Here is a 111,180-nt window from a genome sequence, read left to right as displayed (position 1 = left end):
TCTTCCCCCGTCGCCGCGATCCTGGCCCGCCCTTCTCGCTGTCAGTCGGACTCCGGCCACGCCTGCGGCAGGGCATCGGCGGCCGTGTCCCCGTGCTGCACGTCGAGCTCGACCCGATCGGCTGCAAAGCGTGTGATGTTGTAGAGCAAGGGCGTGGAGTCGGGAAGCGTGTTGAGCGCCCGCACGACGAGCACCATCGATCCGGCGGGAAGCTCGAGCTCGATCGCTTCGGCGGTGGTTGCCGCGCGCCCGGCGATCGTGGTGGAGGTTCGCACGTAGTCGTGGATGCCGACGGCACGCAGCGCTGCGGTGATCGAGCCGTCGGGCCCGTAGTGCTCGACGAGGCCGGGCACGCGGTCCGCGACCAGCCAGGCGGTCCCTCGCGCGATCGGCAGGCCGTCCACGGACCTCACCACCTCGAGCCGGAGGGCAGGGCGGCCTGCGAGGCGGAGGCGTTCGACGACGTCGGGAGGCGGGTCGGTTTCGGTCGCCGACTCGAGCAGCTTCCCGGAGGCGGCCGCGCCGCGCGGCCCCAGGCTGTCGGTCAGGCGGGTGCGCAGGCCGATGCGGTGCACCAGCACGGCGTGCTCCGCCACGAAGGTGCCGCTGCCCCGGCGGGCGACGACGAGGTGATCGGCCGCAAGCGCGGCGACGGCCTGCCGCACCGTGTGGCGGTGCACGGCGAACCGGAGGGCGAGCTCCGTCTCCGACGCCAGTTTCGAGCCGGGGGGCAGTGAGCCGCCGACGATCTCGCCGCGCAGCTCGTCGGCGATCAACCGCCACGCCGAGTAGCCGCTGGGCGATCTCCGCGTACCCACTCGGGCACTCTACCGACCCCGCCCGACCGTTTCGGTCCGTTCCCGGAGAGTTCACCTCGCCGCGGGCTGTGCGGCGCCAGGGCGGGCTACCGTTCAAGTTATCTAGATAAGTAGACAACTTGACTCTCAGGAAGGGAGGCTGCGGATGCGCGCGACCACCACGGCCGCACCGGCTACCGCTGCCCGGCAGAAGTGGATGCGGACGCTCGCGCTCGCCGATCCTGCCGACCTCGCGGCGGCCTGGCAGGACTGGCAGCCCAAACCCGAGGTGCGCCGGATCCGTGGCCCGGAGATCGGGCTGGTGATGGTGCGAGGCCGGATCGACGCGGGCGGTGCGCGGTTCAACCTGGGCGAGGCCACCGTCGCCCGGGCCACCGTGCATCTGCACGGCGAGGCCCTTCGGTCCGACGTGCTCGGCATCTCCTACGTGCTCGGGACCGACCTCGAGCACGCGCAGCTGGCGGCGGTCTTCGACGGCCTGCTGGTCGACCCCGACCTGCACGACCGGGTACTGGCCGAGGTCGTCGCACCGCTGGCGCGCACCCGGGCCGAACGCGACGAGCGCCGTCGCCGCGACGCCCGCAGCACCCGTGTGGACTTCTTCACCGTTGCACGGGAACACGCGTGACCGGCCCGGCGGGCGCGCCCGCGATTCCGGCCCCCGGGTTCGCCGACCCGACCCGCGACGCCCAGCGCGCGTTCCGGGCCGTGCTCGACGCGCTCGCGCATCCCACGCGCTCCTACCCGCTGAACGGTCCCGCCCGCGCGCCGGCGGCGCTGGGCCGCGGCCTCGCCGCTGTGGCGCTGACCCTGCTCGACGAGGACTGCTCCACCTGGCTCGGGGGCAGCCTCGGCGCCGACGCGGAGTGCGCCGCCTGGCTGGGCTTCCACACCGGAACGCGGCTCGTCGCGGAGCCGGCCGACGCGCAGTTCGTCATCGCCGATCCACGCTCACTGCCCCCACTGGCCCAGCTCCGGCGCGGCACCGACGAGGCACCGCACCGCTCGGCAACCGTCCTGCTCGACGTCCGCGGATGCACCGGCACGGCCCGGTTCCGTGCGGCAGGCCCCGGCATCGACGGCGCGACCGGTTTCGCCGCCCCGTGGGCCGACGCGGAGTTCCTCCCGCAGTGGACCGCGAACACCGCAACCTTCCCCCGCGGCGTCGATCTCCTGCTGGTCGACGAGGACGCCATCGCCGCACTGCCGCGCACCACCCGACTGCACGCCGTCGACCCCGCACCGATCGGTTCCGCGTCAGCTCCTTCCGCGTCAACCCGTCCCGCACAGGAGGCATGACATGTACGTCGCCGTGAAGGGCGGGGAGCGCGCCATCGCGAACGCGCACGCGCTCCTGGCCGAGCAGGGCCGCGGTCACCCGCACCTGCCCGTGGTCGACCCGGCGCAGGTCGAGGGCCAGTTCGGGGTCCTCGTCTCCCGGGTCATGACCGAGGGCTCGCTCTACGATCCGCAGCTCGCGGCACGCGCGCTTTTGCAGGCGCAGGGTGACGTCCTCGAGGCCGTCACCCTGGTGCGCTCCTACCGCACCACCTTGCCGCGCTTCGGTTACACCTGCGCCATCGACACGTCCGGGCTGCCCCCGCAGCGGCGAATCTCCGCCACTTTCAAGGATCTTCCCGGCGGGCAGCAGCTCGGAGCGACGTTCGACTACACGCACCGGCTGTTCTCCGCCGCCGGTGCGGCCACTCCCGATCGGCACGCGTCCGACGGGGTCGATGGCGAGGATCCGGCCATGCCCCGCGTGGCCGACCTGCTGGGCTCCAGCGCGCTGATCGAACCGGATGCCCACCCCGACCAGGACGCGACGCAGCCGGGCGACCTCACCCGCGAGCCGCCGGTCTTCCCGATGAGCCGGGCGGAGCGGCTCCAGTCGCTGGCGCGCGGCGACGAGGGCTTCCTACTCGGCCTCGCCTACTCGAGCCAGCGCGGTTTCGGCAACACACACCCCTTCGCCGGGGAAGTCCGGGTGGGCGAGGTGGAGGTCGAGTTCGACGCTCCCGAGTTGGGCTTCGGCGTTCCACTGGGGCGCATCGAGATCACCGAGTGCCAGATGGTCAACCAGTTCACCGGCAGCGCCGAGACGCCCGCGCAGTTCACCCGCGGCTACGGCCTCGCCTTCGGCCGCAGCGAGCGCAAGGCGATGTCGATGTCGATCGTCGACCGGGCGCTGCGCAGTGCGGAGTTCGACGAGCGCGTCGTCTCCCCTGTCCAGGACGAGGAGTTCGTCCTCAGCCACAGCGACAACGTGCAGGCCACCGGATTCGTGGAGCACCTGAAGCTGCCGCACTACGTCGACTTCCAGGCCGAGCTGATGCTGGTCCGCCGCCTGAACGAGGAGTTCAAGGAGTCGCGCGCATGACCGCCGATCTGGTCGGCTACAACATCGGCTACCTCGACGAGCAGACCAAACGGATGATCCGCCGGGCCCTGCTGAAGGCCGTCGCGATCCCCGGCTTCCAGGTGCCGTTCGCCAGCCGCGAGGTGCCGATGCCGCGCGGCTGGGGCACCGGAGGCGTGCAGGTCACGGCCGCCATCATCGGCGAGCAGGACGTCCTCAAGGTCATCGACCAGGGCGCGGACGACACGACGAACGCCGTCTCGATCCGGAACTTCTTCAGGTCCGTCGCCCACGTCGAGACCACGACGCGAACCGACGAGGCGACCATCGTCCAGACCCGCCATCGCATCCCCGAAACCCCGCTGGCAGAGGGACAGGTGATCGTCTACCAGGTGCCGGTGCCCGAGCCGCTCCGGTTCCTCGAGCCGCGCGAGACGGAGACCCGCCGCCTGCACGCGCTCGAGGAGTACGGGCTCATGTTCGTCAAGCTCTACGAGGACATCGCCCGCTTCGGGCACATCGCCAAGACCTACGACTACCCGGTGCTCGTCGGCGGCCGCTACCTGATGGCGCCGTCACCGATCCCGAGCTTCGACAACCCCAAGATGCACATGAACCCGGCGCTGCAGCTGTTCGGTGCCGGCCGCGAGAAGCGCATCTACGCCGTGCCCCCGTTCACGAGCGTCGAGAGCCTCGGCTTCGAGGACTTCCCGTTCGAGCCGCAGCGGTTCGACGATCCCTGCGCGATCTGCGGCTCGACCGGCGGCTACCTCGACGAGGTCATCACCGACGACGCCGGAGGCTCGATGTTCGTCTGCTCCGACACCGACCACTGCGAGCGGACCGCGGCTGCGCCGGACGCCACCACGTCGACCTCCACCACGTCGACCGCCACAAGTCCGAACACCGCCACGCCGAACACGAAGGCGATCGCATGACCGACGAACGTCCGCTGTTGGAGGTGCGTGGCGCCGGCCACCGCTACGGCCTGCGGTACGGATGCCGGGACGTGGACTTCGATCTCTGGCCGGGCGAGGTGCTCGCCGTCGTGGGCGAGTCGGGATCGGGCAAGTCGACGCTGCTCGGCACGCTGTCGCAGCGGCTCGAGCTGACCGAGGGGAACATCCGCTACCGCATGGCCGACGGCCTGCCGGTCGAGCTCGCGGGGTTGTCGGAGAGCTCCGTGCGGCGGTTGTGGCGCAGTGAGTGGGGCTTCGTGCACCAGGATCCGGCCGACGGCCTGCGTATGCACGTCAGCGCGGGCGGCAACGTCGGCGAGCCGCTGATGGCCAACGGCTGGCGCCACTACGGCCGCATCCGCGAGGCCGCGGCCCAGTGGCTCGAGCGCGTCGAGATCCCCGCCGACCGGATCGACGACCACCCGTCGACCTTCTCCGGGGGCATGCGGCAGCGGCTGCAGATCGCCCGCAACCTGGTGGTCTCACCGCGGCTGGTGTTCATGGACGAGCCGACCAGCGGCCTGGACGTGTCGGTGCAGGCGCGCCTGCTCGACCTGATCCGCAGCCTGGTCTCCGACCTCGGCCTCGCGGTCGTCGTCGTCACCCACGACCTCGCCGTCGCGCGGCTCATCTCGCACCGCACGCTCGTCATGAAGGACGGCCGCGTCATCGAGTCCGGTCTCACCGATCGCGTGCTCGACGATCCGCACGCCGCGTACACGCAACTGCTCGTCTCCTCGGTCCTGCAAGGGTGATCCGCCACATGAACCGACAGACGCCGATCCTGGCCGTCTCCGCGATCGACAAGACCTTCACCATGCACCTGCAGGGCGGGCAGCGGCTCGCCGTGCTCGAGCGCCTCGAGTTCGAGGTGTTCCCCGGCGAATGCGTCGTCCTCGGCGGCCCGTCGGGTGCCGGCAAGAGCACGATCCTCAAGCTGGTCTACGGCAACTACGCCGCCGACCGGGGCCGGATCGTGCTCGGCGCGGGCACGGGTGCGGTCGACATCGCCGCCGCGGACCCGCGGTCCGTGCTCGCGGCCCGGCGCCACACCATGGGCTACGTCAGCCAGTTCTTGCGTTGCGTACCCCGGGTCCCCGCGCTGCAGGTCGTCGCCGAGCCGCTCGTCGAGCGCGGCGTCGCACCCGACGAGGCGCGCGAGCGCGCCGCGGACATGCTGACGCGCCTGTCGATCCCGCCGCGCCTGTGGTCACTGCCCCCGGCGACGTTCTCGGGCGGCGAGCAACAGCGCGTCAACATCGCCCGCGGCTTCCTGCCCGAGCTTCCGCTGCTGCTCCTCGACGAGCCCACGGCGTCGCTCGACGCCCGCAACCGGGACGCCGTGATCGAGCTGATCCGAGAGAAGCGCAGCCGGGGCGTCGGCATGCTCGGCATCTTCCACGACGTGCAGGTCCGCACCGCCGTCGCCGATCGGGTCCTCGATGTCGAGGCCTTCGCGCCAGGCGCCGGGGCCGCAGCATGACGGCCCGGTTCGCGATCTACGCCGCACCCGGCACCGGGTCGGCCGACGCCGCCGCGGTCCGCCTGCGCGAGCAGGCGGAGTCCTGGCTCGGCCGCCGCATGGACGGGACCCGCCCGGATCCCCGGCTGCCGAGCGGCTGGACACGCGCGGCCGTCGACGAGATCACCGTCAACGCCCGGCGCTACGGTTTCCACGGCACCCTCAAGGCCCCGTTCCGGCTGGCCGAAGGCCGCTCGGTCGAGCAGCTGGAGCAGGATCTCGAACGGTTCGCCCGGACGGGTCGCCCCGTCGCACTCCCGCAACTGCGCCTGCATCGCATGGACGGCTTCTTCGCCCTGGTGGCGGGCGCCGACGCACCGGAGCTGGACGAGCTCGCCGCGGCACTCGTGACCGGATTCGACGCCTACCGCGCGCCCGCCACGGCGACCGAGATCGCCCGCCGCGACCCGGAGGCGCTGACCCCGCGGCGGCGCCGGATGCTCGAGACCTGGGGGTATCCGTACGTGCTCGACGACTTCCGCTTCCACCTGACGCTCACCGACCGGATCCCGCCCGACCGGCACGGCCAGGTGCACGACGCGCTGGCCGCCTGGTTCGCCGACTGCCTCGGCCGGACGATCGCCGTCGACGCGCTCACCCTCTGCACCCAGCCCACGCCGGGCGCGCCGTTCCGGCTGCACTCGGTGCACCCGCTTCGACGCCCTGCCGACCGTCCCCGCGCCTGCGCCGCGGCCGCCCACGAAGGAACCCGATGAGTCGCGAGACCGTCCTCGGCAACGCCCGCATCGTCCTGGACGACGAGATCCTGCACGGGTCCGTCCACATCCGCGACGGCGAGATCGCCGACATCACGGCCGGCCCGGCCGCAGGCGAGGACCTCGGCGGTGATCTGCTGATCCCCGGTCTCGTCGAGCTGCACACCGACCACCTCGAATCACACGCGCGGCCCCGCCCCGGCACCCGGTGGGACGCGGTGCCCGCCGTGCTCGCCCACGACGTGCAGCTCAGCGGCGCAGGCGTGACAACCGTGTTCGACGCCGTCCGGATCGGCACGCTGGAGGGCCGCGACGACGAGACCACGTTCGCCCGCTCCCTCGCCGCCGGGATCGAGCAGGCCCAGCAGGCCGGGATCACCCGCGTCGAGCACTTCATCCACCTGCGCTGCGAGGTCTCCGCCCCCTCCGTCGTCGCCGAGTTCGAGGCCTTCGACGAGGTCTCGTCCCTGCGCCTCGCCTCGCTCATGGACCACACCCCCGGACAGCGCCAGTACGCCGACGTCGAGGCCTACCGGCGCTACATGCTCGGCAAGGGCCGGTTGCCGGCGGACGCGATCGAGCAGTTCATCGCCCAGCTCAAGGAGATCGCGCTCGAGCACTCGGTGCCGAACCGGAAGGCGATCGCCGGGCTCGCCGCGGACCGCGGGATCGCGCTCGCCACCCACGACGACGCCACCGTGGAGCACGTCGAGGAGGCCGCGTCGTTCGGCGTGCGGATCTCCGAGTTCCCCACCACCGAGGTCGCGGCGCGCGCCGCCCGCGAGCGCGACCAGCTCGTCGTCATGGGCGCACCGAACATCGTCCGCGGCGGCAGCCAGTCCGGCAACGTCGCCGCAGCCGCGCTGCTCGACCTGGGCCTGCTCGACATCCTGTCGTCGGACTACGTGCCGTCCAGCCCGCTGCAGGCGATCGTGCAGCTCGACGCGGACGGCCGTTGTCCGCTGGTGGAGGGGGTCCGGCTGGTCAGCGGCAATCCGGCCCGCGCCGTCGGGCTCGACGAGCGCGGCGTGATCGCCGTCGGCAAGCGCGCCGACCTGGTGCGGGTGCACCCCCACGCGCTCCCGGCGACACCACGTCATCCGCGCGGGCACGTGGTGCCGGTCGTGCGCGCCGTCTACCGGCAGGGGGTGCGGGTGTCGTGACCGCGCGAATCGGACCAGGCGCCTTCGTGGCGGTCGTCGGCGCGAGCGGCGTCGGCAAGGACGCGCTGATCAGCGGGGCGCGCGCGCACTCCGGGCCCGCTGCGCACTTCCCGCGGCGCGTGATCACGCGGCCGCCCGGGCCCGGCGAGGACTTCGACTCCCTGAGCGAGGCCGCTTTCCTCGACGCCGAGGAGCGCGGCGACTTCGCGGTGTCCTGGCGGGCACACGGTCTCGCGTACGGCATTCCGGTCTGGGTGGACGAGCCGGTCCGCGCGGGCGAGGTCGTCGTCGCGAACGTCTCCCGCGGGGCCGTCAGCGCGCTCGAGGAACGTTACGACCACGTCGTGGTCGTCCGGGTCACGGTGTCCGACGCCGTACGCGCCGCGCGACTGCGGGCCCGCTGCCGGGAGTCGGTCGACGCCATCGCGCGGCGGCTGGCCCGGGTGGACCCGGCGCCGGAGCGCGTCGCCGACCACGAGATCCGCAACGACGCCACCGTGGCCGAGGGCAGCGCCCAGCTGCTCGCGATCGTCACGGCGGCGCTCGCCACGACCGGCAGACCGGGAGAGCGGGTGTGAGCGCGCAACGCCTCTCGGAGCAGCCCGTGATCGGGCCGGACGTGAGCATGAGCGACAGCGTCCTCGGCCGCTACACCGAGATCGGTGCGGGAACCCGGCTCTCGAACGTCGTCATCGGCGACTACAGCTACTGCGACCGGCTGGGCGACTTCGCCAACACCACCGTCGGGAGGTTCTCGAACATCGCGAGCTTCGTGCGGATCGGGGCGACCGACCACCCCCTGGACCGCGCGAGCCTGCACCACTTCCTGTACCGCAGCGCCAAGTACTGGGACGACGCCGAGGACGACGCCGAGTGGTTCCAGCGGCGCCGCGCGCGCCGGACCGTGATCGGTCACGACACCTGGATCGGCCACGGGGCCCAGGTCAAGCCGGCGGTGACGGTCGGGGACGGCGCGGTGATCGCGTCCGGGGCGATCGTGACCACGGACGTCCCCGCCTACGCGATCGTGGCGGGTGTGCCCGCGAGGGTGCTCCGCTACCGGCAGCCGCCGGAGATCGCCGAGCGCCTGCGGGACCTCGCGTGGTGGGACTGGGACGACCGGACGCTGCGGGCCCGCCTGGCGGACTTCCGCAGGCTCACCGCCGAGGAGTTCCTCGACCGCTACGGGGACTGACCGGGTCGGCAGCGCGTGGCGTCGTCGAACTCCGCCGATCTCGGGGTGCGGTCGGGCGACCGTCCAATCGGGGAGTGCGGCGACGCCACCGACCGGTCAGCGGAACACCCGGCGCATCCACGCCGCGATGCCCTCGACGACGAGCACGGTGCCGAACACCATGATCACGAGCGTGGTCACCTGGCCGTGCAGCGTCAGCACGGTCGAGGCGTTGGTGAGATAGAAGCCGACGCCGCTGCCGCCGACGATGCCGAGGACCGTCGCCGCCCGGATGTTCGTGTCGACGAGGTAGAGCGAGTTGCCGATCAGCGACGGCAGGCCCCGCGGCCACGTCGCGGCGAGATAGCGCTGGCTCCGCGTGGCGCCCGCCGCGCTCAGCGCGCGTTCCGGGCCGGGGGGAAGCTCCTCGAACGAATCCGCGACCAGCTTGCCGAGCAGGCCGACGCCGCCGAAGGCGAGTGCGACCACGCCGGCCTGGTTGCCGAGGCCGGTCACCATGATCAGGAAAATCGCCAGTACGAGCTCCGGTACCCCACGGAAGATCACCAGGATGGTGCGGAAGGTGGTGCGGACGGCGTTGTTCGGCGCGACGTTGCGAGCGGCGAGCGAACCGATGAGCAGTGACAGGACGAGGGACAGCACGGCGGATGCGAAAGCGACCTCGACCGTCACGAGCAGGGCCTGGGCGAACTCGTCGAGGCTGTGGCTGCCGAAGTTCGGCGGCCAGAAGCTCTGCAACGTCGGCACGACGTAGTTCCAGCTGACCTGCCCGAAGTCGACGTCTGCCATCCAGTAACCGGCGACGACGATCGCGACGGCGGCCCACGCCCAGCTCAGGTTGCGCACGCGAGCCCGGGTCCAGGGGCGACGCAGAGCCGCTTCGACGCCGAGGGCGGCCATGCGGCCGCCGGGCGGCTGCCCGCGGACGGGGCGGCGCTTCCCGGCCGCCCGCAGGATCCGGCCGCCGAGGCCGTTGCCCACGGCGTCGACGCCGAGCAGGTTGCGGCGGATCATCGAGGAGATGATCTCGAGCACCACGCAGAGCACGAAGATCACAGCGGCGATGCCGAGGCCGCGCCCGTAGCCCTCGGGGAACTGCGCGAAGGCCACCTTCATCGCGTAGCCGAGGCCGCCGACCCCGGCGTAGCCGAGAATGGCCGAACCGCGCAGGTTGATGTCGAAGCGGTGCAGCACCGTGGCGATCCACGACGGCAGCACCTGTGGGAACACCGCCGACCAGAACTCCTGCGCCTTCGAGCCGCCCGCGGCACGTACGGCGAGCTGCGGACCGCGGTCGATCTGCTCGATGGCGTCGGCGAAGAGCTTCGAGATCATCCCGATGGAATGGATCCCGATGGCCAGGATCCCGGGGAGCGAGCTGCCGAGTGCGAAGGCCAGCGAGAACGCCAGCGCCAACACCACGTCGGGCACGGCGCGGGTGACGACCCCGATCGCCCGACCGAGGACGCGCAGCCAGCCTGCCGGTGTCGTGTTTGCCGCGGAGACGTAGGCGACCGGGATCGAGATGAGTGCGGCGACAACGGTGCCGAGGACGACGATGCCGAGCGTCAGCCCGATCAGGTACGCCAGATCGGTCGGCGCGGGGAGGCTGACGGGGTCCATCAGGCTGAACACCTTGACCGCGTTCTGCGCGCTCGCCGCCACGTTCGACCAGGAGAAGTCCAGCGTCGTCAGCGAATAGACCCCGAAGACGAGCATGAACAGGACGGCGCTGCAGCCCGCGATCCTGCTCGCGGGGATCCGAGGACGTCGGAGGCTCGCCGCGGCGTCGGCCTCGGCCGGGCGGCTCGGGGTTCTGACCGCGGTCACCGCCGACCGCCCCGGGCCGCCGTCCCGACGGAGACGCCGTCGCCGACGTCGATGGCCCCCAGCTCGGTCTCGATCGCCGTCAGCTCGGCGGTGGACGCGGCGACGCGACCGTAGATCTCCATCACCTCCGACCTGCCCAGACCGTCGGTGGTGGTGTCGAGCACGACCTCGCCGTGGCGCAGACCGACGATCCGGTCGGCCCAGCCGAGCGCCAGGTCCACCTGGTGGAGGCTGCACACGACGGTCAGGCCGTCGTCGGCGGCGATCTCCCGGATGAGCCGCATGACCTGGTCGCTCGACTCCGGGTCGAGGCTCGCGACAGGCTCGTCGGCCAGCAGGATGCGCGGATCCTGCATCAGCGCTCGCGCGATCGCGACCCGCTGTTGCTCGCCACCCGAGAGCTGATCGGCACGCTGGTAGGTCTTCTCGAGCAGGCCGACCCGGTCCAGATGCGTGATCGCGAGGAGCTTGAGGGAGCGGGGATAGGCCCACAGTCCCAGGCGCGGTCCGCGTAGGCGGGACAGTGCGCCGGTCAACACGTTCTCCAGGACCGTCAGCGACGGCACCAGCTCGAACCGCTGGAAGATCATGCCGACCCGACCGCGCAGGGCGCGCAGTGCCGCGGGGCTCAGCGTGGCGATGTCCTCGCCGAGGACCTCGACCACACCCGCGGACGGGCGCTCCAGCCCGTCGAGGTGGCGGAGCAGCGTCGACTTACCCGACCCGGAACGGCCGAGCAACACGACGACCTCGCCCTGCTCCACCGTCAGGTCGACGTCGCGGAGGGCTCTCGTGGAGCCGAAGTCCTTCGTGACCCGGGAAACCGAGATGATGGGGGTGGGCGTCGGGCTGCTCATGACCGCGTCCGTCCGTTCCGTCGATCGGGCGCGCCGGCTACTTCGAGCACTTGGCCGCTGGGATGGACGTGCAGAGATCGGAGATGGACTTGTAGTACGACGCGTCCTCCTTCTGCGCGCCGAAGTACCCCTCTGTGAAGCCTTCGGTGAGGGGGACGCCGGAGGCCTTGATCGCGTCGAGCGTCGCGCCCTGCAGTGCCGCGGTGAGCTTGGCCTGCGCATCGGCGGGCAGCGTCGTCGAGATCGCGAGCGGGCCGCCCGGCACGTACTCCTTGCCGATGACCGTGACCTCGCCCTTCGCGACCGCTGGGTCGACAACCGTGTCCTCGGCGAAGCCGACGTCGCACTGCTTCGAGGCCACGGTCTGCTCGGACTTGTCGTGGGCACCTGCGAAGTAGGCCGTGAAGTCGTTGAACGTCGGGTTGCCGCTCGCGTCGGTGCCAGAGCTGTTGACGTCGAGGCCGGCCTTGTGCAGCTGGTACAGGCCGAAGAGGAAGCCGGAGGTCGAGTTGGGGTCGACGAAGCAGACCTTCTTGCCCTTGGCGGCGGCGAGTGTGGTGATCGGCGAACCCGCGGGCACGATGGCCTCCGAGTAGTAGCCGGGATCCTGGACCTTCGGCGAGGTCAGCGACGCCGCGACCGGCGTGAGCTTCGCGCCCTTGTTGACGGCCATGACGTACTGCAGGGCCCCGGAGGTGATCATGTCGACCTTGCCCGCGACCGCGGCGGCGATCAGCGCCGTGTAGTCGGAGGTCGGGTAGTACTCGACCTTGTAGCCGGTCGTCTTGGCGATGTAGTCCTCGAGCGGCTTGTTGTTCGAGTCCGAACCTGCCTGGTCCGGCGTGGCACCGAAGACGATCGTGCCCGCAGACTTGGCCCAGGCGCCGGGCTCGGCCTGCGAGCCCGACGGGTCGTTCCCGCCACAGGCGGTCAGCGCGCCGAGGCTGATCAGCGCGGTAGCCACGAGGGTTCCGATGCGCGTAGTGCGAGACAAGAGCACGGAGAAGCCTTTCGCGAGGTGTGCGAGCGGATCGGGGAGGGGAGGGGGCCCCGGTGACCTGCAAAGTAGGTCTCCGACATGGACCCTCGGCCGTTCTGCGGTAGCGGGCGAGTGACCTTGTATGAACATCTAGACAACTGGTGGTCGGGTGATCGCGGCGCCGGCTTCCGTGTTCGCCACAGTCCGCCGGGCTTGATCAGTTCGGCCTTGAACAGCCCGATGCCGGACTTCGGCCAGGGCGTTGTCGAACGCGTCGCCGACCGAACCGACCGAAGGTCGATCCCGACCTCGGCGAGACGCTCGGAGAACGCGATCGATGTGTACTGCGACCCGGCGTCGTCGTGGTGGATCAGTCCCGACAGGTCGCCGATCCCGTCGCGTCGGCGCAGCCAGACGGCGCCCGCCCAACATGGTGCAACGGGCGATGGGCCACGAGCGCTCGTCCACGACCCTCGACCTCTACACCCGACGGACCGAGGACTCGACCCGGATTCTGCAGGCACTCGACCACGAGGACCCCGACGACGGAGCAGCCAACCCGCCCGTGCCCGCGTGATGCTTTTCTGATGCCTCTCAGGGCGCTACAACGGCGAACGGCCTGGCCGGAAGCTCTGAAAAGAGCTTCTGACCAGGCCGTTTACGGTCCAGCGGATCCTGGCCCGGCCGGTCCGAGCGCGCTCCCACAGCGGGGCGTTCGGCCGGGCATTCCTGAACCCTCAGCGGGCCTCTGCCCCTGACGACTGCTTTCCTCCGAGGAAAGTGCATGGTACTTTCCTTGCAGGAAAACAGTCCAACGATCAAGGACGCCCCATGAACCCTCACGATGCCCAGTCTTCGCTCGACGACATCCGACGCCTCCAGGACAGGACTCGGGAGCAGGTCGTCCGCCAGAGCTTCACCCGCTCCGGCGTCCTGCTCGCAGCCGTGGGACTTCTTGTCGGGCTGGCGTCCATCGATCTCCAGAACCCCTGGCGCTCCGCCGCGCTCCTGCTTGGGTTCGGGCTCTTCTTCGGAGTGGGGATCGTGCACGAACGCCGGGCACTCGTGCAGCGAAAGCCCACCGGCCTGGAGTGGCTGTTCTGGGTGGGAGTGTCGGCCGGGCTCATGCTGCTGTTCGGCGTCTTCCGAATCGCCGCCTGGGCGTTGTTCGGTCTTCCACCGCAGGGACTGCTGTCGCAGGCCGCTGCCGCCGCTGCCGCCACAGCTGTCACCTATGTCGCACTGACGCCGTTGATCCGCCGAACCTTCACACAGATCGTGCTGCGCGACGGCGGACGAGGCTGATGGATCCCCGCTTCGACGAGTTCCTGCACGTCCCGGCACGATTATCGATCCTCGCCCTGCTGGCATCGGCCGCCTGGGTGGACTTCGGTTTCCTGAGGGACACGATCGGGACCAGCGATTCGGCGCTGTCCAAGCATGTCTCAGCATTGGCTGAGGCTGGGTATGTCACGGTTCGCAAAAACCAGCAAAGCCGGGCACGGCGTACCTCCGTGCAGCTCACCCCGCAAGGACGGCAGGCGTTTCAGCGGCACGCGGCCGCGCTGGAGCAGATCGTTGCGGCCGCCCACGCGCCGCCGGAGCCACTCAGGCCGGACAGCCAGGCTAAGTGAGCCCGTCGGAAGCCACGAGGTGGTCGCATCAGCGAGCCGGCAGGCGGTACCACAGCCCGGGTAGCCGACGCGACGGTCAGCCGGACCAAGCGGTTCCTCCCGAGCCGGCCACTCAACCCCATACAGCAACTGTCGGATCATGAAGTTCGTCAGCGCGCACGTCGTCCGTCGGGCGGCACGCAGCTCGCGCATCTGACGCGCTCTCATCAGACCCTCATGATCGCCAGCACGTGATCGGCTTGGTAAAGGCTCAGCGTGAGTCTGGTCTGGGAATGTGGATGCCGGCGGACCGGAGCTTCGTTTCGACGAGCGCGGCCAGTCGGGCCGCGGATGATCCTCGCTCTTCGCGGTGATGGGCGATCAGCCTGTAGCGAGTCGCTGCTTCGGTGCGGGCTTGCAGGCCGGTCACGATCTTCAGTTGCTCGGGGTTGGCGAGGTAGTGGTCGGCCATATCCGTAGCCAGTTCGGCAACGCGGGGATCGTCGGGTTCCCAGCCCGCAACTTCGGCGGTGCGCTTGGTCAACGCGACGAATCGAGGGTCTTTCAGGGCGAGCTCAATATGGGTGAGGTAGTCGTCGAAGCCTTCGGGGACCAGGGCCTTGGCCAGCACGAACGACTCTCGGGCAGTCGTCACGTCGTCCGGGGTGAATCCGACGCCAGGCATCCCCTCCAGCAGCGCGGCAGCGCGGTCGGACAAAAGGGCTCGGTCGCCATCGGCCAGCCGGTGCAGCGTGTCGCGGTGCGCGGTCAACTCGTCGATCCGTTCGGTGAGTCGCCGCTCGACATCGGCGAGCGAAGCCGCGAACGACGCGGCGTCGGAATCGAGCAGCGGACCGATATCGACAAGCGGAACACCGGCGGCGGACAGCCTCCGGACCTGCACCAGCCGCAACAGGTCGTCCGATCCGTACCGCCGGTAGCCCGAGCTGTCGCGTGCTGGTTCGTCGACCAGGCCGAGCTTGTGATAGTGCCGCACCGTCTTGATCGTGATGTCAGCGAAGGCGGCCGCCTGGCCGATGGTCAGCCCGTTAACCATCGACTCAGCGAGTCTCCTGATCGTGAGCGGCGGCGGCCTCTCGCACAGTGGCGGCGACGGTTCGGAAGTCTTTGCGCAGGATCTGGGTGTGATTGCTCGCTACCTTCGCACTGACCCGGAAGTTCGGCTTACGGGCGAGCACCGGATCGAGCGATGCGCGCATCTGCTCCATCTCCTCCTGGCCCCCGCCGAGGTTGGCACCCGTGGCAAGGACATACCGCACCGGACAGCTCAGACGGTCCAAAACCGGTTCGAGGGCAGCGCAGATCTCGTTGATCTCGATGTTGACCTCGGCATGCTCGTCGGCACTCATCGCCGCGGCCAGGCCCAGAGGACGCGCGAGCGGCAACAACAACTGCATCCTGCGAAAGATGCGGCGGATCCGCTCTCTGTTCTCCTCACCGGTCAGCCCCCACGGAACTGCGCCGTCGACCGAAACCACGCCTGCGACGCGGTCCGGGTTGCGGTCAGCCCAGTGCACCGCGAGCGCCGCGCCGTAGGACCAGCCGACCAGTAGTGGGCGCTCGACACCGGTCGCCGCGACAACCGCGTCGATGTCGCGGAGGCAGGCCTCGAAGGAGTAGTCCGCCGACCGCTTCGACCCTCCGCGTGCCCGCTCGTCGTAGGTGACATGCCTCCAGCCGGTGCCGAGATCGGCGATCACGGAGCGCCAGGACCGCTGACTGGCGTAAGAGCCGTTGAGGTAGACGACGGGACGACCGGGGCCGCGGGTGTCAGTGACCGCCAGGGCCGTGTCGTCGACGAGCACCGTGCCGGACCGGGATGACGTAGCTGAATTGGTCACGCGGTAAGCGTCCACCTTGACCTTGGGTCAAGGTCAAGGGTGTGATCCCTGCGCCCACTCGATCGAGTTGCCATAACCTCACGAACGCGGAGATGGTCTGCGGCGAGGCACAAACTCATGGTCAGACGGACTGACGTGGCGATCGCCCGCCTATTAGGAACTTCACCCATTCGACGTCAGGCCATGCCTTGCCCACCCTGACCTGCATCGGAAACGCCTGTGCGCCATAGCGGTAGTTGGTTAGCGCTCAAGAGCACAGCTTAGACGTATCGGGAGGGAGTGCCGCGCGTTCGCCGGGACCGGCCGGAGGCCGCACGCCCCGGCGGACGCTGAGCGGCACGGCGCAGGAGGCGCCGCTTGAACAAGTAGGGAACTCTGAACACGCGGCCATCTGTGGCGCGCTGAGCTGCGAAGACGTGTCGCGGGCAGTCCCAGTAGATGGGTGACACGGCTCGTGAGCTTCGACCGCGGTGTGGTCGAGCCCAGCCGGAGGCGGGGTGACGCGCTCACCGCTTACCAGCCCGAGCGCCAGGGGTGTCTGCCCCGCCTGCGCCGCTGTGGCCCACCAAGGACAACGCACCGATCTTCGCCAACGAGGTCGGCGCCCCGCTGCGTCGCACGCTGTTCCGCACCCGGATCTGGCGGCCGGCACTCGTGCGCGCTGGGTTGCTCGGTGACGTCGTCCGCGTCGACGACGGATTCGAAGCCGTCTGGACTGATGTGCACGGCAGGAAACACACCGAACGCCTGAGCACCGAGTCCGCCGCCGTGCACCACGTCGCACACCCACGACCTCCGCCACTCCTACGCCACCTGGCTCGTCGACGACGGCGTCCCGCCGAACATGGTGCAGCGGGTCATGGGACACGAACGCTCGTCCACGACCCTGGACCTCTATACCCGGCGCACCGACAGTCGGCATCCCCGGAGGGGCCGGCTACCGGGCGGTACCGAGGAGCTGCTGGGCCCGCGAGATCACGGGCCTGTCGATCAGCTGGCCGTCCAACCGCACCATGACCTCGCCATCCGCGCCGTCGATCGCCGCAAGCACCCGCCTGGCCCAGTCCAGGTCTCCCTCGGACGGGGCGAACGCACCGTTCACCGCGTCAATCTGCCGCGGTTCGATGCACAGCTTCCCTCCGAAGCCGAGGTGGCGAGCTCGTCCGGCGTCCGCGGCGGCGACCCCGGGATCGTCCAGGTCGGTCGTGACCCCGTCGATCGGCGGCGCGATTCCGGCGGCACGGGAGGCGATCACCAATCGCGACCGCGCGTACAGGAGGTTCACGTCGTCCTGCCCGGCGCGGACGTCGATCCCGAGGTCCAGGCCGAAGTCGAGGCTGCCGAAGATCAGCGCCGCGACCCGGGGGGTGGCGGCCACGGCCGGGGCGTTCTGCAGTCCCGCCGCGGTCTCGACCAGTGGCAGCACGGGGACCGAGGCCGGGAGGGCGGAAGCCGTCCTCTCGATCGGCGCCGACCCGTCGGCCTTGGGCAGCACCACACCCTGCAGGCCCGGAGCGCCCGCGACGGCGGCCAGGTCGTCCTCGTACCACTCAGTGTCGACCGCGTTGATCCGTACATATGCCTGGTGCTCCGTCAGCCAACGAGCCACTGCCCTCCGTGCCGCGTCCTTCTTCGCCGGACCGACAAGATCCTCGAGATCGAGGATGACCGCATGCGCGCCGTTCGCGACAGGCTCGTCGAACCGTTCCGGACGATCGCCCGGTACGACGAACCAGGAGCGAGCTGTGTGAGTCCCCATGAGGGGTCCTTTCCTCGTGAGTCCGCTTGTGTGCGTCAGAAGACGGCAACGGGATTGACGGCGCTCGACGTCACGCCGATCATTCGCCACGGCACCAGCGAGAGCAGGAACTCCCACCGGTTCTTCTCCTGGCATGTCCGTGCGAGCTCGTCAAGCGCAGCGTTGTCGACGAGCCAGAGCCCCAGCGCCACCAGCCCCACGACATGAATGGGCATCCGGAGGTCGAAGTCGGCCGACTCGGCCGGCGATACCTCCTGCTGGCCGTCCGTGCTGAGCAGCGCGACGTCCCGTTCGCGGAGGAAGGGCAGAGTGGCGGCACTCAGCCCGGCCGCGTGATCGTCGGGGTGCGGCCCCTCCGCCGCGGTACGGGCAAAGTTACCCGTGCGCACGAACAGGGCGTCGCCTGCGCGCACGGTCACCCCCTGGCGCTCCTCGGCGGCCGCGAGCTCGTCCGGGGTGATCGCGTGGCCGGGCTCGAGCCACGGCACACCATGAAGCGCTGGAATGTCGAGTAGAACACCCCGGGTGATGATGCCCTGGGCCGCGTGGTGGACCGACAGCTTGGTGGCGCCACCAACGGTGCGCACATCCGACATGTCGAAGCCGTTGTAGTTCTTGCCGTCCCATGAGAAGTGGGCCAGGCCGTCGAGGTGAGTGGGTGAACCGTGGGCGATCAGGCCCACGTACTCGCGCACCGCGTCGAAGCGCCCCGCCCGGCCGAACAGGGCTTCGACCTCGTTCAGCTCCATGTACCGCTGGATCACCGTGCCGTGCCCGAGGGGGTCGGGATTCTGCGGATCCATGTCGAACGACAGCGACACGGCCGTACCGTCGCGCACCGTGCCTGCTGCGGCACGCCGGACGTCGTCGGTGATCAGGTTCAGTGTCCCGAGGCGGTCGTCGTGGCCCCATCTGCCCCAGTTCGACAGCTTCTGGAGGTACCCGATCACCTCTGCGTCCTGCGGCTTCCCTGACATGTCCACTCCTCGGTGTCGAACCCTCCGTGCCCTCTCGGGAGGTTCTTATACGTATAAGTACATCCAGGTTTGCACGCGGAGATGAGGCGGGCAAGGGCGTGTGCAACGGGTCATAGGGGCGACCCAAGGCGGGGAACGCGTCGAGCCAGGCTCGGGCATCGGGGTCTTCTACGCTTGTGACATGGTCGATCGCCGGGACCGGGCTCGCCGCACAACGATGAACGACGTCGCGCGTGTGGCCGGCGTGTCGTCCGCCTCCGTCTCCTACGCCCTGACGGGGGCACCCGGCGTGAGCGACGAGCTGCGCGAGCGGATCCGGGCGATCGCGAACGAGCTGGGTTACCGGCCGAGTCTGGTGGCTCAGGGCCTGAAGACCGGCAGGGCCCGCAGCATCGGCCTGCTGCTGGCAGACATCACCAATCCCTTCTATACCGAGATCGCCGCCGGCGCCGTGGCCGCCGCGGGGGACTTGGGCTACGAGGTACTGATCTCGCACGTCGGACTTGGGCAGGACGCCGACGGGGACGATGCCGACGACGCCGGTGCTGCACGGTTGGCCACCGTGGCACGCGCACACATCGACAGGTACAGCAGCGGGCTGTTGCTCACCTCGCTGCTGGCGCGCGACCAGCCGCTGCTGACTGAACTGCGCCGCACGCACGTTCCGGCGGTGCAGCTCTACCGGAGGGTGCCCGGCGAGCCGTCGGACTGGGTGGGCATCGACGACCACGCCGCTGCCGGAGAGATCATCAACCACCTGCTGACGACCGGGCGCCGCCACATCGCGGTGCTCGGTGGGCAGCGCTCGTCCTATGCGTCGGCGGCTCGCGAGGCGGGCTTCGTCGACGCCCTGAGTGCCGCCGGCCTGCAACCGGCCAACCCCGATCAGGGACGTTGGGGCGACATCAGCCGCCGCTCGGGGCTCGAACGGGCGCGAGAGCTGTTCGCCCGCGGCACGCCGATCGACGCCGTCGCCTGCGGCAACGACCTCATCGCCCTCGGTGTGCTCGACGCCTGCCGTGAGGCCGGCCGTGCAGTCCCCGATGACGTCGCCGTCACCGGCCTCGACGACATGAGCTTCGCCAGCGTCGGACCACTGCAGCTGACCACGGTCACCGTGCCGAGAGAGCTCATCGGGCGGCGTGGCGTGCAGATGCTGTTCCGGCGGATCGAGGGCGACTCGGGGCCGCCGGTCGAGGAGGTGCTCCCTCACCAGCTTCGCCCGCGCGACACGACGTGAGGACTCTGCAGGCGCGGCACGGGAATGTTTGAAGGCCCTTATACGTTTAAGTAGCTGCTGCTATGCCCCTGACACGAGGAGAAGCCATGGCTGCCACGGTTGCCGACCAGATGATCGAGGTCCTCGTCCAGGCGGGAGTGCGGCGCATCTACGGGCTGGTCGGTGACAGCCTGAACCCGGTGGCGGACGCGGTCCGGCGTCATCCGGACATGGAGTGGGTGCATGTCCACAACGAGGAGGCCGCGGCGCTCGCGGCGTCCTCCGAGGCCCAGCTCACCGGGCGGCTGGCAGTATGCGCGGGCAGCTGCGGGCCGGGCAACACGCACCTGGTGCAGGGCCTGTACGACGCGACACGGAGCGGCGCCGCGGTGCTGGCGATCGCCTCGCACATCCCCTCGACGCAGATCGGGACGGGCTACTTCCAGGAGACCCATCCGCAGCAGTTGTTCGCCGAGTGCAGCGTGTACTGCGAGCTGGTCTCCCGCCCTGAGCAGCTGCCCCGCATGCAGCGCATCGCGATGCAGACCGCGCTGGCGCGCCGCGGCGTGGGCGTACTGGTGCTGCCCGGCGACCTCGGCGGAGAACCGGCGCCGCACCCCACCGGGCACAGTGACCTCGTCATACCGCGGGCCGTCGTTCAGCCGGATCCGGAGCAGGTGCGGGCGCTGGCCGAGAAGATCAACGCCGCCGGTTCCGTCACGCTGTTCGTCGGCGCCGGGGTCCGGGACGCCCGCGCGGAGGTGCTGGAGCTGGCCTCCAGGGTGCACTCGCCGATCGGGCACTCACTGGGCGGCAAGGAGTGGATCCAGTACGACAACCCCTACGACGTAGGCATGAGCGGCCTGCTCGGCTACGGCGCCTGCTACGAGGCCACCCAAAAGTCCGACCTGCTCGTGCTGCTCGGCACCGACTTCCCCTACGACACGTTCCTGCCCCAGGCACGCACCGTGCAGGTCGACCGGGACGCCGCTCACCTGGGCCGGCGTACCCGACTTGATCTCGGAGTGCAGGGGGATGTCGCCGCCACCTTGCGCGCGGTGCTCCCGTTGATCGCGCAGAAGAGCGACCGCCGCTTCCTGGATCGCATGCTCCGCCGTCACGCCGAGGTGCTGGAGACGGTCGTCGCGGCCTACACGACCAAGGTCGACAAGATGCGCCCGATCCATCCGGAGTACGTCGCGGCGTTGCTCGACGAGGCGATGGACGACGACGCGATCGTCACCGTCGACACGGGCATGTGCAACGTCTGGGCGGCCCGCTACATCAGCCCGACGGGGCGCCGGCGGATCATCGGCTCGTTCCGCCACGGCACCATGGCCAATGCGCTCCCTCACGCGATCGGGGCCGCGTACGCCGAGCCCGGACGCCGGGTGGTGTCGATGTCGGGCGACGGCGGGCTGACCATGCTGCTGGGCGAGCTGCTCACCGTGGCAGAGCACGACCTCCCGATTACGACCGTGGCCTTCAACAACGGATCGCTGGGCATGATCCGCCTGGAGATGATGGTAGCCGGCTACCCCTTCTTCGAGACCGACCACGGGGTGGCTGACCTGGCCGGGGTGGCACGAGCGTGTGGCGTGCCGGCAAGCACCGTCGCCGATCCGGCCGAGCTGCCCGAGGAGCTGCACAGGGCTCTCCACACGCCTGGGCCGTACCTGCTCGACGTGCGTACCGACCCCAACGCCCTGTCCATTCCACCTCACATCACCGCAGGCCAGGTCCGCGGCTTCGCGCTGGCCGCGACCCGCACCGTCCTCGACGGCGGCGTCGGCAAGATGATCGAGCTCGCCCGCAGCAACCTGCGTTCCATACCACACCCCTGAACGCCGTGCTCGCCGTCACCTCTGTGGCTACACAGGGCTCATGTCGCCTGGCCGATCCGCAGTTCGTGGACAAGGTCGTCGATGTGGTCGGCTCTACCACCACCCGCCGGAGAGTGCGGTGGTGTCGTGCATGGATGAGAAGTCCGGGATGCAGGCCCTGGACCGCTCCCAGCCGATGATGCCGGGCATGCGGCAGCGACGTACCCACGATTACCTCCGCCACGGCACCTCGAGCCGGTTCGCCGGCGGTACTTGAGCCGTCGATCGCGGGCGTCAGGAAGGCACGTCATCCGGCGGCCTGCCGTCCCGACCTAGTGACCAGGGCGACGCCGACGGCGGCCAGCGCGGTTCCGATCATCGCCCCCACCTGGAGCGGCTGACCCAGCAACGGAATGGCGGCCAACGCGGTCACGGGCGGAACCAGGAAGAGGTAGCTCGTGGCCGCTCCGCCACCCCGGCGCCGCAAGAGGGTGAAGAGCAGGACGAGCCCACCGATGGAGCTCACGAGGCTCACCCACACGATGGGCCAGATCGCGGAGAACGTGACCGGTACGGACAGGCCGCCGTGGCCGAGTGCGAGCGGGGTGATCGACGCCGTCGCCACGACCAGCTGCACCGTCAGACCGGTGCGCAGATCCATCACCGCGCCGAACCGCTTCTGGTACAGGGTGCCGCCGGCGAATGCCGCCAACGAGACGAGCAGGGCGATCATTCCGGCGCCCGAGACACCGCCGCCGAGTTCCGAACTGACCGCGGCCGCGACTCCGAGCAGCCCGAGCAGCAATCCGAGCCACTGATGCTTTCTCAACACCTCACCGAAAACGGGGACGGCGATCGCGGCGATCACCAGCGGGCCCGCGCTGGCGATCAGCGACGCGAGACCCGCGGACACCCCCAGGTCCAGCCCGATGTAGATGCCGCCGAACTGAACGGCGTGCAACACGAATCCCGTGACGATCAGATGGATCCACGCCATCGGCCTGCGGGGCCACGGAGCGCGGGTCACGATCGCGACGACGCCCATCACCACCGCGGCCACCAGGAAACGCCACCACAGCAGCGTCAGTGCCGGCATCTCACGCATGCCGAGCTTCCCGACCAGGTAGCCGCTCGACCAGACCACGATGAACAGCGCACCGGGCAGGGCACCGAGCAGAAGGGCCTTGACCGTCGCGCGCAGCCGGCCGGCTCGGCCGTTGCGCACCTCGGCGGAGCACCGGCGGCCCCCGGTGGCGGCATCGGCATCGCCGGGACCGGTCGGCCCGGTATCGGAGGAGTCTGCACAAGCGCCTGTGCGGGCAGGCGAGACTTTCATGTCCTGATCCGTTTCGTGATGAATCGTCGAAGAAGTTCTGGAATGCGTGAAATGTGCCGGGCGGGGTGCCGAACGGACCCGCACGGAGTGCCAGCGGTGGCCGAGGCACGCCGAATTCCGCTTATCGAGGCGGGCCGGCCAAGTCACGGCGAGGATTTGCCGAACGTAGTTTCGCCGGGCTCACGCACCTTGAACGGCCGCCGCTGCGGCGCGTATCGATGCGGGGCAGATCGACGTCCTGCCTGCCACTTCCGGCAGAAGGGGCGGGAGGCCGCCGGGATCGTGGGACGATCCGGGAGGTCAGCCTTTGGCCGGCTTGCCCACGGCGTGCTTCGCGAAGAATTCGGCCAGCGGGGCGGCGACGGACCTGGGGTCGTTCTCCGTCGGGATGTGACTGGCGTTCGCGACGCGCACGAGCGTCGTGTTCGGCACCTCGGCGGCGAACCGCTCGGCGTTGTGGACCTGCTGGAAGGGGTCGTCCTCGCCCCAGACCAGCAGCTTCGGCGTGGTCGACGCGTGCAGCGACGGCACCAGCTCGAGCGTGTAGCGCTTGTCCGCCGCGCCGGCGAGCGCCATCCACGACCGCGCCACACGCTCCTCGGCCAGCGGCTCGAGGTACTCCTCCACCAGCGCGTCGTCTGCCGCCCCGGCCAGCGCAGCGGCGACCGCCCCACGCCGGATCCCCACCAGGTCGCGTGCCGACGTTGCGGCGACCAGTGCCGGATCGCTGAACTGAGCGATTCTGGGCAACGGCCACGAGTCGTAGGTCACGCCGTTGACCAGCGCGAAGGCGTTGACGTCAAGCGCGTCCGAGAGGAGCAGGTGCTGCGCGATCGCGCCACCGATGTCGTGCCCGACGATCGACACGGGCCCGTCCACGCCCAGCGCGCGGACGAAGCGGACCACCCAGGCGGAGAGCTCGGGGATGGTCGCGGTCTTCGGCGTCAGCTCTCCCCCGGAGCGACCGAACCCGGGCAGGTCCACGGCGACGGGCCGAAGTCCCGCGGCAGCGAGATCGTCCAGGATCGGGAGAAAGACGCGACTCCAGTACGTTCCGTGCAGCAGCAGGACGACCGGGCCGTCGCCGGCCGTCAAGTAGCTCGCCTGTACGCCGTCGACGTCCACGGACGCGCGCTTCTCATCGTTCGATGGCACCTGATCTCCTCCAATTCTCGTTCGCCGAGCGGCGAACTTACTCGTGTAAGCAGCGAGCCGCGGGTCTTATGCCCGGCCCGGGTGGGCGGGGTGTGTGCGTCGAGTCACGAACCCGGGACGCATGCGCCACCGAGGGCCGCGCGGGCTACCCGTGATCAGGCCGAAGCGCGTTGTGCGGTGTGCTCCTTGCCGCGCCCATGAGCACGTGGACCAGCTCACTGGGGACGGGAGTGGCACCGACCCGCTGAGTTCGGCTTCAACCCGATCCGCGGGTACACCGGCGCCCCGGCGACGGTCGCGTGCCGAGTGGCGCGGGTCGGTTCGGTCGCCTGGCCACCCTCGTACAGCGCCCCGACCTGAGCGAGGGAGAGGAGGCTCAGGCGGCGAAACCACCGTCCACCAGGATCGAGCTGCCGGTGACATGGCGACCGCCGGGGCCGGCCAGGTAGGGCACCATGCCGGCGACGTCCCGCGCTTGCCCGGTGGAGGTGCCGATCGTGAATCCCCAGGCCAGGTCGCAGGCTGTTGAACGCGAGCCGGTCACCGGCCTGCCGTTCTCCGGCCGACACCTGGCCGAGTGCCTGCGCCGTGCGCGCAGGTGCGCGAGGACCAGTAGCGCCTGTCGACCGGGTGAGAGCTTGCGCCAGCGCGTTCGGCGCTGGTTGCGGTGCGCCCGCAGCGCATCGGACAGCACACCGAGCGCGCGGCTGGACACGGTCATCCCGGACGGGTAGGACAAGCACCTTGAAGCTCCTGGTTGGACGGTTCGATCTCAGCAATCGCCCGTCTACCAGGGCTTCACTCATTCGGCGTCACGCCACGCCGTACACGCCCTGACCTGCCCGTTCGTCAGGTTGGCAATGCCTCACTGTCTGTACGTTCCGCGCCCCATACGCCGGGGAGTCCTTCAGCGCCTGCACATCCAGGTCTTCAGCGCCTTCCATGGCCTTCACCTTGATTTCGGGGGCTCGGCACTCCCTGCACCCCGCCGTCACCGACGGGACCTCTAACGACGCCGCAGGCTTCGCTTCATGCTGCGGACCGTACAGTCGCTCCCCCAGAAGGGCTTTCGACGCTGGGCTTCGACGCCGGGCGTTTCCCCCCGACCCCGCCAGCCTGCTACCGGGCCACCTGGCAGCTACCCGGACCGGACTCACACCGGCGAGCGACGACGAGCTTGCAACCAACGATCACCTACACAGGCAGGTCACCTCCGGTCTGCTGGGCGCGCGAAAGCGCCGGGCTAAGGAATCAAGAGCTGGGCGGGCCGGTTGTAGCCATCGGCCAAGAGAGGCCAAGAGAGGAAGTGCGCGATGAAGTCGAGGAGTTCGGTGAGGTCGCTCCGCAAGAAGCGTGGATCGATCGTCACACGTCGCCGTGGTCATGTCGTGGTCCTGAACAAGCGCGAGCCGCACTGGAAGGCTCGGCAGGCCTGATTCGGGCGGTAAAATGACATGGCACCCGCCGAAGAGGCTGGGTGCCATCGCAGCCTGGTCTCAGCCGCACAGGTGGGCGACGCGCGCGGGTGACCTCGCGCCGCGGCGCCCGCCCTGTACCGGGGCAGGCCTCGCGTCGTAAAACCGAACGCGATGAGCCACGTACAGGCTTGGGCGCGCCAGGGGGTTGTCCGTTATGCGGGTCGGCGTGGCGGCATGGCAAGGCAGTCCCCCGGCCAGGCCGCCGCGGACGCCTACGACGTTGTCCTCCACTCCGTGGGCACCGGCCGACGTGCACCTGCAGCGGTTGCCGGAGGCGGAGCTCGCGGATCTGCTGCAGCGCCGCTCCACGGTCACCACCGGAACGCTCGACCTGCTCAGCATTCTGTCCGCGGCACAGGCGCTGAGCTCCGAGACCAGCATCGAACGGCTGCACACCCCCGTGGTCGAAGTGCTCGGCGCGATGACCGGCGCCACCGGCGTCCACCTCCTGCCGTGGAGTGACGACCGGCGCTGGCTGCTCTGGGTGCAGACCGCGCCCGGCGCGGACACCACCGTGTGGGCCGGGCTCCGCTGGGCCAGGACCGCGCGATCTCCGGCTGACCGAGCCGACACCGTGGCGACCCCGATGTTTGGTGATCGTGGCAGGGCGCCATCGAGGGGTCGACCGGTCGAAGCAGGCCGTGGGTCGTCGTACCGGTGCCCGTCTGCGTGATCAACCTGTCGGTGGACGAGCCCGCCGTGTTCGCCGAGACCTTCCGTGTCCTGCAGCCCAGCGGGCGGATCGGCGTCACCGACGTCGCCGCCGAGGACGACCTGACGCCCGGGCAGCGGGCCGAGCGCGGTTCCTACGTCGACTGCATCGCCGACGCCCCTGTCGATCGCCGAATACCGCGAAGCCCTCTCCGCGGCGGAGCGCGGCGTACAGCCGCTCCGCGAGGGCACGGGGCAGTATCAGCCGAACCCTGTCGGGCAGGCTCCCATCGTCACCTGCACGTTGGAACCTGGCAGCGACGGCGTCGACCTGCTCGCCGGAGAGGCCGCCGATGGCCGCCCAGCTCATGCCGCGCTACCTGCCTGGGCGTGGATCTGCGCGGTGCTCGGCGGGGGAGGTCGCGTCCCCCGAGCGCGACCGACAGCTTGCTGGGATCGCGGCGGAGCGGAAGATCTGCGAGCGCCGCCCCCGGCCGCAGTTTCCGCACCGCGACTATCTTGAGATGGCCGACAGCCTCGCAACTGAGCTGGGGGTGCTGCCCGAGCCCGGGTCCCCGGTAGTACCGGCCCAGTACTGGCTGCATGGACCCGGCGCCGCTCCGGAGGTAGGCCGGTCCGAGATCGAGGCGGCTCGGCGGCGGATGGAGGCGACGTGACCGATGTCTTGGCCGGGCTCGCCGGCAGCTGGCGGTTCACCCGGTCGTTCGATCCCGGTATCGGCACCATGCTTGGGCAGGCGTTGTTCACTCCCGTCGACGCCGACACGCTGCACTACCGGGAGGACGGCCAGCTCGCGCTGGCCGATGGTCAGCGCAGTCACGCCTGGCGCGAGTACCGCTACATTCGTAACGGCGACGTCGTGCGGGTGTGCTTCCTCGACGGGCGGACGCTGCACGCCCTGCGTCTTGGGGAGGGCCGAGGCGAGGCGAGCGACGTGCACCACTGCGTCGCCGACGTCTACGCCGGTCATTACCGCTTCGCACTGCCGAACCGATTCGAAATCACCATGACGGTCCGCGGACCGCAGAAAAGCTACACGATCGGCACTGTGTACACCCGAGCGGTTGTTTGAGTGAACGGCTGCGGATTACCGAAGGCCGTAGCCCACAGCCCAGCGCAGGGCTGATCGACTCCAAGATCTCTTGTGATCTTGACAGAGAGGGCTTGACTCGGCCTGCGTGCCGCCGGATAGGTTAGGACCGTCCAGTCCAGTCTGGTCTGGCGATTTGTCCCCCCCAGCCGGGCGGGGACCGACCGTCCGACCCTGAGCCCAAGAGCCAGAACATCATGGTACTTCCATTGGGAACATGGAGTGACTCAAAATGTCAGAGCCCATTACACCCGAGCATTGGACCGCAGACGAACACTCGCTCTCGAGAGAGTGGCCGGCCAGGGACTTCTCCGAGGCCGTGATCTTCGCGGCAGCGATCGCGCAGATCGCGAACAAGGCGAACCATCATCCTGATCTGACCGTCGAGTATGGGCGAGTCGTCGCGCGCATCACTACGCACGAGGCAGGCCGAACGCTTACCGACAAGGACTACGACCTCGCCGAACGCCTCAACTCGCTCTGACGCCCGGGGTCGGGCGCCGAGGCCAGAACCTGCTCGTCGAGGGCGGAGCAGATCACCGCAGACCGTGCTGGGGTAGATGCTGTGCATGTCACCCGAGCAACCGGCTCTGGCGCTGTACGCGCCGGCTGACCGAGCCGGAGCCACGACCTGGCTGTCATGCCAGGCACCAGAGAATGTCTCGAGCTCGGTGGAACTTCGGTAGCGGCCCGGTGATCATCAGGCGGCGTCGCCGGACTCATATGACCTGAAGCACGGACAGTCTCGGTGGCCCGTTCCAGCGTGTCGCGCAAAGACCGCAGGTGCGTGTGGCCGTTGACGCGGCGGAACTGCTTGCCGGCCTCGACCGTCCCGGCGGCGTACCAGCCGGATCATCTGCCGGACTGGAGGCCGTGGCGGGGACAGGGTCGGTGGCGCCGGAACCGGCTCGTGGGCGACGGCGCATTGATGCGACGTAGCGCGTCGGAGATCGCGCCGCTCATCGGCGACGGACCGCGGGCCGGGCCGAGGCCCTCGCCCGCGTCACCCGCCGCAGCAGCGGCGCCGGCGTCCGACCCAGTCCCGCGGCAGTGCCGGGAGCGGTGTCAGGAAGGCGGTCGAGGTCGCGGTCGGTGCCCAGGGCGGTCGGTCAGGACGGTGTCACCCTCACCGTGCCTCATGGCCCCGCGCCGCTCGGGTCGGGCCCGTCACCGGGCCCGACCGGGGGCGGTTCTACCGGGCGGAGCCGCGCAGCCGCATGATCCCGTTCCCCGCGGTCACGGTGCCGATCACGGCGGCCTCGTGCCCGTCGGCGCGCAGCGCGGTGACGGCCTCCTGGGCGGCGGCGGGATCCGCCCCGAACAGCAGCCCGCCGGAGGTCTGCGCGTCCGCGAGCAGGGCCACCAGGATCTCCTCGGTGTCCCCGGTGTCGAGCTGGTCGCGGACCCATTCGAGGTTGCGGCGCGAGCCTCCGGGCAGGAAGCCGTCCTCGGCGAGCTTGCGGGCCCCGGGCAGCAGGGGGACGTCCGGGACGGCGATCTCGACGTCCACCCCGGACTCGCGGGCCATCCGGCCGAGGTGGCCGAGCAGCCCGAAACCGGTGACGTCGGTCGCGCCGGTGGCACCGGCGGTGACCGCCGCGGCCGCCGCGGCGGCGTTGAGCCGCACCATCGAGGCGATCGCGGCGTCGACGGTCTCCTGGTCGGCGGCGCCGCGCTTGAGCGCGGTCGTGACGACACCGACGCCGATCGGCTTGGTGAGCACCAGGGACTGCCCCGGTCGCAGCCCGGCGTTGGTGAGCATCCGGTCGGGATGCACCTCGCCGACCACCACCAGCCCGAACTTGGGCTCGGGGTCGTCGACGGTGTGCCCGCCGACGGTGAGCCAGCCGCCTTCGGCGCCGGCGTCCTGCGCGCCGAGCAGCACCTCGGCGAGCATGTCGGCGGAGAGCTCGTCGGTGTTCCAGCCGACCAGGTTCAGCGCGAGGAACGGGCGCCCGCCCATCGCGTAGACGTCACTCGCGGCGTTGGCCGCCGCGACCCTGCCCCAGACACGGGGGTCGTCCACCACCGGGGTGATGAAGTCGGTGGTGAGCACGAGTGCGCGGTCGTCGGACCATCGCCACACGGCGGCGTCGTCGCCGGTTTCGGCGCCCACCAGCAGGTCCGGGTGGGTGATCGGGGTCAGTCGGCGCAGTACCTGCACCAGCTCGCCGGGGGCGAGTTTGCAGCCTCAACCGGCTCCGTGGCTGAACTCGGTCAGGCGTCGGGTGGCGGACTCATCCGGTTGCTGGCTCACTCGGGTTAGCCTACGACGTCCGAGCCGAGGAGTGACCGTGGTACCCGACCTGTTCGCGGCCGGGCCGTTGACCGGCGAGAGGCTCGCCGAGTGGATGAGCGACGCCCGCGCCCGCACGATGGACCTCGTCGCCGACCTTGACGACGAGCAGCTCGTCGGGCCGGTGCTGCCCACGGTCAACCCGCTGATCTGGGAGATCGGGCACCTGTCCTGGTTCGCCGAGAAGTTCGTGCTGCGCGACGCGCTGGGCGAGGCGCCGATCATCGCGCACGCCGACGCGATCTGGGACTCCGGCGCGATCCCGCACGACACCCGCTGGCACCTCGACCTGCCCTCGCGGGCGGAGACGCTCGCCTACATGGCGAAGGTCCGCGACCGCATGATCGAGCGGCTGCTCGACCCGCGGTGCACCGACGTGGTCCGGCACTTCGCGCTCTACACGGTGTTCCACGAGGACACCCACACCGAGGCGATCACCTACACCCGCCAGACGCTGGGCTATCCCGCTCCCTCGCTGCCCGGCCTCGACGGCACCTCCGGTGCCGAGCCCGACGCCGGTCCGCTGCCCGGCGACGTCGCGGTGCCCGGCGGGCGGATCCTGCTGGGCGCGCTGCGGGCGGACCCGTTCGCCTACGACAACGAGAAGTGGGCCCACCCGGTCGACGTCGCGCCGTTCGCGATCGCGCGGGCCCCGGTGACCCAGGCCGAGTTCGCCGCGTTCGTCGACGACGGCGGCTACACCCGGCCGGAGCTGTGGGGCGCGGGCGAGCAGTGGCTGCGCGAGACCGCCGCGACGCACCCGCTGTACTGGCGCCGCGGCGACGGCGGCTGGCAGCGCCGCGACTTCGACCGCTGGGTGGATCTCGAGCCGCACCGGCCGGTCAGCCACGTGTGCTGGTGGGAGGCCTCGGCCTTCTGTCGGTGGGCAGGCCGGCGGCTGCCCAGCGAGGCCGAGTGGGAGCTGGCCGCCGGCGCCGAACCGGACGCCGGGGGCGTGCGCGACGCCCGGCGGGTCCGCCCCTGGGGCGACGCGCCGATCACCGCGGCGCACGCGAACCTGGACTGGCGCGCCGCGGGCACCGTCGACGTCGCCGCGCACGGCGCCGGGGACAGCGCGTTCGGGGTCCGCGGGCTGCTGGGCAACGTGTGGGAGTGGACCGACTCGCTGTTCCGGCCGTACCCGAACTTCGAGCAGGACGCCTACCGGGACAACTCCTGGCCGTGGTTCCCCCAGGGCCGCAGGGTGCTGCGCGGGGGTGCCTGGCCCACCCGCGCCCGCTACGTGCGGACGGGCCAGCGCAACTACTTCACCCCCGAGCGCCGCGACGTCATCGCCGGTTTCCGCACCTGCGCCCGCTGAGGGCCGACCCGTGAGGATCGAGATCGTGACGCCCGCCGCGGCGGGTTCGAGCCACGGCAACCGGGTCACCGCCGAGCGGTGGGCGGCGATCCTGACCGATCTCGGGCACACCCCGGAGGTGACCACGGCCTGGTCGCAGGAGCCGGTGGACGTGATGGTCGCGCTGCACGCCAAGCGCAGCTCGGCCGCGGCGCTGGCCTTCGCCCGCGCCCACCCCGATCGGCCGCTGGTCGTCGCGCTCACCGGGACCGACCTCTACCGCGATCTCGCCGTCTCCGCCGAGGCCCAGCAGACGGTCGAGCGGGCCGGCGCTCTGGTGGTGCTGCAGCCCAAGGCGATCGAGTCCGTCCCGGCCCACCTGCGCCCGCGGGTGCACGTCATCCACCAGTCGGTGGACGTCGGCGCGCCCGGCCCGGCCCCCATGACGGAGAACGGGTTCTTCGACGTCGTCGTCCTCGGGCACCTGCGGGAGGTCAAGGACCCGTTCCTGACCGCCGAGGCCTCCCGGCTGCTGCCGCCCGACTCGCGGGTGCGGGTGACCCACTTCGGCATGCCGATCGACCCCGGATCGCAGGAGCGGGCCCGCGCCGAGACCGCAGCGAACCCCCGCTACCGCTGGCTGGGCGGGGTGTCCCGGACCGAGGCCCTGGAGCGGCTCGCCGGGGCGCGGATGCTGGTGCTGACCTCCCGGCTCGAGGGTGGGGCGAACGTGGTCTCCGAGGCGCTGGCGCTGGGCGTCCCGGTGCTGTCCACCCGGGTCGACGGGTCGGTGGGCCTGCTCGGCGAGGACTACCCCGGCTTCGTCGAGGTGGGCGACGCGGCGGGGCTGGCCGCTGCGCTGCGGCGCGCCGAGACCGACCCGGCGTTCCTCGCCGACCTCACCGGGCGGGTCGCGCAGCGCCGCGAGCTGGTGGACCCGGCCCGCGAGCGCCGGGCCTGGGCCGAGCTGCTCGCCGCGCTGGCAGCCTGAGGAGGGCTCTACCGCGCGCCCTACCGGGCGAGTCGGCGCAGCACGCCGGAGACGGCGTCGACCCCCCACACCAGCAGCACGTAGCAGGCCAGCACCAGCGCGAGGTCGGTCCAGTCCCGGAACGACAGGTCCAGCCGCAGCTGGTAGCCCAGCCCGGCTCCGGTGATGAACCCGACCACCACGCTGGCCCGGATGATCACCTCCCAGCGGTACAGCAGGAAGGTCACCAGCTGCGGCAGCGCCTGCGGGAGCACCCCGTAGGCCAGCAGTGCAAGCCGTCCCGCTCCACCGGCGCGCAGGGTGCGCAGCGGGGCGCGGTCGAGGTCGTCGATGACGTCGGCGCCGAGCCTGCCCATCACGCCCATGTCGTGCAGCGCCAGCGCGAGCGCCCCGGCCAGCACGCCCGGCGGGACCAGGAACACGATCAGCAGCGCCCAGACCAGCTCCGGCACCGACCGGGTCAGCACGTGCATGCCGCGGAACAGCAGGTACACCGGCCAGCCGAGCCTGCCCCGCGCACCGAACTCGCCGACGGTGAGGCTGCGCGCCGCGAACGCCATGGTCGCCAGCGCGCCGATGCCGGCCAGGCCCGCGGCGAGCACGCTCATCACGACGGTGTCGAGCGCGAGCCCGCCGACGACGACCCAGCTCGCCGCGCTGGTCCAGGCGGGCGGCTCCCGGTCGCCGATCCCCAGCAGGTCGACCGCAAACCGGGCGCCGCGCTCGAGGATCTCGGCGAGGCCGGGGACCGCGCTGCCCTCCTGCGCCAGGACGAACACCCACGCCAGCACCACCACCGCGACGAGCGCGGCGCCGAACCCGAACCCGCCCGGGCCACCGCGCGCGGTACGGCCGCGCCGGTCCGGGGTGGGCAGGGCCCTGGCCTGAGCCAGCTCCAGACGGACGTCCTCGCTCATGCCACGTACCGTCCGCGGAGCGCCGTCGAGACCCGGTCGACGATAACGACCAGCACGAGCAGCGCCGCGAGCAGCGTCCAGACCTGCCCGAAGTCGAGGTCGGCCAGCGCGACCTCGATCCGCAGCCCGATGCCCCCCAGCCCGATGAACGACAGCACGGCCGCGGCCCGGACGGCGCACTCGAGTCGGTAGAACAGGTACCCGGCGAGGCTCGCGCCGCTCAGCGGCAGCCGCCCGTAGACGAGGACCTGCCAGGGTGACGCGCCGGCCGCGGTGAGCGCGCTCAACGGCGCCATCGGCACGTCGGTGAGGCGGTCACCGAGCACCCGCGCGATCGTCGCGCCGTACGGGATGCCGATCGCGAGTATTCCGGAGAGGGGGCCCGGCCCCAGGACGGTCAGCAGGATCAGTGCCCACACCAGCTCGTGGATGGCGCGCAGGGTGGCGAACAGGTTCCGCCCGCCGACCACCGACACCGCCCGGACCCACCGGGTGCGGACCAGGACCCCGCTCATCAGCAGCGCCCCCGGGATGCCGATCACGAGCGCCACCGACATCCCGGCGACCGCGTAGGCCGCCGTCACCGCGGTGGCCTCGGCGACGGTGATCAGGAACGCTGGTGAGAGATCCGGGGACAGCAGCGAGGACGCCATGCTGCGCGCCGCGGCGCCACCGCCGTCGCCGAGCAGCCGCTCACCGCTGACGGCCACCACGCTGGCCACGAAGGCGACCACGAGCACCGCGGACAGCGCGGTGCGCCCGCCGGGACGGGGACGGGCCAGGACCCCGATCGCCACTAACCGACGCTCCAGCGCTCGGCGGCGTCCTCGTCCGCGCCCACCGGGGAGGAGGACGCCGTGGCCGACGAGCGATAGAGGGCGTCGAGCACGTCCGCGGTGACCTTGCGGGGCGGCAGGTCGAACACGACGCACCCCTCGCGCAGGCCGATGATGCGGTCGAAGTGCCGCCGTGCGAGGTCGGGGGCATGCAGGCTCGCCACCAGGGCGTGGTTCCGCTCGCGCGCCAGGTCCCGCAGCAGGGCGAGCACGTCGTCGGCCAGCGCCGGGTCGAGCGAGGCGACCGGCTCGTCGGCGAGCACCACCGCCGGATCCTGGACCAGCAGGCGGGCCACCGCAACCCGCTGCTGCTCGCCGCCGGACAGGTCCGCGACGCGCTGGTGGTACAGCTCGCTCAGGCCCATCCTGGCCACCGCGTCCCGGGCGGGCGGGTGTTCCAGCGGCAGCACCAGCGCCGCGAGGGCCCGCAACGTGCCCCACCTGCCCAGCGCACCGGCCTGCACGTTGTGCTTCACCGTGAGCTGCGGGATCAGGTCGAGGCGCTGCGGCACCAGCCCGACCATCCGCGGCAGCGCCGAGCGCCCGCGCAGCTGGGCGGGGTCGACCCCGCCGAGTCGCATCTGCCCGTCGGTCGGCCGGACCTGCCCCGCGAGCACCCGCAGCAGCGTCGTCTTACCCGCCCCGCTGGGGCCGACCAGCGCGACCGCCTCGCCGGACGCGATCCGCACCGAGACGGGACCCACGATCGTCCGGTTGCCGTAGACGACGGTCACGTCGTGGAGCTCGCATGCCGCGACGCCGTCCACCGACACCGGTCCGGCCCGCCATGGGCCCGGCACGCTCACCCGCGGACGAGACCGAGGGACCGCGCGACCCGCTCGATCTTGTCGTAGTCGCTGTTCTGCGCCTCGACGAACGCGGTGTCCTCGAACAGCTCGAGGATCCGCGGGGCGTCGCCACCCGCCTCGCCCATCCGCAGCAGTGCATCGACGATGCGCTCGGTGGTGCCCGCTCCGTACTCCCCGTCGATGTCGGGGTGCACGACCCAGTGGTAGTCGACGTAGGGCACGGTGCGTTGCAGCTCGCGCACCCGGGTGGTGTCGACCTGTCCTTGCGCGACGGCGCGGTCCCACACCGAGGCGTTGAGCACGCCCGCCTGGAAGCTGCCGGCCTCGACGAGCTTCCAGGTCTTGTCGTGGGAGCCCGAGTAACCGGGGCGGCCGTCGAAGTCGGTGTCGGGGTCGATCCCGGCCTCGGTCAGGAACGAGCGCGGCATCAGGTGGCCCGAGGTCGAGCTCTCGCTGCCGAAGGTGAACGAGTGCCCGGCCAGGTCGGCGAGACCGGCGGCCGGGTCGTCGGCACGCACCACGAACACCGACCGGAACTCCTTGTCGATGGGACGCTGCGCGACCGCCTGCGCGCCCGGGGTCTCCAGCCGGGCCTGCACGCCGGTGAGGCCGCCGAACCAGCCGAGCTTGACGTCGCCGTTGGCGAACGCCGTGACGACCGCGGCGTAGTCGGTCGAGGGCTGGTAACGCACCGGGATCCCGACCTCGGCCGACAAGTACTCGGCGACGCCGCCGAAGCGCTCGTCGAGCACCGCGACGTCCTGATCGGGGATCCCCCCGATGAGCAGCGGCTCCTGCTGATCCTCGCTCGCGCCCCCACATCCAGTCGCGAGCAGCGCGAGCGCAGCAAGCACCGCGACCAACCATCTCATTCGGGAACCTCCGAAAGGTCGAGCACTACAGATTTGGACCGTGCCTAGAATGTTGAGATCACACCGACCCCGTCCAGCGCTCGCTGATCTGCAATGATCTGCTGGACGCGCGCGCCGCGGGATCCGGGCGGCTGCCCCTCCACCCGCCCGGTGCTGGTGTTCCGTGTCGCGGGCCCGTCGTCCGGCAGCAGGTGCTTGCCTGCCGTCGACGGGAGCCAGGTGATCAGGCTGACGTCCGGTCCGGGCGGAGTCACGTCACATCGCGGTGTCCCGGCGCGCCAGTGCCGCGCCACTGACGGTCAGGCCCGACCAGCACGGCGACCGCGACGATGAACGGCCATGATCCGGGTGTCGAGCTGTAGGCACCCAGCGCCACGAACCGGCAGCGGCCTCCTCGCCGCAGCCGACCCGATCCCCCGACGACCTTACATGCGCGGCGCGGCTGGGGACCGCGCGATCGTGCACAGCAGCCTGGGAAGCACTGTTGGTGTCCGACTCCGGCGCGACAGCGAGACCGTCGAGGTGCCGGGTCCGGCCGTGGAGTTCACCAAGGTGGTGGGGGTCGCCGCCGGCGCGCTCTCCGGCTCGCCCGATGTCCATCTGACCGGAACCTGCGTCGATGTCGCAGGGCTGGTGCACACGCCACGGTGGCCTTCACTGTCGACACCTACACCTCGGACGTCCCCGCGCTCCACCACGAGGCCGCCGACATGGTCACCAACCTCTTCTTCGACGACCCGATCGACGAGACGTAGCCGCCCAGCACGATTGGCTACAAGGCTGGCTACCAAGTCGGCTGACCACCGTCGATAGGAAGCCCTCGATGAACACCGAAAGGGCCCCTAACCGGCAGGTCAGGGGCCCTTTCGGCACGGTGGGCGATACTGGGATCGAACAAGTGACCTCTTCGGTGTGAACGCGGTTCCTGCCTGCTGACAGGGATCATCGAGAGCTGGTCCCGCTGGGCGAGGTGCTGACGGGTGCTCGCCCGTGATGGGCCGTGTCAAAGCTCGTGATGCCTTCCTGATGCCTCGCCGCGCATTCCCCTGCCTACTGAGTGCCATCCCGTCGACCTGGCGCAGCTCGACCACGCGGACGCCCGTGGGCGGCCCTCGACCCGACCGCCGGCCGAGCTCCGGTAGCTCCGCCCACGGGTGGCCGCGTGGTAGCCCTCCGGGAGGTCGTCGGGATGGCACGGGCCGCCATCCTGTTGATCTGCCCGCCCGGCGAGGGCGCAATACTGCTGCCGTGTCGCGTATCGATTGGGCCCGTCGCTCGGGCGAAGAGATTGAGACCGTAACCGGCATCCTCTTGTGCCGTCGCCACTCGAACGCTGAACGCGTAACTCCCTCGCAAGGCGACGACGGGCTCGACGTGATCCTCCGCGAGGACGATGGTTGGACCATTTGGCAGGTCAAAAAGTACGCCAAACAGCCCACCGCAAGTCAGAAGGCAAAGATCGTGAAATCCTTCGAGAAGGCAATGGCGTTCGCCACTCGCGAGGGCGTCAAGATCAAGAACTGGCATCTTGTCATGCCCGCGAGCCCCACGCCACCCAGCCTGAAGTGGTTCCGTGATACGACCGACGGACACGATTTTCCGTGCTCCTGGCTTGGCGAAGACTTCCTGGACGATTTGACATCTGAGTCGCCCGACGTAGTGGACTACTATTTCCGTGACGGCAAGGATCGCCTCGCGGTCGCTCTGGCTCAGTTCGCGCAGGCGACCGGAAGCAGCATGCGGCCGGTAGGCGAGGAACTCACACCCCAGGAGGCCACGACCGCAATACTGGCAACTCACAATCTCATCAACTCTCTCGATCCTCATTTTCGGTATGACTTTTCAGTAGATTCACACCAACCCGAGCTGACCGATGCTCGCGACGCGATCTTTGTCGAGGCGCGCGGAACGGGAGATCAGTACGTCACAATCCGCGTATACGAGAAGTACAGAGGCGCACTTAACGACCGGCCAATTACCCTTAACGGGACCTTTCACACCCCGGACGATGAGACCCGCCGAGCCGTAAGAGACTTCTTCGAGTACGGAGCTCCGCTAGATCTCGAAGATGGCTTCGCCACTGTGGAGGCCGACCTACCCGGCGGCCTCGACGGCAGCCGCATGACTGGCGCAATTCGAATTGCCAAGCCTGATCCTGCACCTGAGGATCTCCGCGTGGTGAGGATCCGGACTACCGACTCAAGCAACTCAGACGAACGAGTAGCAAGACTCGCGATGCGCCCCGCCACTACGGGGGTCGACCGCAAAAACCTCCTGTCCAGTGCCATTGAGCTAAGCGGCGAGACATTCACAGTCGAGCACAGGTACACGGGCGACTCCGACATTATGAAACTGACGTTCGCGCTCAATGACTTGTCCGGAAAGAAGCCGGAGCGAGTGTTGGACGGACTGAAGTTTCTGAAGTCCCTAACTCCGGGTCGGTTTTACCAGCTAGGGCAGGAGTTTGGCCCGTTCATGGGCCGCCCCATTCCGATCGAGAAAGATCTGTCACGCCTGGTTCCGGATAACATTCTAGAGCTTGTCGAGGCGATAGCTTGCCTTCAGAACCACACCACCGAGCAATTGACCGTTCCCAATCTTGAAGCCCTCTCCAAGGATGCGGGCGATCAGATAGTGACGGCGGCATCCCTACTGAGAGGAGATGTCGTGGACGTCTCAATCCCAGAGATCTATGTTACCCCGAACGGATCGCCCATCAGTGAAGGCGATCATGCTCTTTTGCTGACGGTTGCTCACGAAGTATCTGTGAACGAGGTTGTCATTCCCATCGGGATGGTCACCTTTCATACTCCGGCGGCACGCATCTCGGCAGCCCGAGACTCCGACGGGATAGTTCAGAGCGTCAAGGCCACAGCGGTCGAGGACGGCGCACTTCGAGGAACGCTGCGCCTTGTAGATGCGAACTAGCGGCCGGGCAGCTGACAAAGGTCATCCAAGACCCTGAGCAGCCGCCGGCGTTCGGCTTCGGCCAGGCACGGACCGGCACGATTGCCGTACTCGCTGCTGTGCGGCAGCCGCCATCCGCATTCTGAGTGCCCATCCGTCACCTGCCGCAAGCCGACCGCGCAGGCGCCCGTGGACGGCCCTGGACGCAACCGTCGGCGACCTACGCCTGCTCCGCCCACGGGCGTCCGCGCGGTGGCCCGCCGAGAGCTCGACGGGATGGGACGAGCCGCCATCCTGTTGATCTGCGGGCCCGACGAGGGCGCTGGCTCTTCGGAAACCTCAAGTGCGCCAGGTCGGCAGTACACGCACCGTGTCGTACTCGACACCCAAGGGGCTTAGACCCGTCTCGTCTTGATGAGGGCCAATCACGCAGAAAGTATTTGGCGCACAGACTCTCCGGAACTCTGCCCAACCTGCGGGCGGCGACGCTGGATCGAAGGGGCCATCAATAACAGAGTCAGCGACAGGCAGCTCTTGATTAAGACGGATTCCGACGGCTGATGCATTGTTCGTGCCAAGGCCGTACGTCTGATAGAACCCCGGATTCCCGAGATTGAACAGCTCGTAGTAGCCAAAGTTTCTGGCTCCATTAAAGCTGAACGTTTGCCCCGGCTCAGGGTACAGATCAGCGTAGCGAGATCGGCCCAAGCGAACGGCGGTCGCCCCCTTGAATCCACTCAGGCCCCACGGAATCGGGAGGCGAGGGGCGAAGCGTTTACCATGAACAGTAATCGCGAAAGCTGCCACCACATCAGAACGGACGTAGACCGTCACAAAACAATCCTGCATGAGGTAGACGCGCCTGCCATTTTCGGCACCATCCGTCGATTCCATTACCGGCTCACCGAGCATTTGGTCAATGTACTCAGGACGGACACCACACGCAAGACGCCTCAGCTTCCTTTCCTGCTCTCTGCGAAGACCTATCGTCTTCCTGTAAATCCTCGCGATCCAGCGCGACAGAGCGATTGCGACACCGATGATTGATAGAGTGGCCGCAAGGAAGCCTGCGAAGAGGAAGAGCAGCGGAGCTCCCCCGGCCACAGGCTGAAGCAGGCCTCCCAGGGCCTCCTGAATAGTCAGCACAAGCGAGCCGGGTAGTCGAGCTTCTTCAACTGCCCCGGCGACCGCATCCATGACTGCCCCCAGGTATCAGTAAAGTGGACGGATCCCATTCCAGTAAGCATCTCAAATGGGACGGCACCCGACTCGACCGGATAAGTGTCGAAAATGCGCTGCTTCTGATGCATCGAGCCAATAACAAGCTCCGTGGGAATGCCTGTCCCATCTAGGGCACCCGTGTTCCAGAAGACACCCATGCAATTCTCTAGAAAGAGCACGACGTTCTCGATGGGATAGTCTCCACCGTTCACGATGGAATACTCGATGCAATAGGAAGCGTCGGGTTCCCTTTTCAACGAGCTGGACACTGAGACCGAGCGCGCCATCGCCTCGCGCCGTTCGCCCTCGGCTTCAAGGCGCTCTAATGCTTCACGAGCGCGCTCCTTCCGCGCGTCGCGAATTTGCAAGCCTGCGAATATTAGTCCGACGCTCGACGCCAGACCGCCGACCCACGTTCCGACAGGCCCCCATACGGGCTCTATCGGCCGCACCGCGAGAGCCCATCCACCAGCGCAGACCAGCAATCCCGCCGCTAAGACCCAACGAGTGGCGGCAGCACGCCAAATGCTCCTAATGGCAGTCATTAGCTTAGGACGAAACGTAGGCATTCAGCCTCCGGACCGTTGGGGAGCAGCCATCTCTATTCTTCCATAGGGGCTCGGCGTCCTTCGCCGCGCGCCGGGCGGGGACCGGCCGGAGGCCGCATGCCCCGGCCGGCGGGAAGCGGCGCGGCGGCGGAGCCGCCGCCTTGAGCAAGTAGGGAAACTCTGAACACGCGGCCTCCGGTGGCACGCTGAGCTGCGAAGACGTGTCGCGAGCAGTCCCAGTAGATGGGTGACAACGGTCGTGGGCTCGGACCGCTGGTGCCTCGCTTCTACACTCGCCGGATGCGCGAGATGCCGACGGTCGAAGAGGCTGAGGAGCTGGCGCGTGAGCTGCTGGAGCCGTTGGGCAACCGGTGGGCCCACGTGCAAGCCGTCGCCGCACGCGCCGATGGTCTCACGCCCGCCATCGAGGGCGAGGACGAACGGCATCTGCTCGTCGTCTCGGCTTGGTGGCATGACCTGGGGTACGCCCATGCTCTGCACGACACCGGCTGTCACCAGATCGACGGCGCTCGCTATCTGACGGCCGAGGGCTACCCGGCGCGGCTCTGCGCGCTGGTGGCACACCACTCGGCGGCGACCTGTGAGGCAGAGGAGCGGGGCCGGCTGGCGGATCTGGAGGTCTGGCCGCGTGAGGAGTCTCCAGTGGCGGATGCGCTGTGGATGGCTGACATGACGACCGGGCCGCGTGGTGAGGAGCTGGCGTACTCCGAGCGCCTGGCGGAGATCCTGTCCCGCTACGAACCGGACTCGATCGTTGGCCGCGCCATGCGACGTGCGGAGCCGTCGATCTCGGCAGCGATCGGCCGCACCCAGCAGCGGATGCAGGATGCCTACACGATCTGAGGCGTCGTCCGTCCGGCCAGCGCGTCGTCGATCCGGCGGCGCATCGACGGGTGCACGTTCAGATCGGCAATGGCGGACGGTTCGACCCAGCGGACGGCCTTGGTCTCGGAGCCGTCTTCGCGGGGCTCGCCCGAGATCACACGGGCGTGGAAGCACACCGAGAACTCCTGGCGGACCTCGCCGTTGTCGTACTGCATCACGTGGCCCGGGTCGGTGTAGATGCCGACCAGGCCGGTGATCTCGACGTTCACGCCGGTCTCCTCGGTCACCTCGCGGACCGCCGGGACGCTCCGCGTGATCCGAACCGTGATCGAGGTCGGCGGGCACACATCGTTCAAGCCCTACCCGAAGTCGACCGCCGGACGCCGCACCGTTCCCCTCCCGGGCTGGCTGGTGACGATCCTTCGGACGCACCTCGACCGGTACCCGCTCGGCGAGGCCGATCTGATCTTCGCCAACGAGGTGGGCGGGGCGCTGCGCCGCACGCTGTTCCGCTCGCGCATCTGGCGACCCGCACTCGTCCGTGCCGGATTGCTCGGGTCGGTAGTGCCCGACGGAGACGCCTACCTCGCGCGGTGGACCGACACCAACGGCGGGCGGCACCGGCGGCACTTCACTACCGAGCCCGCAGCAACCAAGCACGTCGCGCACGAGCAGGCCGGCGGGCTGCGCTTCCACGACCTCCGCCACTCCTACGCCACCTGGCTCGTCGACGACGGAGTACCGCCCAACATGGTGCAACGGGTGATGGGCCACGAGCGCTCGTCGACGACCCTCGACCTCTACACCCGACGGACCGAGGACTCGACCCGGATTCTGCAGGCACTCGGCAACGAGGACCCGGACGACGGGGCAGCCGACGCACCCGTGCCCGCGTGATGCTTTTCTGCTGCCTCTTAGGGCGCTACAACGGCAAACGGCCTGGCCGGAAGCTCTGAAAAGAGCCTCTGACCAGGCCGTTCGGCTGTGGGCGATACTGGGATCGAACCAGTGACCTCTTCGGTGTGAACGAAGCGCTCTCCCCCTGAGCTAATCGCCCTTGCCGTCGTAGACCTTACCTCACCCGAATATCGGGCTCTGCAACCAGGTCCACCTCTCGAGCCCCACCCAGCCGGCGACCAGGTAGAGGGCGTTGAGGAGGTAGAGGGTGGCCAGCACGATGAGGCCGGTGGCGGCCAGCACGGCGATCCGCACGATCAGGATCTGCCGGCCGAGCCAGTCGGTCCAGGCGTCGTACTTGCCGCGGGCGTAGTGCAGGACGCGCTTGGCCCAGCTGAACTCCGTGGCGAGGATGGCGAGGCCACCGAACACGATGAGCCAGCCCGGGCCGGGGTACGGGATGGCGATGATTCCGGCGACGAGCACCAGCCCGCCGAGGATCGCCACGCCGACGCGGTACGTGCGCCGCAGAGTGGGCTTCTCCTCGAGCCGGGCCCGGAAGCCGGGTCGCTGCTCGTCATCCTCGGCGTTGCTCAGCTTTCCACCGCCTCTGTGCTGTCAGGCGGCGCCGCCGTCCGCCTCGGCCCGGAGCCTACTGGGTGGCCATCCCGAGCGGACGGCGGCGACAGCCACGGCGCACATAAAGAAGAGGACAACGGTGGAGGCAGGAGTAACTGACCGGTAACTACGCGTTGTCGCTGGTAGGTGCTGGAGCGCGGCCGTTCGGAGACGACGGCGCACGCGGACCAGCGGTACAGAGCACCCCACGTGCAGGTTTGCCAGGAGTAATTAGCCCAGTCGGGTGACTCTGGCCAAGCAAGTGCAGGGAGTTCGTCGGTCTACCCGTCACATCTTCGCCGCACGGTCGTTTTTCCTGATGACGAACCACGCGGGACCATGAAAGAGGGACGCAGGATGCGCGACGAGCCCACGGTCATCAGCTCACCGGCGGTGTTCGAGTTGATCGCCCCGGACGCCCCTGCGGTGCCCGTCAATGTCGATCTGACGTACAGCAGCCGTGATCCATACGCCGTGCAGGCGTCGTTCCGGACCGGCAACGGCACCGCCGTTGACTGGGTGTTCGCCCGGGACCTCCTGCACGACGGCCTGATCGCACCGGCCGGCACCGGTGACGTGCGAGTGCAGCCCATGCCGCTCGACCCACAGCGGGTACAGCTGGAGCTCTCCTCGCCGTCAGGCCACGCGGTCTTCACGACGTGCGCGCAGACGCTCGGCGACTTCCTGCACCGCACCTATCTGGCGGTACCGGCCGACACCGAGTACTCCTGGTTGGACTTCGACGTTGCACTGTCGGACCTGCTGAACGACCCCGCACGGGACTAAAACTGCAGGTCGGAGGTCCTCGGCGCAGAACGCGGGGGGTGGTTTGAAGCCCCCGCAGCGACTGCGCTAAGGTTCTCCCATCAACGCAGCGGACACGCTGCACAGGCGGACGTAGCGCAGCTGGTAGCGCATCACCTTGCCAAGGTGAGGGTCGCGGGTTCGAATCCCGTCGTCCGCTCGGAGGAACCACGGGTCCCGTCGGACCTCCATGGATCGAACTCCACGGAACGCTCCGAGGAATTCGGCGGAGTGGCCGAGTGGCTTAGGCAAGGGCCTGCAAAGCCCTGTACGCGGGTTCGATTCCCGCCTCCGCCTCGGGCGATTAGCTCAGTGGGAGAGCGCTTCCTTGACACGGAAGAGGTCACTGGTTCAATCCCAGTATCGCCCACCACTCCCATGAAGGCCCCCTGACCAGCACGGACAGGGGGTCTTCGTCATGTCCGGGGCCCCTCGCCCACCCACCTGGTGGCAAAGCTCACAGATGGCCCAACCGTGCGGGACCGGGCCGCAGGGAGGCGCAGCCGGAACCGTCACCCGGACGTTGATGAGGTCAGGATCTCGGCAGCGCGCTCGGCAATGGCCAGCACGGTGGCGTTCGTGTTCGCGCCCGCCACTGAAGGCATGACCGAGGCGTCGGCAATCCGCAACCCCTCGATCCCATGGACCCGCAACTCCGGGTCGACGACGGCACGTTCGTCCGTGCCGATGGCGCAGGTGCCTGCGAGGTGGAAGAAGGGGCCCGTCGCGAGCCGGACGTACTCGCGCAGGTCCTCGTCCCGGGTCACGCCGGCTGCAGGATTCAGCTCGTCGACCCGGAACGGGGTCAGGGCGTCCTGGCTGCCCAACTCGCGCGCTCTGCGGGCGGCGATGACCATCTTGTCGAGGTCGCGCGGGTCGGCGTAGTAGCCGGGGTCGATCAGTGGGGCGGAGGCCACGTCGGAGCCGGACAGCCGCAGCGTGCCGCGGCTCTCCGGACGCTGCAGGCCGAAGAACACCGAGTAGCCGTTGAGCTCCTTCGGTGCCCACTGGGAGCTGCCCCACGGCTCGAACCGGTCGCCGGGGGAACGCAGCGGCAAGGGAAAGTCCGTGAAAACGAACTGCAGGTCGGGATCGGCGGATGGGTCACTGCGCAGCAGCATGATCGACTGGGTCGGCAGCCCACCGTCGCCCAGGAACTCCGCAGACCGGAAGGACACGTGAGCGAACGGGTGGTCCTGCAGGTTCTCCCCGACGCCGGGCAGATCGTGAAGCACCTCCACCCCCACCTGGCGCAGATGCGCAGCGGGTCCGACACCAGAAACCATCAGCAACTGCGGTGACCCCACCGCGCCCGCAGCAAGCACCACCTCGCGGTCCGCGCGAACCGTGTGCAGCCCGGCGCCCGTGGCGTACTCGACGCCTCCGCATCGGCCACCGGACACCAGCAGTCGCTGCGCCACCGCGCCGGTCACGACGGTCAGGTTGGGGCGGCGCATCGCCGTCGTCAGATAGGCGTCCGCTGCGCTCTGTCGGACGCCGTCGAGAATGGTGTACTCGGTCCGGGACACACCTTCGGCATGCTCCCCATTGCCGTCCTCGCTGCGAGGCACCCCGGCCTGCAGCGCCGCCTCGAAGGCCGCGTGGAAGAACGACCCGGGCTCGGGAACCGGAGCACGAGCCACCTTCATCGGGCCTGCAGTGCCGCGCCAGCGCGGGTCACCTTCCGCTGTCTCGCTGCGCTTGAAGTAGGGAAGCAGCGCCTCGAAGTTCCACCCCGTCGCTCCGGACTTCTCCCACGCGTCATAGCTACTGGGATGCGCGTGAACATGGAACAGCCCGTTGATCGTGCTGGAGCCACCGAGCACCTTTCCCCGAGGTGCCGCGAGCACCACACCACCGAGCCCGGCCTGCGGCGTGGTGCGGAACGCCCAGTCCACCGCCGTGTCGCCCCACATCGCGAGATAGTCCAGCGTGTCCTCGAGCCCTCGCGCTCGGCCGGCCTCGAGCAGCAGTACCCGGACGTCCGGGGGCTCGGACAGCCGTGCAGCCAGCACGCAGCCCGACGTTCCGCCTCCGACAACCACGTAGTCGTACCCGTCCATAGTGGTCAGCTCCATTCTCATAACCAACTCGGCCAACGCCCCGGGAATCTCGCTTCTCCGCTTTTCGACGGGCCTACTGCGCCAGATGTCCGCAGAGCGTGTGAATCGGAGTTCACACACCGGCCCGAATAATGTCGCGTTCAGCAGTTCCCAACCACGGTACTCGAAAGTGGTTTTGATATGCAACCAGCGTGGTGGGAGCCACCGTTGATCATCAAGCCGCGGACGAGCCCAGAGTGCCCGGTCGCGCGGCATGGAGATGCGCGGTGTGGGCTCGGGTCGTCGGCTGACGCTGCATCCACCGCGCCCACCGGAGGCTGAACTGCCGGCCGGCGTCGACGATGGCGGCTCTGGCCTGGCCGGCTGCTCTCGGTCTGGGTCGACCGAGGAGTCTGCGCGACCACGCCCGCAGGCGGTAAGAGCGGCAGGGCGGCTCCCTGTCTCGGCTGGACACGGCGGAAACCGTTGTGAGCAGCGAGGTTGGAGCAGATCATCAACCCGTGGCCGTGATAGCTATCACCTTCGGGATCGTCGCCCTCGCGGAGTTGGCGGATACCAGTGCCCTCGCGACACTCGTCCTCGGCAGCCGCTTCCCGGCTCGGTTGGTGTTCCTGGGCGTCGGCGCCGCAATGGTCCTGCACGTCGGGCTCGCGATCGCCGCCGGGACCTTCGTGGCGCTGCTGCCCGAACGACCGCTCGAAGCCGTCTTGGCCGTCATCTTTCTTGTCGGCGCAGTGCTGCTGCTCCGCGAGGACGACGACGACGATGACCTGACCCTCGGGGAGACGCCGAGGACGCGCTGGCGCGTGATTGCGACGAGCTTCGGGGTCACCCTGCTCTCGGAGTTCGGCGACCCGACGCAGATCATCGTCGCCACGCTTGCCGCGCGATACGACGACCCGCTCGCCGTCGGTGTCGCCGCCATCTTGGCGTTGTGGGCCGTGTCCGCGCTCGCGGCCTTCGGGGGCGCCCGACTGCGCCGTTTCGTGCCGGTGCGCTGGGTGACCAGGGCGGCGGCAGCCATCCTGGCTGTCCTCGCCCTGCTCAGCGCGATCGAGGCGATCCGCGGCTGAGCACCACCCCCGTCCTCGACCAGCAAGCGCCACCAGCCATCGCGGCGGCGGCTCGCAACCACACCTGGTCTCCGGACACGCCCCGGGGCGGGCGCATACCCGATCCGGCGCCGCTGTCAACCCGTTGCAAGGCGGGGTACCGGCGATCACCATCGTGGGGCGATCTGTATGACGGTGTGGCGAGGAGCTGTCCGTGATCTCGATCATCGAATTCGTCCTGGGCATCGCGGTGCTCGTCTACAGTGCCGAGAAACTGATCGGCTACCTGGTCGGCGTCGCCAGCAGGTGGGCGATCTCGCTCTTCCTCATCGCGGTCGTCTTCACCGGGATCGAGTTCGACGACCTCGCGTTCGGCATCGTGCTGAACCTCGAGGACCTCAGTCAGGTCGCCCTCGGCACCGTGATCGGGACGACGGTCGCAATGACCGGCGTGGTGCTCGCCCTCGCCGCGATCATCGCGCCCTGCTCGGTGGACGTGCCCAAGGACTACCTCGTCCTGTTCGTGGCCGCGCCGGTGGTGATGTTCGCCCTTGCGTTCACCGGGGCCCTGACGTTCGTGACCGGGATCGTGCTGCTCCTGCTGTTCGTGGCGTTCGTCGGCTGGATCGCCTACCGCGAGTACGCCGCGCGGCGCCCGGTCTGGCGCAACGCCGAGGTCTACGAGCAGCTCGAGAAGGCTGGCGAGGGCGGGACGGCCACGGCGACCATGACCGGAGGCGGCGGGGGCGGGGGCGGCCCGACCGGCACCGCAGGCGATGGGTCGAGCGGCTTCGTCCTGCCGCCCGACCTGCGCATCGACCAGGGTTTCCTCAAAGCACGGCAGAAGTCGCCCGCCGTCGGCCTCGCACTCGCTCTCCTTGCCCTGATCGGCCTCGTCGTCGGCGCCGTGGTCGCCGGAGCGGGCACCGACGGGATCCTCGACACGTTCGAGATCGACGGCACCGTCTTCGGCGTCACGATCGCGACTCTGGCGCTCTCCCTCGAGGACATCTTCCTCACCGTGGAGCCCGCCCGCCGTGGCGCTCCGGAGATCGGCGTCGCGAACGTGATCGGCAGCGTCGTGTTCTCGGTGACCGGCAAGCTCGGGATCATCCTGCTCGTGGGTGGGGCGATCACCGTCGACCACGACGTCCTGGCCTGGCACCTGCCGGTGCTGATGGTGATGACGGCGCTCTCGGCGATCTTCCTGGCTACCGGGCGGCTGCGCCGCTGGCACGGCATCGTCCTGCTCGCCCTCTACGTCGCCTACTTCGTCGTCAGCCTGGTGGCCTTCGGCGGGGTCCCGCTCGACAGCGACTGAGCCGGCGACCTGATCGGTACCGGCCCGGATACGCCCGATCGCAGCACCACTCCCGTGAAGGCCCCCTGTCCGTCGGGTCAGGGGGCCTTCGGTGGATGTCCGACCAGCTGTCCCCGGTCGAGCCCGGCCGTCGCGGCGTGGAGCGTCAGGAGGCGATGAACTCGTCGATCTGGTTGATCGCCTCCCTGGAGCCCTCGACGACACCCATCTCGAGCACCTTCTGCAGCCCTTCCGCGGTCTCGTACGTGCCCACGTACGTCGCACGCGTGCGGCCGTCGTGCTCGGTGAAGGTGTAGACGTTCGTCGAGACCGGCATCTCCGGGTTCGGGTTGAAGTCCAGGTCGGCGAAGCCGTCCTCGAACGAGAAGCTCCGCGGCTCGTCGACGGCCGTGATCTTCCAGTACCCGGCGAACTTCTCACCCTCCGGGCTGACCATGAAGTAGTTGACCCGGCCGCCGGGGGTGAAGTCGTGCTCGACGACGGTGGCCGGGTGGGAGGGCGGGCCCCAGACCTTCTCCAGCTGGCGCGGGTCTGCGTAGACCTGCCAGATCCGCTCCACCGGTGCGGCGAACTCGGCGGTGATGGTCAGGGTCAGGGCGTCCAGGTCGTGCGAGACGTCGGTGACAGGCATTGGTCAGTCCTCCTGGTCGGGATGGGTTGCGGTGTCGAATGCGATCAGCTCGTCGATGCGCGCGATGCGGCCACGCCAGACCTGTTCCAGCTCGGTGAGCATGGATGCCACCGACCGCACCGCCGACACGTCGCCGCTGGCCAGTTGCTCGCGACCGTTACGCCGCTTGGTGAGCAGGCCGGCCTTCTCCAGAACGGCGACGTGCTTCTGCACCGCGGCGAAGCTCATGTCGTACTTCACCGCGAGAGCGGAGACCGAGTGCTCCCCGGCCAGCACCCTGCGCATGATGTCGCGCCTGGTCCGGTCGGCGAGCGCGTGGAACAGAGCATCGGCCCGCTCCTCGTCGTCCTCGGTCACGGGACAAACATACAACCAATCGGTTGTATGTTGTCAAGAGGCCGGGCCCGACCGGGGTCCGGTTCAGTCCGACGCAGCCAGGGCGCCGCTGCGCCGAGCCCGAAGGGCCGCGAGTTGTACGAGCAGGATGGCGGCCGGCGCGAAGAACAGCCCGATCGACAAACCGGTGATCACGACGTACACCGTGAGGAGCAGCGCACACGCCACGGTGAGAATCCGGATCCCGAGCGTCGGTACGTACAGCACGAGCGGGATGGCCGTGAGCACCAGCGGCACGGCGGCGAGCGTCAGGAGGACAGGGAGTTCGTCCACACCGACGCTCGTCGCGAGGAAAACCACCCTCACCTCGCCAAGAAGGGCCAGCGCGAGGGCGGTCCGAGCCGTCCAGACGTCGACGCGCACCGCCGACTCTCCCCCGCCCGTCCTCAAGCCGACGGCCACCGCAACGACGAGCAGGACGAGAAGCCCGATCCCGACCACCGCGACCACCCCACGCTCGATCCGTGACCTGCGCATGCTGCCACACCGGACCGCGGCTCGTCCGTAATATCCGATTCACGCCAAAGATGGATGTTTCCGACATATATCCGGATCACGTGAAGCGCTGATCACGAGCGCGTTTCGTCCCGTGCGGACTTCTTGACACGACACCCATCGAGATCAGTACCATGTCACATATTACCCGCTTTCGGCGGCGCGGCCGAACTCGCGACCGCCGATTTCCGCTCCCCCGAAACGGAGAAGGATGTTCGCACTCATCGGCGTTGCGCTGGTGATAATCGGGTTCGCGCTCCGCATCAACCCACTGCTGGTGGTCACGGTGGCCGGCATCGCCACCGCCGCTATTGCCGGAATCGGTCCGGTCGAGATACTCGACGCGTTCGGTACGGGTTTCGCGGGCAGCCGGTCGGTCACCACCTTCGTGATCGTGCTGCCCGTGATCGGGCTCATCGAGCGATACGGCCTCCAGGAACAGGCGAAACGCCTGATCGGCAAGCTCGGCAAGCTGACGACCGGCCGCCTGCTGGCGGCGTACCTGTTCATCCGGCAGGTCACTGCGGCGGTCGGCCTCAACAGCATCGGAGGTCCGGCGCAGACGGTACGGCCGCTCGTCTACCCGATGGCCGAGGGCGCCGCCGTGCAGAAGTACGGCGACCTGCCCGAGAAGATGACCGAGAAGATCAAGGGACACGCCGCTGGGGCCGACAACGTCGGCGTCTTCTTCGGCGAGGACATCTTCGTGGCCATCGGCTCGATCCTGCTGATCACGAGCTTCGTCGACACCACCTACAACCTCACGCTCGAACCGCTCGCACTCGCACTCTGGGCCATTCCCACCGGTGTCGCGGCTCTGCTGATACACGGCACCCGGCTGCTGCTGCTCGACCGGCAGCTCTCGCAGATGGCCTTCCTGCCCGCTCCCCCGAAGGGCCTCGCACGTGTTGACGAATGAATGGCTCTACTGGCTGATCGGGGCGTTCTTCATCGGCGTCGCGGTGCATATCCTGAACAATCACGAGAATCCCCGCCGAATCGCCAGCGGGACGTTCTGGGGACTGCTCGGCGTCAGCTTCGGCTATGGCACCTTCGTGCAGTCGAAGCAGGCACCGGCCTGGATCCTCGGCATCGTGGTGCTCGTGATGGTGGCCCTGGCCGGCTTCGGCCTCACGGCGAGGTCGCCGGAGAAGACCACCACCGCCGAGGAACGTGCCGAGTCGGCCCGGCGCTTCGGCAACAAGCTGTTCATCCCCGCGCTGCTCGTGCCCGTCGTGACGGTGCTGGTGGCCACGGTCGGGCCGATGATCAAGATCGGCGGCACTCCCCTGCTCGCGGACGGGAGCGCCACCCTGACCGGTCTGGGCGTCAGCGCGATCATCGCCGTGGTGGTCGCCGTGCTGATCCTGCGGCCGCCCAGCCTCGGCACGCCGCTGCACGAGAGCGGCCGCCTGCTCGAGGCGATCGGCTGGGCAGCCCTGCTCCCCCAGATGCTCTCGACGCTCGGCATCCTGTTCACGCAGGCCGGTGTGGGTAAGGCGGTCGGCACGATCGCCGGCTGGGTCCTCCCCGAGGGCTCACTGTTCGCTGCGGTGGTCGTCTACGCGGTCGGCATGGCTGTCTTCACGATCATCATGGGCAACGCCTTCGCGGCGTTCCCGATCATGACCGCCGCCGTCGGATGGCCGGTGCTCGTCCAGACGTTCGGGGGCAACCCGGCGGCGGTCTTCGCGATCGGCATGCTCTCCGGGTTCTGCGGGACGCTCGCCACCCCGATGGCGGCCAACTTCAACCTCGTTCCGGCAGCCTTGCTGGAGATGAAGGACAAGTACGGGCCGATCAAAGCGCAGTTGCCGACCGCCGGTCTGCTCCTGCTCGTCAACGTAGGGATCATGTACTTTGTCGCATTCTGACGATCGCAAGAGGTGGGCCGACGGTTTCGCGGCGGTCGCACTCGACAACCTCACCCGGCGCTATCCCTACGAGGCCCACCACGCGACGGGCAGCGACGATGATCGCGCCCTGCCGATCGAGCTGCATCCCGCGTTCGCCACCTCCTACGACTGGCACTCGAGCGTGCACATGCACTGGCTGAGCGCGCGGCTGCTGGCGTTCGGCGTCGACCAGGACCTGGAAGCGCGGCTCGGGGAACTCCTCGCGGAGAACCTCACCGCCGCGAACCTCCGTGCCGAAGCGGCCTACCTCGCCGCGCACTCACGCTACGAGCGGCCGTACGGCTGGGCGTGGGCGATGCGGCTGGCCGTGGAGCTCACCGCGTCACCCGTCGAGGCGCTGCGCGCCCTTGCTCCGCACGTCACGCCACTGGTGGAGACCATCGACGAGCTGACGAGGGGCTGGCTCGAGAAGGCGGCGGCCCCGGTGCGCCACGGCGTGCACAGCAACTCCGCCTACGGGCTGGTGATGATCCTGGACGCGGCCCGCGCACTGGGGCTCACGGCACTCGAGGACGCGTGCACCGTCGCGGCACGCAAGTGGTTCCTCGACGACCGCGACTGGCCGGCGGACTGGGAACGCAGCGGCCAGGACTTCCTCTCCCCCGGGCTGGCCGAGGCCGACCTGATGCGCCTGGTCCTCGCACCCGACGAGTTCGCCGCGTGGTGCACCGGTTTCCTCGGCACCGCACGACCGGACAGCCCGATCTTCGCTCCCGCCGGGGTCGTCGACGAGAGCGACGGACAGCAGGTGCACCTGTTCGGGCTCAACCTCCACCGCGTGGCGGCCGGCGCCCGCATCGCGGAGGTGCTGCTGCCCCGGCCCGGCGCTCCCGCCGAGCTCGGCCGACGCCTCGTGGCGAGCAGGCCGCAGATGCTCGCGGCCGGGCTGGCCGCGAGCGTGTCCGACGAGTACATGTCCACGCACTGGCTGGCCACCTTCGCCTGGGAAGCGCTGGAGGCGATCGAGGAGACGTCGCTGCGGGCCTGACCCCGCGCCGGCCACGTTGCAGCAAAGCCACTTTCACGCAACGAGGTTGCATGAAAGTGGCTTTGCTGTAATCCCGGGGGGCTCATGGGCGCGGGGCTGCGGGGTTGCGCGGGACGCTCCCGGCGATGAGCACAGCGGCCACGACGGCAACCAGCGCGAGCACCACGAACACCGCGGGGTATCCGCCGAGCACCTCGGCCATTGCCGCTCCGGCCCAGGGGGCGAGTGCCGTGGCCAGCATCGCGGGGGCGGACAGCAGGCCGCCGAGGCGGCCGTAGTGCGCCGTGCCCCAGCGGTCGGTGATCGCCGTGGCCTGCAGCAGCGTGAGCAGGCCGCGGGCGGCCCCGGCCAGCATGGCGGCGGCGACGAGGAGCGCCATGGGGCCGGGCAGCACGGCGAGCAGGCCCGTCGCGACCGCGGTGCCGGCGAGGACGAGCACCGAGCGGGTGCGCACGCCGGTGGTGGCGACCAGCGCGGCGTAACCGAGCCTCCCGAGCACCTGGCCGACCCCGCCCAGGCCGAGCGCCCACGCCGCGGCGCTCGTGGAGAATCCACGCTCGATGAGCAGCGGGACCTGGTTCACCACCACCGCGAACGCGGTGAACGCCCCCAGCCCGACCGCGGCGACCAGGAGCACGAAGTGCCGGCTGCGGGCGACCGCACCGGGATCGTGGTCGGCCTCGGCCACGGAGTCCGGCCGCGGCCAGGGACCGCGCAGCCCGAACAGGTGGGCGGGGATCGTGACCACGGCGAGGATCGCCGCCAGGACGAGGTAGGTGTCGCGCCAGCCGAGCCGCTCGACGAGGGCGGCGGTGAGTGGGGCGAAGATCGTGCTGGACAGCCCGGCGAGCAGGGTCAACCAGGTCAGTGCGGTGACCCGGCGGGGCCCCCACCAGCGGGTGAGGGCGGCGAAGGCGGGCTGGTAGAGCACCGCGGCCATCGACACACCGGCCAGCGTCCAGGCGGCGAAGAACCAGGGCAGCGTGGTCGCAGTGGCGATGCCGACCACAGCCGGAACCCCGAGCACCGACCCCACTGTCATCACCGGCCACGGGCCCGAGCGGTCGAGCCAGCGCCCGGCCGGGATCCCGACGGCGGCGGAGACGACCAGGCCGGTGGAGAACGCGGCGGTGATCGTGCTGATCGACCATCCGGTGTCGGCGGCGATGCTCGGCGCCAGCACCGGGAAGGCGTAGTAGAGCACGCCCCAACTGGTGATCTCGGTGACGCAGAGGACGACGAGCACCCGACGGAGCCCCGTTCGGGACAGCGCACCGGATCTCGTCGTGGTCACCCTGACCAGGCTGCACAATCCGACCGGCCCCGTCGAGGCGGACGGACCGCCGGTCGCTCAGTTCAGCCGCGCCGCCGCGGCCCGGCGGTGGAGATCGAGCAGACGCGCCGGCAGCTCACCCGGGTCGAGGCGCCCGGCTCGGAGCCAGGAGGCGAGCACGTCCACGTCCGCGGTGGTCCGCAGGGGCCCGACCCGGACGGCGACGCCGGTGGGTCTGCGCTCTGCGTCGCAGGCCTGCACGAGCACCACCGGCGCTGTGGCCCTGACCCGGCAGGCCGCCCCACCGAACAGGCAGCCGGTGGTGACGAGCACGCCGTAGCGACTCGTCCGGACCGCGCTGCGCAGCACCTCGAGAAGCGGCGCCGCGACCGTCCCCTCGTCGCCGGTCCCGCAGCCGGGTGCGGTGCAGAGGACTGCCGTGAACCCCGTCGCTGACGCCTGGGACATCGCCCTACCCCCCGGAAACAAAATGACAATCGTTCTCGTTAAGGAGGACAGTAGCAGTCCGGAGCTCGACCCAGGGAGATCACGATGCGACCCGACATCCACCCCGCCTACCAGCCCGTGGTCTACCAGGACCGGGCCACCGGCGACGCGTTCCTGACGCGCTCGACGGCGACCTCCGACGAGACCGTCGAGTGGGAGGACGGCAACACCTACCCGGTGATCCGGGTGGACATCACGGCGTACTCGCACCCGTACTGGACCGGTGCGGCACGCGTGCTCGACTCGGCCGGGGCGGTCGAGAAGTTCCGTCGCCGCTACGGCGAGCGTGGCGGACGCAGCTGACGTCGCAGGGCCCGCGTCCGACGGCCGGGCGCGGGCCCGTCAGAGTGCGGGCAGGATCTGACGCGGCAGTAGCTCGCTGACGGTGGTGCCGTTGCGCTCGTCGCGGGCCTTCCACTCCCGCGGGTAGCCGAGCGACGCCTCCACGAAGCGCACCCCGTCCTCCCAGGTGACACGGGGGATGTGCAGGTGCCCGTAGACCACGGCGGTGGCCCGGAAGCGGACGTGCCAGTCGGCCGTGCGCTCGGAGCCGCACCAGAGTGCGAACTCCGGGTACGTCAGCACCCTCGTGGGGAGCCGGGTCAGCGGCCAGTGGTTCACCAGCACCGTCGGGATGTCCGGGTCCACCTGCGCGAGCCGGCGCTCCGACTCGGCGATGCGCGCGGCGGACCAGGCCGCCCGGTCCGGGAACGGATCCGCGTAGAGCAGGTGCTCGTCCGTGCAGACCACCCCCGCGGCGTACGCCGCCTCGAGACCCTCCGCCGACGTCGTCGTGCCCTCGGGCAGGAACGAGTAGTCGTACAGCGTGAACAGTGGCGCGATCGTGGCCGGGCCGCCCGCCCCACCCCAGACCGCGAACGGGTCTTCCGGGGTGAGCACGTCGATGGCCCGGCACGTCTCGACGAGCAACCGGTAACGCTCCTCACCGCGCAGCTGTACCGGGTCCTTCGAGCGCGTCCACAGCTCGTGGTTGCCGGGCACCCAGATCACCCGCGCGAATCGCTTCCGGAGCAGGGCCAGCGCCCACTCGACGTCCCCGATCTCCTCCGCGACGTCTCCCGCGACGATCAGCCAGTCGCCGTCCGAGGTCGGCTGCAGACCCTCGACGATGGCGCGGTTGTCCCGGTGATGGACGTGGAGGTCGCTGACGGCCAGCAGGCGCGGGATGGTCCGGGGGATCGTCACAGCATCAGTCGTACCGGACGCCGGTTCCGCCCGCGCGCGTCGACCCCCGCCCTGTCACAGCCCGACCGCTTCGCCGGAATGAGGCGGTACCGTCGATCACGAGCGATGGGGGGCGTAATGCCGGGTATTCGAGATGTGCGGCAGGCGATCCGGTGGGGAGTGCGCCACGGGCTGGTGCGGCGCACGCTCCTGCGGAAGATGCGCGACGGCGACGTGAGCGCGCAGCTCATGTTCAACCGCGAGATGATCGCCGACCCGTTCCCCCATTACGACGTGCTCCGCGAGAAGGGGCGCCTGGTCGACAACGGCCTCGTCCTCAACACCGCGCACCACGACGTCGCCACCGCCGTCCTGCGCAGCCCCGACTTCGGCGTGGTCGGCGGCCCGAGCGGTGAGGCCCCTGCCGCGTTCCGGTACGCCGTGCGCGCCGCGGGCCGGGGACCGGTCGGACCGGTGGAGCCCCCGTCGATGCTCGCCGTCGACCCGCCCGACCACACCCGCTTCCGCAAGCTCGTCACCAGGGCGTTCAGCGCTCGGGCCGTGGCCGCCCTGCGGAGCCGCACGGAGGAGGTCGCCGCGGAGCTACTCGATGAGATGGCAGCGCGCGGTCGCAACGCCGACCTCGTCGCCGACTACGCCAGCCTGCTGCCCGCCACCGTGATCGCCGAGATGCTGGGCGCGCCCGTCGAGATGCGCCGGCAGTTCCTCGAGTGGGGCGCCGGCGGTGCGACGTCGCTCGACACCGGACTGCCCTACCGGGCCTTCCGCCGATCCGAGCAGCAGCTCGAGGCCATGCAGAACTGGATGCTCGGCCACTTCGACCACATCCGCCGCAACCCCGGCGACAACATCCTCTCCGCGCTGGTGCACGCGCACGCCGAGGAGGGGCGCCTCACCGAGGACGAGGTCGCCAGCATCGCCATTCTGCTGCTCGCCGCCGGGTTCGAGACCACCGTCAACCTCATCGGCAACGGCGCCGCGCTGCTCAACGACCACCCCGACCAGCTCGCACTGCTCCGCGCCGAACCCGAGCGCTGGGGCAACGCCGTCGAGGAGATCCTCCGCCACGACTCCCCCGTGCAGCGGACCGGCCGGTTCGCGGGCCGCGACACCGAAGTGGCCGGCGAGCCCGTCCGGGCCGGGCAGATCGTCCTGGTGCTGCTGGGAGGTGCCAACCGCGACCCGGCGGTCTTCACCGATCCCGGCCGCTTCGACATCACCCGCGAGAACGCCAAGGACCACGTGGCCTTCTCCAGCGGCATCCACTACTGCCTCGGTGCGGCACTCGCCAAGATGGAGGGCGAGGTGGCGCTGCGCGCGTTGTTCGACCGCTTCCCCGACCTCGCCCTCAACGGTCCCCCGCACCGCCGTCCCACCCGCGTCCTGCGCGGGTTCGACGCGATGCCCGTGCGACTGTCCTCGGCCACGGTCGGCGCCGACGCCGGTTCAGCCTCCGCCGAACCACCCGGGCACGTCGAGACGGAACGGGGTGGACCCGGTCACCGCACGCAGGTCGGCCTCGAGCGCGCGTAACCGCTCCACGCCGAGGGTGTCGGCCCACTCGGCGCGCAGCGCGTCGAAGATCCGGGCGGAACGCGCGAGGGAGTCGGCTCCCCGGTCGGTGAGCCGCAGGACCTTGCGGCGCGCGTCGTCCGGGTCTGCGGTGCGCCGCAGGTAGCCGAGACGTTCCAACGCCTCGACGTGCTTGGCGGCGGCCTGCTTCGTGATGCCCAGCCGACGGCCGAGCTCGACGGCCGTGGTGCCGTCCGGGCCGACCGCCTGCAGGACGAAGCCGTGCACGGGCCGGACGTCGGGATGGCCCTGGCGGGCGAGCTCGGCGTGCAGCCCGTCGATCAGCACCCGGAACCCGAGCAGCAGGCGCAGCGGCAGCTCGAAGCCCGGCGGCTCAGTTGACACGATCGACAACCACGTTCACTATTCCGACAACCACGTTGTCCATCATAGGAGTACCGGCCATGCCCGTCATCCGCCACGCCGACAGCCGCCGCACCACCACCCCGAACGCCGTGCTGACCACCCATGCCTCCCCCACCCAGGGCGGAAGCGCGCTCGCGGTCTGGCGCGTGGAGATGGCGGCGGGGGCGGCGGGTCCGCAGCACTCCTTCGACGCCGAGCAGGTGTGGACCGCGCTGGACGGCGCCGCCACCGTCGACCTGGACGGCGAGACACTCACCGTCCAGGTCGGCGACACCGTGGTGATGCGGGTCGGGGTGCAGCGCCGGGTGCACGCCGACGCCACGGCCGGGTTCACCGCGGTCGTGGCCGCACCCGCCGGCGCCCGGGCGACCGTGCCCGGCGGGGACCCGGTGCTGCCGGGGTGGATCGCCTGACGTCCGGACACCGGCGCCGCACACATCCGGTGGCCACCGCGCACACGTCAGGACGTGGGCGCGGTGGCCACGGGGTGTGCGTGGTGGCCGCCGGTCACCCGCCGAGGGCCGCGAGCGCGGTCTCCGCCTGGCGCTGCAGCGCGGCCAGGCGGGCCGCTCCACCGTCCTCCTCGGCGGTGCCCATCACGCCCCCGGCATAGCGGCTGTACACCCCCGCGCCGATGCAGGCCGACCGCCAGCGGGCGAAGGCCACGTAGACGTCGAGGTGTGAGACGTCCCTCCCCGAGCGCTCGGCGTAGCGCTCCACCAACTCGCTCCGCTCGGCATACCCGTCCACCAGACTCGGCCCGGTGATCGTCGGCGGCACCGCGTCACCGGGACGGCCCCACGACGCGATCAGCCACCCCAGGTCGGCCAACGGGTCACCGAGCGTGGCGAGCTCCCAGTCGAACACCGCGCGCACCCGGCCGTCCGGACCGAGGGCCAGGTTGCCGAGCCGGAAGTCACCGTGCGCGATACGCACGTCCGGCGGGGGCAGAGCCGCGGCCCGCTCGACCAGCCGCTCGTGCACGGCATCCACAGTGGACAGGTCCGGCACCGCCGACTCGTGCACCTGACGGTGCCAGCGCCGCAGCTGCCGTTCCAGGTAGCTCCCGGAACGCCGGAAGTCCCCCAGCCCGACCGCGTCGGGGTCCACGGCGTGCAGAGCGGCCAGGACGTCGACGGCGTCGAGCCCCGCGGTGCGCCGGGGCGAGCCGGGATCGAGCCGGTGGCCCGACGCCTCGTCGCCGAGCACGACCCCGTCGACGAACTCCATGAGGTAGAACTCGGCGCCGATGACGTCGGGGTCGGCGCAGTACGCGACCGGCGGCGCCACCGGCACCGCGGTGGGCGCCAGCGCGCTGATGAACCGCCACTCGCGGCTCATGTCGTGGGCGGTGGCGAGCACCATGCCGGTCGGCGGACGCCGCAGCGCCCAGCGACCACCTGCGGAGTCGGTGATCCGGTAGGTGAGGTTCGAGTGTCCCCCGGAGATGCGTTCGATGCCGACGGGCTCGTCTCCCACCGGCAGCTGAGGTACCTCGGCACGCAGCCACTCGGTCAGGGGGCCGGGCGGCACGGCCTCGATCTCCGGTGATCGGCTCATCCCACCATCCAATCCCCCCACCCCCCACCCGTCGCAAGGCCACCCGTCCGCACCCCGCCGCGGGCCCGGCCCGGTGAACGCCCGGCGGGAGGCGACTCGCGGGCGAGAATCGGGCGACTCGCGCACCCGGAACGGGCGACTCGCGGGCCGGGAGCGGGCGACTCGCGGGCCGGGAGCGGGCGACTCGCGGGCTGTGCGGGCTGTGCGGGGCGGGGCAGGGCGGGGCGGGTCAGGGGAGGGGGAGGACCAGGGCCGTCAGGAGGCGGTCCAGCTCGGCCTCCGGGTCGGTGGTGAGGCCGGTGTGCACGGGGCCTGCCTGAACGATCGTGCTGCGCGGAGCGGTGAGGCGGCGGAACCGGCGGCCCCGGTCCTCCTCCCCCGCAGGTCCGGCGTAGCGGGCCGCCTCGGTGTGGCCGTCGCCGCACAGCGCCGCCACCGCGTCGAGGGCGCGGGCGATCACCGCGCCGTCGGCGGCCGGGTCGAGCACGCACAGTCGCTGCGGGTCGAGGTGCACCCGCGCCCCCAGGTAGTCCAGCGGACGGCAGTACAGGAGCACGCCGGCGTTGAACGACTCACCGCGCTCGATCCGCGGCACCACCCGCAGCACCGCGTACTCGAAGGCGTGGCGCCCCGTCATGCCCGGCCCTGCCCCTGCGTCACCCAGAACGGCGGCTTCGGTCCGCGGGTGGCCGGCCGCCCCCCCTGACCGTCCCGGCGGGCGGCGACCGCAGCCCGCACACCCGGCAGCCACGCCTCACGCGCGTCCCGCCGGGCGAGGAGCTGAGCGACGAAGGCCGCACGGACCTCGTCGGGACCGGCGAAGCCGGATTCGTCGGCGAGCCACTGCGCAGGCACGGCGTCGACCGCGGCGCGCAGCAGGTCGGTGGTGATCCTCGGGGCGAGCACGGCGTCGGCCGCGTCGAGGTCGGGTGCGGAGCCGAGGAGCACGTGGTCGGCGGCGTCGTACGGCCTGCGCACCCAGCCCTCCGCCCCGGACCACGCGTGCTGGAACGTCAGCGTGGCCCCGTGGTCGATCAGGTAGGGCGCGCCGTGCCAGAACAGCATGTTGACGTTGCGCCACGAGCGGTCGACGTTGCCCACGAACGCGTCGAACCACAGCACCCGCCCCGCGAACTCCGGCCCGACGGCGAACGCGGTGGGGTCGAGGTCGAGCGCGCCCGGCAGGAAGTCCATGCCGAGGTTCAGGCCCGGGCTCGCCCGCAGCAGTTCCTGCACCTCCTGGTCCGGCTCGGAGGCGCCCAGCGCCGGGTCGAGCTCCACGGTGACCAGCTCCGGGACGGGCAGGCCCAGCCCGCGCGCGAGCTCCCCGGAGACGATCTCCGCGACGAGGACCTTGCGGCCCTGCCCGGCCCCGTGGAACTTGACGACGTACGTGCCGAGGTCGTCGGCCTCCATCAGCCCGGGAAGCGACCCGCCTTCCCGCAGCGGCGTGACGTATCGGATGGCCGTGACGTGCCGCAGCATCCGCTCACCCCCTGCTCCGAGACCCGGATCGTCGAAAGCGCCATCCTCGCACCCCGCCGCGCGCGCTCTCTGGCGCGTCGTCACGCCGAGTTGACGAGCGAGATCTACGGTCCCTCGCAGGATGACGAAAGGTGGCCGCATGACCGACGTGCAACCCATCGCCGGGAAGAGCGTGGTCGACGAGGTGCCACCACCGGGACGGCTCCTGGTGCTCGGCCTGCAGCACGTGCTCGTGATGTACGCGGGGTGCGTCGCCGTTCCGTTGATCGTCGGCAGTGCGCTGGGGCTGGATACGCGCACCATCGGGCTGCTGGTGAACGCCGACCTCGTGGTCGCGGGCATCATCACGCTGATCCAGACCCTCGGCATCGGGAAGATCCTCGGGGTGCGGCTGCCGATCGTCACCGGCGCCACGTTCACGGCCGTCACCCCGATGATCCTGATCGGACAGAACTTCGGCCTGGCCGGCGTCTACGGCTCGATGATCGTCTCGGGGATCTTCGGGTTGCTGATCGCGGTGCCGTTCTCGCGGATCATCCGGTTCTTCCCACCGGTCGTGACGGGCAGCGTGATCACGATCATCGGCCTGTCGCTGATCTCGGCAGCGGCCGGGCTGATCGCGGGGAACGACTCGACGGACCCGAGCTACGGCGCCCTGCCCGGGCTCGCGCTCGCCGGGGGGATCGTGCTGCTCATCGTCCTGATCACGCGGTTCGTGCGGGGCTTCGTCGGCCAGATCGCGGTGCTCACGGGGCTCGTCATCGGGGCGGTCGTGGCGATCCCGATGGGGCTCACCGACTTCTCCGGGGTCGCCACCGCGCCCTGGTTCGGGGTGTCCACGCCGTTCCTGTTCGGGGCGCCGCAGTTCCCGCTCGCCGGCGTGATCTCGATGTGCGTCGTGATGCTGGTGATCTTCGCCGAGTCGACGGCCGACATGCTCGCCGTCAGCGAGACGATCGGCGAGCCCCTCACACCGGCCCGCATCGCGCGCGGACTCGCCGCCGACGGCTTCTCCGGCGTGCTCGGGGGCGTCCTGAACTCGTTCCCGGACACGATCTTCGCCCAGAACGTCGGGCTGGTGCAGCTCACCGGCGTGCGGAGCCGGTTCGTCCCGGCGGTGGCCGGCGCGATCCTCCTGCTACTGGGGCTGGTGCCCAAGTTCGGGGAGGTGGTGGCCTCGCTCCCCGGACCGGTGGTGGGCGGCGCCGGACTGATCATGTTCGCCACGGTGACCGCCGTCGGTATCCGGACCCTGCACAAGGTCCGCTTCGACGGCACGAACAACCTGATGATCGTGGCCGTCTCCATCGGGATCGGGATGCTCCCGGTGGTGGCACCGTCGTTCTACGAGAAGCTGCCTGCGACGTTCGGGATCATCGTCGGTTCCTCGATCACCTCGTGCGTGATCGTGGCCTTCCTGCTGAACCTGCTGTTCAACCACCTGCCGTGGGGACGGCCGCCGGGCGACCCGTCGCTCGCCGACGTCGGGTCGGCAGCCGCGACCCGCCACGTGGGCGATCCGCGGACCGACGGCTGATCAGCGGGCCCGGTGCGGCAGCAGCGTGGCTGCCACCGTCGGCACGCCACGACGCAGGATCCCGCGCCAGTCCGAGTCGCCGCGGATCACCGCGGTGGCGGTGTGGCGGGCCTGCTCCAGGGTGAACTGCGGCGGGATCATCAGCTCGGCGGGATCGACGACCGCGTCGATCACGGTCGGGCGGTCGGCGGAGAGCGCGGCGTCCCATGCCGCTCCGACCTGCGCCGGGTCGTCGACGCGGATCCCGTGGAGCCCGAGAGTGCGGCCCCATGCCGCGTAGTCGACGTCGGGCAGCAGCTGGCTGGCGTCGAACTTCGGCGTGCCCTCCTCGGCACGCTGCTCCCAGCTGACGAACGACAGGTCGCGGTTGTTGAGCACGAGCAGCACGAACCGTGGGTTCGCCCACTCCTGCCAGTACTTGGCCACCGTGATCAGCTCGTTGACGCCGTTCATCTGCATGGCCCCGTCGCCGAGCAGCGCGAACACCGGACGGTCCGGGTGGGCGAACTTCGCGGCGATCCCGTACGGCAGGCCGCCACCCATCGACAGGAGCGTGCCCGACAGGCTGGCGAGCATCCCCGGGCGCACGTGCAGATGCCGGGCGAACCACGCGGTGACGGTGCCGCAGTCCACGGCGAGCATCGCGTCGGCGGGTAGGCGCTCATCGAGCTCGGCGAACACGAGCTGGGGGTTGACGGGGTCGGCCTTCTGCTCGGCCACCTTGCGCTGGCCCGTCCGCCACGCCGCGGTGCGCGTGGCGATGTCGTCGCGCCACTCGCTGGGAGGCGTGTGGTCGGCGAGCAGGTCGAGCAGCGCACGCAGGGTGGGCACGGCGGCACCCGCGAGGTTGACCTCGGTGGGGTACCGCAGGCCCAGCTGTGCGCCGTCGATGTCGATCTGCACGGCGGGCCTGCCCTCCGGAGGGTAGAACTCGCCGTAGGGCATGTTCGACCCCACGATCAGCAGCCGGTCGCACTCCTTCATCAGATGCCAGCTCGGCCCCGTGCCGAGCAGTCCGATCGAGCCGGTGACCCAGGGCTCGCGCTGGTCGACCACGGGCATCGCGAGCAGCGCCGTGGCCACCCCCGCGCCCAGCCGCTCGGCGATCGCGGCGACCTCGGCCTCGGCGCCGTACGCGCCCTGGCCGACGAGCATCGCGACCTTCTCCCCGCCGCGCAGCAACTCGGCAGCGGCACGCAGGTCGGCGTCCGGGGGAACGGTGACCGGGGTGCTCGGCGCGTTGGAGGTGGCGAAGTGGGCGTGGCTGTGCGGCGGGTCCAGGACGGCTTTCTCGTCCTGGATGTCGTTGGGCAGCACCAGCACCGCCACGGTGCGGTGGGCGAGCGCCGTGCGGCAGGCCCGGTCGACCAGGTGCCGGACCTGGTTCGGGTCGTCGAGCTGCGCGAGGAACCCCGCGACGTCCTTGTAGAGCGTCAGGAGGTCGACCTCCTGGTAGTAGCCGCCGCCCTGGGCGGTGAGAGCGGTCTGGCCGACGAGCGCGACGACGGGCTGGTGGTCGAGCTTGGCGTCGTACAGGCCGTTGAGAAGGTGGATGGCCCCCGGCCCCGACGTCACGACGGCCGCGCCGAGCGGCCCACCCCGGTACTTGACGTGCGCGGTTGCGGCGAAGCCTGCGGTCTCCTCGTGCCGGAGCTGCACGAACCGGGTGTCGGCGCGCCGCTGGAGCGCCGAGGTCATGCCGTTGATGCCATCGCCCGGGTAGCCGTAGTAGTGCCTGACACCCCACGACGCCAACCGGTCGACCACGTGGTCGGCGACGGTGGGGTGACGGGGCTGGGCCCCTGTGGCGGCCGTCTGCGGGGTCATGCCCCCTGGTTGCCCCGTGCGGGACTGCGCCAAAAGGTGTCTTCCGCCTCAACGGCGTGGTGGGTGGGAGGAGGGGGTGCCTGCACGTCGGGCTGCTGCATCCGGGTGCGGACCATGTGGTCGATGCTGAAGCGGCCGGGACCCGTGGCGGTGATGGCGATGAGCCCTGCCGCGATCACGCCGACGAGCTCCCACCCGCCGTTGGCGACGAAGATGCCGTTGGGGATGTGGACGAAGATCGCCGCCCCACTCATGATGACCAGCATCAGGGCGCACACCAGCGGGGTGAGCGCTCCGGCGATCAGCAGCGCACTGCCGACGAACTCGACCACCGTCACGAACGACGCGGAGACGATGGCGAGCGGGATGCTCAGGTTTTCGAACCCGTCGGTGGTGCGGCCGATACCAGTGATGATCATCTTCTGGTAGCCGTGGGCGAACATGACAACGCCGATGAGGATGCGCGCCAGCAGCAGTGCCACGTCGCTGGCAGGCGGGGGCAGGGGACGGTTGAGCATCAGGTCCTCCGAAGCGCTGGGTGATCAATCTGATCCGGGGAGTGACCACCAGTGAACCCGACGTAGGCGATTGATCACCCGACGTCACACGGATGCCTCGACGGCTGGGTGCTCATGCGCGATGAGCAGCGGACATTCTAGTCGCAGCGCCCAACTGGACGTCTGCACTCCCGACCGTCGCGCGAGAGAAGCCGCTCGCCATGATCTTCATCACATCGTGTCGGGGTGTGATCAGGACGGAGGTCACAGTTGACGCGCTCGTCGCAGCAGGATTGCCTGCCGTCGTGGTTCTCCCTGCGGCCCCCGCCCATCCGACGACGTCCTTCTCCGCTCTCTCGCACCTCGAGTGCTCCCGCGACGGCTCCCGGCACGACCCCGACGTCGTGCAGGGCACCTCCCCGCTCGGGGCTCCCCTGCTCGCCCGTTACGACCTGGAACGCGCGGCCGCCACCGTCACACCGGCGGAGATCGCGGCCCGCCCGCCGGACCTGTGGCGCTATCACGAGATCCTGCCCGTGCGGGACCCCGCACACGTGGTCACGCTCGGGGAGGGCATGACGCCGCTGCTCGACCTGCCCCGGCACGGCGCGCGGCTCGGCGTTCCCCGCCTCCGCATGAAGGACGAGGGACTGGTCCCCACCGGGGCGTTCAAGGCGCGCGGCGCCGCCGTCGGCATCTCACGGGCGGCGGAGCTGGGCGTCACGGGGATCGCGATGCCGACGAACGGCAACGCCGGCGCTGCGTGGGCGAGCTACGCGGCGCGCGCCGGGATGGGTGCGCTCATCGCGATGCCCGTCGACGCCCCGGTGATCACCCGGCGCGAGTGCGTGGTGGCCGGTGCCGAGCTGTACCTGGTGGACGGGTTGATCGGCGACGCCGGGCGGTTGATCGCCGGGGCGGTGGCCGCGCGCGACGGGTACCAGGACACGTCGACCCTGCGTGAGCCGTACCGCATCGAGGGCAAGAAGACGATGGGCTACGAGATCGTCGAGCAGCTCGGCTGGCGGGCACCCGACGTCATCCTCTACCCCACCGGCGGTGGCGTCGGGATCATCGCGATCTACAAGGCGCTGCTGGAGCTGCGCGAGCTGGGGTGGCTGACCGGCGACCTGCCGAGGCTCGTCGCGGTGCAGGCCACGGGATGTGCACCGATCGTCGACGCGTTCCACGCCGGACTCACGGAGAGCACGGCGCCCGTCGATGCGCACACCGTCGCGTTCGGCATCACCGTGCCGAAGGCGCTGGGCGACTTCCTCGTGCTCGACGCGGTGCGGTCCACCGGCGGCACCGCGGTGGCCGTCACCGACGAGGACCTGCTATCCGCGCAGGCGGCGCTGGCCCGCGACGAGGGCACCTGGGTGTGCCCCGAAGGGGCGGCGTGCTTCGCGGCGGTGGGGCAGCTGCGGGAGTCCGGATGGCTCGACGGCAGCGAGGACGTGGTGGTGCTCAACACCGGGACCGGGCTGATCTACCCGGACACGGTGCCGGTCGACGTGCCCACCCTGGCGAAGGACGGCGTCATCCCCGCCTGACGTGCGGTCGGTCCTCGTGGGGAGCACTCGCCATGCCACCCCCACCGCACCCGGCTACGGTGCGGTGGGGGCACGGCACGAGGAGGACCACGGGCATGGCTGGACCGCTCACACTGGCAATCGACGTCGGCGGCTCGGGGCTCAAAGCCACCGTGCTGTCCCCGGATGGCGAGATGATGTCCGAGCGCGAGCGTCGCGAGACGCCGTACCCGTGCACTCCGCCGGTGCTGCTCGACGAGCTGACGACGCTCGCCGGCACGCAGCCCGCCTACGACCGGGTCTCGGTCGGCTTCCCCGGGGCGATCCGGCGAGGTCGGGTCCGCGAGGTCCCCGCCTTCTGCCGCCACGGCCCCGGCCAGCCGCCGGACCCCGAGCTGGTGTCGCTGTGGACCGACTTCGAGCTGGAGACGGCGCTCGAGCAGCGGTTCGGGAAGCCGACGCGGGTGGCGAACGACGCCGACGTGCAGGGCTGCGCCGTCATCTCCGGCCACGGCATGGAGCTGGTGATCACACTCGGCACCGGCGTCGGGTGCGCGGTGTTCTTCGACGGCATGCTGCTGCCGCACATGGAGCTCTCGCACGGGCGCTTCGGGCACGGCCACTCCATCGAGGTGGCCTGTGGTGACAACGAACGGCACAAGGTCGGCAAGGAGCACTGGCGCGAGCGGGTGATGGACGCCCTCGAGGCGCTGGAGTCGATGGTGCTGCCCGACCACGTCTACGTCGGCGGCGGCAACGCGAAGCGGCTCGACGCGGACAAGCTCGGGCCGAACCGGACGCTCGTGCCGAACATCTCCGGGCTGCTCGGGGGCATCGCCCTGTGGGACCGGAGCGTCGGCGCCCAGGAGAGTGTCCCCACCCCCGCCAAGTCCTGACACGCGGCAGGATGGCGGACGTGCCCGCAATCGACATCACCTCCACCGCCGAGTGGTCCGCGCTGGCCGAGCATCACGAGGCCGTGGCCGGGTTGCATCTGCGTGAGCTGTTCGACGCCGACCCCGACCGCCCTGCCGCCATGACGGCAGCCGGCGCCGACCTCGTCCTCGACTACTCCAAGCACCGCATCACCCGCGACACGTTGCCGCTGCTCACCGCGCTCGCCCGCGCCGCCGGACTGCCGGAGCGCACCGAGGCCATGTTCTCGGGCAAGCACATCAACACCAGCGAGGACAGGGCGGTGCTGCACACCGCACTGCGGCTGCCGCGCGACGCCGCCCTGCAGGTCGACGGCCAGGACGTGGTGGCCGACGTGCATGCGGTGCTGGACCGGATGGGCAGCTTCACCGACGCCGTCCGATCCGGGGAGTGGACCGGCCACACCGGCGAACGGATCCGTGCCGTCGTCAACATCGGGATCGGCGGCTCCGACCTCGGACCCGTGATGGCCTACGAGGCCCTGAAGGCCTACGCCGACCGCGACCTGACGCTGCGGTTCGTCTCCAACATCGACCCGACCGACATCACCGAGGCCACTCGCGACCTCGATCCGGCCACCACGCTGTTCATCGTCTCCTCCAAGACCTTCACCACGCTGGAGACGCTGACCAACGCCCACGTCGCACGCCGTTGGCTGCTCGCGGGCCTGGGCGGCGACGAGGCGGCCGTGGCCAAGCACTTCGTCGCGGTCTCGACCAACGCGAAGGAGGTGAGCGCCTTCGGCATCGACGAGGACAACATGTTCGGCTTCTGGGACTGGGTCGGCGGGCGCTACTCCGTCGACTCCGCGATCGGGCTCTCACTCATGGTCGCGATCGGCAAGGAGCAGTTCGGGGAGTTCCTCGCCGGCATGCACGCGATCGACGAGCACTTCCGCACCGCGCCGCTCGAGGAGAACCTGCCGGCCATCGCGGGGCTGCTCAACGTCTGGTACGTGAACTTCTTCGACACCCAGACCCACGCCGTCCTCCCCTACAGCCAGTACCTGCACCGGCTGCCCGCCTACCTCCAGCAGCTCACGATGGAGAGCAACGGCAAGTCGGTGCGTGGCGACGGCAGCCCCGTCACCACCACGACCGGCGAGATCTTCTGGGGCGAGCCGGGCACCAACGGCCAGCACGCCTTCTACCAGTTGCTGCACCAGGGCAAGCGGCTCGTCCCTGCCGACTTCATCGGGTTCGCCGAGCCGAACCACGACGTGTCCGTGCCCGACGGCGGCACGAGCGGCGACATGCACGACCTGTTCATGTCCAACCTGTTCGCCCAGACTTCGGCGCTCGCGTTCGGCAAGACCGCCGAGGAGATCGCGGCCGAGGGCACGCCTGCCGACATCGTTCCGCACAAGGTGATGCCGGGTAACCGGCCGTCGTCGGCGATCCTGGCGAGGAAGCTGACCCCGTCGGTGCTCGGCCAGCTCATCGCCTTCTACGAGCACGTGACGTTCGTCGAGGGCACCATCTGGGGCATCGACTCGTTCGACCAGTGGGGTGTGGAGCTCGGCAAGGTCCTGGCCCGGCAGCTGGGACCGGTGCTCTCCGACCCGGAGGCGCACACCGGCGGCCTCGACGCCTCGACCGTGGCGCTGGTGCGCCGGTACCGGGAGTGGCGCGGCCGCTCGGTGTGAGGCCTGGCGACCGGGTGGTCCGGCCCGCCGGGCCGGATGCCACCACGGCGACCAGGATGGGGCGATGAGGCACGTGCAGGACGAGGACGGGGCGGTCGACGCGGTGCCCGGCGATGCGGCGCGCGTCGACGGCTCCGCACCGGCGGATCGTGCTGCCGCCGTACCGATCGACGTTGCGGCGCCCGCCGGACTCCACGAGCACCTGCCTCCCCCGGCGCCCCGCCCGGGGCTCGGTGCGTTCGTCGCGGTGCTGCTGTCGCTCGCGGCCGCGGCAGGGCTCTACGCCTCGTTCGTCGGCTCCGGGCCCGCCCTGGCCGACGGGGCACTGATGCAGGACTCGCTCGCGATCCGCACCGGCGGCCTCACGGGCCTCGCCGTGGTCGTCACGAACGTCGGGAACACGACGTCGATGGCCGTGCTGGCCGTCGCTCTGGGCGCCTGGTGCTGGTACGCGGGGCGACGGGCCGACGCGGTGCTCGCGATCGGGGCGATGGCCGGGGCCGCCGCCCTCTTCCGCACGCTCAAGGAAGTGCTCGACCGCCCGCGGCCACCCGCCGCGCTCCGGCTGGTGGAGGCCACGAACGAGTCGTTGCCGTCGGGACACGCGACGATGTCGATCGTGGTGATCGGCACCGTCGTCGTGCTCGCCTGGAACCGCCGCACCGCGACCAGCCGGGCGGCGCTGGTGTCGGTGGCCGTGGTGTGGGTCGGGGCAGTCGGGGCCACCCGCATCTACCTCGGAGTGCACTGGTTCAGCGACGTCGTAGCCGGCTGGCTCGTCGGGGCCGCCTGGCTCGCGCTGTGCGTCGCGCTCTGGAGTTGGTGGCGCACCCGCCATCCGGAGCCCGCCGCGGTGGTGTGACGCGGGGGAACCTGGGCCGCCGCGCTCAGGCCTGCTCGGCGGAGCACCACCACGTCGAGCGGCCACCCACGGTGCCGTGCACCATCGGGGCGCCACAGCGCGGGCAGGAGGCGTCGGCGTGCCGGAAGGGGATCACCTCGCCCGTGTGCACCCCGCCGTTCGCGATCGCCGCCTTCAGCGCGTGCTCCAGCGCGTCGTACAGCCGGTCCAGGGTGACGCTGCCGAGCCCGCCTGCGGGGGCCGACGGGGAGAGCGCGGCCTGCCACAGGGTCTCGTCGGCGAGCAGGTTGCCCACCCCGGCGAGCACCGACTGGTCGAGCAGCCGGGCCTTGACCGGCGCCTGCCCGCGACCGACCCGCGCACGGAACTCCTCGCGCGTGATCATCTCCGCGTCGGGTCCCAGCAGCGAGAGGTCGGGGTCGAGGCGGACGCGTCCGAGGCGGCGCTTGTCGAACAGCCGCAGCCGGCCGCCGTCGGTGAACGTGACGGTGAACCGGTCCCACTCCGGCTTGCGCGGGGTGCGGTCCGGACGCACCAGCTCGCCCCCGCCCCACTCCTCGCCCCCACCCGACACGATGATCCGCCCGCCCATCCCGAGATGGACGCCGAGCCGCGGACCGGGCCGGCCGTCACGGCCCGTGGTGTCGCAGAACATCGTCTTGCCGAGCCGATGCGCCGCCGTCAGCCTGCCCCCGACGAGAACGCGCGCGATGTCCCCTGGCCGGTGCGGCCGGCACACCCACTCGTCGTTGTCGTCGACGGACCGGATCTCCCGGTTCAGGGCAGCGTCGAGGGCCTGGCGCGCACTCTCGACCTCGGGCAGCTCCGGCACTCCCCCAGTCTGACGGCAGCGCTGGATACGTGCCCACCGCGCGCGTTCCGGAGCCGTAGTGCTGTCGGGAGGGGGGCCGAGACAGCAGTACGGCTCCGAAGTGCGGACACGGAACACCTCGGCGCCTTGACGTGTTGGGCCGCTCGTGGGCCGATCACGGGTACGGGCACCGGAACTCACGGGGCGTCGCTGGCTGAACACCGGGGGCGAACCGCTGTCCCTCGCCGCGCTGCGCGGGAAGATCGTGATGCTCGATTTCTGGACGTTCTGCTGCGTCAACTGCCTCCACGTGATCGACGAGCTGCGGGAGCTGGAGGAACGGTTCGCCGACGTGCTCGTGATCGTCGGCGTCCACTCACCGAAGTTCGTGCACGAAGCCGACCCGGACGCCGTCGAGGCCGCCGTGGAGCGCTACGGCGTCCACCACCCGGTGCTTGACGATCCCGAGCTCACCACGTGGGACGCCTACGCGGCGCGGGCCTGGCCGACCCTGGCTGTCGTCGACCCGACCGGTTACGTCGTGGCGCAGATGTCCGGCGAGGGGCACGCCAACGGGCTCGCCGTGCTGGTCGAGGAACTGGTGGCCGAGCACGAGGCCGCCGGCACGCTGCACCGCGGCGACGGCCCGTACGTCGCCCCGCCGGAACCGGCCACGGCGCTGCGGTTCCCCGGCAAGGCGATCCAGCTGCCCATGGGCACGTTCCTCGTCTCCGACACCGCCCACCACCAGCTCGTCGAGCTGGAGGCGGACCTCGTCACGGAGCGGCGGCGGATCGGCACCGGCGAGCGCGGGCTGGTGGACGGTGTCACCGCCCGGTTCTCCGAGCCGCAGGGGCTCCTGCTGCTGCCCGACGAGGTCGCGGAGGCGGCGGGCTACGACATCGTGGTTGCCGACAGTGTCAACCACGCCCTGCGCGGGGTGCGGCTCGACGACGGGCTCGCGACCACGGTGGCCGGGAACGGGGCCCAGCTGCGCGAGCGGGTGGACGTGGGCGCGTCGTCGTCGGAGCTGTCGACGCCGTGGGACCTCGCCTGGTGGGAGGACCGCGTCGTCGTGGCGATGGCGGGCAACCACCAGCTGTGGTCGTTCGATCCGGTCTCCGGCACCGTCGCGGTGCTGGCCGGGACGACCAACGAGGGCCTGCGCGACGGCGCGCCCGACGAGGCGTTCTTCGCGCAGCCCTCCGGGCTCGCGGTCGGACCGGACGACGGGACGCTGTGGGTGGCCGATGCCGAGACGTCGGCGCTGCGGGCGGTGGTCGACCGGCCCGCAGCGGGCGCGGCGGTGTCGACCGCCGTCGGGTTGGGGCTGTTCGACTTCGGGTTCCGCGACGGGCCCGCCGACAGCGGCACCGAGCCGGCGCTGCTGCAACACCCGCTCGGCGTCGCGGTGCTCCCGGACGGCTCGGTCGCGATCGCCGACACCTACAACGGCGCGGTACGCCGTTACGACCCCGGTACGCGCACCGTCACCACCCTCGCCCGGGACCTGCGGGAACCGAGCGACCTCCTCGTCGACGGCGACGCGCTCGTGGTGGTCGAGTCCGCGGCCCACCGGCTCGTCCGCGTGCCGATCCCCGCGAGCACCCGCGTGGACGGCGGCGCGCACCGCGTCCGGCGGGCGCGCACGGACCTCGCGCGCGGTGCGCTGGCGCTGCGGATCGACTTCATGCCGCCGACGGGCCAGCACCTCGACACGCGCTTCGGCGACCCGACGTCGTTGACGGTGACGGCGTCGCCGCCGGAACTGCTCGCCGACGGCGCAGGCACGGCGACGGGCCTGGCGCGGGCCGTCCGGTTCGCCGCCGACGCGCCGGCCGAGGGAGTGCTGCAGATCAGCGTCGCCGCCGCGGCCTGCGACGACGGCGACGGCGTGTTCGCCGCCTGCCACCGCTACCAGCAGGACTGGGGCATCCCCGTGCGTCTCGTCGACGGCGCACCCGACGAGCTGGTGCTGGACCTGCGGGCGGTGCACCGGTAGGCCGTCTCGGTCAGCCCGCCTACCCGCTCAGGACGGTGCCGGCCAGCCCACCCGGGATGGGCAGGCCCAGCGCCGCCCCCCGCGCCGTCTCCACGAACCCGCGAACCAGCGGCGCGTCCATGTCCTTGCGCCAAGCAATGGACAAGGGCGACGCGGGCAGCTCCCGCACCGGGATGAACGCCAGCCCGGGCCGGTCGTAGAAGCGCTGGGTGGAGGTCTGGGTGAAGGCCATTCCCCGGCGGGCGAGGATCGCCTCGAAGCACTCGTCGACGGTGGACACCTCGGCACCCAGCCGCACCGGCTGACCGTCCCGGCAGTCGGTGGCCAGCCAGAAGTCGCGCCAGTACTCCGGCGCTCGCCGGGCGACGAAGGGCTGGTCGGCGACCTGCTCCAGGCAGATCTCGTCGAAATCCGCGAGCGCCGAGTCGCTCGACACGACGAGCACCCGCGGCTCGACGAAGAGGGTCTCCAGGGCGAGCCAGTCCTGCATCAGCAGCGGCGGCCGGACGAACGCGACGTCCGCTGTGCCCGTGGCCAGCCCGACGTAGGGGTCGGAGAAGTCGTGCGAGCGCATCTCGACCTGGACGCCGGGGTGGCGGATCTGGAAGGCCGACAGGATCCGGGGGGTCAGCTCCGCCGCGGCGTTGGCCTGGAATCCGACGACGAGAGAGCCACGTCCACCCTGGGCCGCAGCGCGGGTGAGCTCGGCCGCCCGCTCGGCCCCGTCGAGCAGGCGCCGGGCCTCGGCCAGCAGGACCTCCCCCGCGGCGGTCAGCTCGACGTGCCGGCTGGTCCGCAGCAGCAGCACGGTGCCGATGTTGTGCTCGAGCTTGCGGATCTGCACGCTCAGCGACGGCTGCGCGATGTGCAGCCGGGCCGCTGCCCGTCCGAAGTGCAGTTCCTCGGCCACCGCGACGAAGTAGCGGAGAAGTCGCAGCTCCAAGGGTGTGTGCACGCTCCCGACCGTAGGCCGGGACCGGGGCGCCGACCAGTTGCTCCTGCCTATCGATCGGTTGGCGACAGGTATTGGACCCGCGCGTCCGGCGGGGAGTCAGATGAGCCGGAACGCTCAGAGAGGAGCAGCACCATGACCACCACCACCCGTGCCCCGGCACCTGCCGACTGGGCCCGCGCCTTCACCGAGGCCACCGACGCGGATCCGGAGATCCAGGCGCACGGCAAGTACTTCACCTGCGCCTACCTGCTCGACATGACCGACCACACGTTCGTCGTGCGCGTCGTGTCGGGGAAGGTCGTCGAGGTCGCGGTCGACCCCGGTCCGATCGACGTGCCCTATCAGTTCGCCATCCGGGCGAGCGCCGACACCTGGCGGAACTTCGGGGTACCGATGCCCGCGCCGATGTACCACGGCATCTGGGCCGCCACCTTCCAGCGGGACATGAAGCTCGAGGGCGACGTCCTCGTGCTGATGCAGAACCTCCGCTGCCTGACCCGCCAGATCGAGCTGCTGCGCTCCGTCGGCGTCCCCGTCTGACGTCCCGAACCGAGAGGAACTGATCATGGCACGGATCTCCCCGGTCACCGGGCACTACGTCGACGTCGAGGTCGACGGTCTGCTGTACAAGGTCTTCTACCTGGAGAACGGCACCGGCACCCCGCTCGTGTGCCAGCACACCGCGGGCTGCCACAACCACCAGTGGCGCGGTCTGCTCGAGGACGACGACATCACCGCGAACTACCGGGTGATCGCCTACGACCTGCCGCGGCACGGCAAGTCGGACCCACCGGAGAACAGCGAGTGGTGGACCGAGGAGTACAAGCTCACGGCCGACCACTACGCCAAGTTCATCGTGGCGCTGTGCGATGCGCTCGAGCTCGAGAACCCGATCTTCATGGGCTCATCGTTCGGCGGCAACATCGCCCTGCAGCTCGCCCTGCGGTACCCGGAGCGGTTCTCCGGCGTCATCCCGGTCGAGGGCGCGGACTACTCCCCCGGCTTCTACCTCGACTGGTGGCAGCACCCGCACGCCAACGCCGCCCAGGTCTGCGCCAGCGGCGTGTGGGACCTGATGGCTCCGCAGTCACCCGACGCCGACCGCTGGAAGACCTGGTTCTACTACAGCCAGGGCTCCGAGGCGTTCAAGGGCGACCTGTACTTCTACTCCGTCGACCACGACCTGCGGGACAAGCTCGGGTCGATCGACGGCGAGCGGTGCCCGGTGGTGATGATGACCGGCGAGTACGACTACCTCACCACTCCGGAGGACGGGCAGCGCACCGCGTCGCAGATCAAGAACGCCTCCTTCATCGAGATGAAGGAGATCGGACACTTCCCGATGAGCGAGAACTACGAGGTGTTCCGCGGGTACCTGCGGCAGGCCCTCGAGACCCTGCGCAGCAAGCAGCCGGCCCGGGCCTGATCGCCCGCCCGGTGCGTCTCCGGTAGCGGGTCACGTCGTGGGCAGAGGACACGACGTGCCCGCTCCCGGACCGGGCGACTCGCGGGATCGGAACGGGCGACTCGCGGGATCAGGCCGGGCGACTCGCGCCCCCGTTCCGGGCGACTCGCGCAGCCGGGGCGGGCGACTCGCGGGGGATGGTCAGCCGATCGCCCCGTGCGGCAGCACGGCGTGCACACCCCAGGTGTCGTTGGCGACCTGCGTGATGCGCAGGTCGACCGCCGCGCCGGCCACCGCGAGCGCCGTGGCCTTCGCGTCGTCGCCGTCGAGGGCGAGCAGCGCCTGCATCCACACCAGCATCGCGTCGAGGGCCTCGGCCATGGCCTCGTTGAGGTCGGGGTGGAAGCCGAAGGTGATGCGGCCGGCCGGGGTGACGGCGTGGATGCCCGGCGCGTCAGGCTCGGTGATCACGTCGAGGACGACCTCGGTGGTCATCGGGCACTCGATCGCCGTGCCCCCGACCTCCCCGTCGCCCTGGGCTGCATGGCCGTCGCCGAGGTGCAACAGCGCTCCCGGGACCGTGACCGGCAGGTAGAGCGTGGATCCGGCCACCAGCTCACGGCAGTCGATGTTGCCCCCGCCCTCCGCGCGCGGTGGGTTGGTGGAGTGCTCGCCGCCCGCAGCCGGGGGCATGCCGATCACGCCGAGGAACGGGGCCAGCGCCACGCTGTGGCCGCGGTCGTTGATGCCGACGCCCCGCTCGGCGTCGAGGTCCCACAGCAGCCGGGACGGCGGACCGTCCGCGAGACCCAGCCGGCGGGTGAGCCAGTTGTCCTTCGTCGCGGCCGCCGTCCAGCCCCAGTCGCCGGGTTGCAGCGACAGCAGGCGCACCGCGAGCACGGTGCCCGGCTCGGCGCCACGGACCTCAATGGGACCGGTCAGGCAGTGGCCCCGCCGCGGCTCGAACATGAGCGGCTGGACCTCGCCCGGCTTCTGCTGGCGCTCCAGGTGCCCGATCGCATCGAGCGACCGCACCACCACGGTGTCCCCCGGCTCGACGGTGAGGACAGGTGCCGTCTCGCGGCTGAAGACGTCGATCGTCGTCTCCGGGGTGGGCTCGAGGCGGTGCTCGGTCATGCGACTCCTTCTGCGGACACCGGGTCAGTGCCGTGTCCGGCCGGCGCGACGGCCGATCAGGATTGCGGTGCCCGGACGGAGCCCAATTCGACCGAACCCCAATCCGACCCCCACCCCAATTCGACCCGTGCCCCAATTCGACCCATTGCTGACATTCGCCCGCTATCGTATCCGATACCGAAAAGAATCGGATTTACCTGAACGAACGAACGCAGCAGCGCGGAGGCGCTACGGCAGGGCCGGCTCAGGCCCCCAGCCAGGTGAGCACGGCCATGACGCGCCGGTGGTCGTCCCCCGAGGGGGGCAGTCCGAGCTTCGTGAAGATCGAGGAGATGTGCTTCTCGACGGCGCCCTGGCTCACCACGAGTGTCCGGCCGATCGCCGTGTTGGTCCGGCCCTCGGCCATGAGCCCGAGCACCTCGCGCTCGCGGGGCGACAGCGTGGCGAGCGGATCGCGACGGCGCCGGTGCGCGAACAGCGCCGAGACGACCTCGGGGTCGAGCACCGTGCCCCCGTCGACGACGCGCTGCAGCGCATCGGAGAGGTCGGCGAGCTTCGCGACCCGGTCCTTGAGCAGGTAACCGACGCCCCCGCCCGCGGTGAGCAGGTCGGAGGCGTAGGACTCCTCGACGTACTGCGACAGCACGAGGATCGCCGTCGCCGGTGCTGTGCGGCGCACGTCGAGAGCGGCCCGCAGGCCCTCGTCGGTGAACGTGGGCGGCATCCGGACGTCGACGACCGCCACGTCGGGCCGGTGCTCGTGCACCGCCTCGACCAGCGCCGTGCCGTCCCCCACCGCGGCCACCACCGACGCGCCCGCCTCGTCGAGGAGCCGGACCAGCCCCTCCCTCAGCAGGAGCGAGTCCTCCGCCAGCACCACACGCACCTAGTGATCCTCCCCCGGTCCCGATTCCCCCAGCCCGACGAGCGGGATCTCGGCGGTGAGCACAGTAGGGCCGCCGGGCGGGCTCACGACGTCCAGCCCACCCTCGACGGTCGCCAACCGGTCGGCGAGCCCGGCCAGGCCGTGCCCCTTGCCGAGGTGCGCCCCGCCCAGGCCGTCGTCACGCACCTGGACGAGCACGCGTTCCCCGTCGGCGCTCACGAGCACCGTGCACAGCGTGGCGTGCGCGTGCTTGGCAACGTTGGTCAGCGCCTCGGTCACCACGAAGTAGGCCGTGTTCTCGACGGCCGCGGCGAGGCGCCGGCCCTCGGGGAGCGCGACGTCGAGGGAAACCTGCACCGGGCACCGGGCGGCGGCCGCCGCGAGTGCCGGCCCGAGCCCGCGGTCGGCGAGGATCGGCGGGGCGATGCCCCGGGAGAGTGCGCGCAGCTCACCCAGCGCCTCCCTGCTCTGCTCCAGCGCCTCGGCGACGAGGGGCCGAGCCTTCTCCGGGTCGTCGTCGAGGCGGCGGGCCACGGTCTCGAGATCCATGTTGAGCCGGACGAGGCGCTGCTGCGGCCCGTCGTGGATGTCGCGCTCGAGGCGCCGCAACGTCTGAGCCTCGGCCTGCACGGCGGCGCGCCTGCTCGACTCCAACTGGGTGGCGCGGGCGCGCAGCGCGGCGGTCTGGTTGGTCAGCAGGCCCCGCACCAGGCCGGCGCGGGCCGCGACGAGCCCCCGCACCACGAACGGCGACGACGCCACCATCACCGCGCCCAGCGCGGTGTTGATCGCGATCTCACCGAGCCGGCCGTCGTTGCCGGTGAGGAGCCAGAACAGCCCCCCACCCTCGTCGTTGTCGGGCAGCGCCCACTGCCAGGTGACGTAGAGGAGGCCGCCCAGCCCGCCCACCGTCCACGCGACGGCCACGACGAACGTGGCCACCCGGACCGGGAAGGCGACCACGGAGTACAGCAGGTCGCGCCACGACTGCGGCTCGGCCAGGGCGCTGAACAGCCGCCCGATGCCGCGTCCCCGCGGGTCGCGATAGTGATGCGGGGGCAAGGGCCTGCCGGTGGCCCACTCGGTGGACCGGCGCTCGACGACGGCGAGCCCACGCGCGGCCCGCAGCGTCAGCACGAGCACGGGCAGCCCGACCCAGACGACGAGCGTCCCCACCCCGACCGCGAAACCGACGACGGCGAGGACGAACGCGACGATGCCCAGCGGGAGGCCGGCGAGGAGGTAGCCCATCCCCCGCCAGAACCTCCCGGCCCCCACGGCTCCCGCGACGGGCGACGCAGCGGGTGGCGATGCGACTTCGGTCATGCCGGTAACCCTCGCCCCCCGCCGCGGCCGCTCCCAGCCGGTGCACCTCCGCAGGAGGGTAGGGCCAACCCGAACCCGGAGGCGCCCCTAATCTCAGGTTCATGACAGAGGACGTCTGGCGGGCCGTCGATGGCTACTTCTCAGGACTGCTTCTCGAACCCGATCCGGTACTCGACGCGGCGCTGGACGCCAACGCACTCGGCGGTCTCCCGGCGATCGACGTGTCGCCGGCGCAGGGCAAGCTGCTGCACCTGCTGGCGTCCTCGATCGGCGCCCGGCGGATCCTGGAGGTCGGCACGCTGGGTGGTTACTCGACGATCTGGCTGGCGCGCGCCCTCCCGTCGGACGGGCGGCTCGTCACCTGTGAGATCGATCAGCACCACGCCGACGTGGCCACGTCCAACCTGACCATGGCCGGGCTCGCCCAGATCGTGGATGTCCGCGTCGGCCCGGCGGTCGACTCGCTCGCCGCTCTCGATGCCGCCGTCGACGGCCCGTTCGACCTCACGTTCATCGACGCCGACAAGGCCTCCAACCTGGACTACTTCCGGCACGCGCTGCGGCTCTCCCGCCCCGGTAGCATGATCATCGTCGACAACGTGGTGCGTGCCGGGCGGGTCGCCGACGCCGAGAGCCACGACGCCTCCGTACTCGGCACCCGTCGGCTGACCGAGGCCGTGGCGCAGGAACCGCGGGTCAGCGCCACGACGATCCAGACCGTGGGATCGAAGGGTTACGACGGATTCCTGCTCGCACTGGTCCGGTAGCCCTGGTGGTTAGCTTCGATCAAGCGACGACGACGGGAGATCGACGTGGAGCCTTCCGACCTGACCGACGTGCTGTCCGCGGTGCGCACGTTCATCCGGAGGGAGGTCGTACCGCTCGAGGAACAGATCGACGCCGATGACGCCATCCCCGAGCGGATCATCGCCACGTGCAAGGAGATGGGGCTCTACGGGTTCGCGATCCCCGAGCAGTACGGCGGGCTCGGGATGACGCTCACCGAGGAGGCCCAACTCGCGTTCGAGCTGGGCTGGACCACCCCGGCGCTGCGCTCGCTGTTCGGCACCAACAACGGCATCGCCGGGCAGGTGCTGCTGGTGGGCGGCACGGAGGAACAGCAGAAGTCGTGGCTGCCGCGGCTGGCGTCGGGCGAGGTGACGGCGTCGTTCGGGCTCACGGAGGCCGACGCGGGCTCCGACCCGTCCGGACTCGCCACCACGGCGCGGCGCGACGGCAGCGACTGGGTGATCAACGGCTCCAAGCGCTACATCACGAACGCCCCGGTCGCCGACGTGATCATGGTGTTCGCCCGCACCAACCCCGAGGCGGCAGGCAACCGCGGCATCTCGACGTTCCTCGTGCCTGCCGGCACCCCCGGGCTCTCCATCGGGCCGAAGGACCACAAGATGGGCCAGTTCGGCGCGTGGACCGCCGACGTCCACCTCGACGACGTGCGCGTCCCCGCCGAGGCGCTCGTCGGTGGGGACGCCGGCCTCGACCAGGGGTTCCTGACCGCGGCCAAGTGCCTCGCGCACGGGCGCGCCCACATCGCGGCGCTGTGCGTCGGGTTGGCCGGGCGGCTGGTCCACGAGTCGGTGGAGTTCGCGAAGACCCGCGAGCAGGGCGGGCGCCCCATCGCGTCGTTCCAGCTGATCCAGGGCCTGATCGCCGACTCGGTCACCGACCACTACGCGGGCCGGGCGCTCGTGCTCGACGTCGCCCGCGCCTACGACGCCGGCACCGACAAGGTGCAGGGGCCCTCGGCGGCGAAGTACTTCGCCAGCGAGATGGTGGGCCGGGTGGCCGACCGCGCCGTGCAGGTGCACGGCGGGGCGGGCTACATGCGCGGGGTCGCGGTGGAGCGGTTCTACCGCGACGCCCGGCTGTTCCGGATCTACGAGGGCACCAGCCAGATCCAGCAGGTGATCATCGCCCGCCAGGCACTGGGGAGGGCGGCTCGCGGCTAGCCGACCTTGAGCTAGGTCGTGCGGCCCATCAGGCGCAGCACGACCAGCACCACCACGCCGACGGCGAGCCACACCAGGCCGCCGATCTTGGCGTTGGCGTCGGCGTTCACCAGCACGTAGCCGATGATCACGAAGCCGCACAGCGGCACCACGAGGTGCAGCCCGTACGTCCGCTGCCGCTGCTTGATCAGGTACCACGCCACCACCGACAGGTGCAGCACCAGGAACGAGAACAGCGCGCCGAAGTTGACCAGCGACGACAGCAGCCCGATCTGCCCGACGAAGAACAGCCCGAGTATCAGGCTGACCACCGACACGAGCAGCACCGCGCGCTCCGGCACCCGCCGCGTCGGGTGGACGTGCGCGAGGAACTTCGGCAACTGCCGGTCGCGTGCCATGGAGAACAGCAGGCGTGACGTGGCCGCCTGCGCCACCAGCGCGTTCGCGATGGCCCACCCGAGAGCCGTGGCGACTGCCACCAGCACCTTGAACCACTCACCGCCGACCAGGCCCGCCACTGTGTAGAACGCCTCGTTGGTGGCCGTGTCGCCGGCGAACTCCGTCTGCCCGGGCACGAGCAGCGCGGCGAGGTAGGTCTGCACGATGAACAGCGCTGCCACCAGCGTCAGCGCGAGCACGGTCGCCCGCCCGACCACCCGGGCGCCGCCCCTGGTCTCCTCGGCCATCGTGCTGATCGCGTCGAAGCCGAGGAACGACAGCACGGCCACCGACAGGGCCGCGAAGATCAGGCTGGGCTGGAACACCTCGGGGTTGAAGAACGGGGTGAACGTCCAGGTCGCCCCGTTGACGCCGCGCGAGATGGCCACCACCGCCAGCACGACGAACAGCGCCAGCACCACCAGCTCACCGAGCAGGAAGATCTTGTTCGTGCGCGCGGTGGTCTCGATCCCGAGCAGGTTCACCACGGTGTTGATCACCACGAAGAGGATCACCCACACCGCCTGCGGCACCGCGGGCAGCACCGAACCGAGCGCCGCCGCACCGGTGACGTAGAGCAGCGTGGGGACGAGCAGGTAGTCGAGCAGGATCGCCCAGCCTGCGAGGAACCCCGCCGCCGGGTGCAGCCCGCGCCCCGCGTAGGCGTACACCGAGCCCGAGATCGGGAACGCTCGCGACATCTCCCGGTAGCTCAACGCTGTGAAGATCATCGCGACGAAGCCGATGACGTAGGTGAGCGGCACCATGCCCATCGACGCGTTGAAGACCACGCCGAAGATCGCGAAGGGCGCGATCGGCACCATGAACACGAGCCCGTAGACGAGCAGGTCGCGCAGCGTGAGGCTGCGCCGTAGCTCCTGCTGGTAGCCGAACTCGCTCAGATCGCCGCCCTCGACGGCCTCGCTGGTCGGACGCTCGGTGCTCACGCGCCGGCCTCGAACTGGGTCATCGTGCTTCTCGTTCCTCGACGTGCCTGCCCGGCGGTGGCTCGGGTCGCCCGATCATCGCCCGTGCTCGATCCCCGGTTCGTATCGATCTGGTTTCCGGACGGGACGGGCGGGATGAACGGGAACGAACCGTTCACACCGAGGCCAGAACCGCCGCCGCGTCCACCACCTCGACCAGCGGGGAGAAGAGGCCGAGCACGTGCAGGGCCGCGGCGTGGCTGCCGTCGTCGGCCCCGGCGCAGGCGTCGGCGACCACCCGGACCGCAACCCCGGCGTCGGCAGCGGCGAGCGCGGTGGAGAGCACGCAGCAGTCGGTCGAGACACCGGCGAGCACCAGCACGCCCTCCCCCACCCTGGCCGCCAGGTCGGGGCCCCACTTGGAGAACGTCGTGGCGTCGACCGTCGGGCCCGGGTCGGCGAAGTCCGGGACCAGGTCGTAGAGCGGCGACTCGGGCGGGACGAGGGCGAAGGGCCAGCGCGCGTAGTAGTCGCGCCACGCCCCGGACGGCTGCGCCGGGGCGAGGAACCGCGTGAACGTCACCGCAGGCGCCAGCGCACCGGCCAGCTCCTGGATCAGCGGCACGATCTCCGCGAACCGCGGGGTGGCCCACTCGCTGCCCGGGTCGGCGAACACGCGCTGCATGTCGATCACCACCAGGTGCGCCGTCACGGGGTGCGAGCCTCCTGCTGCCGGATCGCCGCCCTGCTCCCGACGAGCGTGGCGACGAACGCGACGACCAGCGCGATCAGCACCCCGAGGTTGGCACCCGCCCACGCCCCCTCGCGGCCGCCGAGACCGAGCGGACCGAGCAGGTAGCCCTGCCAGGCCAGCCAGGCCGCGGCGCTGTTGGTGACCAGGCCCCAGCCCAGCACCGTGCACACCACGACCACCGCGATCGGGACCGGCCGGACGTCGCCGTAGCGCCCGGACGGCGAGAAGAGGTCGGTCTCGGCGTAGTCCCGGCGGCGCAGCGCGATGTCGGCGAGCATGACCCCGCACCAGGCCGCGACCGGCACGCCGAGGGTGATGAGGAAGCCGGTGAACTCGTCGAGGAACTCCCCGCCGAAGAACACGACGTACACCGTGCCGACCACCATGATCGCGCCGTCGATCAGCGCGGCCGCGTAGCGCGGTATCCGCAGCCCCAACGCGAGCAGCGCCAGCCCCGAGGAGTAGATGTCGAGCACCGCGCCGCCGACCAGCCCCAGCACCGCCACCACGACGAACGGCACGAGGAACCAGGTGGGCAGGGCGTCGGCGAGCGCACCGATCGGGTCGCCCGCGATGGCCTCGCTGAGGTCGGGCGACGAGCCGGCGAGCAACAGCCCGAACGCGAACAGCAACACCGGCGCGAGCGACGAGCCGAACGTCGTCCAGCCCACGACCCCGCGGCCCGAGGATCCGCGTGGGAGGTAGCGGGAGTAGTCGGCCGCGGCGTTGACCCATCCCAGACCGAAGCCCGTCATGAGGAACACCAGCGCCCCCACCACCTCCTGCGTGGAGCCCGCCGGCAGCGCCATGACCGTGGGCAGGTCGACCCGGCCCGCGACGAGACCGATGTAGACGACGGTGAGCACCGCGGTGACCACCGTGATGACGGTCTGCAGCCGCATGATCAGGTGGAAGCCGAGCACGCCTGCCACGACGATCAACGCGGCCACCACCACCAGTGCGACGATCAGGGTGGGCGTGCCCCCGCCCCAGCCCAGCCGCTGGAACACCGTGGCCGTCGCCATGGTGGCGAGGATCGTGAGCACGGTCTCCCAGCCCACCGTCAGCAGCCAGGAGATCGCCGTGGGAAGCCGGTTGCCCCGCACCCCGAACGCGGCGCGGCTGAGCACCATGGTCGGCGCCGAGCCCCGCTTGCCGGCGAGCGCGACGAAGCCACAGAGCAGGAACGAGAACACGATCCCGAGCACGCCTGCGATGATCGCCTGGACGAACGAGATGCCGAACCCGAGCGCGAACGCGCCGTAGCTCAGCCCGAGTACCGAGACGTTGGCGCCGAACCACGGCCAGAACAGCTGACGCGGGTGACCGGTGCGTTCCTCGTCGGCGACGACGTTGATGCCGTTGCCCTCCACCTGCAGCACACTCGTGCGCGGCGCAGGTTCTGCGGCCGTCCGCTCACCGTCCGACGCGTTCACGACCACGGCGCCTCCCGCTGTAGATGATCGGCCGCACGGTAGGTCGGAGCCCGCCCCGGTCAACGCGGATCACGGAACCTGGACGCGACGGTGATCTCGACCCGGACAGCACGACGCCGCACGGGCCCGTGGGGGCCGGTGCGGCGTCGGGACGGCTGGATCAGTGCTCGGCGGGCCGGATGTGGTACTCGAAGACCAGGCCGCCGACAGCGATCAGCACGAGCACGCCACCGATGACCAGGAGCCACACGTAGAAGAACGCCAGCCCCACGCCGAGGATCGCGGCCGACGCGGCCACGGTGATCGGCCAGTAGCTCCCCGGCGAGAAGAAGCCGACGTCGCCTGCGCCGTCGGAGACCTCGGCCTCCGGGTTGTCCTCCGGGCGGGTCTCCAGGCGCCGGGACACGAACCTGAAGTACGTGCCGATGATCAGCGACAGGCCACCGGTGAGGAACAGCCCGACGATCCCTACGACCTCGTGCGTGAGCACCGTGTAGACGATGGCCGCGATGAAGAAGAAGACCGTGATGATCTCGAAGATGCGGGATTCGACCTTCATGGCGTACCTCAGCTCCCCGCGGAGATCGGCTCGGACGCCGAACGCTGCGTGCGGTCGGTGCTGAACGGATAGGTGGTGTAGGCCTGCGGCGTGCACAGCTGACCGCAGTTCATGGCGCCGAGCGCCTCACCGGCGGTGTAGGGCGCACCCGTGGCCGGGTTGATCTGCTCGCGCAACGTGACCCATCGGTCGTACAGCGCCGGAGACAGCGCCCTGACCTCGAAGTTCATCATCGCGTGGTACGCACCGCACAGCTCGGCGCACCGCCCGACGAAGGCGCCCTCGCGGTCGATCCGGTCGATCTGCCAGACGTTGTCCTGGTCGTTCTGCTCCGGGTCGGGGAAGACGTCCCGCTTGAACAGGAACTCCGGCACGAAGAAGCTGTGGATCACGTCGGTGGAGCGCTGCGTGAACTGGATGCGCCGGTCGGTGGGCAGCACGAGCAGCGGGATCGTGTCGGACGTGCCCTGCGTGGTGATCGGCTGACCGTTCGCCCCGCGGGCGTCCGGGTAGTCGAAGCGCCAGTTCCACTGGAAGGCCGTGATGTTCACCCGGACGTCGGGCGAGGGCAGGTCCCGGTCGACGTAGTTCTGCACGTTGACCGTGAAGCCGAACAACACCGCGACGATGATCGTCGGGATGACGGTGAAGACGACCTCGATCGGCAGGTTGTACTGCGTCTGGCGCGGCGGGGTGTCGTCGTCGCCCTTGCGCTTGCGATGGAACGCGATCGCCCAGAACATCGCGCCCCAGGTGATGGCGCCGACGATCAGCGCCGCGATCGCCGACCAGGTCCACAGGTGACGCATCGCCTCGGCCTGCGGCGTGACCCCGACAGGCCACCCGAACCGCAGAACCTCGTCCACCGAGCAACCCGTGGTGAGCGGGATGACCAGAGCGGCCAGGGCGACCAGCTTCGCCACCCGACCGCGACCCGGGAGCCCGGATCCACGGTGCTCTCTCCCGCGCTGTGCTCGGCCCACTGCGCGCCGCCTCCCCAACCCGTCGTGTTCCGTCGGCCGCCGGATACCCCGGTGGCGGGCGCTTGCCCGCCTTCGACCTCGCGTAGAGCCTAACCGAGCAGGCCCCCGATCCGGGTGTCGGGTGGGCACGGGGGCGGCGCGAGTCGTCGGCATACTGGCTCGCTGTGTGTGGACTGCTGGGACTGCTGACCACCCGGGCCGACGCCGGTGCCCGGATCCAACCGGTGGCCGCGGCCATGCGCTGCGCCCGTCACCGGGGGCCGGACGAGAGCGGCACCTGGAACGACGCCGACGTCGCGTTCGGGTTCAACCGGCTCTCGTTCATCGACATCGAGCACTCGCACCAGCCGATGCAGTACGCGAACGGTCGATACACGATCGTGTTCAACGGCGAGATCTACAACTACCTCGAACTGCGCGACGAGCTCACCCAGCGGTACGGGGCGAGGTTCGCCACCGCGGGCGACACCGAGGCGATCGTGGCCGCCTACCACTACTGGGGCCCCGCCGCCGTCGGCCGGCTGCGCGGGATGTTCGCGTTCCTCATCTGGGACGCCCAGGAGCGCGTGATGTTCGGCGCGCGCGACCCGTTCGGGATCAAGCCGCTGTACGTGGCAGCCGGGCCGGCGGGCGTCGCGTTCGGGAGCGAGAAGAAGAGCCTCCTCCAGCTCGCGCCCGCCCTCGGGCTCGGCGCCGCCGGCGTCTCGGCGGACCTCGACCCGGCCGCCCTGCACCACTACCTCCTGCTGCAGTACGTGCCGGAGCCCGCCACGATGCACCGCGCGATCCGGCGCATCGAGTCGGGCTCGCACTTCACGGTGCGGCCCGGCGGCGAGGTCGAGCAGGAGCGCTACTTCACCCCGGCCTTCCACTCCGGCGCCGCCGCCGGCGGGTCCGCCGCCCTGCACTCCCGGATCGCCGACGTGCTCGCCGACAGTGTGGCCAAGCACATGCGCGCGGACGTCACCGTCGGCGCGTTCCTGTCCGGTGGGATCGACTCCACCGCGATCGCCGCGCTGGCCAAGCAGCACAACCCGAACCTGATCACGTTCACCACCGGTTTCGAGCGCGAGGGCTACTCCGAGGTGGACGTCGCGGCCGAGTCGGCCGCCGCGATCGGCGTGCGGCACGTCGTCCGCACCGTCAAGCCCGACGAGATGATGGCCGCACTGCCGCTCATCGTCTGGTACCTGGACGACCCGGTGGCCGACCCGGCACTCGTCCCGCTCTGGTTCATCGCGCGCGAGGCTCGCCAGCACGTCAAGGTCGTGCTGTCCGGAGAGGGCGCCGACGAACTGTTCGGCGGCTACACGATCTACCGCGAGCCGCTGTCGCTCGCGCCCTTCGAGAAGGTGCCCGGCGCCGTGCGCGGCCTGCTCGGCCGGGCCTCGACCCACCTGCCGGAGGGCATGCGGGGCAAGGACCTCCTGCGTCGCGGCGCGCTCCCGCTGGAGGAGCGCTACTACGGCAACGCCCGCATCTTCCGCGACGAGCATCTCGCCGGGATCCTGCGCCAGTACGACCCCCGCCGCTCACACACCGAGATCACCGAAGAGCACTACCGCGACTCCGTGGCCTGGGACCCGGTGTCCCGGATGCAGCACGTCGACCTGTTCACCTGGCTGCGCGGCGACATCCTCGTCAAGGCCGACAAGATGACGATGGCCAACTCCCTCGAGCTCCGGGTGCCGTTCCTCGACCCCGAGGTGTTCGCCGTGGCGTCCGGCCTCCCGCTGTCGGAGAAGCTGGCCGAGGGCACCACGAAGTTCGCGCTCCGGCGGGCCCTGGAGGGCATCGTGCCCCCGCACGTGCTGCACCGGCGCAAGCTCGGCTTCCCCGTGCCGATCCGGCACTGGCTGCGCGACGAGATGTACCTGTGGGCGCGCGACATCATCCGCGACTCCCAGGCCGACCACCTCCTCGACCTCGCCGCCGTCCAGCGCATGCTCGACGCCCACCGCGCCGGCCCGGTCGACCACAGCCGCCGGATCTGGACGCTGCTGGTCTTCCTGCTCTGGCACGGCATCTTCGTCGAGCGGCGCATCGTCCCGGAGATCCCGGAGCCCGCCTACCCCGTGCGCCTCTAAGCACGCCGCATGGTCAGCCGCGGGCCGGATCTGCGACCCGCGCAACCGACCCGGGCCGGCCGACGGAAGCGGGCGACTCGCGGGCCCGAACCGGGCGACTCGCGGGGCCGAGCCCCGCTGATCACCACGAGACCCACGCTTCCGCCCTTCCGAGGGCCAAGACGCGCGTCTCGCGCCGATCAACGCGCCTCACCCGGGCCCCGCACGCGACCCCCCGGCCCCGCGAGTCGCCCGATTTCTGCGGCCGAGTCGCCCCCGCAGGTCACATGACCGGCGCGAGATCCGCGTCTCGGCCCCGAGAAGGGCGAACAGCCGCATCTCGCAACGATCAAGCCGGCACCCGGGCCACATGATCAGCGCGGTATCCGCGTTTCCGCCCCGCCGAGGGCGAACAACCGCATCTCGCAACGATCAAGCCGGCGCCCGGCGTCGGCGGTCCCCCGCGCGCGACCGCCGACAGAACCGGGCGACTCAGGCGCACGAAACGGGCGACTCGCGGGGCCGGGCGCGGCTGATCACCACGAGACCCACGCTTTCGCCCCGCAAAGGGCGCAGGTGTGAATCTCGCAACGATCAACGCGCCTCAAACGGGCCCGGCGTACGACCCGCGCCGGGCCGACGGAACCGGGCGACTCGCGCGCACAAAACGGGCGACTCGCGGGTGGGGTCAGGCCGGGAGGACCTGCTCGATCTCGGTGGCGGCGTCGGGGCCGTAGGCGTCGCGGAGGCGCTCCAGGCCGTGGGCGCGGTCCCACGTCCACTCCTGCGGGCCGTCGGTCTCCAGCACCTGGACGGCGATGAGGGAGCCGAGCTGCGCCGAACGCTCCATGGACAGCCCGCCGGCGACAGCGGCGAGGAACCCGGCGCGGAAGGCGTCGCCCACGCCCGTGGGGTCGACCTTGCCGGTCTCGGGGACGATGCCGACCTTGAGCGTCTCCGGCCCGTAGATCTCCACGCCCTTCTCCCCGTGCGTGGTGATCCGGATCTCGACCTTGTCCGCGACCTGCGCCTCGGTCCAGCCGGTCTTCTTGAGCAGCAGTTCCCACTCGTAGTCGTTGGTGAGCAGGTAGCGGGCGCCCTCGACGAGGCGGCGGATCTCCGGCCCCTCCATGCGCGCCAGCTGCTGCGACGGGTCGGCGGCGAAGGGCAGGCCCAGCTCGCGGCACTCGTCGGTGTGGCGCAGCATCGCCTCGGGGTCGTTGGCGCCGATGAGCGCCAGGTCGACTCGCTCGACGAGCGGGGCGAGGGAGATCTCGCGGGACCGCGCCATGGCGCCGGTGTAGAACGACGCGAGCTGCCGCATGTCGTCGTCGGTGGTGCAGACGAACCGGGCGGTGTTGACGTCCTCGCAGACGAGCACGGCCGAGCAGTCGACGCCGCTGGTCTCGAGGCGGGCGCGGTACTCGCCGAAGTCGGCACCGACGGCCCCCACGAGCAACGGCGACTGACCCAGCACGCCGAGGGCGAAGGCGATGTTGCCCGCCACGCCGCCGGGGCGGATCACCATGTCGTCGACCAGGAAGCTCAGCGAGAGCCGGTCGAGCTGGTCGGCGACCAACTGGTCGACGAACCGGCCCGGGAAGTGCATGAGCTGGTCGGTGGCGATGGATCCGGTTACGGCGATAGGCACGATCGAGAACCCTACCGGGCCGCGGACGCGACGAACCCCGGCCGGGGAGCCAAAGCTCCCGGCCGGGGTTCGTGGCCGATCACAACGAGCGGGTGACCGTCAGTTGAACGAGTCGCCGCAGGCGCAGGAACCGCCCGCGTTCGGGTTGTCGATCGTGAAGCCCTGCTTCTCGATGCTGTCGACGAAGTCGATGACGGCACCCTGCAGGTAGGGGGCGCTCATCCGGTCGACCCCGACCTTGAGGCCGTGGTACTCGCGGAACAGGTCGCCGTCGAGCGACCGGTCGTCGAAGAACAGCTGGTAGCGCAGGCCGGCGCAGCCACCGGGCTGGACGGCGATGCGCAGGTGCATGTCGTCGCGGCCCTCCTGGTCCAACAGGGCCTTTGCCTTGAGGGCGGCGGTGTCGGTCAGCTCGACGCCGTGCGTCTCGGTGACGACATCGGTCGTGTTATCGACGGTCATGGCTCTCCCAACATCGAGCGCGGCAATGCTGTTCCAACTCGGAACAGGTTCCGAATCGGCGCCTGCGCCGGTCCGGGATGTTCCGGTTCTGCCCTCATAGTAGGCCCTTGCCCCCCTCGTCGGCCCCCCTGTGCCGGTCGGGGTGATCCGGGCCACGCGCCACGTACTAGCGGCTCCACCGGGAGGCGACGCGCTCCGCAAGGGCCGCCAGGGTGCCCGCCGGGTCGGCCATCGACGCCTCCACGCCACCGGCGTCGTCGGCCACGGAGTACGCCGAGTCGACCCCGACCGACGCCGCTTCCCGCGTGCCGACGGACACCTGGCCGGCCAGCACGATGCACGGCACCCCGCGGTCGGCCGCTCCCTTGGCGACCGCGGTGATGAGCTTTCCGCGCAGCGACTGCCAGTCGAAGCTGCCCTCGCCCGTGATGGCGAGCTGGGCCTTGTCGAGCTCCTCGTCGAGGCCGACGAGCTCGCGCACCAGGCCTGCCCCGGACACGCGGCCGGCCCCGCACGCCAGCAGGGCGGCTCCGAGGCCGCCTGCCGCTCCGGCTCCGGGCTCGTCGCGCACGTCCTGGCCGAGGCCGGCGGCCAGCACGTCGGCGAAGCCGGCGAGCGCGGCGTCCAGTTCGGCCACGGCCTCGGCGTCCGCGCCCTTCTGCGGCCCGAAGACGGCGGCCGCGCCGTGCTCCCCGAGCAGCGGGTTGTCGACGTCGGCGGCGGCCACGAGGCGCACGTCACCCAGCTGCGGCACGCCGTCGAGCCGGACGCTCCTGACCAGGGCCGCTCCCCCGGGCGGCACGGGCTCCCCCGCCTCGTCGACGGCCACCGCGCCCAGCGCGGCCAGCATCCCGGCGCCCCCGTCGGTGGTGGCCGAGCCGCCGAGCCCGATCACCACCTCGGTGACGCCGGCGTCCCGGGCCGCGGCGACCAGCTCACCGACACCGCGCGAGGTGACGGTGCGGGCGACGTCGGGCACCCGGCGCTCCCGCGGCACGAGGTGCAGGCCGCACGCCGCGGCCGACTCCAGGTACGCCGTCGACCCGATCCGCAGCCAGCGGGCCGGCACCGGATCCCCGAAGGGGCCGGTGACATCGAGCTCGTGCCACTCACCGCCCAACGCCGTGTGCAGCACTTCGACGAAACCGGTGCCCCCGTCGGCCAGCGGGAGCAACCGCAACTCGTCGTCGGGCGCATGGCGCCGCCAACCCGCCGCGATCGCGTCGGCCGCTGCCGTCGCGCTCAAGGTCCCACCGAAGGAGTCCGGAGCCACTACCACTCGCATGCTGGGCACCGTATCGCCCGTATGGTTACCCCCGTGAGGTTCCTGCGACGCTCCACACCGACCACAGTCGGTGCCGACCCGACCGAGAACGACGTCGCGCAGGGCCCCGGCGACACCTCTCGCAGCCCCGGCAAGGGCCGTCCGACGCCGAAGCGGCGCGAGGCGGAGACCAGGCGCCGTGGCCCCGCCCCGCCCCCTCCGCGCACCCAGCGCGAGGCCTCGCGCCTGGCCAGGGCCAACCGGCCCGACAAGGACCAGCGCCGTCGGGACGCCGCCGAGCGGCGCGAGCGGATGGCTGCGGGCGACGACAGGTTCCTCATGCCCCGCGACCGTGGGCCGGTCAAGGCCTACATCCGCGACGTCGTGGACTCCCGCCCCCACCTCATGGGCCTGTTCATGCCGCTCGCGGTGATCGTGGTGCTGTCGCTGCTCGTGCCGGTGCCCGCGGCGCAGCAGTACCTCAGCCTGTTCAGCCTGATCGCGCTCACGGTGATGGTCGTCGAGGGGATCATCCTGGGGGCGTCGGTCACCAAGAAGACCCGCGAGAAGTTCCCGGACGCCACGGTCAACCCCCTGGGCACCGGCTGGTACGCGTTCACGCGGGCGAGCCAGCTGCGGAAGCTGCGCGTTCCGAAGCCGCGGGTCCAGCGGGGTGCCAACCCCTGAGGCCCGGCCCGCCCGGCGACCCGGGCGGGCTCAGGCCTCGTGGAGGCTCATCGGGCCGTAGACCTCGTCGTCGTCATCCAGCAGGGTGACGGCGTCGACGCCGATCTCGCGAAGCATCTGCCAGTCGGCGGAGAACCAGTCCTCGGCCTCCTGCCGGCTGTCGAACTGCTGGTCGGGCCCGTCCACCTGCTCGCCCGCCGCATCCAGGTACCGCCACCGGAACGCCATCCCCGGAGACTAGCGTTTTCGGCATGGATACCGGCCGTCGCACGCTCGTGCTCGGGGGCACGCGGTCGGGGAAGTCGCGGTACGCGGAGGACCTGTTGCCACCCGACGCTGCGGTCCGCTACGTGGCCACCGCGCGGCGCCGGGACGGCGACACGGAGTGGTCCGCCCGGATCGACGCGCACCGCGCACGCCGGCCTGCGGGCTGGACCACCCTGGAGGATCCCGACGTCGCCCGGCTGGTGCGCTCGGGTGGCGACCCGCTGCTGGTGGACGACATCGCCACGTGGCTGACCGGCCTGCTGGACGACGCCGGCGCCTGGGAGTCGGCGGAGGTCCCGCCCGCGGTGGGGGCCGGGGTGGCCGAGTTGGTGGACGCGGTCGCCGCCTGTCCAGGACGGCTGGTGCTGGTCTCGGCCGAGGTCGGGCTCGGTGTCGTCCCGTCCACCCGGGCCGGCAGGCTGTTCCGTGACGAACTGGGCGCGACCAACGCCGCACTCGCCGCGGTCTGTGACGACGTACTGCTGCTGGTGGCCGGGCTGCCGCTGCGCCTGAAGTAGCGCAGGCGCCCGCGGGACCCCGGGCCACGGGGTGGGCGCTCTGCGCTGTAGGAATGGTCCGTGGACCTGCCTTCCGTCACCGCTCCGGACGTCGACGCTCGCCGCGCCGCCGTCGCCCGGTTCACCGAGCTGGCAGTGGCGGACGGAGCACTCGGCCGACTCGCGGAGCTGGGCGTCTGGCTCGCCGCGGGACAGGGCGTCTGCCCGCCCCGGCCGCCTGCCCGGCCGCGGGTGATCGTCGTCGCGGCCGACCACGGCATCGCCGCAGCCGGCGTCTCGGCCCATTCCGGCGACGCGACGCTGCGGCAGGTCGCCGCGGTGCGCGCGAGCACCGCGCCGGTCGCCGTGCTCGCCCCCGTGGCCGGGGCGTCCGTGCGGGTGGTGGACGTCGGGCTCGACCACGACGTCGACACGGTCGATCAGGACGCCACCGACCGCTACCGGGTGCGCCGCGGCTCCGGGCGCATCGACAGCGCGGACGCGCTCACCGCGGACGAGACCGACCGCGCCGTGCAGATCGGCCGGACGCTGGCCGACGAGGAGGTGGACGCCGGGGCCGACCTGCTCCTGCCCGCCTCGGTCGGCGTCGGTGCCACCACCCCCGCATCCGTGCTGGTGGCCGCCGTCACCGGTACCGAGCCCGTCGCCGTGATCGGGCGCGGCAGCGGCATCGACGACAACGCGTGGATGCGCAAGGCAGCGGCCGTCCGCGACGCGCTGCGCCGGACAAGGCCGCACACGCGCGACCCACTGGCCCTGCTGCGCGTCGCGGGCGGCGCCGACCTGGCCGTGCTCACCGGGTTCTGCCTGCAGGCCGCGCTGCGGCGCACCCCCGTGCTGCTCGACGGCCTCGTCGTGGGCGCGGCAGCGCTGCTGGCCGACGAACTGGCGCCCGGGGCCCGGGAGTGGTGGCTGGTGGCGCAGCGCTCGCCGGAGCCGGCGATGACGCTCGTGGTCGATCACCTGGGCCTGGCTCCCGTGCTCGACCTCGGCATCCGGCTGGGCGACGGGACGGGTGCCGCCACCGTCGTCCCGCTGCTGCAGATGGCCGCGCGGCTGCTCGCCGAGACCGCCACGGCCGCGGATCTCGGACTCGCGTGACCGGCTGATCCGGGCGTGACGTGAAGGGGTGGGCGCTGGCGCTGAGCTGGCTCACCGTCCTGCCGGTGCGCACGGACGCACCGGATGCGCGGGTCGCCGCGGCGGCGATCCGCTGGGCCCCGGTCGTCGGGGCGTTGCTCGGCGCCGCGGCGGGCGGCGTGCTGCTGGGGCTGTCAGCGCTCGGTGTCCCCCCGGCGGCTGCCGGGTTGCTGACCGTCGGGTTCCTGGCCGCGGCCACGCGCGGGATGCACGTGGACGGCCTCGCCGACACCGCCGACGGGCTGGGCTGCTTCGGCCCGCCCGAGCGGGCGCTGGCCGTGATGCGCGACGGTGGCGCCGGACCGTTCGCGGTGGTCACGCTGCTGGTGGCACTGGGCACTCAGGCCGCGGCGCTGGCCGCCCTCGTGCCGACAGGGACGTACGCGCTCGCGGGAGTCGCTCTGGCGGGTGCGGCGGGCCGGGCGGCGTTCGCATGGGTGTGCCGACGCGGGGTTCCCGCGGCGCGCCCCGGCGGACTCGGTGCCGTCGTCGCCGGCTCGCAGCGGTGGTGGGTCGCACCCGCCTGGTGGACGGCACTGGCCGTCGCCGGCCTGCTGCTGTGGGGTTGGCGGGGTGTGCTCGCGGTCGGCCTCGGCACCCTCGTCGTGATGGCGCTGTCGCGGCACACCACCCGGCGCTTCGGTGGCATGACCGGCGACGTGCTCGGAGCGGCGGGCGAGGTGGCCACGACAGCGGCACTGGTCATCCTGGCCACGGCGGTGCCCACCCCGGCCTGGTGGTGACGCCCGTCAGGCGGGGACGAGCGTGCGCATCCAGGAGTGCGTGTCGGGTGCGATACCGCGCTGGACGTCGGTGAGCAGGCCGCGCAGCCGCATGCTGACCGGGCCCGGTTCGCCGTTGCCCACGACGACCTCGCCGTCGTTGTGCTTGACCACACCGACGGGAGTGATCACGGCGGCCGTGCCGCAGGCGAACACCTCGCTGATCCGGCCGTCGGCGCACCCGGTGAGCCACTCCTCCGCCGAGATGCGCCGCTCGCTGACCTGGCAGCCGAGCTCCTTGGCCAGGACCAGCAGGGAGTCGCGGGTGACGCCGGGCAGGATGCTGCCGGACAGCTCCGGGGTGACGACCTCCACCGAGTCGCCCGTCCCGAAGACGTAGAAGAGGTTCATCCCGCCCATCTCTTCCACCCACTTGCGCTCGGCGGCGTCGAGATAGGCGACCTGGGCGCAGCCGTGCTCGGTGGCCTGGGCCTGCGGCAACAGCGATGCGGCGTAGTTGCCACCGCACTTCGCGGTGCCGGTGCCACCCACCGCGGCGCGGGTGTAGTCGGTGCAGAGCCACACCCCGACCGGCTTGACCCCGCCGGGGAAGTAGGCGCCCGCAGGCGAGGCGATGACCGCGTAGAGGTACTCGGTGGCCGGGCGCACCCCGAGCCCCACCTCGGTGGCGATCATGAACGGCCGTAGGTAGAGACACTCCTCACCGCCCGCAGGCGGCACCCACGCCCGGTCCGCGGCGACGAGCTCGCCGAGCGAGGCGAGGAACATCTCGTCCGGCAGCGGCGGCATCGCGAGCCGGACCGCCGAGGAACGGAACCGGGCGGCGTTGACCTCCGGCCGGAAGGAGGCCACGGAACCGTCGGGCTGCTGGTAGGCCTTCAGCCCCTCGAAGATCTCCTGCCCGTAGTGGAGCACCATCGAGGCAGGGTCGAGCATGAGCGGGCCGTAGGGCACCACCGAGAGGTCGTGCCAGCCCTCGTCCGCGTTCCACCGGATGGTCACCATGTGGTCGGTGAAGTGCCGACCGAACCCCGGGTCGGCAAGGATCTTGTCGCGCTGCGCCGTGGAGACCGGCGCGGGGTTGAGGGTCCGGGTGAACTGCGAGCTCATGGGATTTACATTATCTGGTCGAGCAACCCCGACTGTCGGACGTCCGACAAATTGCTCCGGTCAGAAGCTACCGCACGTGCGACGGGACGAACGGCGGCCTGACCACCTCGCAGGCCAGCTCTCGTCCGCGCACGTCCACGCTCACCTGGTCGCCGATGGCCACCCCGGAAGCCGTGTCGATCAGAGCGAGCGCGATGCCGGTCTTCAGCGTCGGGGAGAACGTGCCGGATGTGGTGGTGCCCACGCGCTCGCCGGCACTCAGCACCGTCATGCCGGCGCGCGGGACGCCCCGGCCGGTGGCCCGCAGGCCGCGCAGGCGCCGGACCGGACCGGCCTCCTTCTCCGCGACAAGCGCGTCGCGACCCCAGAACTCGGGCTTCGACCAGCCGACGGCCCATCCGCTGCCCGCCTGCACCGGTGAGATGTCGACCGAGAGGTCCTGACCGTGGAGCGGGTAGCCCATCTCGGTGCGCAGGGTGTCGCGGGCGCCCAGCCCGGCCGGGCGGCCGCCCAGCGGTCCGGCTCCGGCGAGCAGCGCGTCCCACACTCCCGGCGCGGCGTCGGCAGGGACGAGAAGCTCGTACCCGCGCTCGCCGGTGTAGCCGGTGCGGCACACGCGCACGGCGCCCGCGTCGGTGAACTCCATGTAGTCGAGCCCGGCCACGCCCTCGAAGCCGGCGAACATGGTGGTGAACAACTCCTCGGAGCGCGGGCCCTGCACGGCGATCACCGCCAGCTCGCGGTGCCGGTCGACGACCTCGACGCCGGCCGGGGCCGCAGCGCGCAGAAGCTCGGCGACCCGGGCGGCGTTGGCGGCGTTGGGAACGGCCAGCACCTCGTCGGGCCCGACCAGGTAGACGATCAGGTCGTCGACGACGCCGCCGTCCTCGGTGCAGCACAGCGTGTACTGCGCGTGCCCCGGTCCGATCTTTCCCAGGTCGGCGGTGAAGCAGCGGTTGACGAACTCCGCGGCGCCCGGACCGGTGATCGCCAGCTTGCCCAGGTGGCTGACGTCGAAGACGCCGACGGATTCGCGGACCGCCGTGTGCTCGGCCACCGTGCCGTCCGGGTAGGCCAACGGCATCGACCAACCGCCGAAGGCACCGAGGCTGGCGCCGAGCGTGATGTGCTGATCGTGCAACGGGCTGGTCAGGAGGTCGTCCACGACGGTGGACGCTACTGCTCGCACCGTCGTTTCAGGCCGTCGGCCTCCATCGCGAGGTAGCGCCCGGTCAGCCCGCGGATGAACATCCCGACCAGCAGGCCGACCGGCCCCTGCTGCGACAGCCGCAGCCGCACCGCCGTGGCGTCGCCGGCGGGCGTGACGAGGTGCTCGGCGACGGTGCGGACGCCGGGTGCGGTCGACACCCATGTGAACCCGCGGGTGGGGTGCAGATCGGTGACCTCCCAGCGGGCGGACGGCAGGCGGGGCTGGCGCAGCTCCGCCTGGCTACCGACCGCGAACGGGCCGGTGTCCAGGCGACGGACGGCGCTGACCGAGGCGGTCCACTCCGGCCACCGCTCGACGTCTGTGAGCACGGCGAACACGCGGTCCGGGGGCGCCTCGATCGTCACCGACCGTTCCAACTCCATCCGCGGGCTCCTCACCGATCATCGACGCCGGCTCAGAATCGTACATATCGCCCACCCGACGGCCAGGGCGGCTGCGGTGACGAGCACCTGTTGCAGCGCCAGCAGCACCGCGAGCCCGACGCACAGCAGCAAGCCCAACCACGAGGTCCAGACCGGCCAGCGCCGCTGCGTCCGGGGCAGCCGCAGCGCGGCCAGGTTGATCACTGCGTAGTAGACGAGCACGGAGCACGCCGACAACGCGATCGCCGCCACCGGTCCCACGAGCACGGCCAGCCCGATCGCCGCGGCCCCACCCGCGAGGTCGGCCCAGCGCGGGGTGCCACGGGAACACACCGACGCGAGAGCGCTCGGCAGTTCGCGGCGCTGCGCCATCGCCAGCGCGGTGCGGCTCACCCCCACGAGCACGGCCAGCAGCGCCGACGCTGCAGCGGTTGCGGCGCCGACCCGGACGACCACGCCGAGCATGCTGGCCTGGCCCGCGTCGACCACGGCGACCAGCGGCGTCGGCTCGGCGGCCAGCCGCTCACTGCCCAGGCCGACGAGCAGCGCGATCGCCACCAGCAGGTAGGTGACCAGCGCGATGCCGAGCGCGATCGTGATGGCCCGGTGCAGAGTCCGTTCCGGGTCGCGGACCTCGCCGCCGAGGGTGGCGATGCGCGCGTACCCGGCGAAAGCGAAGAACACCAACCCTGCGGCCGTGAGCACACCGACGACCCCGCCGCGCATGGCGATCGGTTCCACATCGGGGGTGGCCGCGGAGACCACCGGGTCGTCGTAGGGACCGAGCAGCCCGATCACGACCACGACGAGCAGGACGGCGAGCGTGCCCCCGACCAGCGCATACGCGCTGCGTGCCGTCCACCGCACACCGGCGGTGTTCAGGGCCGTGGCCGTGACGATCACCAGGATCGCCGCAGGCAGCGGGTGCGACGGCAGTACGTAGCCGCCGAACACGCCGGCGGCCGCGGCGGCGGAGGCCGTCTTGCCCACCAGGAACGCGACGCCGGCGAGCCGTCCGGCTCCGTGCGAGAGGCGCTCGCGCCCGTAGACGAAGCCACCACCGCTCTCCGGGTGGGCGACGGCGAGATCGGCGGTGGACGCGGCGTTGCACAGCGCGACGAACCCGGCGATCAGGACGGCGAGCAGCAGCCACGGCCCCGCAGCGGCGGCGGCGGGAGCCCACACCGCGAACACGCCCGTGCCGAGCATCGCCGCCAGCCCGAGCACGACCGCGTCGGCCGTACCGAGACGGCGCTGCAGGCTCCAGGACACGTCGCTCACCCTTGCACCCGGCCCTGCCTGATCCGGCTGCATGCCGGTGTCATTAGCATCTCGAAGCGATCTCGCCTTCGTTCGTGCCGTCCCCACGGGTCGGTCCGACGGCCATCGATCTGCCACCGCGCAGGCTCCGTTCATCGAGAGGACGGCACGTGTCCACCGATCTCTACGTGGCGGACGGCTCCCCTGCCGCCGCCGAAACCGACGCCGTGATCATCGGGCTGCTGCCCGCCAACGGTGAGGACACCGGGCCGCGCCTGGCTCCCGGAGCCGAAGAGGTGGCCGAGGCGTTCGGCACCGGCGACGACGAACTCGCCGCCCTGCTCTCCGTGACCGGAGCCACCGGCAAGGCCGACGAGGTGGCCAAGCTGCCCACCCGGGGCGCGATCACCGCTCCGCTGCTCGTCGCGGTGGGGCTCGGTGAGCCCGAGGCCGACGGGGCACCCACGGCCGAGGCGGTGCGCCGGGCCTCCGGCGCGGCCGCACGGGCGCTGGCAGGCACCGCGAGCGCGGTGAACACCCTGGGCCGCATCGACCTGGCCGCCGCGGCCGAGGGCACGCTGCTCGGCGCGTACACGTTCACCGCCTACCGCAGCAACGGCGCCGGCCGGGCCCCGGTCGGCCGGGTCGGCCTGACCGCGGGCGACGGGGAGGCCGAGGAGATCCTGCGCACCGCCACGGCGGTCGCCACGGCCGTCCGCACCGCGCGTGACCTCGTCAACACACCGCCCAACGACCTGTTCCCGGAGTCGTTCGCCGCCCGGGCCCGCGAGCTGGCCGAGGCCGTCGGCGTCGAGGTCGAGGTGCTCGACGGCGCCGCGCTCACCGAGGGCGGTTACGGCGGCGTACTCGGCGTCGGACAGGGCTCGTCGCGCGGACCGCGGCTGGTCCGGCTCCGCTACGCGGGCGGCACGGCACCCCGGGCCACCGTGGCGCTCATCGGCAAGGGCATCACCTTCGACACCGGCGGCATCTCGATCAAGCCGGCCGCCAACATGGACCACATGACGTCCGACATGGGCGGTGCGGCGGCCGTCATCGCCACCACCCTGCTGGCCGCGCAGCTGGAGCTGCCGGTGGCCGTCACGGCCACCGTGCCGATGGCCGAGAACATGCCCAGCGCCACCGCGTACCGGCCGGGCGACGTGCTGCAGATGTACGGCGGCCGCACGGTCGAGGTGCTCAACACCGACGCGGAGGGCCGCCTGATCCTGGCCGACGCGATCACCCGGGCCGTCGAGGACGACCCCGACTACCTGATCGAAACCTCCACGCTCACCGGAGCCCAGCAGGTGGCGCTCGGGCTGCGCACCGCCGGAGTGATGGGCAGCGACGAGTTCCGCGACCGGGTGGCCGCGCTCGCCAGGTCCACCGGCGAGGACGCGTGGGCGATGCCGCTTCCCGCCCACCTGCGCGGCGAGCTGGACTCGCGCGTGGCCGACATCGCCAACGTCACCGGCACCCGATGGGGTGGGATGCTCGTGGCAGGCACCTTCCTGCGCGAGTTCGTGCCCGCCGGTCTCCCGTGGGCGCACATCGACATCGCCGGCCCGTCGTTCCACTCGGGAGGGCCGTACGGCTACACGACGAAGGGCGGCACCGGCGTGCCGGTCCGCACGATGTACGCCGTGCTGGCCGACATCGCGGCGAACGGCTGACCGGCCCCGCCGCTACCCGTTCAGATCCTCCTGACGCCGCCGGTCACGCAGGATCCGCTGCCGGGCGTCGTGGTCGCGCATCCGCTGCGGATAGCCCACCAGCTGCACGTCGTACACCGGCATCTTCAGCGAGCGCGCCAGCTTGCGGGCCCCGTCGGCCGACGGGATCCGCCGCCGCGTCCACTCGCCGTCGCGGTCGACCAGCAGCATCGTCATCGCGGTGACGGTGGTGCGGGGCTCCACGAACGCCTCCACCCCCTCGTGCGACTCCGCCCAGGCGCGCAGATGCGCCCGGTCGTCGTCGAACGCCGCGCGAGGCCCGCTCCGGCGGACCATGCCCAGCTTCCCCAGGAGGCTCACCGCCTGTCCTCGCTTCGCTCGGCTTGCGCGTCACACATAGACCGTCTCCGTGGCTCGCGCCACGCCTGCGTCGCCGGCTCACTCATCGCGGCCCCACCTCCTGACTGCGTCAACGCGCGAGGTCGGTGGTTTTCTCCCGTACGACCAGCCGCCGCGGCCGACCACTGCGGATGACAAGATGAGCGAAGCGGCGTCACATGCCGCTGACACACGCACTGCCGGCAATTCGGTGAGGGAGTTCAGACGTGCCCGAGCACAACGCAGACCTGGTGATCCTCGGTGGAGGATCGGGCGGCTACGCCTGTGCGCTGCGGGCTGCCGAGCTGGGGATGTCCGTCGTGCTGGTCGAGCGCGACAAGCTCGGCGGCACGTGCCTGCACTACGGCTGCATCCCCACCAAGGCCCTGCTGCACGCCGCCGAGGTGGCCGACAGCGCCCGTGAGGGCGACAAGGTCGGCGTCAAGAGCTCCCTGGCCGGCATTGACATGGCCGGCGTGAACTCCTACAAGGACGGCGTGATCGCCAAGCTCTACAAGGGACTGCAGGGTCTGGTGAAGTCCCGCAAGATCACTCTGGTCGAGGGCACCGGCCGCTTCGAGGGCCCGAAGACGGTCGTCGTCGGTGAGGACCGCTACGTCGGCAAGAACGTGGTGCTCGCCACGGGCAGCTACTCCAGGACCCTGCCCGGCCTCGACATCGGCGGCCGCATCATCACCAGCAGCGAGGCCATCCACCTCGACCACGTGCCCGATCGCATCGTCGTGCTCGGCGGCGGGGTGATCGGCGTCGAGTTCGCCTCGGTGTTCAAGAGCTTCGGCTCCGAGGTCACCATCGTCGAGGCGCTGCCCCGGCTGGTCCCCAACGAGGACGAGTTCGCCTCGAAGCTGCTGGAGCGGGCGTTCCGCCGCCGCAAGATCAGCTTCAAGACCGGCGTCAAGTTCACCGGGGCCAAGCAGACCGAGGACACCGTCACCGTGTCGCTCGAGTCCGGCGAGGAGATCGAGGCCGACCTGCTGCTCGTCGCCGTCGGCCGCGGCCCCAACACCGCCAATGCCGGCTTCGAGGAGGCGGGCGTGCGGATGGAACGCGGTTTCGTCCTTGCCGACGAGCGGCTGCGCACCAACCTGCCGGGCGTCTACGCGCTCGGCGACATCGTGCCCGGACTGCAGCTCGCGCACCGCGGGTTCGCCCAGGGCATCTTCCTCGCCGAGGACATCGCCGGTCTCAACCCGCCGGTGATCGACGAGGCCGGCATCCCCCGCGTCACCTACTGCGAGCCCGAGGTGGCGTCCGTCGGGCTCACCGAGGCGCAGGCCAAGGAGAAGTACGGGGAGATCCAGACGCTCACCTACGACCTCGCAGGCAACGGCAAGAGCCAGATCCTGCAGACGCAGGGCGCGATCAAACTGATCAAGTCCGGGGCGGAGGGCACGCAGGGCCCCGTCGTCGGCATCCACATGGTCGGCGCCCGCGTCGGCGAACTCATCGGCGAGGCCCAGCTGGTCTACAACTGGGATGCCCAGGCCGAGGACGTCGCCGCGCTGGTGCACGCCCACCCCACCCAGAACGAGGCGTTCGGCGAGGCCCACCTCGCGCTGGCCGGCAAACCGTTGCACAGCCACTCGTGACCAGGCACAGCTGACCCCGCTGCCCCGGCCACCCGAACCCGAACCGCAGGAAGAGGAGCTCCGACCCGCTATGGCCTTCTCCGTCCAGATGCCCGCCCTCGGTGAGAGCGTCACCGAGGGCACCGTCACTCGGTGGCTCAAGCAGGAGGGAGACCGGGTCGAGGTCGACGAGCCCCTGCTCGAGGTCTCCACCGACAAGGTCGACACCGAGATCCCGTCACCCGCAGCCGGTGTGCTGCAGCGCATCGTCGCCGGTGAGGACGAGACGGTCGAGGTCGGCGGTGAGCTCGCCGTGATCGGCGACGGCTCCGACTCCGACTCCGGCGGCGACGCCGAGTCCGGTGGCGACGCCGAAGCCGACGCCGCGGTCGAGGCGCCCGCCGAGGAGGAGGCCGACGCCGACGCTGCGCCGGCCCCGCCCAACAAGGCGGACTCCGCCAAGAACGAGGAGCCCACCCCGGCCCCGCAGGCGTCCACCGAGTCCACCGGCTCGGGCACCGCGATCACGATGCCCGAACTCGGCGAGAGCGTCACCGAGGGCACGGTCACCCGCTGGCTCAAGCAGGTGGGCGACTCCGTCGAGGTCGACGAGCCGCTGCTCGAGGTCTCCACCGACAAGGTCGACACCGAGATCCCCTCCCCCATCGCCGGCACCCTTCTCGAGATCACCGCGGCCGAGGACGAGACGGTCGACGTCGGCGGCCAGCTCGCCGTGATCGGGGACACCTCCGCGGCCCCCTCCGGCCGTTCCGCGTCGGACAGCGCGCCCGCCGACAGCGCACCCGCCGCCGAGAAGCAGGACCAGGCGGCCGAGCCCGAGGCACAGGCCCCCACCGCAACCGAGCAGAAGGGGCCCGAGAAGCCCTCGAACAACGGCAAGGCCCCTCAGGCCGAGGAGCAGGCCGAGCGCGAGGAAATCCCCTCCGAGCAGCCCGAACGCGACGAGAGCGGCGACAGTGGCCGGGGCACCCCGTACGTCACCCCGCTGGTGCGCAAGCTGGCGGCCGAGCACGACGTCGACCTCTCCACGATCACCGGCACGGGTGTCGGCGGGAGGATCCGGAAGCAGGACGTCCTCGCCGCGGCAGAGGCCCGCAAGCCCGCCCCCGAGCCCGAGCCCGAGGCCGCCCCGGCGGCCGCCGAGGCCCCGGCCCCGGCAGGCGCACCGTCCGCGGCTCCGGCCCGGCAGGTGCCCAAGCCCGCCGCTGACGGCCCACAGCCCGGCACCACCGTGAAGCTGCCGCGCCTGCGGCAGGTGATCGCGCAGCGGATGTCGGAGTCGCTGCGGGTGTCGGCCCAGCTCACCACCGTGCAGGACGTCGACGTCACCCGCATCGCCCGGCTGCGCGCCCGCGCCAAGGCCGAGTTCGAGCGCCGCGAGGGCGTCAAGCTCACGTTCCTGCCGTTCTTCGCCAAGGCCGCTGTGGAGGCACTGAAGGCCTTCCCGCAGGTCAACGCGTCGATCAACGAGGAGACCAGGGAGGTCGTCTACCACGGGGCCGTGCACCTGGCGATCGCGGTCGACACCCCGCGCGGTCTCCTCGTCCCGGTGATCAAGAACGCCGAGGACCTCAACATCGCGGGCCTCGCCCGGCGGATCGCCGACGTCGCCGCCCGCACCCGGGCCAACAAGATCGGCCCGGACGAGCTCTCCGGCGGCACGTTCACCATCACCAACATCGGCAGCGCCGGTGCGCTCTTCGACACACCGATCATCAACCAGCCGCAGGTCGCCATCCTCGGCACCGGCAAGATCACGAAGCAGCCCACGGTGGTCACCGGGCCGGACGGCGAGGACTCCATCGCCATCCGCTCCGTGTGCTACCTGCCCCTCACCTACGACCACCGTCTGGTCGACGGGGCCGACGCGGGCCGCTTCGTGAGCGCGATCAAGGCTCGCCTGGAGGAAGGGGCGTTCGAGGCCGACCTCGGCCTCTGACACTCCCCGTGGGCCCCGCGACGGCGGGGCCCACGGCGGTCGCGGGGCGGCCGCAGAGTCCCCCGAGTGGGTCGGCCGCCCGACTCGCGCGCTCCGTCGGGTTCCGCAAGGATCACGGGGTGCGCGTCGTCATCGCCGGCTCATCCGGCCTGATCGGAACCTCTCTCGTGGCCCACCTCCGGGCGGCGGGTCACGAGGTGCTGCGCCTGGTCCGCCGGGCGCCGGCCGCACCCGACGAACGCGGCTGGGACCCACCCGCCGGCCGAATCGACGACGGCACGTTCGACGGCGTCGACGGGGTGATCAACCTGGCCGGGGCCGGGATCGCCGACCGGCCGTGGAGCGGGGCGCGCAAGCAACTGCTGCGTGACAGTCGCAACGTGCCCACCGAGGTGCTGGCCACCGCGGTGGCCGACCACGGCGTGGCCGCGCTGCTGAACGCCTCGGGCATCAACTACTACGGCGACACCGGCACCCGGGTGGTGGACGAGACGGCGCCGCCCGGTGCGGGGTTCCTCGCCGAGGTCTGCCGCGACTGGGAGGCGGCCACCGCGCCCGCGAGCGACGCCGGTGCCCGGGTCGTCCTGCTGCGGTCGGCTGCCGTGCTCTCTCCGGGAGGCGGCCTGCTGGGCAGGCTGCGGCCGTTGTTCTCACTGATGCTCGGCGGGCGCATCGGCAGCGGGGAGCAGGCGTTCCCGTGGATCTCCCTCGATGACGAGGTCGGCGCCATCCGGTTCCTGCTGGAGCACCCTGACGTCTCGGGACCGGTCAACCTCGCCGGGCCGGAGCCGGCGACGAACGCCGAGTTCACCGAGGCCCTCTCCGCCGTGCTGCACCGGCCGGCCCCCTTCACGGCGCCCGCCTTCGCCCTCAGGGCCGTGCTCGGGCAGATGGCCGACGAGATGGTGCTCACCGGGCCCGTGGCCGTACCCGCGCTGCTCCTCAAGCACGGCTACCAGTTCCGCCACCGCACTGTCCGAGAGGCACTGGCCGCGGCCCTGGAGCACTGACCCCACCCCCGCGAGTCGCCCGTTTCGGGTCCGCGAGTCGCCCGTTTCCGGCCCGCGAGTCGCCCGTGGTCACCACGAACCGCGCACCAGAGCCCTGCCGAGGGCGCTGACGTGCGCTTCACCACATCCGGGGCTCTGTGATCTGAAGAGCCGGGCGACTCGCGCACGCAGAACGGGCGACTCGCGCACACGGAACGGGCGACTCGCGGGGCGGGGCGGGGTCTGGTTCCGCGCGCGGATCAATCCACGGGGCGAGCCAGGGACGATCAGAGCGGGCGTAGCGTGATGCTCATGGGTACGCGCCATGCTGTCCGGTCCTGTCGCCGCACCGCCGACCCCGTGCGGATCGACCGGCTCGGGACGATCGACTACGTGTCCGCCTGGGACATCCAGCGGGAGAACGCCACCGCCCGCCGCGACGGCACCGGGCCGGACGTGCTGATGCTGCTCGAGCACCCGTCCGTCTACACGGCGGGCAGGCGCACCCGGCCCGAGGACCGCCCCACCGACGGCAGTCCGGTGGTCGACGTCGACCGCGGCGGCCGGATCACCTGGCACGGCCCGGGCCAGCTCGTCGGCTACCCCATCGTGGCGCTGACCGAGCCGCTCGACGTCGTCGACTTCGTGCGGCGGCTGGAGGAGGCGCTGATCCGCGTGGCGCACGACCTCGGAGTCACCGCAGCGGGCCGTATCGAGGGCCGCAGCGGCGTCTGGCTGCCCGCCGACGACCTCCGCCCGGAGCGCAAGATCGGCGCGATCGGTGTGCGGGTGCAGGGCGGGGTCACCCAGCACGGCTTCTCGCTGAACTGCGACCCCGACCTTGCCGAGTTCGACCGGATCGTGCCCTGCGGCATCACCGACGCCGGCGTCAGCTCGCTGTCGGTGGAGCTGGGCAGGCGCGTCGGTGTGGACGACGTGCGCGAGATGGCGGCCGACGCGGTGCTCGCCGCGCTGGACGGGACGTTGCCGGTTGCCGAGCACGTGGTGCCGAGGGTGGCCGAGCCCGCCGGGCTGGACCTGCAGCTGCACCCGTCGCTGCGCTGACCTGAGTCATTCGGAGCGGTCGGGCGGCTCCGGGGTGGTGTCGGCCTTCGCCCGCCGGGCGTGGTGTCCCCCCACCCCGAACGCGACGCCGAGCGCGGCTCCGATCGCGATCCCGAAGGCGACGTTGTCGACGACCATGCCGATCGGGAGCCCCGTCGCGATTCCGAGCGCGATGCCGGTACCTGGGGACACAGCCCACTTCTTGCCCGGTTCGTCCTGCATGCCCGCACCGTACCGGTAATCATGCCATCCCTGATACGGTTCTCCGTAATTTCGACATCGCGGAGGACCGATGACTCTCAGCCGTCGCCAGCTGATCGTCACCACCACCCTGCTGGCAGTGGGCACGGCCTGCACGCCGGCTCCCCCGTCGCCGACGGCGCCTGCGCCGGACCGGTCGATCGACAGCGCCGACGCGTTGGTCGCCTGGATCGCCGCGCACCCGGCCGCCGCCTCCGTGCTCGTGGACGACGGGCGCGGTCGTCGCGTGACGCATCTCGCCGACCGGCCACGGCCGCTGGCCTCGGCGGCCAAGGTCGTACACCTCACGGCCTACGCCCAGGCGGTGGTGGCCGGACGACTCGACCCCGACGCCCGGGTGTCCGTGGCGGAGTGGGAGCGCTGGTACGTGCCGGGCACCGACGGCTTCGCCCACCGGCAGGCGCTGCAGGTGCTGGGAGCCGGTCCCGACGACACGGTGCGCTGGGACGACCTGGTTGCCGTGATGATCGCCGCCAGCGACAGCGCCGTTCCCGACCTGCTCCGCGAGACCCTCGGCGACGACGCCCTCGTGGCGGCCGCGGCAGCGGGCGGCTGGACCGCACCCGACCTCCCCAGCTTCGGCGGGGAAGGGCTCCTCACCCCCGACATGTTCACCGGCGACCGGCCGCCCGGCCCCGCGGACCGGCGCGCCGCCACCGTCGCGGCGCTGCGTCGGTATGCGGGCGATCCCGCGTGGCGCGCCGCCGTCGCGCAGCAGGCCGCGGCGCTCGAGGCCGCAGCCCAGAACCCGGCAGCCCAGAACCCGACTGTCTCCCCGGCCGCGGACCCGGCGCTGGACCGGCTGCTGGAGTGGTGCGACGGCGGCCCAGCCGGCACCGTCGCACAGCTCGCCGGGATGCACCGCGCCGCCGCGACGGACGGGTTCGGGGCAGAGGTCGCCGCGATCGTGCGCGGGCACCTGGAGCGCCCGCTGGCCGACCGTCTTCCCCCCGGGGTGCTCGGCGCAGGACAGAAGGGCGGGAGCCTGCCGGGGATCCTCACCAACGCCGTGACGGTCCGCCGCGCCGACGGCACCGTGGGCGTGGCCGTGGTCGCGCTGTCCGGGATGCCGTTGCCTGCCTACCAGCAGGCACTCGCCGCGGGGGCACCGCTGCTGCTCAGCCAGCAGGTGCTGCTCGACGACGCCTTGCTCACGCGGCTCGGCGCGGCCGTCGGAGCCCGGTGACCGACGGCGTGCATGCTGACGGTGTGCACGCAGACGCCGACCTTCCGCAGCGACTCGCCGACCTGGAACGACGGGTGGCGGCGCTGGAGGCAGGCCGAGCCGCCGCCGGACCCGCGGAAGAGCGGGGCCCGAGCGGGGCAGGGGTCGTCCGGTACTCGGGAGACGTGCATCTCCACGGCGACATCACGTGGGAGATCGCACTCGACGCCCGGACTGCGCTCGACCTCGACGACGAGCCCAGGGTCGCCGTGCTCGCGGCCCTCGGTCATCCGGCGCGGGCCCGGATCGCCCGCATCCTGCTCGCCGACGGCGCGCTCGGCACGGCGGCCCTGCAGCAGGGCGCCGGGCTCGCCTCCACCGGGCAGCTCTACCACCACCTGCGCTCGCTCACCCACTGCGGGCTGGTGGAACAGGACGGCCGGGGGTCCTACCGGATCGCCCCCCCGGCGGTCGTCCCGGTCCTGGTGCTGCTGGCCGCGGCCGCCGACGTGGCGGGGCAGCTCCGGTAGGTCGCCCGGCGACGCCTCAGTGCAGCTGCGGAGCGACCTCCGACGCGATGAGCTCGATCTGCTCGATGTCGCCGAGGTCGAGCAGCTGCAGGTAGATCCGGGTGATGCCGGTCTTCTCCTGCCACTGCCCGAGCCGGTCGACGATCTCGGAGACCGTGCCGGCCAGCCCGTCCGCCCTCAGCTCGTCGACCTTGCGGCCGATCGCCTGGCACCGGGCGGCCACCTCGGCGTCGTCGCGGCCGACGGCGATCGTGTTCGCGACGGAGTAGACCAGCTCGGCCGGGTCACGCCCGATCTCCCGGCAGGCCTCGCCGACCCGCTCGAACTGGGTGGCGGTGACCTCCGGTGAGCTGAAGGCGACGTTGAACTCCGTGGCGAACCGGGCGGCGAGCGCGGGGGTGCGTTTCGGGCCGTGGCCACCGACGATGACCGGAACGTGCGGCTGCTGCACCGGCTTCGGCAGCGCCGGGGAGTCCGTGACCGTGTAGTGCGAGCCTGCGAAGGAGTAGCGATCTCCCGGGAGCGTCCGCCACAGCCCGGTGATCACCTCCAGCTGCTCCTCGAGGACGTCGAACCGGTCCCGGACGCCGGGGAACGGGATGCCGTACGCGGCGTGTTCGGTCTCGAACCAGCCGGCGCCCAAGCCCAGCTCGACGCGGCCTCCGGACATCTGGTCGACCTGCGCCACGGCGATCGCCAGCGGCCCGGGGAGCCGGAACGTCGCCGAGTTGACGAGCGTGCCCAGGCGGATCCGCGACGTCTCGCGGGCCAGCCCGGCGAGGGTGATCCACGCGTCGGTCGGGCCGGGCTCACCGGAGACCTCGCCCATCTTCAGGTAGTGGTCGGACCGGAAGAACGCGTCGTAGCCCGCGTCCTCGGTGGCCTTGGCGACGCGCAGCAGGTCGTCGTAGATCGCGCCCTGCTGGGGCTCGGTGAAGATCCTGAGGTCCATGCGGAAACGCTAACCCGTGCCCCGAGGGACCCGCCGCGGGCGCCGACCGGCGCCGCCGCAGGTCACATCCGACGGGATCGCCCCGGTGCCCCGCGGCGTAGCCTGACGTTCGTGACGATCGCACCCGAGGGTCGCAAGCTCCTGCGTCTCGAGGTCCGCAACAGCGAGACCCCGATCGAGCGCAAGCCGCCGTGGATCCGCACCCGAGCGCGTACCGGCCCGCAGTACACCGAGCTGAAGAGCCTCGTGCGTTCCGGCGGCCTGCACACGGTGTGCGAGGAAGCCGGCTGCCCCAACATCTACGAGTGCTGGGAGGACCGCGAGGCCACGTTCCTCATCGGCGGGGAGCAGTGCACGCGGCGGTGCGACTTCTGCCAGATCGACACCGGTAAGCCCGCCGACCTCGACCGCGACGAACCGCGCCGGGTGGCCGAGTCGGTGCGCACCATGGGTCTGCGGTACTCCACGGTCACCGGCGTCGCGCGCGACGACCTGCCCGACGGCGGTGCGTGGCTCTACGCCGAGACGGTCCGGCAGATCCACGATCTCAACCCGGGCACCGGCGTCGAGCTGCTGATCCCGGACTTCAACTCCCGCGACGACCAGCTCGGCGAGGTGTTCGGTTCCCGTCCCGAGGTGCTCGCGCACAACCTGGAGACGGTGCCGCGGATCTTCAAGCGGATCCGTCCCGCGTTCCGCTACGAGCGGTCCCTCGAGGTGATCACCAAGGCCCGTGCTGCGGGGCTGGTCACCAAGTCCAACCTCATCCTGGGCATGGGCGAGACACCGGAGGAGGTCGTCTCCGCACTGCGCGACCTGCACGACGCCGGGTGCGAGATCATCACGATCACGCAGTACCTGCGGCCCTCGGCCCGCCACCACCCGGTCGAGCGGTGGGTGAAGCCGGAGGAGTTCGTGGAGCACTCCGCCTCGGCGGAGCAGCTGGGGTTCGCCGGGGTGATGGCCGGTCCGCTGGTGCGCTCGTCGTACCGGGCCGGTCGGCTCTACGCCCAGGCCGTGGCGCGCCGGGGCGAGGAGCTTCCCGAGGGTTTGGCCCACCTGGCCACCGAGGGCGCCGCCGCCCAGGAGGCACGCTCCCTGCTGGCCCGCTGAAACCCCGGGACCCCCACGCGGACACCGCTGCGGTGAGCGGTGCGGATCTGCCCGCGATCACCGCTGGGCGACCCGTATCCTGAGCCGTATGGCCGGTAAGCCCGACAAAGCAGCGAAGCAGGAAGCCAGGCGCGCCAAGCGCGCGGCATCGAAGGCGCGCCGCAAGCAGATCTTCGAGGCGTTCAAGATGCAGCGCCGGGAGGACAAGGCGCTCATCCCCTGGATGGTCGGCGTCTTCCTGCTCGCGGTGGTCGTCGTCTTCGGCGTCGGGCTGATCTTCAACCTGCACTGGATCCTGCTGCCGGTCGGCATCGCGATCGGCGTGCTGGCGGCCATCAGCATCTTCGGCAGGCGGGTGCAGCGGTCGGTCTACACGAAGGCCGACGGCCAGCCCGGGGCCGCAGGCTGGGCGCTGGACAACATGCGCGGCCAGTGGCGGGTCACCGCGGGCATCGCCGGCACCACCCACCTCGACGCCGTGCACCGGGTGATCGGCCGTCCCGGCATCATCCTCGTCGCCGAGGGCGCCCCGCACCGCGTGAAGAGCCTGCTCGCGCAGGAGAAGAAGCGCACCGCGCGGGTGGCGGGCAACACCCCGATCTACGACGTGGTCGTGGGCAACGAAGACGGCATGGTGCCGCTGAAGCAGTTGCAGCGCCACATCATGAAGCTGCCGCGCAACATCAGCGCGAAGGACATGGAGTCCCTCGAGGCACGGCTCGCCGCGCTGGGCTCGCGCGCCGCTGCGATGCCGAAGGGGCCGATGCCGGCCGGGGCGAAGATGCGCAGCGTGCAGCGCACCGTCCGGCGCCGCTGAGCCGCATCACGGTTCCAGGGCCAGCGACACCCGGGTGACGAGCTCGTCGGGGGCCACGGTGCCCGGGTCGGTCAGGTAGGTCTCGGTCACCGGTCCTCTGGGCAGGTGCCCGCGCTCGCGAACGTGCTCCAGTAACGCCGCGTAGGCCAACGGCAGCTCCTCGTAGGGGCCGACGTGCAGCGTCGCGGCCCACGGACCGCCGGGTAGTGCCACGGTCACCTCGGACGCTCCGGGTGGCGCCGGCACCCCGACGGACGCGTCGAACTCGTCCACCAGGTCCAGCGGGAAGACCCCGACCAGCGGTTCGCGCCCGTTCCCCGCGCCGGTCCGCAGCACGGCTGCGCAGAGTGCCGCGGCGTCGACGTCGAGCGCGTCGGCCCGGACCCGCCCGGTCAGGCCGACCAGCCGCACCGGCGCGCGCTCGGCGATCCCGACGTCGTAGCGCACCCGCTGCGGCGCCAGCAGGAGCGAGTCGAGAGAACGCAGCACCTGCTCGCGCCGGGCCAGTTCGGCCGCCACGCGCTCGCGCTGGGCGGCGAGCACGGCCGTCACGGTCCTCTCGTTCGGTGCGTCCAGCACCTCGCGCACCGCGGGCAGGGGCACGTCGAGGCCCCGCAGCAGCGCGATCGTGGTGGCCGTCCGCACCTGGTCGGAGCGGTAGTAGCGATAGCCCGACCGCGGATCCACCGAGGCCGGGACGAGCAGCCCTTCGGCGTCGTAGTGCCGCACGGCCTTGACCGTGAGACGCGCCAGGCGGGCGAACGCCCCGATCGGCATCAGGGTCATCGGACGACCGCCACCATCAGCCCTGCCTCTGCCCGACCGGCACCTGCAGGACGGTGCGCAGGTCGGCGGGCGGCGTCGGGCCGGGATCGTCGAGGTAGATCTCGGTGTGCGGGCCCGTCGCCACGAGCCCCTGCTCGGCGACGAACGCGGAGAGCGCCTCCAGCGACGGCCCCTCGGCCGCGTACGGGCCCCGGTGCAGCAGGCGGGCCACGCGCTGCTCCGCCTGCCGTCGTAGCTGCACCGAAGCTCCGGACGCGGACGCAGCCGCGGCGACGGAGGCCTCGGACACGCGGGGCGGGGCCGGCACGAGCAGGCGCCAGACCCAGCCGTCGGGAGATGCCAGGTCGAAGGGTGCCCCGTCGTCGGACTCGAGGCTGCCGCCCTGGCTGTAGGTGCCCTCCAGCGGCACGTCCTCATGAGCACCGAGCGCGAGCCGCGTGGCGAACAACGCGCTCACCGCCGCGGTGAAGGACGGGTCCTCCGGGGCGCCCCGGCCGTCGACGACGAGCACGTCACGTGCCGGGAGGTCGACGAGGGCGGGGGTCGTTCCGGTCCGGTCGGGGCTGAGGGTGTCGGCGTCCATGCCGTCGACGCTCCGGTGTCCTGTACGGGGAGGGTCAAGCCCTGGTGCGCACGACG

The 111,180-nt window shown here is 71.0% G+C and carries 114 protein-coding genes, 4 tRNA genes and 4 pseudogenes (1 of these 122 only partly in view); 63 read left to right on the top strand and 59 right to left on the bottom strand.

Annotated elements, in window-relative coordinates; all coding sequences use genetic code 11:
- Positions 1 to 41: 41 nt before the first annotated feature.
- Positions 42 to 818, bottom strand: coding sequence for a phosphonate metabolism transcriptional regulator PhnF (phnF, locus tag AC5L35_RS23135; protein WP_495061770.1), 777 nt, complete (start codon positions 816 to 818; stop codon positions 42 to 44).
- A gap of 145 nt (positions 819 to 963) precedes the next feature.
- Between phnF and phnG the strand changes: the two genes are divergently transcribed.
- The 10 genes from phnG to AC5L35_RS23085 are packed head-to-tail and all read left to right on the top strand — an operon-like array spanning position 964 to position 8,732.
- Positions 964 to 1,446: a phosphonate C-P lyase system protein PhnG gene (gene phnG, locus AC5L35_RS23130; RefSeq protein ID WP_495061769.1), complete on the top strand. Its 483-nt coding sequence runs from the start codon at positions 964 to 966 to the stop codon at positions 1,444 to 1,446.
- On the top strand, positions 1,443 to 2,117 hold the full coding sequence (phnH, locus tag AC5L35_RS23125; RefSeq protein ID WP_495061768.1) for a phosphonate C-P lyase system protein PhnH: 675 nt from the start codon (positions 1,443 to 1,445) through the stop codon (positions 2,115 to 2,117). The genes phnG and phnH overlap by 4 nt, the downstream gene beginning before the upstream one ends.
- Position 2,118: 1 nt before the next feature.
- Positions 2,119 to 3,198 (top strand): carbon-phosphorus lyase complex subunit, encoded by a 1,080-nt coding sequence (locus tag AC5L35_RS23120; RefSeq protein WP_495061767.1) that lies wholly within the window; start codon positions 2,119 to 2,121, stop codon positions 3,196 to 3,198.
- Entirely contained in the window at positions 3,195 to 4,115 is a 921-nt protein-coding gene (locus AC5L35_RS23115) for an alpha-D-ribose 1-methylphosphonate 5-phosphate C-P-lyase PhnJ (RefSeq protein WP_495061766.1), read from the top strand. The genes AC5L35_RS23120 and AC5L35_RS23115 overlap by 4 nt, the downstream gene beginning before the upstream one ends.
- Positions 4,112 to 4,891 carry a phosphonate C-P lyase system protein PhnK gene (phnK, locus tag AC5L35_RS23110; RefSeq protein WP_495061765.1) on the top strand — a complete coding sequence of 260 codons (780 nt, stop codon included), beginning with the start codon at positions 4,112 to 4,114 and terminating at the stop codon, positions 4,889 to 4,891. Before AC5L35_RS23115 ends, phnK begins: the two co-directional genes overlap by 4 nt.
- 8 nt (positions 4,892 to 4,899) lie before the next feature.
- Complete coding sequence (gene phnL, locus AC5L35_RS23105) at positions 4,900 to 5,619, top strand: phosphonate C-P lyase system protein PhnL (protein WP_433273792.1); 720 nt, start codon at positions 4,900 to 4,902, stop codon at positions 5,617 to 5,619.
- Positions 5,616 to 6,374 (top strand): DUF1045 domain-containing protein, encoded by a 759-nt coding sequence (locus AC5L35_RS23100; RefSeq protein ID WP_495061764.1) that lies wholly within the window; start codon positions 5,616 to 5,618, stop codon positions 6,372 to 6,374. Before phnL ends, AC5L35_RS23100 begins: the two co-directional genes overlap by 4 nt.
- A complete protein-coding gene (locus tag AC5L35_RS23095) occupies positions 6,371 to 7,537 on the top strand; it encodes an alpha-D-ribose 1-methylphosphonate 5-triphosphate diphosphatase (protein WP_495061763.1) in 1,167 nt (388 codons plus the stop codon). The genes AC5L35_RS23100 and AC5L35_RS23095 overlap by 4 nt, the downstream gene beginning before the upstream one ends.
- Positions 7,534 to 8,115, top strand: coding sequence for a phosphonate metabolism protein/1,5-bisphosphokinase (PRPP-forming) PhnN (gene phnN / locus AC5L35_RS23090; RefSeq protein ID WP_495061762.1), 582 nt, complete (start codon positions 7,534 to 7,536; stop codon positions 8,113 to 8,115). Before AC5L35_RS23095 ends, phnN begins: the two co-directional genes overlap by 4 nt.
- Entirely contained in the window at positions 8,112 to 8,732 is a 621-nt protein-coding gene (locus AC5L35_RS23085) for an LbetaH domain-containing protein (protein ID WP_495061761.1), read from the top strand. Before phnN ends, AC5L35_RS23085 begins: the two co-directional genes overlap by 4 nt.
- A 96-nt stretch (positions 8,733 to 8,828) precedes the next feature.
- On the opposite strand, the gene AC5L35_RS23080 is transcribed toward AC5L35_RS23085, so the two are convergent.
- From AC5L35_RS23080 to AC5L35_RS23065, 4 genes and pseudogenes are all read right to left on the bottom strand, one after another.
- Positions 8,829 to 10,562, bottom strand: coding sequence for a PhnE/PtxC family ABC transporter permease (locus tag AC5L35_RS23080; RefSeq protein ID WP_495061760.1), 1,734 nt, complete (start codon positions 10,560 to 10,562; stop codon positions 8,829 to 8,831).
- Positions 10,559 to 11,419 carry a phosphonate ABC transporter ATP-binding protein gene (phnC, locus tag AC5L35_RS23075; RefSeq protein ID WP_495061759.1) on the bottom strand — a complete coding sequence of 287 codons (861 nt, stop codon included), beginning with the start codon at positions 11,417 to 11,419 and terminating at the stop codon, positions 10,559 to 10,561. Before phnC ends, AC5L35_RS23080 begins: the two co-directional genes overlap by 4 nt.
- A 37-nt stretch (positions 11,420 to 11,456) precedes the next feature.
- Complete coding sequence (phnD, locus tag AC5L35_RS23070; protein WP_495061758.1) at positions 11,457 to 12,383, bottom strand: phosphate/phosphite/phosphonate ABC transporter substrate-binding protein; 927 nt, start codon at positions 12,381 to 12,383, stop codon at positions 11,457 to 11,459.
- 209 nt (positions 12,384 to 12,592) lie between these two features.
- A pseudogene (locus AC5L35_RS23065) lies at positions 12,593 to 12,778 on the bottom strand (IS3-like element IS987 family transposase); the annotation flags it as partial.
- Between the two features lie 65 nt (positions 12,779 to 12,843).
- Here AC5L35_RS23065 and AC5L35_RS23060 point away from each other — a divergent pair.
- From AC5L35_RS23060 to AC5L35_RS23050, 3 genes are all read left to right on the top strand, one after another.
- Positions 12,844 to 12,975, top strand: coding sequence for a hypothetical protein (locus AC5L35_RS23060; protein ID WP_495061908.1), 132 nt, complete (start codon positions 12,844 to 12,846; stop codon positions 12,973 to 12,975).
- Between the two features lie 254 nt (positions 12,976 to 13,229).
- Positions 13,230 to 13,703, top strand: coding sequence for a hypothetical protein (locus tag AC5L35_RS23055; protein WP_495061757.1), 474 nt, complete (start codon positions 13,230 to 13,232; stop codon positions 13,701 to 13,703).
- The gene (locus AC5L35_RS23050; RefSeq protein ID WP_495061756.1) at positions 13,703 to 14,032 is read left to right on the top strand and encodes a winged helix-turn-helix domain-containing protein; all 330 of its coding nucleotides are present in this window, start codon (positions 13,703 to 13,705) and stop codon (positions 14,030 to 14,032) included. The genes AC5L35_RS23055 and AC5L35_RS23050 overlap by 1 nt, the downstream gene beginning before the upstream one ends.
- A gap of 250 nt (positions 14,033 to 14,282) precedes the next feature.
- Here the strand turns inward: AC5L35_RS23050 and AC5L35_RS23045 are convergent, their stop codons facing one another.
- Both AC5L35_RS23045 and AC5L35_RS23040 read right to left on the bottom strand, forming a co-directional pair.
- A complete protein-coding gene (locus AC5L35_RS23045) occupies positions 14,283 to 15,068 on the bottom strand; it encodes a MerR family transcriptional regulator (protein ID WP_495061755.1) in 786 nt (261 codons plus the stop codon).
- 4 nt (positions 15,069 to 15,072) lie between these two features.
- Complete coding sequence (locus AC5L35_RS23040; RefSeq protein WP_495061754.1) at positions 15,073 to 15,873, bottom strand: alpha/beta fold hydrolase; 801 nt, start codon at positions 15,871 to 15,873, stop codon at positions 15,073 to 15,075.
- Between the two features lie 790 nt (positions 15,874 to 16,663).
- On the opposite strand from AC5L35_RS23040, the pseudogene AC5L35_RS23035 reads away from it, so the two are divergent.
- Positions 16,664 to 16,777, top strand: a pseudogene (locus AC5L35_RS23035) (tyrosine-type recombinase/integrase); the annotation flags it as partial.
- A gap of 33 nt (positions 16,778 to 16,810) precedes the next feature.
- Here AC5L35_RS23035 and AC5L35_RS23030 read toward each other — a convergent pair.
- Both AC5L35_RS23030 and AC5L35_RS23025 read right to left on the bottom strand, forming a co-directional pair.
- Positions 16,811 to 17,632 (bottom strand): HpcH/HpaI aldolase/citrate lyase family protein, encoded by an 822-nt coding sequence (locus AC5L35_RS23030; RefSeq protein WP_495061753.1) that lies wholly within the window; start codon positions 17,630 to 17,632, stop codon positions 16,811 to 16,813.
- A 35-nt stretch (positions 17,633 to 17,667) separates the two neighbouring features.
- The gene (locus tag AC5L35_RS23025; protein ID WP_495061752.1) at positions 17,668 to 18,609 is read right to left on the bottom strand and encodes a cyclase family protein; all 942 of its coding nucleotides are present in this window, start codon (positions 18,607 to 18,609) and stop codon (positions 17,668 to 17,670) included.
- 181 nt (positions 18,610 to 18,790) lie between these two features.
- Here AC5L35_RS23025 and AC5L35_RS23020 point away from each other — a divergent pair, with 181 nt between their 5' ends.
- The 3 genes and pseudogenes from AC5L35_RS23020 to AC5L35_RS23010 all read left to right on the top strand — a co-directional run.
- Entirely contained in the window at positions 18,791 to 19,849 is a 1,059-nt protein-coding gene (locus tag AC5L35_RS23020) for a LacI family DNA-binding transcriptional regulator (protein WP_495061751.1), read from the top strand.
- A gap of 86 nt (positions 19,850 to 19,935) precedes the next feature.
- The gene (locus AC5L35_RS23015; RefSeq protein ID WP_495061750.1) at positions 19,936 to 21,672 is read left to right on the top strand and encodes a pyruvate dehydrogenase; all 1,737 of its coding nucleotides are present in this window, start codon (positions 19,936 to 19,938) and stop codon (positions 21,670 to 21,672) included.
- Between the two features lie 53 nt (positions 21,673 to 21,725).
- Positions 21,726 to 21,916, top strand: a pseudogene (locus AC5L35_RS23010) (IS630 family transposase); the annotation flags it as partial.
- Between the two features lie 42 nt (positions 21,917 to 21,958).
- Here AC5L35_RS23010 and AC5L35_RS23005 read toward each other — a convergent pair.
- From AC5L35_RS23005 to AC5L35_RS22995, 3 genes and pseudogenes are all read right to left on the bottom strand, one after another.
- Positions 21,959 to 22,876: a DMT family transporter gene (locus AC5L35_RS23005; RefSeq protein ID WP_495061749.1), complete on the bottom strand. Its 918-nt coding sequence runs from the start codon at positions 22,874 to 22,876 to the stop codon at positions 21,959 to 21,961.
- Positions 22,877 to 23,287: 411 nt separating this feature from the next.
- Positions 23,288 to 24,142 carry an alpha/beta fold hydrolase gene (locus tag AC5L35_RS23000; RefSeq protein WP_495061748.1) on the bottom strand — a complete coding sequence of 285 codons (855 nt, stop codon included), beginning with the start codon at positions 24,140 to 24,142 and terminating at the stop codon, positions 23,288 to 23,290.
- Between the two features lie 481 nt (positions 24,143 to 24,623).
- Positions 24,624 to 24,863: pseudogene (locus AC5L35_RS22995) on the bottom strand (hypothetical protein); the annotation flags it as partial.
- Between the two features lie 592 nt (positions 24,864 to 25,455).
- On the opposite strand from AC5L35_RS22995, the gene AC5L35_RS22990 reads away from it, so the two are divergent.
- The 5 genes from AC5L35_RS22990 (at position 25,456) to AC5L35_RS22970 (ending at position 27,866) form a co-directional block, all read left to right on the top strand.
- Positions 25,456 to 25,578, top strand: a complete 123-nt coding sequence (locus AC5L35_RS22990; RefSeq protein WP_495061747.1) for a 50S ribosomal protein L36 — start codon at positions 25,456 to 25,458, stop codon at positions 25,576 to 25,578.
- Positions 25,579 to 25,840: 262 nt separating this feature from the next.
- Positions 25,841 to 26,293, top strand: coding sequence for a hypothetical protein (locus tag AC5L35_RS22985; protein WP_495061746.1), 453 nt, complete (start codon positions 25,841 to 25,843; stop codon positions 26,291 to 26,293).
- Between the two features lie 502 nt (positions 26,294 to 26,795).
- The gene (locus AC5L35_RS22980) at positions 26,796 to 26,948 is read left to right on the top strand and encodes a hypothetical protein (RefSeq protein WP_495061745.1); all 153 of its coding nucleotides are present in this window, start codon (positions 26,796 to 26,798) and stop codon (positions 26,946 to 26,948) included.
- Positions 26,945 to 27,364 (top strand): DUF6314 family protein, encoded by a 420-nt coding sequence (locus AC5L35_RS22975; protein ID WP_495061744.1) that lies wholly within the window; start codon positions 26,945 to 26,947, stop codon positions 27,362 to 27,364. The genes AC5L35_RS22980 and AC5L35_RS22975 overlap by 4 nt, the downstream gene beginning before the upstream one ends.
- 250 nt (positions 27,365 to 27,614) lie before the next feature.
- Entirely contained in the window at positions 27,615 to 27,866 is a 252-nt protein-coding gene (locus AC5L35_RS22970) for a 4a-hydroxytetrahydrobiopterin dehydratase (RefSeq protein WP_495061743.1), read from the top strand.
- A 708-nt stretch (positions 27,867 to 28,574) separates the two neighbouring features.
- On the opposite strand, the gene selD is transcribed toward AC5L35_RS22970, so the two are convergent.
- The gene (gene selD / locus AC5L35_RS22965) at positions 28,575 to 29,603 is read right to left on the bottom strand and encodes a selenide, water dikinase SelD (RefSeq protein WP_495061901.1); all 1,029 of its coding nucleotides are present in this window, start codon (positions 29,601 to 29,603) and stop codon (positions 28,575 to 28,577) included.
- A 73-nt stretch (positions 29,604 to 29,676) separates the two neighbouring features.
- Here selD and senA point away from each other — a divergent pair, with 73 nt between their 5' ends.
- Together senA and senB are read left to right on the top strand one after the other, a co-directional pair.
- On the top strand, positions 29,677 to 30,999 hold the full coding sequence (gene senA / locus AC5L35_RS22960; protein ID WP_495061742.1) for a selenoneine synthase SenA: 1,323 nt from the start codon (positions 29,677 to 29,679) through the stop codon (positions 30,997 to 30,999).
- A gap of 10 nt (positions 31,000 to 31,009) precedes the next feature.
- Entirely contained in the window at positions 31,010 to 31,969 is a 960-nt protein-coding gene (gene senB / locus AC5L35_RS22955) for a selenoneine biosynthesis selenosugar synthase SenB (RefSeq protein WP_495061741.1), read from the top strand.
- A 20-nt stretch (positions 31,970 to 31,989) separates the two neighbouring features.
- Here the strand turns inward: senB and AC5L35_RS22950 are convergent, their stop codons facing one another.
- From AC5L35_RS22950 to AC5L35_RS22935, 4 genes are read right to left on the bottom strand one after another with little or no spacing between them, the layout of a single operon-like run.
- Positions 31,990 to 32,886 carry a PhnE/PtxC family ABC transporter permease gene (locus tag AC5L35_RS22950; RefSeq protein ID WP_495061740.1) on the bottom strand — a complete coding sequence of 299 codons (897 nt, stop codon included), beginning with the start codon at positions 32,884 to 32,886 and terminating at the stop codon, positions 31,990 to 31,992.
- A complete protein-coding gene (locus tag AC5L35_RS22945) occupies positions 32,883 to 33,683 on the bottom strand; it encodes a PhnE/PtxC family ABC transporter permease (RefSeq protein ID WP_495061739.1) in 801 nt (266 codons plus the stop codon). The genes AC5L35_RS22950 and AC5L35_RS22945 overlap by 4 nt, the downstream gene beginning before the upstream one ends.
- Positions 33,683 to 34,528, bottom strand: coding sequence for a phosphonate ABC transporter ATP-binding protein (locus AC5L35_RS22940; RefSeq protein WP_495061738.1), 846 nt, complete (start codon positions 34,526 to 34,528; stop codon positions 33,683 to 33,685). Before AC5L35_RS22940 ends, AC5L35_RS22945 begins: the two co-directional genes overlap by 1 nt.
- The gene (locus AC5L35_RS22935; RefSeq protein WP_495061737.1) at positions 34,525 to 35,403 is read right to left on the bottom strand and encodes a putative selenate ABC transporter substrate-binding protein; all 879 of its coding nucleotides are present in this window, start codon (positions 35,401 to 35,403) and stop codon (positions 34,525 to 34,527) included. The genes AC5L35_RS22940 and AC5L35_RS22935 overlap by 4 nt, the downstream gene beginning before the upstream one ends.
- 1,248 nt (positions 35,404 to 36,651) lie before the next feature.
- Here AC5L35_RS22935 and AC5L35_RS22930 point away from each other — a divergent pair.
- The gene (locus AC5L35_RS22930) at positions 36,652 to 38,331 is read left to right on the top strand and encodes a hypothetical protein (protein ID WP_495061736.1); all 1,680 of its coding nucleotides are present in this window, start codon (positions 36,652 to 36,654) and stop codon (positions 38,329 to 38,331) included.
- 318 nt (positions 38,332 to 38,649) lie between these two features.
- On the opposite strand, the gene AC5L35_RS22925 is transcribed toward AC5L35_RS22930, so the two are convergent.
- Positions 38,650 to 39,507, bottom strand: a complete 858-nt coding sequence (locus tag AC5L35_RS22925; RefSeq protein WP_495061735.1) for an ETEC_3214 domain-containing protein — start codon at positions 39,505 to 39,507, stop codon at positions 38,650 to 38,652.
- Positions 39,450 to 39,899 carry a hypothetical protein gene (locus tag AC5L35_RS22920; RefSeq protein WP_495061734.1) on the bottom strand — a complete coding sequence of 150 codons (450 nt, stop codon included), beginning with the start codon at positions 39,897 to 39,899 and terminating at the stop codon, positions 39,450 to 39,452. Before AC5L35_RS22920 ends, AC5L35_RS22925 begins: the two co-directional genes overlap by 58 nt.
- A 480-nt stretch (positions 39,900 to 40,379) precedes the next feature.
- On the opposite strand from AC5L35_RS22920, the gene AC5L35_RS22915 reads away from it, so the two are divergent.
- Positions 40,380 to 40,943 (top strand): HD domain-containing protein, encoded by a 564-nt coding sequence (locus tag AC5L35_RS22915; RefSeq protein ID WP_495061733.1) that lies wholly within the window; start codon positions 40,380 to 40,382, stop codon positions 40,941 to 40,943.
- Here the strand turns inward: AC5L35_RS22915 and AC5L35_RS22910 are convergent.
- Positions 40,931 to 41,212, bottom strand: coding sequence for an NUDIX domain-containing protein (locus AC5L35_RS22910; RefSeq protein WP_495061732.1), 282 nt, complete (start codon positions 41,210 to 41,212; stop codon positions 40,931 to 40,933). The genes AC5L35_RS22915 and AC5L35_RS22910 overlap by 13 nt on opposite strands.
- A gap of 25 nt (positions 41,213 to 41,237) precedes the next feature.
- On the opposite strand from AC5L35_RS22910, the gene AC5L35_RS22905 reads away from it, so the two are divergent.
- The gene (locus AC5L35_RS22905; protein WP_495061731.1) at positions 41,238 to 41,822 is read left to right on the top strand and encodes a tyrosine-type recombinase/integrase; all 585 of its coding nucleotides are present in this window, start codon (positions 41,238 to 41,240) and stop codon (positions 41,820 to 41,822) included.
- An 88-nt stretch (positions 41,823 to 41,910) separates the two neighbouring features.
- On the opposite strand, the gene AC5L35_RS22900 is transcribed toward AC5L35_RS22905, so the two are convergent.
- A tRNA-Val gene (locus AC5L35_RS22900) sits at positions 41,911 to 41,982 on the bottom strand.
- 20 nt (positions 41,983 to 42,002) lie between these two features.
- A complete protein-coding gene (locus tag AC5L35_RS22895) occupies positions 42,003 to 42,353 on the bottom strand; it encodes a TIGR02611 family protein (protein WP_495061900.1) in 351 nt (116 codons plus the stop codon).
- Between the two features lie 444 nt (positions 42,354 to 42,797).
- On the opposite strand from AC5L35_RS22895, the gene AC5L35_RS22890 reads away from it, so the two are divergent.
- The 4 genes from AC5L35_RS22890 (at position 42,798) to AC5L35_RS22875 (ending at position 43,617) form a co-directional block, all read left to right on the top strand.
- On the top strand, positions 42,798 to 43,226 hold the full coding sequence (locus AC5L35_RS22890; protein ID WP_495061730.1) for an SsgA family sporulation/cell division regulator: 429 nt from the start codon (positions 42,798 to 42,800) through the stop codon (positions 43,224 to 43,226).
- A gap of 105 nt (positions 43,227 to 43,331) precedes the next feature.
- A tRNA-Gly gene (locus AC5L35_RS22885) sits at positions 43,332 to 43,404 on the top strand.
- Between the two features lie 65 nt (positions 43,405 to 43,469).
- Positions 43,470 to 43,541 (top strand) — tRNA-Cys (locus AC5L35_RS22880).
- 1 nt (position 43,542) lies between these two features.
- Positions 43,543 to 43,617 (top strand) — tRNA-Val (locus AC5L35_RS22875).
- Positions 43,618 to 43,756: 139 nt separating this feature from the next.
- On the opposite strand, the gene AC5L35_RS22870 is transcribed toward AC5L35_RS22875, so the two are convergent.
- The gene (locus AC5L35_RS22870) at positions 43,757 to 45,562 is read right to left on the bottom strand and encodes a GMC family oxidoreductase (RefSeq protein ID WP_495061729.1); all 1,806 of its coding nucleotides are present in this window, start codon (positions 45,560 to 45,562) and stop codon (positions 43,757 to 43,759) included.
- A gap of 245 nt (positions 45,563 to 45,807) precedes the next feature.
- Between AC5L35_RS22870 and AC5L35_RS22865 the strand changes: the two genes are divergently transcribed.
- Positions 45,808 to 46,380, top strand: coding sequence for a TMEM165/GDT1 family protein (locus AC5L35_RS22865; protein ID WP_495061728.1), 573 nt, complete (start codon positions 45,808 to 45,810; stop codon positions 46,378 to 46,380).
- Between the two features lie 193 nt (positions 46,381 to 46,573).
- Positions 46,574 to 47,680 (top strand): sodium:calcium antiporter, encoded by a 1,107-nt coding sequence (locus AC5L35_RS22860; protein ID WP_495061727.1) that lies wholly within the window; start codon positions 46,574 to 46,576, stop codon positions 47,678 to 47,680.
- 145 nt (positions 47,681 to 47,825) lie between these two features.
- On the opposite strand, the gene AC5L35_RS22855 is transcribed toward AC5L35_RS22860, so the two are convergent.
- The 3 genes from AC5L35_RS22855 to AC5L35_RS22845 all read right to left on the bottom strand — a co-directional run bounded on the left by AC5L35_RS22855 (position 47,826) and on the right by AC5L35_RS22845 (position 49,184).
- Positions 47,826 to 48,311 (bottom strand): SRPBCC family protein, encoded by a 486-nt coding sequence (locus AC5L35_RS22855; RefSeq protein WP_495061726.1) that lies wholly within the window; start codon positions 48,309 to 48,311, stop codon positions 47,826 to 47,828.
- 3 nt (positions 48,312 to 48,314) lie between these two features.
- Positions 48,315 to 48,668, bottom strand: a complete 354-nt coding sequence (locus tag AC5L35_RS22850; RefSeq protein ID WP_495061725.1) for an ArsR/SmtB family transcription factor — start codon at positions 48,666 to 48,668, stop codon at positions 48,315 to 48,317.
- Positions 48,669 to 48,731: 63 nt separating this feature from the next.
- Positions 48,732 to 49,184 carry a hypothetical protein gene (locus AC5L35_RS22845; RefSeq protein WP_495061724.1) on the bottom strand — a complete coding sequence of 151 codons (453 nt, stop codon included), beginning with the start codon at positions 49,182 to 49,184 and terminating at the stop codon, positions 48,732 to 48,734.
- A 229-nt stretch (positions 49,185 to 49,413) separates the two neighbouring features.
- Here AC5L35_RS22845 and AC5L35_RS22840 point away from each other — a divergent pair, with 229 nt between their 5' ends.
- The 3 genes from AC5L35_RS22840 to AC5L35_RS22830 are packed head-to-tail and all read left to right on the top strand — an operon-like array spanning position 49,414 to position 52,106.
- A complete protein-coding gene (locus tag AC5L35_RS22840; protein WP_495061723.1) occupies positions 49,414 to 50,121 on the top strand; it encodes a DUF969 domain-containing protein in 708 nt (235 codons plus the stop codon).
- Positions 50,108 to 51,076: a DUF979 domain-containing protein gene (locus tag AC5L35_RS22835; RefSeq protein WP_495061722.1), complete on the top strand. Its 969-nt coding sequence runs from the start codon at positions 50,108 to 50,110 to the stop codon at positions 51,074 to 51,076. Before AC5L35_RS22840 ends, AC5L35_RS22835 begins: the two co-directional genes overlap by 14 nt.
- Complete coding sequence (locus AC5L35_RS22830; RefSeq protein WP_495061721.1) at positions 51,063 to 52,106, top strand: DUF2891 family protein; 1,044 nt, start codon at positions 51,063 to 51,065, stop codon at positions 52,104 to 52,106. The genes AC5L35_RS22835 and AC5L35_RS22830 overlap by 14 nt, the downstream gene beginning before the upstream one ends.
- Before the next feature lie 82 nt (positions 52,107 to 52,188).
- Here the strand turns inward: AC5L35_RS22830 and AC5L35_RS22825 are convergent, their stop codons facing one another.
- Positions 52,189 to 53,400 carry an MFS transporter gene (locus AC5L35_RS22825; RefSeq protein ID WP_495061720.1) on the bottom strand — a complete coding sequence of 404 codons (1,212 nt, stop codon included), beginning with the start codon at positions 53,398 to 53,400 and terminating at the stop codon, positions 52,189 to 52,191.
- Between the two features lie 57 nt (positions 53,401 to 53,457).
- Positions 53,458 to 53,847, bottom strand: coding sequence for a hypothetical protein (locus tag AC5L35_RS22820; RefSeq protein ID WP_495061719.1), 390 nt, complete (start codon positions 53,845 to 53,847; stop codon positions 53,458 to 53,460).
- 84 nt (positions 53,848 to 53,931) lie between these two features.
- On the opposite strand from AC5L35_RS22820, the gene AC5L35_RS22815 reads away from it, so the two are divergent.
- Positions 53,932 to 54,189, top strand: coding sequence for a type B 50S ribosomal protein L31 (locus tag AC5L35_RS22815; RefSeq protein ID WP_495061718.1), 258 nt, complete (start codon positions 53,932 to 53,934; stop codon positions 54,187 to 54,189).
- Positions 54,190 to 54,228: 39 nt separating this feature from the next.
- Here AC5L35_RS22815 and AC5L35_RS22810 read toward each other — a convergent pair whose 3' ends face one another.
- On the bottom strand, positions 54,229 to 55,092 hold the full coding sequence (locus tag AC5L35_RS22810) for a metallophosphoesterase family protein (RefSeq protein WP_495061717.1): 864 nt from the start codon (positions 55,090 to 55,092) through the stop codon (positions 54,229 to 54,231).
- Between the two features lie 117 nt (positions 55,093 to 55,209).
- Between AC5L35_RS22810 and AC5L35_RS22805 the strand changes: the two genes are divergently transcribed.
- The gene (locus AC5L35_RS22805) at positions 55,210 to 56,625 is read left to right on the top strand and encodes a cytochrome P450 (protein ID WP_495061716.1); all 1,416 of its coding nucleotides are present in this window, start codon (positions 55,210 to 55,212) and stop codon (positions 56,623 to 56,625) included.
- Here the strand turns inward: AC5L35_RS22805 and AC5L35_RS22800 are convergent.
- Positions 56,539 to 57,009, bottom strand: a complete 471-nt coding sequence (locus AC5L35_RS22800) for a MarR family winged helix-turn-helix transcriptional regulator (RefSeq protein ID WP_495061715.1) — start codon at positions 57,007 to 57,009, stop codon at positions 56,539 to 56,541. The two genes, AC5L35_RS22805 and AC5L35_RS22800, sit on opposite strands and share 87 nt — an antisense overlap.
- A 59-nt stretch (positions 57,010 to 57,068) precedes the next feature.
- Here AC5L35_RS22800 and AC5L35_RS22795 point away from each other — a divergent pair, with 59 nt between their 5' ends.
- Positions 57,069 to 57,443: a cupin domain-containing protein gene (locus AC5L35_RS22795; RefSeq protein ID WP_495061714.1), complete on the top strand. Its 375-nt coding sequence runs from the start codon at positions 57,069 to 57,071 to the stop codon at positions 57,441 to 57,443.
- 94 nt (positions 57,444 to 57,537) lie between these two features.
- Here AC5L35_RS22795 and AC5L35_RS22790 read toward each other — a convergent pair whose 3' ends face one another.
- The 3 genes from AC5L35_RS22790 to AC5L35_RS22780 form a co-directional block, all read right to left on the bottom strand.
- Positions 57,538 to 58,590: a phosphotransferase family protein gene (locus AC5L35_RS22790; protein WP_495061713.1), complete on the bottom strand. Its 1,053-nt coding sequence runs from the start codon at positions 58,588 to 58,590 to the stop codon at positions 57,538 to 57,540.
- A gap of 229 nt (positions 58,591 to 58,819) precedes the next feature.
- Positions 58,820 to 59,227 carry a DUF3037 domain-containing protein gene (locus tag AC5L35_RS22785; protein WP_495061712.1) on the bottom strand — a complete coding sequence of 136 codons (408 nt, stop codon included), beginning with the start codon at positions 59,225 to 59,227 and terminating at the stop codon, positions 58,820 to 58,822.
- Complete coding sequence (locus AC5L35_RS22780; protein WP_495061711.1) at positions 59,224 to 60,075, bottom strand: HipA family kinase; 852 nt, start codon at positions 60,073 to 60,075, stop codon at positions 59,224 to 59,226. The genes AC5L35_RS22785 and AC5L35_RS22780 overlap by 4 nt, the downstream gene beginning before the upstream one ends.
- Positions 60,076 to 60,214: 139 nt before the next feature.
- Here AC5L35_RS22780 and AC5L35_RS22775 point away from each other — a divergent pair, with 139 nt between their 5' ends.
- A complete protein-coding gene (locus AC5L35_RS22775; protein WP_495061710.1) occupies positions 60,215 to 61,612 on the top strand; it encodes a nucleobase:cation symporter-2 family protein in 1,398 nt (465 codons plus the stop codon).
- Here the strand turns inward: AC5L35_RS22775 and AC5L35_RS22770 are convergent, their stop codons facing one another.
- Both AC5L35_RS22770 and AC5L35_RS22765 read right to left on the bottom strand, forming a co-directional pair.
- Positions 61,613 to 63,439, bottom strand: coding sequence for a thiamine pyrophosphate-requiring protein (locus AC5L35_RS22770; protein ID WP_495061709.1), 1,827 nt, complete (start codon positions 63,437 to 63,439; stop codon positions 61,613 to 61,615). It abuts the gene before it with no gap.
- Entirely contained in the window at positions 63,436 to 63,957 is a 522-nt protein-coding gene (locus AC5L35_RS22765) for a DoxX family protein (protein ID WP_495061708.1), read from the bottom strand. Before AC5L35_RS22765 ends, AC5L35_RS22770 begins: the two co-directional genes overlap by 4 nt.
- Positions 63,958 to 64,241: 284 nt before the next feature.
- On the opposite strand from AC5L35_RS22765, the gene AC5L35_RS22760 reads away from it, so the two are divergent.
- The 4 genes from AC5L35_RS22760 to AC5L35_RS22745 all read left to right on the top strand — a co-directional run bounded on the left by AC5L35_RS22760 (position 64,242) and on the right by AC5L35_RS22745 (position 68,911).
- Positions 64,242 to 65,489: a threonine synthase gene (locus AC5L35_RS22760; protein WP_495061707.1), complete on the top strand. Its 1,248-nt coding sequence runs from the start codon at positions 64,242 to 64,244 to the stop codon at positions 65,487 to 65,489.
- 95 nt (positions 65,490 to 65,584) lie between these two features.
- Complete coding sequence (locus AC5L35_RS22755) at positions 65,585 to 66,364, top strand: ROK family protein (protein ID WP_495061706.1); 780 nt, start codon at positions 65,585 to 65,587, stop codon at positions 66,362 to 66,364.
- An 11-nt stretch (positions 66,365 to 66,375) separates the two neighbouring features.
- Positions 66,376 to 68,049: a glucose-6-phosphate isomerase gene (gene pgi / locus AC5L35_RS22750; RefSeq protein WP_495061705.1), complete on the top strand. Its 1,674-nt coding sequence runs from the start codon at positions 66,376 to 66,378 to the stop codon at positions 68,047 to 68,049.
- A 64-nt stretch (positions 68,050 to 68,113) separates the two neighbouring features.
- Entirely contained in the window at positions 68,114 to 68,911 is a 798-nt protein-coding gene (locus AC5L35_RS22745) for a phosphatase PAP2 family protein (protein ID WP_495061704.1), read from the top strand.
- Positions 68,912 to 68,936: 25 nt separating this feature from the next.
- Here the strand turns inward: AC5L35_RS22745 and AC5L35_RS22740 are convergent, their stop codons facing one another.
- Positions 68,937 to 69,743, bottom strand: coding sequence for a DNA-formamidopyrimidine glycosylase family protein (locus AC5L35_RS22740; RefSeq protein WP_495061703.1), 807 nt, complete (start codon positions 69,741 to 69,743; stop codon positions 68,937 to 68,939).
- Positions 69,744 to 69,888: 145 nt separating this feature from the next.
- Between AC5L35_RS22740 and AC5L35_RS22735 the strand changes: the two genes are divergently transcribed.
- Positions 69,889 to 71,724, top strand: coding sequence for an NHL domain-containing thioredoxin family protein (locus tag AC5L35_RS22735; RefSeq protein WP_495061702.1), 1,836 nt, complete (start codon positions 69,889 to 69,891; stop codon positions 71,722 to 71,724).
- A gap of 19 nt (positions 71,725 to 71,743) precedes the next feature.
- On the opposite strand, the gene AC5L35_RS22730 is transcribed toward AC5L35_RS22735, so the two are convergent.
- A complete protein-coding gene (locus AC5L35_RS22730; protein ID WP_495061701.1) occupies positions 71,744 to 72,679 on the bottom strand; it encodes a LysR family transcriptional regulator in 936 nt (311 codons plus the stop codon).
- A gap of 132 nt (positions 72,680 to 72,811) precedes the next feature.
- On the opposite strand from AC5L35_RS22730, the gene AC5L35_RS22725 reads away from it, so the two are divergent.
- Both AC5L35_RS22725 and AC5L35_RS22720 read left to right on the top strand, forming a co-directional pair.
- Positions 72,812 to 73,219 (top strand): hypothetical protein, encoded by a 408-nt coding sequence (locus AC5L35_RS22725; RefSeq protein WP_495061700.1) that lies wholly within the window; start codon positions 72,812 to 72,814, stop codon positions 73,217 to 73,219.
- A gap of 25 nt (positions 73,220 to 73,244) precedes the next feature.
- Complete coding sequence (locus tag AC5L35_RS22720; protein ID WP_495061699.1) at positions 73,245 to 74,105, top strand: alpha/beta fold hydrolase; 861 nt, start codon at positions 73,245 to 73,247, stop codon at positions 74,103 to 74,105.
- Positions 74,106 to 74,285: 180 nt separating this feature from the next.
- Here the strand turns inward: AC5L35_RS22720 and AC5L35_RS22715 are convergent, their stop codons facing one another.
- The 3 genes from AC5L35_RS22715 to AC5L35_RS22705 form a co-directional block, all read right to left on the bottom strand.
- A complete protein-coding gene (locus AC5L35_RS22715) occupies positions 74,286 to 75,221 on the bottom strand; it encodes an acetamidase/formamidase family protein (protein ID WP_495061698.1) in 936 nt (311 codons plus the stop codon).
- A 244-nt stretch (positions 75,222 to 75,465) separates the two neighbouring features.
- Positions 75,466 to 76,107 (bottom strand): response regulator transcription factor, encoded by a 642-nt coding sequence (locus AC5L35_RS22710; protein ID WP_495061697.1) that lies wholly within the window; start codon positions 76,105 to 76,107, stop codon positions 75,466 to 75,468.
- A complete protein-coding gene (locus AC5L35_RS22705; RefSeq protein WP_495061696.1) occupies positions 76,108 to 77,433 on the bottom strand; it encodes a sensor histidine kinase in 1,326 nt (441 codons plus the stop codon). It abuts the gene before it with no gap.
- Between the two features lie 101 nt (positions 77,434 to 77,534).
- On the opposite strand from AC5L35_RS22705, the gene AC5L35_RS22700 reads away from it, so the two are divergent.
- Both AC5L35_RS22700 and AC5L35_RS22695 read left to right on the top strand, forming a co-directional pair.
- Positions 77,535 to 78,200, top strand: a complete 666-nt coding sequence (locus AC5L35_RS22700; protein WP_495061695.1) for an O-methyltransferase — start codon at positions 77,535 to 77,537, stop codon at positions 78,198 to 78,200.
- 45 nt (positions 78,201 to 78,245) lie between these two features.
- Positions 78,246 to 79,403, top strand: a complete 1,158-nt coding sequence (locus AC5L35_RS22695; RefSeq protein ID WP_495061694.1) for an acyl-CoA dehydrogenase family protein — start codon at positions 78,246 to 78,248, stop codon at positions 79,401 to 79,403.
- 11 nt (positions 79,404 to 79,414) lie between these two features.
- Here AC5L35_RS22695 and AC5L35_RS22690 read toward each other — a convergent pair whose 3' ends face one another.
- The 5 genes from AC5L35_RS22690 to ctaC form a co-directional block, all read right to left on the bottom strand.
- Complete coding sequence (locus tag AC5L35_RS22690; protein ID WP_495061693.1) at positions 79,415 to 80,788, bottom strand: APC family permease; 1,374 nt, start codon at positions 80,786 to 80,788, stop codon at positions 79,415 to 79,417.
- A gap of 154 nt (positions 80,789 to 80,942) precedes the next feature.
- A complete protein-coding gene (locus AC5L35_RS22685; protein ID WP_495061692.1) occupies positions 80,943 to 81,479 on the bottom strand; it encodes a cysteine hydrolase family protein in 537 nt (178 codons plus the stop codon).
- Entirely contained in the window at positions 81,476 to 82,957 is a 1,482-nt protein-coding gene (locus AC5L35_RS22680; RefSeq protein WP_495061691.1) for a purine-cytosine permease family protein, read from the bottom strand. The genes AC5L35_RS22685 and AC5L35_RS22680 overlap by 4 nt, the downstream gene beginning before the upstream one ends.
- A 160-nt stretch (positions 82,958 to 83,117) precedes the next feature.
- Positions 83,118 to 83,516 (bottom strand): cytochrome c oxidase subunit 4, encoded by a 399-nt coding sequence (locus AC5L35_RS22675; RefSeq protein WP_495061690.1) that lies wholly within the window; start codon positions 83,514 to 83,516, stop codon positions 83,118 to 83,120.
- Between the two features lie 8 nt (positions 83,517 to 83,524).
- Entirely contained in the window at positions 83,525 to 84,439 is a 915-nt protein-coding gene (ctaC, locus tag AC5L35_RS22670; protein ID WP_495061689.1) for an aa3-type cytochrome oxidase subunit II, read from the bottom strand.
- A gap of 224 nt (positions 84,440 to 84,663) precedes the next feature.
- On the opposite strand from ctaC, the gene asnB reads away from it, so the two are divergent.
- Entirely contained in the window at positions 84,664 to 86,586 is a 1,923-nt protein-coding gene (asnB, locus tag AC5L35_RS22665) for an asparagine synthase (glutamine-hydrolyzing) (RefSeq protein WP_495061688.1), read from the top strand.
- A gap of 667 nt (positions 86,587 to 87,253) precedes the next feature.
- Here asnB and AC5L35_RS22660 read toward each other — a convergent pair.
- The 3 genes from AC5L35_RS22660 to AC5L35_RS22650 all read right to left on the bottom strand — a co-directional run bounded on the left by AC5L35_RS22660 (position 87,254) and on the right by AC5L35_RS22650 (position 89,963).
- Positions 87,254 to 88,174, bottom strand: coding sequence for a carbohydrate kinase family protein (locus AC5L35_RS22660; RefSeq protein WP_495061899.1), 921 nt, complete (start codon positions 88,172 to 88,174; stop codon positions 87,254 to 87,256).
- A 141-nt stretch (positions 88,175 to 88,315) separates the two neighbouring features.
- Positions 88,316 to 88,678 carry a HesB/IscA family protein gene (locus tag AC5L35_RS22655; RefSeq protein ID WP_169398710.1) on the bottom strand — a complete coding sequence of 121 codons (363 nt, stop codon included), beginning with the start codon at positions 88,676 to 88,678 and terminating at the stop codon, positions 88,316 to 88,318.
- A 166-nt stretch (positions 88,679 to 88,844) separates the two neighbouring features.
- Positions 88,845 to 89,963, bottom strand: coding sequence for a glycerate kinase family protein (locus AC5L35_RS22650; protein WP_495061687.1), 1,119 nt, complete (start codon positions 89,961 to 89,963; stop codon positions 88,845 to 88,847).
- Positions 89,964 to 89,996: 33 nt separating this feature from the next.
- Between AC5L35_RS22650 and AC5L35_RS22645 the strand changes: the two genes are divergently transcribed.
- Positions 89,997 to 90,629: a DUF3043 domain-containing protein gene (locus AC5L35_RS22645; RefSeq protein WP_495061686.1), complete on the top strand. Its 633-nt coding sequence runs from the start codon at positions 89,997 to 89,999 to the stop codon at positions 90,627 to 90,629.
- A 30-nt stretch (positions 90,630 to 90,659) separates the two neighbouring features.
- Here AC5L35_RS22645 and AC5L35_RS22640 read toward each other — a convergent pair whose 3' ends face one another.
- Positions 90,660 to 90,857 carry a hypothetical protein gene (locus tag AC5L35_RS22640; protein WP_495061685.1) on the bottom strand — a complete coding sequence of 66 codons (198 nt, stop codon included), beginning with the start codon at positions 90,855 to 90,857 and terminating at the stop codon, positions 90,660 to 90,662.
- Positions 90,858 to 90,880: 23 nt separating this feature from the next.
- Here AC5L35_RS22640 and AC5L35_RS22635 point away from each other — a divergent pair, with 23 nt between their 5' ends.
- From AC5L35_RS22635 to AC5L35_RS22625, 3 genes are read left to right on the top strand one after another with little or no spacing between them, the layout of a single operon-like run.
- Complete coding sequence (locus AC5L35_RS22635; protein ID WP_495061684.1) at positions 90,881 to 91,414, top strand: bifunctional adenosylcobinamide kinase/adenosylcobinamide-phosphate guanylyltransferase; 534 nt, start codon at positions 90,881 to 90,883, stop codon at positions 91,412 to 91,414.
- 60 nt (positions 91,415 to 91,474) lie between these two features.
- The gene (locus AC5L35_RS22630) at positions 91,475 to 92,515 is read left to right on the top strand and encodes a nicotinate-nucleotide--dimethylbenzimidazole phosphoribosyltransferase (RefSeq protein WP_495061683.1); all 1,041 of its coding nucleotides are present in this window, start codon (positions 91,475 to 91,477) and stop codon (positions 92,513 to 92,515) included.
- A 20-nt stretch (positions 92,516 to 92,535) separates the two neighbouring features.
- Positions 92,536 to 93,297 (top strand): adenosylcobinamide-GDP ribazoletransferase, encoded by a 762-nt coding sequence (locus AC5L35_RS22625; protein ID WP_495061682.1) that lies wholly within the window; start codon positions 92,536 to 92,538, stop codon positions 93,295 to 93,297.
- A gap of 6 nt (positions 93,298 to 93,303) precedes the next feature.
- On the opposite strand, the gene AC5L35_RS22620 is transcribed toward AC5L35_RS22625, so the two are convergent.
- From AC5L35_RS22620 to AC5L35_RS22605, 4 genes are all read right to left on the bottom strand, one after another.
- Positions 93,304 to 94,407 carry a branched-chain amino acid aminotransferase gene (locus AC5L35_RS22620; protein ID WP_495061681.1) on the bottom strand — a complete coding sequence of 368 codons (1,104 nt, stop codon included), beginning with the start codon at positions 94,405 to 94,407 and terminating at the stop codon, positions 93,304 to 93,306.
- A gap of 67 nt (positions 94,408 to 94,474) precedes the next feature.
- Positions 94,475 to 95,572 carry a glycine cleavage system aminomethyltransferase GcvT gene (gene gcvT, locus AC5L35_RS22615; RefSeq protein ID WP_495061680.1) on the bottom strand — a complete coding sequence of 366 codons (1,098 nt, stop codon included), beginning with the start codon at positions 95,570 to 95,572 and terminating at the stop codon, positions 94,475 to 94,477.
- An 11-nt stretch (positions 95,573 to 95,583) separates the two neighbouring features.
- Positions 95,584 to 96,000: an SRPBCC family protein gene (locus AC5L35_RS22610; protein ID WP_495061679.1), complete on the bottom strand. Its 417-nt coding sequence runs from the start codon at positions 95,998 to 96,000 to the stop codon at positions 95,584 to 95,586.
- Positions 96,001 to 96,018: 18 nt separating this feature from the next.
- The gene (locus AC5L35_RS22605) at positions 96,019 to 97,281 is read right to left on the bottom strand and encodes an APC family permease (RefSeq protein ID WP_495061678.1); all 1,263 of its coding nucleotides are present in this window, start codon (positions 97,279 to 97,281) and stop codon (positions 96,019 to 96,021) included.
- 149 nt (positions 97,282 to 97,430) lie between these two features.
- Here AC5L35_RS22605 and AC5L35_RS22600 point away from each other — a divergent pair, with 149 nt between their 5' ends.
- The gene (locus tag AC5L35_RS22600) at positions 97,431 to 98,936 is read left to right on the top strand and encodes a leucyl aminopeptidase (protein WP_495061677.1); all 1,506 of its coding nucleotides are present in this window, start codon (positions 97,431 to 97,433) and stop codon (positions 98,934 to 98,936) included.
- 12 nt (positions 98,937 to 98,948) lie between these two features.
- Here the strand turns inward: AC5L35_RS22600 and AC5L35_RS22595 are convergent, their stop codons facing one another.
- Positions 98,949 to 99,296: an oxidoreductase gene (locus tag AC5L35_RS22595; protein WP_495061676.1), complete on the bottom strand. Its 348-nt coding sequence runs from the start codon at positions 99,294 to 99,296 to the stop codon at positions 98,949 to 98,951.
- A gap of 245 nt (positions 99,297 to 99,541) precedes the next feature.
- On the opposite strand from AC5L35_RS22595, the gene lpdA reads away from it, so the two are divergent.
- From lpdA to lipB, 4 genes are all read left to right on the top strand, one after another.
- Complete coding sequence (gene lpdA / locus AC5L35_RS22590) at positions 99,542 to 100,924, top strand: dihydrolipoyl dehydrogenase (RefSeq protein ID WP_495061675.1); 1,383 nt, start codon at positions 99,542 to 99,544, stop codon at positions 100,922 to 100,924.
- Positions 100,925 to 100,994: 70 nt separating this feature from the next.
- Entirely contained in the window at positions 100,995 to 102,863 is a 1,869-nt protein-coding gene (gene sucB, locus AC5L35_RS22585) for a 2-oxoglutarate dehydrogenase, E2 component, dihydrolipoamide succinyltransferase (RefSeq protein WP_495061674.1), read from the top strand.
- A gap of 119 nt (positions 102,864 to 102,982) precedes the next feature.
- Positions 102,983 to 103,873, top strand: a complete 891-nt coding sequence (locus AC5L35_RS22580) for a TIGR01777 family oxidoreductase (RefSeq protein WP_495061673.1) — start codon at positions 102,983 to 102,985, stop codon at positions 103,871 to 103,873.
- Positions 103,874 to 104,164: 291 nt separating this feature from the next.
- Positions 104,165 to 104,917, top strand: a complete 753-nt coding sequence (lipB, locus tag AC5L35_RS22575) for a lipoyl(octanoyl) transferase LipB (protein WP_495061672.1) — start codon at positions 104,165 to 104,167, stop codon at positions 104,915 to 104,917.
- 6 nt (positions 104,918 to 104,923) lie between these two features.
- Here lipB and AC5L35_RS22570 read toward each other — a convergent pair whose 3' ends face one another.
- Complete coding sequence (locus AC5L35_RS22570; protein WP_495061671.1) at positions 104,924 to 105,139, bottom strand: glycine zipper domain-containing protein; 216 nt, start codon at positions 105,137 to 105,139, stop codon at positions 104,924 to 104,926.
- Positions 105,140 to 105,209: 70 nt separating this feature from the next.
- On the opposite strand from AC5L35_RS22570, the gene AC5L35_RS22565 reads away from it, so the two are divergent.
- A complete protein-coding gene (locus AC5L35_RS22565) occupies positions 105,210 to 106,364 on the top strand; it encodes a serine hydrolase (protein WP_495061670.1) in 1,155 nt (384 codons plus the stop codon).
- Positions 106,365 to 106,387: 23 nt separating this feature from the next.
- Positions 106,388 to 106,873, top strand: coding sequence for an ArsR/SmtB family transcription factor (locus AC5L35_RS22560; RefSeq protein ID WP_495061669.1), 486 nt, complete (start codon positions 106,388 to 106,390; stop codon positions 106,871 to 106,873).
- A 16-nt stretch (positions 106,874 to 106,889) separates the two neighbouring features.
- On the opposite strand, the gene AC5L35_RS22555 is transcribed toward AC5L35_RS22560, so the two are convergent.
- Positions 106,890 to 107,825, bottom strand: coding sequence for an LLM class F420-dependent oxidoreductase (locus AC5L35_RS22555; RefSeq protein ID WP_495061668.1), 936 nt, complete (start codon positions 107,823 to 107,825; stop codon positions 106,890 to 106,892).
- 111 nt (positions 107,826 to 107,936) lie between these two features.
- Between AC5L35_RS22555 and lipA the strand changes: the two genes are divergently transcribed.
- The gene (lipA, locus tag AC5L35_RS22550) at positions 107,937 to 108,938 is read left to right on the top strand and encodes a lipoyl synthase (protein WP_495061667.1); all 1,002 of its coding nucleotides are present in this window, start codon (positions 107,937 to 107,939) and stop codon (positions 108,936 to 108,938) included.
- Positions 108,939 to 109,026: 88 nt separating this feature from the next.
- Positions 109,027 to 109,755 carry a DUF4191 domain-containing protein gene (locus AC5L35_RS22545; protein ID WP_495061666.1) on the top strand — a complete coding sequence of 243 codons (729 nt, stop codon included), beginning with the start codon at positions 109,027 to 109,029 and terminating at the stop codon, positions 109,753 to 109,755.
- 6 nt (positions 109,756 to 109,761) lie between these two features.
- On the opposite strand, the gene AC5L35_RS22540 is transcribed toward AC5L35_RS22545, so the two are convergent.
- The 3 genes in view from AC5L35_RS22540 to AC5L35_RS22530 are tightly spaced (at most 34 nt apart) and all read right to left on the bottom strand, a layout consistent with a single transcriptional unit that may run on beyond the window.
- Positions 109,762 to 110,541 (bottom strand): MerR family transcriptional regulator, encoded by a 780-nt coding sequence (locus AC5L35_RS22540; RefSeq protein WP_495061665.1) that lies wholly within the window; start codon positions 110,539 to 110,541, stop codon positions 109,762 to 109,764.
- Positions 110,542 to 110,557: 16 nt separating this feature from the next.
- Positions 110,558 to 111,124, bottom strand: a complete 567-nt coding sequence (locus AC5L35_RS22535; RefSeq protein WP_495061664.1) for a GyrI-like domain-containing protein — start codon at positions 111,122 to 111,124, stop codon at positions 110,558 to 110,560.
- A 34-nt stretch (positions 111,125 to 111,158) separates the two neighbouring features.
- Positions 111,159 to 111,180 carry the end of an RDD family protein gene (locus AC5L35_RS22530; RefSeq protein WP_495061663.1) on the bottom strand. It continues 452 nt past the right edge of the window, so 22 of the gene's 474 nt are visible here — the last part of the coding sequence; the start codon falls outside the window, past its right edge — the gene reads right to left on this strand; it ends in the stop codon at positions 111,159 to 111,161.

The organism is Pseudonocardia sp. OZ21, assembly GCF_059359135.1.
The sequence above is the reverse complement of the archived record's forward strand: the minus strand, read 5'-3'. Positions and strand labels throughout refer to the sequence as shown.

Bases quoted from the DNA above. Each gene is read 5' to 3' on its own strand.
- AC5L35_RS22620 (WP_495061681.1), bottom strand. From the start codon at position 94,407: ATGAGCTCGCAGTTCACCCGGACCCTCAACCCCGCGCCGGTCTCCACG.
- AC5L35_RS22640 (WP_495061685.1), bottom strand. From the start codon at position 90,857: ATGGCGTTCCGGTGGCGGTACCTGGATGCGGCGGGCGAGCAGGTGGAC.
- AC5L35_RS22535 (WP_495061664.1), bottom strand. From the start codon at position 111,124: ATGGACGCCGACACCCTCAGCCCCGACCGGACCGGAACGACCCCCGCC.
- AC5L35_RS22815 (WP_495061718.1), top strand. From the start codon at position 53,932: ATGCGACCCGACATCCACCCCGCCTACCAGCCCGTGGTCTACCAGGAC.
- AC5L35_RS22990 (WP_495061747.1), top strand. From the start codon at position 25,456: ATGAAGTCGAGGAGTTCGGTGAGGTCGCTCCGCAAGAAGCGTGGATCG.
- AC5L35_RS22705 (WP_495061696.1), bottom strand. From the start codon at position 77,433: ATGACCGAAGTCGCATCGCCACCCGCTGCGTCGCCCGTCGCGGGAGCC.
- AC5L35_RS22610 (WP_495061679.1), bottom strand. From the start codon at position 96,000: ATGGAGTTGGAACGGTCGGTGACGATCGAGGCGCCCCCGGACCGCGTG.
- AC5L35_RS22790 (WP_495061713.1), bottom strand. From the start codon at position 58,590: ATGAGCCGATCACCGGAGATCGAGGCCGTGCCGCCCGGCCCCCTGACC.
- AC5L35_RS22745 (WP_495061704.1), top strand. From the start codon at position 68,114: ATGAGGCACGTGCAGGACGAGGACGGGGCGGTCGACGCGGTGCCCGGC.
- AC5L35_RS22655 (WP_169398710.1), bottom strand. From the start codon at position 88,678: ATGACCGTCGATAACACGACCGATGTCGTCACCGAGACGCACGGCGTC.
- AC5L35_RS23120 (WP_495061767.1), top strand. From the start codon at position 2,119: ATGTACGTCGCCGTGAAGGGCGGGGAGCGCGCCATCGCGAACGCGCAC.
- phnL (WP_433273792.1), top strand. From the start codon at position 4,900: ATGAACCGACAGACGCCGATCCTGGCCGTCTCCGCGATCGACAAGACC.
- AC5L35_RS22540 (WP_495061665.1), bottom strand. From the start codon at position 110,541: ATGACCCTGATGCCGATCGGGGCGTTCGCCCGCCTGGCGCGTCTCACG.
- AC5L35_RS22555 (WP_495061668.1), bottom strand. From the start codon at position 107,825: ATGGACCTCAGGATCTTCACCGAGCCCCAGCAGGGCGCGATCTACGAC.
- AC5L35_RS23100 (WP_495061764.1), top strand. From the start codon at position 5,616: ATGACGGCCCGGTTCGCGATCTACGCCGCACCCGGCACCGGGTCGGCC.
- AC5L35_RS23050 (WP_495061756.1), top strand. From the start codon at position 13,703: ATGGATCCCCGCTTCGACGAGTTCCTGCACGTCCCGGCACGATTATCG.
- AC5L35_RS23030 (WP_495061753.1), bottom strand. From the start codon at position 17,632: ATGGGGACTCACACAGCTCGCTCCTGGTTCGTCGTACCGGGCGATCGT.
- AC5L35_RS22780 (WP_495061711.1), bottom strand. From the start codon at position 60,075: ATGCTGCGGCACGTCACGGCCATCCGATACGTCACGCCGCTGCGGGAA.
- AC5L35_RS22845 (WP_495061724.1), bottom strand. From the start codon at position 49,184: ATGCGCAGGTCACGGATCGAGCGTGGGGTGGTCGCGGTGGTCGGGATC.
- phnC (WP_495061759.1), bottom strand. From the start codon at position 11,419: ATGAGCAGCCCGACGCCCACCCCCATCATCTCGGTTTCCCGGGTCACG.
- AC5L35_RS22775 (WP_495061710.1), top strand. From the start codon at position 60,215: ATGACCGACGTGCAACCCATCGCCGGGAAGAGCGTGGTCGACGAGGTG.
- AC5L35_RS23045 (WP_495061755.1), bottom strand. From the start codon at position 15,068: ATGGTTAACGGGCTGACCATCGGCCAGGCGGCCGCCTTCGCTGACATC.
- AC5L35_RS22720 (WP_495061699.1), top strand. From the start codon at position 73,245: ATGGCACGGATCTCCCCGGTCACCGGGCACTACGTCGACGTCGAGGTC.
- AC5L35_RS22795 (WP_495061714.1), top strand. From the start codon at position 57,069: ATGCCCGTCATCCGCCACGCCGACAGCCGCCGCACCACCACCCCGAAC.
- lipB (WP_495061672.1), top strand. From the start codon at position 104,165: ATGGGTACGCGCCATGCTGTCCGGTCCTGTCGCCGCACCGCCGACCCC.
- AC5L35_RS22675 (WP_495061690.1), bottom strand. From the start codon at position 83,516: ATGAAGGTCGAATCCCGCATCTTCGAGATCATCACGGTCTTCTTCTTC.
- phnG (WP_495061769.1), top strand. From the start codon at position 964: ATGCGCGCGACCACCACGGCCGCACCGGCTACCGCTGCCCGGCAGAAG.
- AC5L35_RS22545 (WP_495061666.1), top strand. From the start codon at position 109,027: ATGGCCGGTAAGCCCGACAAAGCAGCGAAGCAGGAAGCCAGGCGCGCC.
- AC5L35_RS22935 (WP_495061737.1), bottom strand. From the start codon at position 35,403: ATGAGATGGTTGGTCGCGGTGCTTGCTGCGCTCGCGCTGCTCGCGACT.
- pgi (WP_495061705.1), top strand. From the start codon at position 66,376: ATGGCGGACGTGCCCGCAATCGACATCACCTCCACCGCCGAGTGGTCC.
- AC5L35_RS22840 (WP_495061723.1), top strand. From the start codon at position 49,414: ATGTTCGCACTCATCGGCGTTGCGCTGGTGATAATCGGGTTCGCGCTC.
- AC5L35_RS22890 (WP_495061730.1), top strand. From the start codon at position 42,798: ATGCGCGACGAGCCCACGGTCATCAGCTCACCGGCGGTGTTCGAGTTG.
- phnK (WP_495061765.1), top strand. From the start codon at position 4,112: ATGACCGACGAACGTCCGCTGTTGGAGGTGCGTGGCGCCGGCCACCGC.
- AC5L35_RS23115 (WP_495061766.1), top strand. From the start codon at position 3,195: ATGACCGCCGATCTGGTCGGCTACAACATCGGCTACCTCGACGAGCAG.
- AC5L35_RS22635 (WP_495061684.1), top strand. From the start codon at position 90,881: ATGGATACCGGCCGTCGCACGCTCGTGCTCGGGGGCACGCGGTCGGGG.
- AC5L35_RS22855 (WP_495061726.1), bottom strand. From the start codon at position 48,311: ATGCCTGTCACCGACGTCTCGCACGACCTGGACGCCCTGACCCTGACC.
- AC5L35_RS23060 (WP_495061908.1), top strand. From the start codon at position 12,844: ATGGGCCACGAGCGCTCGTCCACGACCCTCGACCTCTACACCCGACGG.
- AC5L35_RS22565 (WP_495061670.1), top strand. From the start codon at position 105,210: ATGACTCTCAGCCGTCGCCAGCTGATCGTCACCACCACCCTGCTGGCA.
- AC5L35_RS23095 (WP_495061763.1), top strand. From the start codon at position 6,371: ATGAGTCGCGAGACCGTCCTCGGCAACGCCCGCATCGTCCTGGACGAC.
- sucB (WP_495061674.1), top strand. From the start codon at position 100,995: ATGGCCTTCTCCGTCCAGATGCCCGCCCTCGGTGAGAGCGTCACCGAG.
- AC5L35_RS22925 (WP_495061735.1), bottom strand. From the start codon at position 39,507: ATGGATGCGGTCGCCGGGGCAGTTGAAGAAGCTCGACTACCCGGCTCG.
- AC5L35_RS23025 (WP_495061752.1), bottom strand. From the start codon at position 18,609: ATGTCAGGGAAGCCGCAGGACGCAGAGGTGATCGGGTACCTCCAGAAG.
- AC5L35_RS22820 (WP_495061719.1), bottom strand. From the start codon at position 53,847: ATGTCCCAGGCGTCAGCGACGGGGTTCACGGCAGTCCTCTGCACCGCA.
- AC5L35_RS22725 (WP_495061700.1), top strand. From the start codon at position 72,812: ATGACCACCACCACCCGTGCCCCGGCACCTGCCGACTGGGCCCGCGCC.
- AC5L35_RS22870 (WP_495061729.1), bottom strand. From the start codon at position 45,562: ATGCCGCGCGACCGGGCACTCTGGGCTCGTCCGCGGCTTGATGATCAA.
- AC5L35_RS23055 (WP_495061757.1), top strand. From the start codon at position 13,230: ATGAACCCTCACGATGCCCAGTCTTCGCTCGACGACATCCGACGCCTC.
- AC5L35_RS22715 (WP_495061698.1), bottom strand. From the start codon at position 75,221: ATGACCGAGCACCGCCTCGAGCCCACCCCGGAGACGACGATCGACGTC.
- AC5L35_RS22970 (WP_495061743.1), top strand. From the start codon at position 27,615: ATGTCAGAGCCCATTACACCCGAGCATTGGACCGCAGACGAACACTCG.
- AC5L35_RS22765 (WP_495061708.1), bottom strand. From the start codon at position 63,957: ATGCTCAACCGTCCCCTGCCCCCGCCTGCCAGCGACGTGGCACTGCTG.
- AC5L35_RS22700 (WP_495061695.1), top strand. From the start codon at position 77,535: ATGACAGAGGACGTCTGGCGGGCCGTCGATGGCTACTTCTCAGGACTG.
- AC5L35_RS23015 (WP_495061750.1), top strand. From the start codon at position 19,936: ATGGCTGCCACGGTTGCCGACCAGATGATCGAGGTCCTCGTCCAGGCG.
- AC5L35_RS22785 (WP_495061712.1), bottom strand. From the start codon at position 59,227: ATGACGGGGCGCCACGCCTTCGAGTACGCGGTGCTGCGGGTGGTGCCG.
- AC5L35_RS22755 (WP_495061706.1), top strand. From the start codon at position 65,585: ATGGCTGGACCGCTCACACTGGCAATCGACGTCGGCGGCTCGGGGCTC.
- AC5L35_RS22570 (WP_495061671.1), bottom strand. From the start codon at position 105,139: ATGCAGGACGAACCGGGCAAGAAGTGGGCTGTGTCCCCAGGTACCGGC.
- AC5L35_RS22805 (WP_495061716.1), top strand. From the start codon at position 55,210: ATGCCGGGTATTCGAGATGTGCGGCAGGCGATCCGGTGGGGAGTGCGC.
- AC5L35_RS22650 (WP_495061687.1), bottom strand. From the start codon at position 89,963: ATGCGAGTGGTAGTGGCTCCGGACTCCTTCGGTGGGACCTTGAGCGCG.
- AC5L35_RS23020 (WP_495061751.1), top strand. From the start codon at position 18,791: ATGGTCGATCGCCGGGACCGGGCTCGCCGCACAACGATGAACGACGTC.
- AC5L35_RS22770 (WP_495061709.1), bottom strand. From the start codon at position 63,439: ATGACCCCGCAGACGGCCGCCACAGGGGCCCAGCCCCGTCACCCCACC.
- AC5L35_RS22660 (WP_495061899.1), bottom strand. From the start codon at position 88,174: ATGCACTTCCCGGGCCGGTTCGTCGACCAGTTGGTCGCCGACCAGCTC.
- AC5L35_RS22950 (WP_495061740.1), bottom strand. From the start codon at position 32,886: ATGAGCGAGGACGTCCGTCTGGAGCTGGCTCAGGCCAGGGCCCTGCCC.
- AC5L35_RS22980 (WP_495061745.1), top strand. From the start codon at position 26,796: ATGGCCGACAGCCTCGCAACTGAGCTGGGGGTGCTGCCCGAGCCCGGG.
- AC5L35_RS22915 (WP_495061733.1), top strand. From the start codon at position 40,380: ATGCGCGAGATGCCGACGGTCGAAGAGGCTGAGGAGCTGGCGCGTGAG.